This is a genomic window from Streptomyces sp. NPDC041940, from assembly GCF_055589465.1.
Genome location: NZ_JBVJBP010000023.1, coordinates 1 through 111,742 on the forward strand (window position 1 = coordinate 1; position 111,742 = coordinate 111,742).

At 71.6% G+C, this 111,742-nt stretch carries 103 protein-coding genes and 2 pseudogenes (1 of these 105 cut by a window edge); 46 read left to right on the top strand and 59 right to left on the bottom strand.

The genetic code is table 11. The annotated features are described in order from the left end of the window. Positions 1-220: 220 nt before the first annotated feature. Entirely contained in the window at positions 221-2,077 is a 1,857-nt protein-coding gene (locus ACZ6I3_RS31055) for an ABC transporter ATP-binding protein (protein WP_469419113.1), read from the bottom strand. A gap of 74 nt (positions 2,078-2,151) precedes the next feature. Between ACZ6I3_RS31055 and ACZ6I3_RS31060 the strand changes: the two genes are divergently transcribed. Further along, positions 2,152-2,727: a TetR/AcrR family transcriptional regulator gene (locus ACZ6I3_RS31060; RefSeq protein WP_469419115.1), complete on the top strand. Its 576-nt coding sequence runs from the start codon at positions 2,152-2,154 to the stop codon at positions 2,725-2,727. A gap of 188 nt (positions 2,728-2,915) precedes the next feature. Then, complete coding sequence (locus ACZ6I3_RS31065) at positions 2,916-3,278, top strand: DUF1304 domain-containing protein (RefSeq protein WP_469419116.1); 363 nt, start codon at positions 2,916-2,918, stop codon at positions 3,276-3,278. A 31-nt stretch (positions 3,279-3,309) separates the two neighbouring features. Here the strand turns inward: ACZ6I3_RS31065 and ACZ6I3_RS31070 are convergent, their stop codons facing one another. Both ACZ6I3_RS31070 and ACZ6I3_RS31075 read right to left on the bottom strand, forming a co-directional pair. After that, positions 3,310-3,723 (bottom strand): DUF5994 family protein, encoded by a 414-nt coding sequence (locus tag ACZ6I3_RS31070; protein WP_469419117.1) that lies wholly within the window; start codon positions 3,721-3,723, stop codon positions 3,310-3,312. A 146-nt stretch (positions 3,724-3,869) separates the two neighbouring features. Beyond that, complete coding sequence (locus ACZ6I3_RS31075; protein ID WP_469419119.1) at positions 3,870-4,721, bottom strand: hypothetical protein; 852 nt, start codon at positions 4,719-4,721, stop codon at positions 3,870-3,872. Between the two features lie 129 nt (positions 4,722-4,850). Here ACZ6I3_RS31075 and ACZ6I3_RS31080 point away from each other — a divergent pair, with 129 nt between their 5' ends. Beyond that, positions 4,851-5,225 (top strand): DUF6479 family protein, encoded by a 375-nt coding sequence (locus ACZ6I3_RS31080; protein ID WP_469419121.1) that lies wholly within the window; start codon positions 4,851-4,853, stop codon positions 5,223-5,225. 47 nt (positions 5,226-5,272) lie between these two features. Next, positions 5,273-5,761, top strand: a complete 489-nt coding sequence (locus ACZ6I3_RS31085; RefSeq protein ID WP_469419122.1) for a hypothetical protein — start codon at positions 5,273-5,275, stop codon at positions 5,759-5,761. A gap of 217 nt (positions 5,762-5,978) precedes the next feature. On the opposite strand, the gene ACZ6I3_RS31090 is transcribed toward ACZ6I3_RS31085, so the two are convergent. Together ACZ6I3_RS31090 and ACZ6I3_RS31095 are read right to left on the bottom strand one after the other, a co-directional pair. Beyond that, positions 5,979-6,722: an Ig-like domain-containing protein gene (locus ACZ6I3_RS31090; protein WP_469419124.1), complete on the bottom strand. Its 744-nt coding sequence runs from the start codon at positions 6,720-6,722 to the stop codon at positions 5,979-5,981. Positions 6,723-6,913: 191 nt separating this feature from the next. Then, complete coding sequence (locus tag ACZ6I3_RS31095) at positions 6,914-8,575, bottom strand: glycoside hydrolase family 13 protein (protein WP_469419126.1); 1,662 nt, start codon at positions 8,573-8,575, stop codon at positions 6,914-6,916. A 306-nt stretch (positions 8,576-8,881) separates the two neighbouring features. Here ACZ6I3_RS31095 and ACZ6I3_RS31100 point away from each other — a divergent pair, with 306 nt between their 5' ends. Continuing rightward, complete coding sequence (locus ACZ6I3_RS31100) at positions 8,882-9,829, top strand: LAETG motif-containing sortase-dependent surface protein (protein WP_469419128.1); 948 nt, start codon at positions 8,882-8,884, stop codon at positions 9,827-9,829. Between the two features lie 570 nt (positions 9,830-10,399). On the opposite strand, the gene ACZ6I3_RS31105 is transcribed toward ACZ6I3_RS31100, so the two are convergent. Further along, a complete protein-coding gene (locus tag ACZ6I3_RS31105) occupies positions 10,400-10,897 on the bottom strand; it encodes a DUF2975 domain-containing protein (RefSeq protein WP_469419129.1) in 498 nt (165 codons plus the stop codon). A gap of 70 nt (positions 10,898-10,967) precedes the next feature. Continuing rightward, positions 10,968-11,924, bottom strand: a complete 957-nt coding sequence (locus ACZ6I3_RS31110) for a nucleoside hydrolase (RefSeq protein ID WP_469419130.1) — start codon at positions 11,922-11,924, stop codon at positions 10,968-10,970. Positions 11,925-12,084: 160 nt separating this feature from the next. On the opposite strand from ACZ6I3_RS31110, the gene ACZ6I3_RS31115 reads away from it, so the two are divergent. Continuing rightward, positions 12,085-12,642 carry a pyridoxamine 5'-phosphate oxidase family protein gene (locus tag ACZ6I3_RS31115; RefSeq protein WP_469419132.1) on the top strand — a complete coding sequence of 186 codons (558 nt, stop codon included), beginning with the start codon at positions 12,085-12,087 and terminating at the stop codon, positions 12,640-12,642. Between the two features lie 19 nt (positions 12,643-12,661). On the opposite strand, the gene thrS is transcribed toward ACZ6I3_RS31115, so the two are convergent. Further along, positions 12,662-13,891, bottom strand: a complete 1,230-nt coding sequence (thrS, locus tag ACZ6I3_RS31120; protein ID WP_469419134.1) for a threonine--tRNA ligase — start codon at positions 13,889-13,891, stop codon at positions 12,662-12,664. A gap of 413 nt (positions 13,892-14,304) precedes the next feature. Here thrS and ACZ6I3_RS31125 point away from each other — a divergent pair, with 413 nt between their 5' ends. Next, a complete protein-coding gene (locus tag ACZ6I3_RS31125; protein ID WP_469419135.1) occupies positions 14,305-15,090 on the top strand; it encodes a hypothetical protein in 786 nt (261 codons plus the stop codon). A gap of 32 nt (positions 15,091-15,122) precedes the next feature. Here ACZ6I3_RS31125 and ACZ6I3_RS31130 read toward each other — a convergent pair whose 3' ends face one another. From ACZ6I3_RS31130 to ACZ6I3_RS31145, 4 genes are all read right to left on the bottom strand, one after another. Then, positions 15,123-15,890: a GAF and ANTAR domain-containing protein gene (locus ACZ6I3_RS31130; protein WP_469419136.1), complete on the bottom strand. Its 768-nt coding sequence runs from the start codon at positions 15,888-15,890 to the stop codon at positions 15,123-15,125. Between the two features lie 114 nt (positions 15,891-16,004). After that, positions 16,005-16,772 (bottom strand): TIGR03943 family putative permease subunit, encoded by a 768-nt coding sequence (locus ACZ6I3_RS31135; RefSeq protein WP_469419317.1) that lies wholly within the window; start codon positions 16,770-16,772, stop codon positions 16,005-16,007. Continuing rightward, positions 16,769-17,779, bottom strand: a complete 1,011-nt coding sequence (locus ACZ6I3_RS31140; RefSeq protein WP_469419137.1) for a permease — start codon at positions 17,777-17,779, stop codon at positions 16,769-16,771. Before ACZ6I3_RS31140 ends, ACZ6I3_RS31135 begins: the two co-directional genes overlap by 4 nt. Positions 17,780-17,847: 68 nt before the next feature. After that, on the bottom strand, positions 17,848-19,191 hold the full coding sequence (locus ACZ6I3_RS31145) for a helix-turn-helix domain-containing protein (protein ID WP_469419139.1): 1,344 nt from the start codon (positions 19,189-19,191) through the stop codon (positions 17,848-17,850). Between the two features lie 129 nt (positions 19,192-19,320). On the opposite strand from ACZ6I3_RS31145, the gene ACZ6I3_RS31150 reads away from it, so the two are divergent. After that, the gene (locus tag ACZ6I3_RS31150; protein ID WP_469419140.1) at positions 19,321-19,473 is read left to right on the top strand and encodes a hypothetical protein; all 153 of its coding nucleotides are present in this window, start codon (positions 19,321-19,323) and stop codon (positions 19,471-19,473) included. A 215-nt stretch (positions 19,474-19,688) separates the two neighbouring features. Here the strand turns inward: ACZ6I3_RS31150 and ACZ6I3_RS31155 are convergent, their stop codons facing one another. From ACZ6I3_RS31155 to ACZ6I3_RS31170, 4 genes are all read right to left on the bottom strand, one after another. Further along, the gene (locus ACZ6I3_RS31155; protein ID WP_469419319.1) at positions 19,689-21,092 is read right to left on the bottom strand and encodes an extracellular solute-binding protein; all 1,404 of its coding nucleotides are present in this window, start codon (positions 21,090-21,092) and stop codon (positions 19,689-19,691) included. Next, the gene (locus ACZ6I3_RS31160; protein ID WP_469419141.1) at positions 21,092-23,707 is read right to left on the bottom strand and encodes a substrate-binding domain-containing protein; all 2,616 of its coding nucleotides are present in this window, start codon (positions 23,705-23,707) and stop codon (positions 21,092-21,094) included. Before ACZ6I3_RS31160 ends, ACZ6I3_RS31155 begins: the two co-directional genes overlap by 1 nt. Positions 23,708-23,711: 4 nt before the next feature. Continuing rightward, the gene (locus ACZ6I3_RS31165) at positions 23,712-24,047 is read right to left on the bottom strand and encodes a hypothetical protein (protein ID WP_469419142.1); all 336 of its coding nucleotides are present in this window, start codon (positions 24,045-24,047) and stop codon (positions 23,712-23,714) included. A gap of 124 nt (positions 24,048-24,171) precedes the next feature. After that, a complete protein-coding gene (locus tag ACZ6I3_RS31170; protein WP_469419143.1) occupies positions 24,172-25,233 on the bottom strand; it encodes a serine/threonine-protein kinase in 1,062 nt (353 codons plus the stop codon). Positions 25,234-25,405: 172 nt separating this feature from the next. Between ACZ6I3_RS31170 and ACZ6I3_RS31175 the strand changes: the two genes are divergently transcribed. Both ACZ6I3_RS31175 and ACZ6I3_RS31180 read left to right on the top strand, forming a co-directional pair. Beyond that, positions 25,406-25,855, top strand: coding sequence for a hypothetical protein (locus ACZ6I3_RS31175; RefSeq protein ID WP_469419144.1), 450 nt, complete (start codon positions 25,406-25,408; stop codon positions 25,853-25,855). A gap of 87 nt (positions 25,856-25,942) precedes the next feature. Further along, complete coding sequence (locus tag ACZ6I3_RS31180) at positions 25,943-26,899, top strand: hypothetical protein (RefSeq protein WP_469419146.1); 957 nt, start codon at positions 25,943-25,945, stop codon at positions 26,897-26,899. Between the two features lie 345 nt (positions 26,900-27,244). Here the strand turns inward: ACZ6I3_RS31180 and ACZ6I3_RS31185 are convergent, their stop codons facing one another. Further along, the gene (locus ACZ6I3_RS31185) at positions 27,245-28,609 is read right to left on the bottom strand and encodes an aminotransferase-like domain-containing protein (protein ID WP_469419147.1); all 1,365 of its coding nucleotides are present in this window, start codon (positions 28,607-28,609) and stop codon (positions 27,245-27,247) included. Positions 28,610-28,688: 79 nt separating this feature from the next. On the opposite strand from ACZ6I3_RS31185, the gene ACZ6I3_RS31190 reads away from it, so the two are divergent. Together ACZ6I3_RS31190 and ACZ6I3_RS31195 are read left to right on the top strand one after the other, a co-directional pair. After that, the gene (locus ACZ6I3_RS31190; protein ID WP_469419148.1) at positions 28,689-29,516 is read left to right on the top strand and encodes an alpha/beta fold hydrolase; all 828 of its coding nucleotides are present in this window, start codon (positions 28,689-28,691) and stop codon (positions 29,514-29,516) included. A 43-nt stretch (positions 29,517-29,559) separates the two neighbouring features. Next, a complete protein-coding gene (locus ACZ6I3_RS31195) occupies positions 29,560-30,576 on the top strand; it encodes an endonuclease/exonuclease/phosphatase family protein (protein ID WP_469419150.1) in 1,017 nt (338 codons plus the stop codon). Here the strand turns inward: ACZ6I3_RS31195 and snpA are convergent. After that, positions 30,573-31,232: a snapalysin gene (gene snpA / locus ACZ6I3_RS31200; protein WP_469419152.1), complete on the bottom strand. Its 660-nt coding sequence runs from the start codon at positions 31,230-31,232 to the stop codon at positions 30,573-30,575. The genes ACZ6I3_RS31195 and snpA overlap by 4 nt on opposite strands. Before the next feature lie 173 nt (positions 31,233-31,405). Here snpA and ACZ6I3_RS31205 point away from each other — a divergent pair, with 173 nt between their 5' ends. Further along, complete coding sequence (locus ACZ6I3_RS31205) at positions 31,406-32,392, top strand: LysR family transcriptional regulator (RefSeq protein ID WP_469419153.1); 987 nt, start codon at positions 31,406-31,408, stop codon at positions 32,390-32,392. Between the two features lie 21 nt (positions 32,393-32,413). On the opposite strand, the gene ACZ6I3_RS31210 is transcribed toward ACZ6I3_RS31205, so the two are convergent. Further along, positions 32,414-34,504 carry a PhoX family protein gene (locus tag ACZ6I3_RS31210; protein ID WP_469419155.1) on the bottom strand — a complete coding sequence of 697 codons (2,091 nt, stop codon included), beginning with the start codon at positions 34,502-34,504 and terminating at the stop codon, positions 32,414-32,416. A gap of 279 nt (positions 34,505-34,783) precedes the next feature. Here ACZ6I3_RS31210 and ACZ6I3_RS31215 point away from each other — a divergent pair, with 279 nt between their 5' ends. The 5 genes and pseudogenes from ACZ6I3_RS31215 (at position 34,784) to ACZ6I3_RS31235 (ending at position 40,048) form a co-directional block, all read left to right on the top strand. Beyond that, positions 34,784-36,811: a VWA domain-containing protein gene (locus tag ACZ6I3_RS31215; RefSeq protein WP_469419157.1), complete on the top strand. Its 2,028-nt coding sequence runs from the start codon at positions 34,784-34,786 to the stop codon at positions 36,809-36,811. 169 nt (positions 36,812-36,980) lie between these two features. Next, complete coding sequence (gene metG / locus ACZ6I3_RS31220; RefSeq protein ID WP_469419158.1) at positions 36,981-38,696, top strand: methionine--tRNA ligase; 1,716 nt, start codon at positions 36,981-36,983, stop codon at positions 38,694-38,696. A 243-nt stretch (positions 38,697-38,939) separates the two neighbouring features. Continuing rightward, positions 38,940-39,218, top strand: a complete 279-nt coding sequence (locus ACZ6I3_RS31225; protein WP_469419160.1) for a hypothetical protein — start codon at positions 38,940-38,942, stop codon at positions 39,216-39,218. A 24-nt stretch (positions 39,219-39,242) separates the two neighbouring features. Further along, a pseudogene (locus ACZ6I3_RS31230) lies at positions 39,243-39,557 on the top strand (helix-turn-helix domain-containing protein); the annotation flags it as partial. Positions 39,558-39,682: 125 nt separating this feature from the next. Next, positions 39,683-40,048: a PH domain-containing protein gene (locus ACZ6I3_RS31235; RefSeq protein WP_469419161.1), complete on the top strand. Its 366-nt coding sequence runs from the start codon at positions 39,683-39,685 to the stop codon at positions 40,046-40,048. Between the two features lie 114 nt (positions 40,049-40,162). Here the strand turns inward: ACZ6I3_RS31235 and ACZ6I3_RS31240 are convergent, their stop codons facing one another. The 4 genes from ACZ6I3_RS31240 to aspS form a co-directional block, all read right to left on the bottom strand. Further along, a complete protein-coding gene (locus tag ACZ6I3_RS31240; RefSeq protein ID WP_469419163.1) occupies positions 40,163-40,582 on the bottom strand; it encodes a hypothetical protein in 420 nt (139 codons plus the stop codon). Between the two features lie 50 nt (positions 40,583-40,632). Further along, a complete protein-coding gene (locus ACZ6I3_RS31245) occupies positions 40,633-41,976 on the bottom strand; it encodes an MFS transporter (RefSeq protein ID WP_469419165.1) in 1,344 nt (447 codons plus the stop codon). A 163-nt stretch (positions 41,977-42,139) separates the two neighbouring features. Then, positions 42,140-43,135, bottom strand: a complete 996-nt coding sequence (locus tag ACZ6I3_RS31250) for an intradiol ring-cleavage dioxygenase (RefSeq protein WP_469419166.1) — start codon at positions 43,133-43,135, stop codon at positions 42,140-42,142. A 123-nt stretch (positions 43,136-43,258) separates the two neighbouring features. Beyond that, entirely contained in the window at positions 43,259-45,022 is a 1,764-nt protein-coding gene (aspS, locus tag ACZ6I3_RS31255) for an aspartate--tRNA ligase (RefSeq protein ID WP_469419167.1), read from the bottom strand. 167 nt (positions 45,023-45,189) lie between these two features. On the opposite strand from aspS, the gene ACZ6I3_RS31260 reads away from it, so the two are divergent. The 4 genes and pseudogenes from ACZ6I3_RS31260 to ACZ6I3_RS31275 form a co-directional block, all read left to right on the top strand. Further along, complete coding sequence (locus ACZ6I3_RS31260) at positions 45,190-47,328, top strand: SpoIIE family protein phosphatase (RefSeq protein ID WP_469419168.1); 2,139 nt, start codon at positions 45,190-45,192, stop codon at positions 47,326-47,328. 59 nt (positions 47,329-47,387) lie between these two features. Further along, positions 47,388-48,236, top strand: a complete 849-nt coding sequence (locus ACZ6I3_RS31265; protein ID WP_469419170.1) for a helix-turn-helix domain-containing protein — start codon at positions 47,388-47,390, stop codon at positions 48,234-48,236. Then, positions 48,214-48,510, top strand: coding sequence for a DUF397 domain-containing protein (locus tag ACZ6I3_RS31270; protein WP_469419172.1), 297 nt, complete (start codon positions 48,214-48,216; stop codon positions 48,508-48,510). Before ACZ6I3_RS31265 ends, ACZ6I3_RS31270 begins: the two co-directional genes overlap by 23 nt. A gap of 107 nt (positions 48,511-48,617) precedes the next feature. Continuing rightward, positions 48,618-49,130: pseudogene (locus ACZ6I3_RS31275) on the top strand (BRO-N domain-containing protein); the annotation flags it as partial. A gap of 167 nt (positions 49,131-49,297) precedes the next feature. Here ACZ6I3_RS31275 and tnpA read toward each other — a convergent pair. Then, a complete protein-coding gene (gene tnpA, locus ACZ6I3_RS31280; protein ID WP_469419173.1) occupies positions 49,298-49,714 on the bottom strand; it encodes an IS200/IS605 family transposase in 417 nt (138 codons plus the stop codon). A 25-nt stretch (positions 49,715-49,739) separates the two neighbouring features. On the opposite strand from tnpA, the gene ACZ6I3_RS31285 reads away from it, so the two are divergent. Further along, positions 49,740-50,963, top strand: coding sequence for an RNA-guided endonuclease InsQ/TnpB family protein (locus ACZ6I3_RS31285; RefSeq protein WP_469419175.1), 1,224 nt, complete (start codon positions 49,740-49,742; stop codon positions 50,961-50,963). A 95-nt stretch (positions 50,964-51,058) separates the two neighbouring features. Continuing rightward, positions 51,059-51,382, top strand: a complete 324-nt coding sequence (locus ACZ6I3_RS31290) for a hypothetical protein (protein ID WP_469419177.1) — start codon at positions 51,059-51,061, stop codon at positions 51,380-51,382. Positions 51,383-51,562: 180 nt separating this feature from the next. Here the strand turns inward: ACZ6I3_RS31290 and ACZ6I3_RS31295 are convergent, their stop codons facing one another. Both ACZ6I3_RS31295 and ACZ6I3_RS31300 read right to left on the bottom strand, forming a co-directional pair. Further along, the gene (locus ACZ6I3_RS31295; protein ID WP_469419178.1) at positions 51,563-52,381 is read right to left on the bottom strand and encodes a class I SAM-dependent methyltransferase; all 819 of its coding nucleotides are present in this window, start codon (positions 52,379-52,381) and stop codon (positions 51,563-51,565) included. Continuing rightward, complete coding sequence (locus ACZ6I3_RS31300; protein WP_469419179.1) at positions 52,378-53,718, bottom strand: helix-turn-helix domain-containing protein; 1,341 nt, start codon at positions 53,716-53,718, stop codon at positions 52,378-52,380. The genes ACZ6I3_RS31295 and ACZ6I3_RS31300 overlap by 4 nt, the downstream gene beginning before the upstream one ends. 103 nt (positions 53,719-53,821) lie before the next feature. Here ACZ6I3_RS31300 and ACZ6I3_RS31305 point away from each other — a divergent pair, with 103 nt between their 5' ends. The 3 genes from ACZ6I3_RS31305 to ACZ6I3_RS31315 are packed head-to-tail and all read left to right on the top strand — an operon-like array spanning position 53,822 to position 55,867. Further along, the gene (locus ACZ6I3_RS31305; protein WP_469419180.1) at positions 53,822-54,367 is read left to right on the top strand and encodes an ATP-binding protein; all 546 of its coding nucleotides are present in this window, start codon (positions 53,822-53,824) and stop codon (positions 54,365-54,367) included. 28 nt (positions 54,368-54,395) lie between these two features. Then, complete coding sequence (locus tag ACZ6I3_RS31310) at positions 54,396-55,514, top strand: hypothetical protein (protein ID WP_469419181.1); 1,119 nt, start codon at positions 54,396-54,398, stop codon at positions 55,512-55,514. Continuing rightward, positions 55,511-55,867 (top strand): ASCH domain-containing protein, encoded by a 357-nt coding sequence (locus ACZ6I3_RS31315; RefSeq protein WP_469419183.1) that lies wholly within the window; start codon positions 55,511-55,513, stop codon positions 55,865-55,867. Before ACZ6I3_RS31310 ends, ACZ6I3_RS31315 begins: the two co-directional genes overlap by 4 nt. A 160-nt stretch (positions 55,868-56,027) precedes the next feature. Here the strand turns inward: ACZ6I3_RS31315 and ACZ6I3_RS31320 are convergent, their stop codons facing one another. Together ACZ6I3_RS31320 and ACZ6I3_RS31325 are read right to left on the bottom strand one after the other, a co-directional pair. Further along, complete coding sequence (locus ACZ6I3_RS31320) at positions 56,028-56,999, bottom strand: pirin family protein (RefSeq protein WP_233878581.1); 972 nt, start codon at positions 56,997-56,999, stop codon at positions 56,028-56,030. A gap of 172 nt (positions 57,000-57,171) precedes the next feature. After that, the gene (locus ACZ6I3_RS31325; RefSeq protein ID WP_469419184.1) at positions 57,172-58,671 is read right to left on the bottom strand and encodes an MFS transporter; all 1,500 of its coding nucleotides are present in this window, start codon (positions 58,669-58,671) and stop codon (positions 57,172-57,174) included. A gap of 145 nt (positions 58,672-58,816) precedes the next feature. Between ACZ6I3_RS31325 and ACZ6I3_RS31330 the strand changes: the two genes are divergently transcribed. After that, entirely contained in the window at positions 58,817-59,557 is a 741-nt protein-coding gene (locus tag ACZ6I3_RS31330) for a TetR/AcrR family transcriptional regulator C-terminal domain-containing protein (RefSeq protein ID WP_469419186.1), read from the top strand. A gap of 5 nt (positions 59,558-59,562) precedes the next feature. Here ACZ6I3_RS31330 and ACZ6I3_RS31335 read toward each other — a convergent pair whose 3' ends face one another. Next, on the bottom strand, positions 59,563-60,030 hold the full coding sequence (locus ACZ6I3_RS31335) for an SseB family protein (RefSeq protein WP_189727101.1): 468 nt from the start codon (positions 60,028-60,030) through the stop codon (positions 59,563-59,565). A 191-nt stretch (positions 60,031-60,221) separates the two neighbouring features. On the opposite strand from ACZ6I3_RS31335, the gene ACZ6I3_RS31340 reads away from it, so the two are divergent. The 3 genes from ACZ6I3_RS31340 to ACZ6I3_RS31350 all read left to right on the top strand — a co-directional run bounded on the left by ACZ6I3_RS31340 (position 60,222) and on the right by ACZ6I3_RS31350 (position 63,763). Next, a complete protein-coding gene (locus ACZ6I3_RS31340) occupies positions 60,222-62,048 on the top strand; it encodes an acyl-CoA dehydrogenase (protein ID WP_469419188.1) in 1,827 nt (608 codons plus the stop codon). A gap of 76 nt (positions 62,049-62,124) precedes the next feature. Continuing rightward, positions 62,125-63,423 (top strand): M18 family aminopeptidase, encoded by a 1,299-nt coding sequence (locus tag ACZ6I3_RS31345; RefSeq protein WP_469419190.1) that lies wholly within the window; start codon positions 62,125-62,127, stop codon positions 63,421-63,423. 91 nt (positions 63,424-63,514) lie between these two features. Beyond that, entirely contained in the window at positions 63,515-63,763 is a 249-nt protein-coding gene (locus tag ACZ6I3_RS31350) for a DUF6458 family protein (RefSeq protein ID WP_184594045.1), read from the top strand. Positions 63,764-63,784: 21 nt separating this feature from the next. On the opposite strand, the gene ACZ6I3_RS31355 is transcribed toward ACZ6I3_RS31350, so the two are convergent. Further along, positions 63,785-65,602 carry a thioredoxin-like domain-containing protein gene (locus ACZ6I3_RS31355; protein ID WP_469419192.1) on the bottom strand — a complete coding sequence of 606 codons (1,818 nt, stop codon included), beginning with the start codon at positions 65,600-65,602 and terminating at the stop codon, positions 63,785-63,787. Positions 65,603-65,694: 92 nt separating this feature from the next. Between ACZ6I3_RS31355 and ACZ6I3_RS31360 the strand changes: the two genes are divergently transcribed. Further along, positions 65,695-66,186: an LURP-one-related/scramblase family protein gene (locus ACZ6I3_RS31360; RefSeq protein WP_189727106.1), complete on the top strand. Its 492-nt coding sequence runs from the start codon at positions 65,695-65,697 to the stop codon at positions 66,184-66,186. A gap of 31 nt (positions 66,187-66,217) precedes the next feature. On the opposite strand, the gene ACZ6I3_RS31365 is transcribed toward ACZ6I3_RS31360, so the two are convergent. Beyond that, a complete protein-coding gene (locus tag ACZ6I3_RS31365) occupies positions 66,218-67,039 on the bottom strand; it encodes a carbon-nitrogen family hydrolase (protein WP_469419194.1) in 822 nt (273 codons plus the stop codon). Positions 67,040-67,232: 193 nt separating this feature from the next. On the opposite strand from ACZ6I3_RS31365, the gene ACZ6I3_RS31370 reads away from it, so the two are divergent. Continuing rightward, positions 67,233-68,057 (top strand): maleylpyruvate isomerase family mycothiol-dependent enzyme, encoded by an 825-nt coding sequence (locus ACZ6I3_RS31370; protein ID WP_469419195.1) that lies wholly within the window; start codon positions 67,233-67,235, stop codon positions 68,055-68,057. Between the two features lie 88 nt (positions 68,058-68,145). After that, positions 68,146-68,880: a methyltransferase domain-containing protein gene (locus ACZ6I3_RS31375; RefSeq protein ID WP_469419197.1), complete on the top strand. Its 735-nt coding sequence runs from the start codon at positions 68,146-68,148 to the stop codon at positions 68,878-68,880. 6 nt (positions 68,881-68,886) lie between these two features. Here ACZ6I3_RS31375 and ACZ6I3_RS31380 read toward each other — a convergent pair whose 3' ends face one another. After that, positions 68,887-70,182: an MFS transporter gene (locus tag ACZ6I3_RS31380; RefSeq protein ID WP_469419198.1), complete on the bottom strand. Its 1,296-nt coding sequence runs from the start codon at positions 70,180-70,182 to the stop codon at positions 68,887-68,889. Next, complete coding sequence (locus tag ACZ6I3_RS31385) at positions 70,179-70,829, bottom strand: GntR family transcriptional regulator (RefSeq protein ID WP_382833151.1); 651 nt, start codon at positions 70,827-70,829, stop codon at positions 70,179-70,181. Before ACZ6I3_RS31385 ends, ACZ6I3_RS31380 begins: the two co-directional genes overlap by 4 nt. Before the next feature lie 218 nt (positions 70,830-71,047). Between ACZ6I3_RS31385 and ACZ6I3_RS31390 the strand changes: the two genes are divergently transcribed. Next, a complete protein-coding gene (locus ACZ6I3_RS31390; protein WP_469419200.1) occupies positions 71,048-71,947 on the top strand; it encodes a D-alanyl-D-alanine carboxypeptidase family protein in 900 nt (299 codons plus the stop codon). A gap of 87 nt (positions 71,948-72,034) precedes the next feature. On the opposite strand, the gene ACZ6I3_RS31395 is transcribed toward ACZ6I3_RS31390, so the two are convergent. From ACZ6I3_RS31395 to ACZ6I3_RS31410, 4 genes are all read right to left on the bottom strand, one after another. Continuing rightward, complete coding sequence (locus ACZ6I3_RS31395; RefSeq protein ID WP_469419201.1) at positions 72,035-73,465, bottom strand: dihydrolipoamide acetyltransferase family protein; 1,431 nt, start codon at positions 73,463-73,465, stop codon at positions 72,035-72,037. A 10-nt stretch (positions 73,466-73,475) separates the two neighbouring features. Beyond that, positions 73,476-74,453: an alpha-ketoacid dehydrogenase subunit beta gene (locus ACZ6I3_RS31400; RefSeq protein WP_469419202.1), complete on the bottom strand. Its 978-nt coding sequence runs from the start codon at positions 74,451-74,453 to the stop codon at positions 73,476-73,478. 1 nt (position 74,454) lies between these two features. Further along, complete coding sequence (pdhA, locus tag ACZ6I3_RS31405; RefSeq protein WP_469419203.1) at positions 74,455-75,657, bottom strand: pyruvate dehydrogenase (acetyl-transferring) E1 component subunit alpha; 1,203 nt, start codon at positions 75,655-75,657, stop codon at positions 74,455-74,457. A gap of 403 nt (positions 75,658-76,060) precedes the next feature. After that, positions 76,061-77,647, bottom strand: coding sequence for a protein kinase domain-containing protein (locus ACZ6I3_RS31410; RefSeq protein WP_469419205.1), 1,587 nt, complete (start codon positions 77,645-77,647; stop codon positions 76,061-76,063). 366 nt (positions 77,648-78,013) lie between these two features. Here ACZ6I3_RS31410 and ACZ6I3_RS31415 point away from each other — a divergent pair, with 366 nt between their 5' ends. Beyond that, on the top strand, positions 78,014-79,660 hold the full coding sequence (locus ACZ6I3_RS31415; RefSeq protein WP_469419207.1) for a protein kinase domain-containing protein: 1,647 nt from the start codon (positions 78,014-78,016) through the stop codon (positions 79,658-79,660). A gap of 80 nt (positions 79,661-79,740) precedes the next feature. On the opposite strand, the gene ACZ6I3_RS31420 is transcribed toward ACZ6I3_RS31415, so the two are convergent. After that, positions 79,741-80,283 carry a bacterial proteasome activator family protein gene (locus ACZ6I3_RS31420; RefSeq protein ID WP_469419208.1) on the bottom strand — a complete coding sequence of 181 codons (543 nt, stop codon included), beginning with the start codon at positions 80,281-80,283 and terminating at the stop codon, positions 79,741-79,743. A gap of 401 nt (positions 80,284-80,684) precedes the next feature. On the opposite strand from ACZ6I3_RS31420, the gene ACZ6I3_RS31425 reads away from it, so the two are divergent. Next, a complete protein-coding gene (locus tag ACZ6I3_RS31425) occupies positions 80,685-81,065 on the top strand; it encodes a hypothetical protein (RefSeq protein ID WP_469419209.1) in 381 nt (126 codons plus the stop codon). 15 nt (positions 81,066-81,080) lie between these two features. On the opposite strand, the gene ACZ6I3_RS31430 is transcribed toward ACZ6I3_RS31425, so the two are convergent. Further along, the gene (locus ACZ6I3_RS31430; protein ID WP_469419211.1) at positions 81,081-82,070 is read right to left on the bottom strand and encodes an NAD(P)H-quinone oxidoreductase; all 990 of its coding nucleotides are present in this window, start codon (positions 82,068-82,070) and stop codon (positions 81,081-81,083) included. Between the two features lie 135 nt (positions 82,071-82,205). Between ACZ6I3_RS31430 and ACZ6I3_RS31435 the strand changes: the two genes are divergently transcribed. Further along, positions 82,206-83,237, top strand: coding sequence for an ATP-binding cassette domain-containing protein (locus tag ACZ6I3_RS31435; RefSeq protein WP_469419213.1), 1,032 nt, complete (start codon positions 82,206-82,208; stop codon positions 83,235-83,237). Beyond that, positions 83,234-84,082: an ABC transporter permease gene (locus ACZ6I3_RS31440; protein ID WP_469419215.1), complete on the top strand. Its 849-nt coding sequence runs from the start codon at positions 83,234-83,236 to the stop codon at positions 84,080-84,082. Before ACZ6I3_RS31435 ends, ACZ6I3_RS31440 begins: the two co-directional genes overlap by 4 nt. Before the next feature lie 18 nt (positions 84,083-84,100). On the opposite strand, the gene ACZ6I3_RS31445 is transcribed toward ACZ6I3_RS31440, so the two are convergent. The 6 genes from ACZ6I3_RS31445 to pdhA (ACZ6I3_RS31470) all read right to left on the bottom strand — a co-directional run bounded on the left by ACZ6I3_RS31445 (position 84,101) and on the right by pdhA (ACZ6I3_RS31470) (position 91,250). Continuing rightward, a complete protein-coding gene (locus ACZ6I3_RS31445; RefSeq protein ID WP_469419217.1) occupies positions 84,101-85,207 on the bottom strand; it encodes a potassium channel family protein in 1,107 nt (368 codons plus the stop codon). Beyond that, positions 85,204-86,574 carry a molybdopterin molybdotransferase MoeA gene (locus tag ACZ6I3_RS31450; protein ID WP_469419219.1) on the bottom strand — a complete coding sequence of 457 codons (1,371 nt, stop codon included), beginning with the start codon at positions 86,572-86,574 and terminating at the stop codon, positions 85,204-85,206. Before ACZ6I3_RS31450 ends, ACZ6I3_RS31445 begins: the two co-directional genes overlap by 4 nt. Beyond that, the gene (locus ACZ6I3_RS31455) at positions 86,571-87,578 is read right to left on the bottom strand and encodes an NTP transferase domain-containing protein (protein ID WP_469419220.1); all 1,008 of its coding nucleotides are present in this window, start codon (positions 87,576-87,578) and stop codon (positions 86,571-86,573) included. The genes ACZ6I3_RS31450 and ACZ6I3_RS31455 overlap by 4 nt, the downstream gene beginning before the upstream one ends. Before the next feature lie 239 nt (positions 87,579-87,817). Then, on the bottom strand, positions 87,818-89,110 hold the full coding sequence (locus tag ACZ6I3_RS31460) for a dihydrolipoamide acetyltransferase family protein (protein ID WP_469419222.1): 1,293 nt from the start codon (positions 89,108-89,110) through the stop codon (positions 87,818-87,820). After that, entirely contained in the window at positions 89,110-90,114 is a 1,005-nt protein-coding gene (locus ACZ6I3_RS31465) for an alpha-ketoacid dehydrogenase subunit beta (protein WP_469419223.1), read from the bottom strand. Before ACZ6I3_RS31465 ends, ACZ6I3_RS31460 begins: the two co-directional genes overlap by 1 nt. Beyond that, a complete protein-coding gene (pdhA, locus tag ACZ6I3_RS31470; protein ID WP_469419225.1) occupies positions 90,114-91,250 on the bottom strand; it encodes a pyruvate dehydrogenase (acetyl-transferring) E1 component subunit alpha in 1,137 nt (378 codons plus the stop codon). Before pdhA (ACZ6I3_RS31470) ends, ACZ6I3_RS31465 begins: the two co-directional genes overlap by 1 nt. Positions 91,251-91,440: 190 nt before the next feature. Here pdhA (ACZ6I3_RS31470) and ACZ6I3_RS31475 point away from each other — a divergent pair, with 190 nt between their 5' ends. Then, a complete protein-coding gene (locus ACZ6I3_RS31475; protein ID WP_469419321.1) occupies positions 91,441-91,926 on the top strand; it encodes an Lrp/AsnC family transcriptional regulator in 486 nt (161 codons plus the stop codon). Between the two features lie 19 nt (positions 91,927-91,945). On the opposite strand, the gene ACZ6I3_RS31480 is transcribed toward ACZ6I3_RS31475, so the two are convergent. After that, positions 91,946-92,536, bottom strand: a complete 591-nt coding sequence (locus tag ACZ6I3_RS31480) for a TetR/AcrR family transcriptional regulator (RefSeq protein ID WP_469419227.1) — start codon at positions 92,534-92,536, stop codon at positions 91,946-91,948. After that, a complete protein-coding gene (locus tag ACZ6I3_RS31485) occupies positions 92,533-94,050 on the bottom strand; it encodes a 3-hydroxyacyl-CoA dehydrogenase (RefSeq protein ID WP_469419229.1) in 1,518 nt (505 codons plus the stop codon). Before ACZ6I3_RS31485 ends, ACZ6I3_RS31480 begins: the two co-directional genes overlap by 4 nt. Positions 94,051-94,210: 160 nt before the next feature. On the opposite strand from ACZ6I3_RS31485, the gene paaN reads away from it, so the two are divergent. Then, entirely contained in the window at positions 94,211-95,902 is a 1,692-nt protein-coding gene (gene paaN, locus ACZ6I3_RS31490; RefSeq protein WP_469419230.1) for a phenylacetic acid degradation protein PaaN, read from the top strand. A 45-nt stretch (positions 95,903-95,947) separates the two neighbouring features. On the opposite strand, the gene ACZ6I3_RS31495 is transcribed toward paaN, so the two are convergent. The 3 genes from ACZ6I3_RS31495 to ACZ6I3_RS31505 are packed head-to-tail and all read right to left on the bottom strand — an operon-like array spanning position 95,948 to position 98,681. Then, positions 95,948-96,715: a TrmH family RNA methyltransferase gene (locus ACZ6I3_RS31495; protein ID WP_469419232.1), complete on the bottom strand. Its 768-nt coding sequence runs from the start codon at positions 96,713-96,715 to the stop codon at positions 95,948-95,950. Next, on the bottom strand, positions 96,712-97,929 hold the full coding sequence (locus ACZ6I3_RS31500; RefSeq protein WP_469419233.1) for an HTTM domain-containing protein: 1,218 nt from the start codon (positions 97,927-97,929) through the stop codon (positions 96,712-96,714). Before ACZ6I3_RS31500 ends, ACZ6I3_RS31495 begins: the two co-directional genes overlap by 4 nt. After that, positions 97,926-98,681: a DUF5819 family protein gene (locus ACZ6I3_RS31505; RefSeq protein ID WP_469419323.1), complete on the bottom strand. Its 756-nt coding sequence runs from the start codon at positions 98,679-98,681 to the stop codon at positions 97,926-97,928. The genes ACZ6I3_RS31500 and ACZ6I3_RS31505 overlap by 4 nt, the downstream gene beginning before the upstream one ends. A 279-nt stretch (positions 98,682-98,960) precedes the next feature. Here ACZ6I3_RS31505 and ACZ6I3_RS31510 point away from each other — a divergent pair, with 279 nt between their 5' ends. After that, a complete protein-coding gene (locus ACZ6I3_RS31510; RefSeq protein ID WP_469419234.1) occupies positions 98,961-100,094 on the top strand; it encodes an acyl-CoA dehydrogenase family protein in 1,134 nt (377 codons plus the stop codon). A gap of 22 nt (positions 100,095-100,116) precedes the next feature. Here the strand turns inward: ACZ6I3_RS31510 and ACZ6I3_RS31515 are convergent, their stop codons facing one another. From ACZ6I3_RS31515 to ACZ6I3_RS31530, 4 genes are all read right to left on the bottom strand, one after another. After that, a complete protein-coding gene (locus tag ACZ6I3_RS31515) occupies positions 100,117-100,446 on the bottom strand; it encodes a rhodanese-like domain-containing protein (RefSeq protein ID WP_469419324.1) in 330 nt (109 codons plus the stop codon). Positions 100,447-100,525: 79 nt separating this feature from the next. Continuing rightward, the gene (locus ACZ6I3_RS31520) at positions 100,526-101,395 is read right to left on the bottom strand and encodes a hypothetical protein (protein ID WP_469419236.1); all 870 of its coding nucleotides are present in this window, start codon (positions 101,393-101,395) and stop codon (positions 100,526-100,528) included. A gap of 71 nt (positions 101,396-101,466) precedes the next feature. Beyond that, positions 101,467-102,909 carry a DUF2252 domain-containing protein gene (locus tag ACZ6I3_RS31525; RefSeq protein ID WP_469419238.1) on the bottom strand — a complete coding sequence of 481 codons (1,443 nt, stop codon included), beginning with the start codon at positions 102,907-102,909 and terminating at the stop codon, positions 101,467-101,469. Between the two features lie 158 nt (positions 102,910-103,067). Then, positions 103,068-103,733, bottom strand: a complete 666-nt coding sequence (locus ACZ6I3_RS31530; protein ID WP_469419239.1) for a ScbR family autoregulator-binding transcription factor — start codon at positions 103,731-103,733, stop codon at positions 103,068-103,070. Positions 103,734-103,905: 172 nt separating this feature from the next. Between ACZ6I3_RS31530 and ACZ6I3_RS31535 the strand changes: the two genes are divergently transcribed. Together ACZ6I3_RS31535 and ACZ6I3_RS31540 are read left to right on the top strand one after the other, a co-directional pair. Beyond that, positions 103,906-104,928 carry a ScbA/BarX family gamma-butyrolactone biosynthesis protein gene (locus ACZ6I3_RS31535; RefSeq protein WP_469419241.1) on the top strand — a complete coding sequence of 341 codons (1,023 nt, stop codon included), beginning with the start codon at positions 103,906-103,908 and terminating at the stop codon, positions 104,926-104,928. Beyond that, the gene (locus ACZ6I3_RS31540; RefSeq protein ID WP_469419243.1) at positions 104,925-105,848 is read left to right on the top strand and encodes an NAD-dependent epimerase/dehydratase family protein; all 924 of its coding nucleotides are present in this window, start codon (positions 104,925-104,927) and stop codon (positions 105,846-105,848) included. The genes ACZ6I3_RS31535 and ACZ6I3_RS31540 overlap by 4 nt, the downstream gene beginning before the upstream one ends. Here the strand turns inward: ACZ6I3_RS31540 and ACZ6I3_RS31545 are convergent. Next, complete coding sequence (locus ACZ6I3_RS31545; protein WP_469419245.1) at positions 105,841-107,145, bottom strand: cytochrome P450 family protein; 1,305 nt, start codon at positions 107,143-107,145, stop codon at positions 105,841-105,843. The genes ACZ6I3_RS31540 and ACZ6I3_RS31545 overlap by 8 nt on opposite strands. A 247-nt stretch (positions 107,146-107,392) precedes the next feature. On the opposite strand from ACZ6I3_RS31545, the gene ACZ6I3_RS31550 reads away from it, so the two are divergent. Further along, positions 107,393-107,920: a winged helix-turn-helix transcriptional regulator gene (locus ACZ6I3_RS31550; RefSeq protein WP_469419247.1), complete on the top strand. Its 528-nt coding sequence runs from the start codon at positions 107,393-107,395 to the stop codon at positions 107,918-107,920. Positions 107,921-108,120: 200 nt separating this feature from the next. On the opposite strand, the gene ACZ6I3_RS31555 is transcribed toward ACZ6I3_RS31550, so the two are convergent. Together ACZ6I3_RS31555 and ACZ6I3_RS31560 are read right to left on the bottom strand one after the other, a co-directional pair. Next, entirely contained in the window at positions 108,121-109,395 is a 1,275-nt protein-coding gene (locus tag ACZ6I3_RS31555) for an MFS transporter (RefSeq protein WP_469419325.1), read from the bottom strand. 141 nt (positions 109,396-109,536) lie between these two features. Continuing rightward, positions 109,537-110,253: a hypothetical protein gene (locus tag ACZ6I3_RS31560; protein WP_469419248.1), complete on the bottom strand. Its 717-nt coding sequence runs from the start codon at positions 110,251-110,253 to the stop codon at positions 109,537-109,539. Between the two features lie 178 nt (positions 110,254-110,431). Here ACZ6I3_RS31560 and ACZ6I3_RS31565 point away from each other — a divergent pair, with 178 nt between their 5' ends. Continuing rightward, a complete protein-coding gene (locus ACZ6I3_RS31565; RefSeq protein WP_469419250.1) occupies positions 110,432-111,199 on the top strand; it encodes a thioesterase II family protein in 768 nt (255 codons plus the stop codon). A 22-nt stretch (positions 111,200-111,221) separates the two neighbouring features. Here the strand turns inward: ACZ6I3_RS31565 and ACZ6I3_RS31570 are convergent, their stop codons facing one another. Together ACZ6I3_RS31570 and ACZ6I3_RS31575 are read right to left on the bottom strand one after the other, a co-directional pair. After that, entirely contained in the window at positions 111,222-111,482 is a 261-nt protein-coding gene (locus tag ACZ6I3_RS31570; protein ID WP_469419252.1) for a phosphopantetheine-binding protein, read from the bottom strand. Beyond that, a protein-coding gene (locus ACZ6I3_RS31575; protein ID WP_469419254.1) for a TIGR03560 family F420-dependent LLM class oxidoreductase crosses the window boundary here: on the bottom strand, positions 111,475-111,742 show its 3' end. It continues 707 nt past the right edge of the window; the window shows 268 of its 975 coding nt (coding positions 708-975); its start codon lies beyond the right edge, outside the window — the gene reads right to left on this strand; it ends in the stop codon at positions 111,475-111,477. Before ACZ6I3_RS31575 ends, ACZ6I3_RS31570 begins: the two co-directional genes overlap by 8 nt.

Genomic DNA, 111,742 nt, shown 5'->3' on the forward strand with positions numbered 1-111,742 from the left:
CCCCCCCCCCCCCCCCCCCCCCCCCCCCCCCCCCCCCCCCCCCCCCCCCCCCCCCCCCCCCCCCCCCCCCCCCCCCCCCCCCCCCCCCCCCCCACAACGGCATCGTGATGCGTCAAGGAAACTCCCCCACTTGTCACAAGCTCCCCCCAGGGAGCCCGGAAACGCTCGATCAGAATCGAACAAGACAGGTGGGACAGCTGATCAAACCTGAGGCTGCCGGTCAACCGAGAATGGTTGATTCCGGACAGTCGGCGGGGGCCGCGATGCGCAGGGCCGCCACCAGTTCCCGGTACAGCGTGTCCGTGGCGAGCAGTTCCCCGTGGCTGCCCCGGGCACGGACCCGGCCCTCGTCCATCACCACGATGGTGTCCGCGTCGATCACGGTCGACAGCCGGTGGGCGATCGTGACCACGGCACCGGTGGCCGCACGGGCGCGGACACAGCTCTGCACGGCGACCTCGGTCAGCCCGTCGAGCTGGGCCGTCGCCTCGTCCAGGAGCAGTACGTCCGGCGTGCGCAGCAGGGCGCGGGCCAGGGCGATGCGCTGCCGCTCGCCGCCCGACACGGCCGCGCCGGTCAGGGGCGTGTCGAGGCCGTCGTCCAGGGCGTCGACCTTCTCGGCCAGCCGTACCTCGTCCAGGACCCGGCGCAGTTCCGCGTCCGTCGCGTCCGGGCGGGACAGCAGCAGGTTCTCGCGGATCGTCCCGGGCACGACCGGGGTGTCCTGCTCGACGTAGGCCAGGCGCGACCGGATCGTGTCGTGGCTGTGGTCGCGGTAGGGGCGGCCGTCCAGGAGCAGTTCCCCGCCGGTCGGCTCCAGGAAGCGCAGCACCAGGGAGAACAGGGTCGTCTTGCCCGCGCCCGAGGGTCCGACGATCGCCGTGTGCCCGTGCCGCGGGACGACCAGGTCGACACCGCGCACCGCCGGTTTCGCGTCGGGGCCGTAGGCCGCGGTGACGTCCCTCAGTTCGAGTACGGGGGTGTCCTGTACGGGGGTGTCCTGTACGAGGGTGCCCCGTACAGGGGTCTCCGGTACGAGGGTGTCCCGTACGGCTGCTTCCCGGACAGGGGCGTCCAGCGCGCCCCCGTGCGTCTCCTCCGAGTCCAGCTCGTCCGTCTCCCGGATCCGCTCCGCCGCCGCGATCCCGGACTGGAGCGCGGTGACGTTCTGGCTGAGTTCGCTGATCGGGTCCATCAGCCCGAACGCGTAGAGCAGGAACGCGATGAGGCTGGAGACCTCGAGGTCCCCCTCGGAGACCCGCCAGGCGCCCACGCCCAGCACCAGGATGATCGCCAGCTGGATGCCGGCGAGCGCGATCGTCCAGGCCAGGGCCTCGCGGCGGTTCGCGCGGACGCCGTGCTCGGCGGAGATGCGCGCGTCGGCCACGATGCGCTCGGCCGTGCGGTCCTCGGCCCGGCCGGCCTTCACCGTGCGGATCGCGCGCAGCGCGCCCTCCAGATTGCCGCCGAGCCGCCCGAGGTGGTCCTGGGCGCGCTGCTGCGCGGTCGCGATCCCGGGCATGAGGACGCCGAACAGGACGGCGACCACCGCCACCGCCACCGCGACCGTGCCCAGCAGCACCAGGTCGAGGACGCCCATGAGGACCAGGGTTCCGAGGAGCATGACGACGGCGTTGATCAGGCCGACCGGGGCGCCGGTGGCGGCCTGGTGCAGCAGGACCGTGTCGGAGGTGACGCGGGTGACGAGTTCGCCGGGCGGGCGCCGGGTGACGGCGGGGACGGTGGCCCGCAGGAAGCGCCGCACCATCGACTCACGGGCCCGGAGCACCACCCGCTCGCCCAGCGCGCCGAGCAGCGTCCACTGCCAGTACATGACGACACTGCCCACCGCCAGCAGGACGAGCAGCGCCAGCAGCGGCCCCCGCAGCGAGTCGGAACCGCCGAGGGCGTCGAGCACGCCCTTGGTGACCATCGGGGTGGCCAGCCCCATCCCGGACCCCACCAGGGCGAGGACGAGGGCCAGGACCAGGGAGCGCCGGTGCGGCCGGGCGAACGACCAGAGGATCCGCAGCCGCGGAACGGACACTTTGGGAGACGTGCCATCCGGAACAGTCATGCCGCCGAGTGGAACATCGATGTTCCATAATGGTCAAGCGATTTTCATCATGGAGGACGCGCTACCGTATGCGCATGGTTGAGGAGCGCGGCGGGGCGGCCGGGAGCGGGACACGGGCACGCACACGGCGCGCCATCATCGACGCCGCCATCGGCCTGCTGGCCGGTGACCCGACCGCTTCGCTCGGCGATGTCGCCGCGGCGGCGGGTGTGGGGCGTACGACCGTCCACCGCTACTTCCCGGAGCGCTCCGACCTCCTCACGGCCATCGGCACGGACATCCTGGAGAAGGTCGAGACGGCGACCGATCGCGCCCGGCTCGACGACGGCCCGGCCGCCAAGGCCCTGGAGCGGCTCTGCCAGGAATACTTCGAACTCGGCGACGGCCTCACGCTGATGTTCGAGACACCGCAACTGGCGACCTGGTCCGGCTGGGACGAGGAGACCACCGCCGACCGGCACTTCCTGAGCACGGTCCGGCGCGGGCACACGGACGGCAGCATCGACGCCGAGCTGGACGACGAGTGGGTCCGCAACCTGGTCTGGTCCCTGCTGTACTCGGCCTGGGCGCACACCCGCACCGCCGGTGCCTCGAAGCACTCCGCCATGACGCTGTGCCTGCACACCCTGCGCAAGGCCATCGCCCCGTAGATCCCGCGGCGCCGGGGCAGCGGGAAGGCCGGGCCGGGCTCCCGAGCGGCACACGCGGGGACGCGTCGGCCCGGACCGGCCTTCCACTGCCCGCAATCTGCCACCCGGCACCGCCCGCCGCCTCCCGGGGGCGGCCGAACGAGGACGGCGGGGCGAGGACGGCGAAACGGGCCTGGGATGATGCGTGCATGACGATCCTCGCCACCCTCGCGGTGCTGGCTCTCGCCGCCCTCCACGCCTACATCCTGGTGCTGGAGATGTTCCTGTGGACCACTCCACGCGCCCGCGCCGCCTTCGGCACCACCGCCGAGTTCGCGGCGGAGACGAAGGCCCTGGCCGCCAACCAGGGCCTCTACAACGGCTTCCTCGCGGCCGGCCTGCTGTGGGGCGCGGTGGCGTCCGACCCGGTGGGCTTCCAGGTCTCGGTGTTCTTCCTGGTGTGCGTGGCGGTCGCGGGGGTCTACGGCGCGGCCACCGCCAGCCGGAAGATCCTCTTCGTGCAGACCGTCCCGGCGCTGGTCGCCCTCGCTCTGGTGCTGCTCGCGCACTGAGCGGCGGGGCCGGGCGTGCGGCGCCCCGGCCTCACGCGCCCTGAGCGACGGCCCGCTCCATCAGCAGGTCCGCCTCCGCCCGGGCCGTCGCGGGCGGCACCACCAGCAGGTCGTAGCGGCCCCGGCCGAGCGCGAGCAGACAGACGGTGTGCGGGGCGGTGGGCGAGTCGGTGCGGCCCACGTGCACCGTGCACCCGGCGACGACCATCCGCTCCGGGCAGTCCTGCCAGGTGTGCCCGTGGACCAGGACGCTGCTGATGCGCCCCCAGGCACGCGGCAGCACGCCCAGCAGTCCGGTCAGCTCCCGCGCCAGGTCGTCCGAGCGGGGCCACCACGCCCCGTCGATCCGGCGTGCCGTACGGCCGAAGCGCGAGGGCTCGGCGAGCCGCAGCCGGACGTCCCGCGGTGCGGGGAGCGGCGGCGGGGACGAGGAGGCGGACGTCATCGGGGCTCCTGCTGGGAACGGGGGGACGGCGGGAACGGGGCCAGGAGACCGTTCAGCCACCGGTGGTTGCGGCATACCCCCGGTCTCTCCACCGTACGCCGCGGGGCGGTGCGGGAGCCGGGGCCGCCCGCACCGCCCGCCGCCGGTCAGAGGCCGTAGCGGTTCTTCAGATGGCGCCAGAAGTCACGCGCCATCCACTTGTCGAACTCGGTGATCTGCGTGGCGCTGCCCGCCTTCATCAGGAAGCAGCACTGCCCGGTCGGCGACCAGTCGTAGAAGTCGTCGAGGCCGAAGGTGTGGCCGACCTCGTGCAGGTAGATGTGGATGTTCTCCTGGTTGAGGGCGCCGGTGAAGTACTCCTGGCCCATGCGCTGGCCCCAGTCGCCGCCCGCGCCGCCGCCGAAGCCCTTGGTCAGCCACAGTGACTGGTCGTAGTGGCGGGCGGCGCCGCCCGGGCACTTCGAGTAGTTGCCGTCCTGGTGGAAGAAGCGGCCGCAGTCCGGGGCGCACTGCGGGGCGCCGCCGCCGTCGAGATTGCCGGTGTAGATGTCGACGGAGTTGTCGGTCCACTGGAGGGTGGAGCGGTTCTTGACGGCCCAGCCGACGATGTTGACCGGGACGTTGGTGTACGGCCAGGCGTTGTGCCCCTTGCCGTTCTCGGTCATGGCCGTCATCCACTTGCCGAACTGCTTCTTCAGCGCCGCGTGGATCCGGTCGCGCAGGGCGGCGCTGACCGGGGCGTCGGACTCCCAGCGGACGCAGTAGTTGACGCTGCCCCGGTTGGCCATGACCTGGTCCCAGCCGTAGTTCCGGAAGCCGTACAGGTTCGGGTAGGTCGTCTCGACGTGCCGCCAGACCTCGTTCAGGGGCTGGACGAGGTTCGCGGGCGGGTTCCACTCGTCGGCGGCCTGTGCCTTGCCGTTCGCCAGGCCGGGCGTGGCGAAGACCGCGGCTAAGACGGCGAACACGGTGATCAGTCGCGCGAGATGTCTGCGCATGGGTGATCTCCCTCGTGTGGGGGACGGGGTATCACCGTCAGGTCGCCGCCGGGGCGGCAGAGGTTGCCTTGTTTCCCGCCGTCGGACATTCCGGGCGCTTTATGGCAATTCGTCGGCGATACTCGGAGTATGAAAACGGCCACGTATGAACTGCTGGCGGCGTCGTCGGATCACGCGATCGCCGTGACCATCGCCTTCGTCTGCGGGCTGATCGTGGCCTGCGCGCTGATCTGGGGCGTACGGGTCGGGATGCGGGTCATGGACAAGGACACGCACCACCCCGGCGCGGAGGAACAACCACACGTCCCGGACGGCGGGCCGGTCCACGAGATGCGCGAGCGGCGCGAGCCCGACGAGATGCCGGTCACGACGAAGGACGGCGACCGGATCCTGCCCCACGACCTCCACCACGCGAGCACCAGGACGGGCAAGGACCAGAATCCGCGCCGCTGGTCGCCCGGATCCAGCGGATCCTTCGGCGGCGGCGGCCTCGGACGCACGTGACGCCGTAGGCCGGGCCTGCGGGCCGACGGCTCCCCCCGGGAGGCTTTATGGCTGTCCGCCACCGGACGCGCTGGGCGACGGGCGGGGCGGCGGTGACGCTCGCCCTGGCCGCCGCGCTCACCGGCTGCAGCGGCGACGGCAGTCCCTCCGACACCGCGAGCAAGGCGGAGTCGGCGGTCGGGTCGATCGCCTCGGGGGCCTCCGAGGCGGTCGAGTCGGCCACGGCGGAGGCCCAGCGCCGGCTCGACGACATCCAGGACGGCACCGACGTCAAGGGCGACGTGAAGGCCGCGCCGCCCACCGTCGGCTCCGACGGCCGGGCCCGTTCCGAGGTCACCGTCGACAACACCGACGACACGGCCCGGTCCTTCGCCGTCCAGGTCAACTTCACCGACGCCGGGAACCAGCTGATCGACACGGTCATCGTCACGGTGAACAACGTGCAGGCCGGCCACTCCGCCACAGCCACCGCCCGCGGCACACACGACGTCTCCGGCGAGATCCAAACGGAGGTGGCCCGGGCCGTGCGCTACTGACCAGCGGCCGCCCTCCCGCACCACGACCGACCGGCACCGCGCGCTACCGACCAGCCGCCGCCCTCCCGCACCACGACCGACCGGCACCGCGCGCTACCGACCAGCCGCCGCCCTCCCGCACCACGATCGACCGGCACCGCCCACCGCACCCACCAAAGCCGGGACACCCGCCCAAGACCCGTCACCGTCCGGGCGAAAGCGGCCCGGGCGCCGTGCGCTACTGACCCGGGCCGGAGTCCCGCACCGCGATGTCGATCTGCTCGCTCATGGCGCTCACCCCGTTCAGGGTGGCTACCGCCTGGAGGCGATTGGCGCCCGTCGAGAGGGCCGGGCCCGGGGTGCACGCCCAGGTGCCGTCGTGGGCGGCCGTCGTCGCGCAGGTCTCGCGGTCGTCCTTGTCACGGACGGTGACCTGGGCGCCCGGGTGGGCCTGGCCGGCGATCTCCGGCCGGGCGTGCAGCGGTACGCCGGACAGCGGACGGGTCAGCGTCGGCCCGGCCAGGCCCACGGTCACGGCACACCGTCCGGCGGCCCGCCGCACGCCGCGCGCGTCGGTGATCCGCAGTTCACAGCCCCGCAACCGCGTGCCGGGCACGGCGCCCGCGGGCACCGCCAGCACGAACGGGAACGTACGGCCCCGCCAGGACGGTCCGGTCGCGTCGCCGGTGACCCGGTACGTCCCGCTGCGCCCGTCGGCGGCGACCGAGCCGCGGTAGCCGGACGCGTCGAGCGGCGTGTCCGTCACCCGGGTCCCACGGGGCGCGGTCAGTGTCAGCACGGCCCCCGCACCCGGCCCCGACCCCGGATACCCGGCAACCTCGACGATGCCCTCCCGCCCGGGCGCGATGACCGCCGCACCCCACAGCCCGCCCCCCTCGGCGACCGCGGGCGCCCCCGGAACCCCGAACACCCCCACGACCACAACCCCCGCCACGGCTGCTGTCCTGCTGTACCTGTTCATCGCGGGCGGGACTCCCTGTGCGGACGTCGACGGCACTCTGCCAGCGATCCTCGCGGGCATCCCCGCAGGTGGCACCCGCTGCTCGCCCACCCGGGTGCCCCCACGCCCCCAAGGGGCGCGGGGAACCGCGCGACCAGCCACGACGCCGCCGCACACCAGAGACGACCCACCCGCACCACCCAGCGGAGCGCTCAGCGGCCGAGCCACACCGTCGTGTCCGGCCCGACCCTCCCGTCCTCCAGCGGCGCGCTGCTCAGCAGCACCTCACCGGCCGGCAGCGGCACGGCCGTACCGGACAGGTTCGTCACGCACCGCCACCCCTCACTGCGGTCGAACCGGAGCACACCGTCCGGGACGTCCGAGGCCCACGTCAGCTCCTCCCCGGCGAGGAGTTTGCGGCGCAGCCTGAGGGCCGTGCGGTACAGCTCCAGCGTGGAACCCTCCACCCCGTCCTGGGCCGAGACGGCGTACGCGGCGAAGCCCGACGGCTGCGGCAGCCAGGCACCACCGGCCCCGAAGCCGTACGACGGTCCGGCCGCCGTCCACGGCAACGGCACCCGGCAGCCGTCGCGCCCCTTGCGGACATGGCCCGTCTGCTCCCAGATCGGGTCCTGGAGCACCTCGGTGGGCAGGTCGGCGACCTCGGGCAGGCCGAGTTCCTCGCCCTGGTAGAGGTACGCCGAGCCGGGCAGCGCCAGCATCAGCAGGGTGGCCGCCCGGGCCCGGCGCAGACCGGCCTCCTCGTCGACGGCCGGGGCGTGGCCGCCGGCGAGGAGCCAGGCGTTGAGGTCGGTGCCGGGCGGGAGCATCAGCCGGGAGGCGTGGCGTACGACGTCGTGGTTGGACAGCACCCAGGTGGCCGAGGCACCGGCGGCCCGGGCCGTGGCGAGCGAGTCGGTGATGACCTGCCTCAGCTCGCCGGCGTCCCAGCCGGCCTCCAGATACTCGAAGTTGAAGGCCTGCCCCAGCTCGTCCGGACGGGCGTAGAGCGCCCGCCGGGCACCCGGCACCCAGGCCTCGGCGACGGCCATCCGCGGCGGACGGTAGGCGTCGAGGATCTTGCGCCAGTCGCGGTAGATCTCGTGCACCTCGTCACGGTCGTAGAGGGGGTGCGTGCCCGGCGGCAGACCGGCGAGCGCCTCCTCGCCGCCCGACGCGTGCGTGCCGAGGTCGCGCAGCGGTTCGCTCAGGTCCTTGACCAGGGCGTGGGCGACGTCGACGCGGAAACCGTCGACCCCGCGGTCGGACCAGAAGCGCAGGGTGGTGCGGTGGTCGGCGCGGACCTCCTGGTTCCCCCAGTTGAGGTCGGGCTGCTCGGGGGCGAACAGGTGCAGGTACCACTGCCCGTCGGCGACCCGCTTCCAGGCGCTGCCGCCGAAGACGGACTGCCAGTCGGTGGGCGGGAGTTCGCCGTGCTCGCCGCGGCCGTCGCGGAAGACGTACCGGTCGCGGGCCGCCGAGCCGGGGCCGGCGGCGAGGGCCTCCTGGAACCAGACGTGCTGGTGCGAGGAGTGGTTGGGCACGATGTCGACGATGACCTTCAGACCGAGGCGGTGGGCCTCTGCGGCCAGGGCGTCGAAGTCGTCGAGGGTGCCCAGGCGCGGGTCGACGTCCCTGGGGTCGGCGACGTCGTAGCCGCCGTCGGCGAGCTCGGACGGGTAGAAGGGGCTCATCCACAGGGCGTCGACGCCCAGGGCGGCGAGGTGACCGAGGCGGCGGGTGATGCCCCGCAGATCGCCGAGTCCGTCTCCGTCGGCGTCGGCGAAGCTGCGGGGATAGACCTGGTAGACGACGGCCTGCCGCCACCAGTCGGGATCCCGGGACGACAGGTCGAGAGTGGAGCGATCGGTCACGCGGTCTCCTTCACAGGGCATACGGGCGACAGCATTGAATCTGTCCAGAATGCCGGAAAAAGGAAACATCGGGGAGGTCGGAGTGATCCATTCCTGCTGTGATGAAAGCGTGATGGAGGAGTAACTCCCTTTGCATATCCGCAGGTTGACAGCGTGCTGCGGCGCCGCCACGATGAGGTCACACTGTGGCGCATGTGACCAATGAGCCCAGTGTTTCTCGGACCACTCACCCCGGTACGGCCGGCCGCCGCGCGCTGCCCTGCTGCCGTCACCCGGGTTCCGGCATACGCCAAGAAATGGGATCGCATGTCCATAGCGAGACGTGTCACCGCGCGACGCCTGCTGGGGACGGGCGCCGCGGCCCTCGCCCTCTGCGCCGCCTCCGCCACCACCGCGTTCGCGCACGGTACGCCGGGTGGCGACGGCTGGTCGTCCGGCGGCAGCTACAAGCCCGGGACGGGCGCGGGGACGGAGACCGGCACCGACCGCTGCCAGTTCTCGCTCGACGGCACGAGCTTCCACGACTCGGTGAAGGTCGACGACCAGAACCTGAAGCCGACCGAGGACGGCAAGGTCCACATCAAGGTCCGCACCGCCGGTGACGCGGCCACCTGCACGGCCTCCCTCGCCTCCTACCTCGCCCACGGCGCGACCTTCGGGACCTCGGGCGAGCAGGTGTTCGTCGACTTCGACACGGTGACGGTCAAGCCGGGCGGCACGGACTCGCTCGACATCGCCATCCCGGACAAGGGCTGCTTCGGGCAGATCGACCTGTACCGGGGCGCGGTGAAGTTCGACGGCGAGCTGGACGCGAAGGACGGCTTCGAGCACGGCGAGCTGCCCAAGGGCCCGGACCGCCCGGTCATCAAGGACAAGCTGATCGCGGCCTGGAACGGCGGCACGGAAGACTGCACGAAGACGCCCCCGCCCGCGGAGACGCCGCCCCCGTCCAGCCCGCCCGCGAGCCCCTCGGAGCCCCCGGCCGAGCAGTCGACGCCGCCGGCGTCCCCGTCCGAGCCCGCGGAGCCCTCGACCCCGCCGTCCTCCGACACGGACACACCCACCCCGTCCGCCTCCGAGTCGACGCCGACCGCCCCCAAGCCGAACGGCGGCGGCGGCGACCTCGCCGAGACCGGCGCCAACAGCAGCACCGGCCCGATCGCCTTCGGCGCGGCGGCCCTGCTGGCAGGCGGCGCGGCCATGATGATCGTCACCCGCCGCCGCACGGCCAAGCGCAACGCCTCCGGCGCCTGAGCGAAGCGGCTCCTGTGAACCCCTGCCCTGCCGTCACCCCTCCAAGCCTGCGGCAGGGCAGGGACCACGCACGCCCCAACCCGGCCCCCGGCCGAGCGCAACACCGCCGACGCCTGAACGAAGCAGCTCCTATGAAGCCTGGCTTGCCGGCGTCCCCCGACCGAGCCCCGGCAGGACAGGGACCGCACACGCCCCAACCCGGCGTGAGCGCGGCAGCTCCTGCGAAACCCTGCCCTGCCGGCGTCCCCAACCGAGTCCCGGCGGGCAAGAACCGCGCACGCCCCACCCCGGCGCCGGAGGCGCTGCGCTCGGCCGGCGCCTGAGGCAGGCAGCCCCCGCCCATGAACCCCGGCCCTGCCAACGCCCCGCCCGGGACCGCCGCAGGGCGGGCCGTCGAGCCTCGCGACGGGACCTCAGCCCGTCGGCCGGTGAGGCAGCCGCCCTTGCCGCAGGCGCCCCGGCGCCGCCGCGAACGAGACGCGCTCGGCCTCTGAGCCAGGCCGCCGCCCCCCCTACTCCCCGCCCTGCCGTCACCCCTCCAAGCCTGCGGCAGGGCGGGGTTCGTCGTCGTCAGACGACCTCCGCCATCTCGCTCTGCAGACTGGTCGCCTTCTGCAACAGGCTCCGCATGACGACCATCAGCATCGCGAACGCCGCCCCCACGGCGACTCCCGCCGTCGCGGCGGCCAGCGCGCTCTCGACGTCCATGCCGTCGTCGGGAGAGGGGATCTCGGCGACGGTCAGATGGCCGGCGACCCCGAGGGCCAGGGCGGTCGCGACGACCGAGGCGCCGATGATGACGTCGACCCACCGGAAGGCCCGGGGCGTGAAGATCGCGTCCCGCTGCACCATCGTGAGCAGCATCCACACGGCGACGAGCGCGACCTGCACACAGACGACCCCCACGATCGCCACGGTCACGTAGGGCGTGGCGAACGGGGCGTAGGGCGGGAAACGGTCGACCTCGTCGGCCGCCGTCGTCGGTATGACCACGAACTGCCCGAAGAGCCCGACCAGGACGGCGAAGGCGATACCGGCCCGGAGTGCGGCGATGAGGAAGCCATTCATTTATCGATTCTCGATCGATATCGATCGAAAGTCAATCGATACGCGGGCCGCTGCCCGGCCGCCTTCCGCGTTACAGCGTCTCCAGGTACAGGCTGACGTACCGCTCCACGTCCACATCCAACGCCACGTCCACCAGGGGCTGTTCGCGCACACCCTCATGGATCTCGGACTCGCCGGGACGCGGGCGGCGGTCGACGATCGTCTGGCCGCGGGCCGGGCCGGGGGCGAGGACGACCTCGACCGGCAGGGCCTCGGTGGTGATGCCCTTGGGGTCGACGACCGCGCAGATGGCGCCCGCGTCGCCGAGACCACCCATCGGCGTGGGGTCGCCGGACGTCGCCGGATCACGGTGGGCGAGCAGCTCACCGGCCAGCCGCAGAGCCGGTTCCGCGCTGGTGCGCAGCCGCTGCACCTCCCCGGCGGGCACCAGGACCCTCTTGAACACGTCCAGGCCGTACATCGTGATCGGCACCCCCGCCGTGAGCAGCACCGCGGCGGCCTCCGGGTCGTGCCACACGTTGAACTCCGCGACCGGCGTGGCGTTCCCGGTCGCCACCGCGCCGCCCATGAACACGATCCGCTCGATGTTGCGGGTCACCTCGGGGTGCGTCCGCAGCAGCAGCGCGATGTTCGTCAGGGGAGCGGTGGGGATGAGCGTGACCGGCCTCGGCGAGGCGAGGATCTCGCGGCGCAGCAGCGTCACCGCGTCCACGTCGACCGGCACCCGGGTCGGCGCGGGCAGCCCCAGATCCCCCATGCCGTCCTGCCCGTGCACATGCCGCGCCGTCCGCACGGGCTCGATCAGCGGCCGCTCGGCGCCCCGGGCCACGGGGATGTCACCGGCACCGGCCACCTCCAGCACGGTCAGCGTGTTACGGACGACCCCGTCCACGTCCGTGTTCCCGGCCACGCAGGTGATCGCGCGCACGTCGAGCGCGGGGTGCCGTACGGCGAACAGCAGGGCGAGGGCGTCGTCGACGCCGGTGTCACAGTCGATGATCACCGGGATGGGCTGACCGTCCGTCACGGCGAGGGCTCCTTCCACTGGTCCCGGGCTGGGCTCCGTACGAGCGACCTTACGCGCCCCCCGAACGGGCGAACCGACGCCGGGGCGCACGCGGGAAGGACGTAGGGAGACGGCAGGAAGTCCAGGGAGTACGACAACAGAGGACGACAGGAGAGACGCCATGCCGGCACCGGGTCCCGCGCAGCAGCCCACCACCGAGCTCGACCCCCGCTACAGCTCCGCCCTCAACCCCCGCCCGGGTGCCTCGGGCGTCACCGCCACCGAGTGGGACGAGGCGCAGCGGCGGCTGGGGGCCGCCGAGATCTTCTGGGTGTCCACGGTCCGTCCCGACGGCAGGCTGCACGTCACGCCCGTCATCGCCGCCTGGCACGACGGGGTGCTGTACTTCTCCACCGGCCGGCAGGAGCAGAAGGCGAAGAACCTCGCGCGGGACGCGCACTGCGCGCTGACCACCGGGGCGAACTCCCTGAACGAGGGCTTCGACCTGGTGGTCGAGGGCAGGGCGCGGCCGGTCACCGACCCGGCGCTGCTGGAGGAGGTCATCGCGGCGTTCGAGGAGCAGTACGGACCGCACATCACCTCCCCCGAGGGCACCTTCCACGGCATCGACGACGCGTTCCGCAGCGGCGAGGACGTCGTGTACGCGGTGGCCCCGGACACGGCGTACGGCTTCGGGCGGGACAACGGGGTCTACTCCCATACGCGTTGGTCGTTCTGAGCCCGTCCTACGATCCGTCCTACGATCCGTCCGGCTCGTCCCACAGGCCGGTGCCCCGGGACGCCACCCGCTCGGCGATCCGCCGCAGCAGTTCGGCGGCGGGGAGGGCGGGGGGCTGGTGGCCGTCCCGCAGGCGCGGGGACACGAGGTCCGCCGCGGCCTCCCGTCGTCCGATCACCGCCTGGTACGGGACCAGCCGGGCCGCCCGGATGCGGGCACCGAGGGTGCCCTGCTCGGGGCCCGACACCTCGGCGCGCAGGCCGAGTTCGCGGGCCCGGCGGGCGAGGGCGTGGGCGGCGTCCGCCTGGTCCTCCGCGACCGGCAGGACGGCCAGCTGCACCGGCGCCAGCCACGCCGGGAACGCGCCGCCGTGGGTCTCCAGGAGATGCGCCACCGCGCGTTCCACGCTGCCGATGATGCTGCGGTGCACCATGACCGGGCGGTGCTTCGCCCCGTCCGCGCCGACGTAGTGCAGGTCGAAGCGCTCGGGCTGGTGGAAGTCGATCTGGACGGTGGACAGGGTGGTCTCGCGGCCGGCCGGGTCGGTGATCTGCACGTCGATCTTGGGGCCGTAGAACGCCGCCTCGCCCTCGGCGGCCTCGTACGGGACGCCGGAGCCGTCCAGGACCTCCCGGAGCAGGGCGGTGGCCCGCCGCCACAGGTCCGGGTCGGCCACGTACTTGCCGCCCTCGCCGGGCAGCGAGAGCCGGTGGCGGGAGGCGCGGATGCCCAGGTCGGCGTAGGCGCGGCCGATCAGCTCCAGCGCGGCTCGCGCCTCCTCGACGGCCTGTTCCAGGGTGCAGAAGATGTGCGCGTCGTTGAGGGTGATGGCCCGTACCCGGGTCAGCCCGCCGAGGACGCCGGACAGCTCCGAGCGGTACATGCCGCCCAACTCAGCCATGCGGAGCGGGAGTTCGCGGTAACTGTGGGAGCGGGAGCGGTAGATGAGGGCGTGGTGGGGGCAGAGGCTGGGGCGCAGCAGGACCTGTTCCGCGCCCAGGTCCATCGGCGGGAACATGTCGTCGCCGTAGTGGTCCCAGTGGCCGGAGATCTCGTACAGCTCGCGTTTGCCGAGGGCGGGCGAGTACACGTGCCGGTAGCCGGCCAGCCGTTCCGCCTCGCGGATGTACTCCTCCAGGGTGTGGCGCACGATCGCCCCGTCGGGCAGCCAGTACGGCAGACCGGCGCCCATCAGCGGGTCGGTGTCGAAGAGGTTCAGTTCGCGGCCGAGCCGGCGGTGGTCGTGCATGGTGGTCTCCCTCGGGATCTTCGGGATCCGGGGCGAGCACCGCGCGACGAAGCCCCGGGGCACTCGCCCCGGGGCTTCGGACATCTGGGTCAGCTGTCAGCGCGCCGGGACACTCTCCGGCGTCGTCGTGAGAGACGGGAACGGCTGGGCGCGCTGCATGGACGCGACCGTAACAGGGCGTCGGTGCCCGGGCGACGGATTTTCCGCCCCGACGCCCCCGGCCCGGCACCAGCACCGCCCGTCCTCACCCGAACAGCCCGTGCTCACCCGAACAGCCCGTCGCACTGGTGTGCCGCCCGTCGCGGTGGTGCCGTATGAGCACGGACCTGATCACAGGCCCGATCTCCCGGAGAGCCCGCCCGCCAGAAGGCGCCTCCATGAGCCCCATGAGCCCCGTGCAGGAGGCACCCCCGATGACGCACCCTCCGGCCACCACCCGTGTCCTCCTCGCCTCCGCGCTGTCCGTGACCGGACTGCTGGCCACGGCCGCCTGTTCCGTCGAGGGGCCACGGCCCCGGTGGTTCTCCGCCTCCGCCCCCGCCTCGGCCGTCTCGCCCGCCGTCGAGCAGCCCGCCGGCTCCGGAGGCGCCCTCACCCAGGCCCAGGCCCAGGCCGCGCTGATCACCGAGGCCGACCTGGGCGAGCCGTGGGGGCCGACGCGCGGTGCCAGGACCTGGCGGGACGGGCTGCTCAAGGCGACCACGGAGAAGCCGGACTGCCAACGGCTGCTCGACGCTCTCTACGCCGAGGACCTCTTCGGCCCTCCGAAGGGCCCGCACGCGGTGTCCGCGCTCGACGACGCCGACACCGACGCCCAGTTGCGCTACCAGGTCGCCGCCCACCCCCCGGCGGACGTCGACCGCGCCCTCGCCTGGATGAAGTCGCTGCCGGGCAAGTGCGGCCAGTTCATGGCCGCGACCACGCGCGGCGGCGTCCAGACCGTCGAGGTCAGCAGGATGCCGCTGCCTCCGGTGGGGAACGCCCGCCAGGCCCTGCGCGTGACGCTGGCCGGCGAGACGGAGGAGGGGGAGCTGACGTACCTCACCATGGACCTCGCCGCCGCGCGGGTCGGCGAGGAGGCCGTCACCGTCACCAACGCCGGTCTCGACGAGGTGCACGCGGAGGTCACACAGCAGACCGTGCAGCTCGGAGTGCAGCGGCTGACCGACCTCAGGAAGCAGGGCCGGGCGCAGATCTGACCGCTCCTGCCCTCCTGGTCCCGTGAGTCCCGTCAGTCCCGTTCGAAGCGCGTGCGGTGGGCGAGCACGTCGCGTGCCACGTCGAGGGCCGTGCGCCCACGCGCGAAGGCGTCGGCCCGCAACCGCGCGAGCGCGTCGTCCGCGCCGACGCCGAGCTGGGCCATGATCATGCCGACGGCCTGGTAGACCTCGTCGTGGTCCGCGGCCAGCCCGCTCAGCCAGGCCTCCCCGTCCCCCGCCTCCGGCTCGTCCGCGCGCGCCAGCGCCATCAGGGCCACCGTCATGACACCGGCCACGAGCCGGGCCACGTGCAGCTGGCGTGCGGTGAGCCCGCCCGGGCTTTCGCGGTACAGGTCGAGGGTGCCCACGTACACCGCGTCGCTGCCCAGCGGCACCGCGTACACCGCGCGCACCCCGGCCGCCGTCGCCTCCTGGGCGAAGACCGGCCAGCGTCCGGCGTCGCGGCCCGTCGCCAGGTCGCAGGCGAGCACGGGCGCGCCGTCTTCCACGGCGCTCTGACAGGGGCCGTCGCCCAGCGTCGCCTGGATCTGCGCCAGGCGCGCGGCCCGCGGATTGCTGGCGCTGAGCTGCACGGGCATGCCGTCGCTGCGCAGCGACACGCTCGCGCCGACGACCGGCAGCAGCTCGACCGCGACCTCGCACAGCCGCGCCGGAACCTCACCGGGCTCGGCACCGCGCACGCCCTCGGCGATCACGTCGGCGGCCCGTAGCCCGTCCAGGTCCAGGTCTCCACCGGGGTCACCGCCGCGGTCACCACCGGGGTCGTCCCTGGGCCGCACGACAACCGCCTCCTTCGCTCACCCCGGACGCCTGGCGGCCGACACCCGCGCGCTCCGAAGACCTCCCGGAATCGTGCCCCGACTACCCGTCACAGATGGGGCGAAACGCCCCGCTCAGCGCTTCTCGTACGGGTTGTCCGGCTGCGGCACCCGCCGTACGGACCGTTCGGAGGTGACGTCGAGGACCGGCGGCCAGGCGGCGGCCGAGCCCAGCTCGCCCCGGGGGTGCCAGATGCCGGTGACCGTGACCCAGGTGTCGACGGGCGGGGCGTCGGCGCCGCGCACCTCGGCCTTGCCGGCCGTGGCGTCGGCGGCGCAGCAGGAGACGAGGAGGCGGGTGACGTACCAGGTGCCGTCGTCGTCGCGGGTGACGAAGCCGGTGAGCCGGACCGTACGTCCCTTCAGCGAGCGGGTGCTGTCGTAGACCGCCCGGGAGCCGAACTCTCCGAGGGTGAGGTCGAGGGGGTTCCCGGACGGCAGCGCCGGGAAGCCGCCGACGCCCTGGGCCGCCCGCTGGGCCGTCTCGCGCTCCGCACTGTAGGAGCCGAGGGCGGGCGGCGGGAAGAGCAGCAGGGCCAGGGCGGGGAGAGCCAGGAGCCAGGCGACGCGGGGCGCCGCGGGGCCGTGGGTGTGCCCGTCGTGCCGGTCGTTCCCCTCCTCGTGCCCGTCACCCGCCTCCTCCTCATGCCCGTCATGGGCCCCCGCCGTCCGCACCACCACCCCCACCACCACACCCAGCAGCACCAGCCCCACCCCCGACACCACCAGGTACGGCCGCAACCCCGGCTGGACGTACCGCAGGTACAGCTCGCTGAAGAGAGAGACCCGCAGGATCGCCGCGCCGACGAGGGCGAGCAGGACGGCCGGTCCGTAGCGCCTCACAGCAGCCACCACCCCACCAGCACACTGCTCGCCACGGCCACCACCCACGTCACGGACGAGAACCGCACCGCGAAAGCCCTCCCGAACGTGCCCGTCTGGAGGGTGATCAGCTTCAGGTCCACCATCGGCCCGACCACCATGAAGGCCAGCCGCGCGGTGGGCGAGAAGCCGCTCAGGGACGCCGCCACGAACGCGTCGGCCTCACTGCACACGCACAGCACGACCGCGAGGACGGCGAGCAGCAGCACCGACAGCCAGGCCGACCCCGTGAACACCTCCAGCAGCGACCTCGGCACGACGATGTCGAAGGTCGCCGCGGCCGCCGCCCCGAGCACCAGGAAACCGCCCGCGTGCAGGAAGTCGTGCTGGAGCCCGGAGACGAAGGCGCGCGGTCCGCCACCCGGCGCATGGCCACCGCCACTGCGCTTCGGCGGCCGCAGCCACTCCTCGCGCCCGAACCGCGCCCACAGCCAGCCCATCACCACGGCCGTGGCGAGCGAGGCGACCAGCCGCCCGAGGACCATCTCCGGCTGCCCGGGGAAGGCGATCGAGGTCGCCACGAGCACGACGGGGTTGATCGCGGGCGCCGACAGCAGGAAGGCCAGTGCGGCGGCCGGGGCGACACCCCGTCGCATCAGACTGCCCGCCACCGGCACGGACGCGCACTCGCAGCCGGGCAGGACGACCCCCGCCGCGCCCGCGACCGGCACGGCGAGCGCCGTACGGCGGGGCAGCAGCCGCCGGAACACCCGCTCGGGCACGAACGCGCCGATCGCCGCCGACACCACCGTGCCGAGCAGCAGGAAGGGCACGCCCTGGACGGCGATCGCGGTGAACACCGTCCACCAGGCCGCGACCGGCGGGGTGGAGAGATCGAGCGCGAGCAGCGGCCCGAGCACCGACCCCACCGTCACGATGGCGATCAGCGCGGCACCGCCGACGACGGTGTACACAAGCGCGCGCAGGCCCAGCCGTATGCCGTCGGCCACCGTCCGTTGGTTCTCCACGCGCCCGCCCGTCGTTCACATCCCGGGTGCGAGGCTAACCCGCACGACTGTGCGAAGCCCCTGCTTCCTCACAGAGGAGGCTGTGCGGGCGCGGGGCCGAGAGTGGTGGTGCCGGGGGCCGTACGGTGTCCGAGCCCGGTCCGGTAGGCGTCGAGGGCGGCCTCCACCCGCCCGGTCCGCCGCAGCAGATCCCCCAGCAGCCGGCACAGGTCGGCCAGGTCACCGGCCGCGCCCGCCCGCTCCAGCAGGCTCAGGGCGCGGACGTAGTGCTCCTCGGCGTCCTCGGTGCGGCGGGAGTCCTCGGCGATGATGCCGAGGAGGCGGTGCGCGGCGGCGGAGTGGACGGCGCCGCGCTCGGAGGAGAGGTCGTCGAGCACCCCGTGCAGCAGGGCGGCGGCCTCGTCGGACTTGCCGCGCCGATGGAGCACATCGGCCAGCTCGACGGCGACCTGGCTGCTGTAGAGGGCGGCACGCCTGGCCGTCAGCATGCCGAGGGCCTCCCTCAACTCACCTTCCGCACGCTCCAGTTGCCCGTCCTGGGCGTACACATAGCCGCGCATCCAGTGGCAGTTGGCGAGTTCGGTGCGGATCTGCAGGCCGCGGTACAGCTCGGCGGCCTTGGCCAGCGAGGCGTCGGCCTCGGCCAGGCGGCCCTCGGCGACCAGGGTGCGGGCGACGGACCGGTGCATCCGGGCGACCAGGGCCGGATCGCCGGACTGCGGGGCGAGCGCGAGGGCGAACTCGGCGGCCTGGGCGGCGCGGGCATGCGCGCCCATGTCCATGTACGGCCCGATGACGCTGGCGTAGAGCAGCAGCAGGGCGTCGGGATCGTGCAGCCCGCCGCGGTTCAGCTCGTCGAGGGCGGACTCCAGCAGGTAGACCGCGTACCGCAGCTCCCCGGCGAGATAGTGCGCGACGGCCCGGCCGCGCAGGGCCGGGACCCGGGCGGGCAGCGGGGCCCCGGCGAGACAGGCCTCGGCCCGCTCGAAGTACTGCCGCCCGGCCACCAGCTCGCCCGTCTCCACCGCACACTCGCCGAGCCCGAGCAACGCGGCGGCCTGCTCCCCCGGCAGTGCGTGGGCCTCGGCCTCGGCGAGCAGCTCGGCGTACTGCGCCGCCGCCGGCTCGGCCTCGCCGACGGCGAAGGTCCGCTGGGCCTCGGTCAGCCGCAGCCGCAGCTCGGTCACGAGCCGCGCCGAACGCCCGGTGGCCAGCTCCTCGAAGGCGACGCCGAGCCGCTCGGCGAGATGCCGCAGAGCGTCGTCGGAGGGCCGCACCCGGCCCGACTCCAGCGTGGAGACATAGGCCGGTGTGTACACAGGTTCCGCCAATTGCCGCTGCGTCAGTCCGCGTTCGACACGCAACCGCTGCACCCGGCGCCCGATCGTCCCCGGATCGTCACGCTCTCCCACGCCAACTCCCCCTGCCCCTCTTGCCGTTCGCCGCGAACAGCCCCTAGGTTAAACGGAGTGTTAAGCCGAATTGTCGTACCCGCTTAACACGCCGCCACCGTAGCCACCGCCCCCCGTTGCGAGGTCGCCGTGCTGAGCCGCACACGCACCGCCGAGCGCTACGCCAGAGGTCTCACCGCGGCCGTCGTCGCCATCGCGACACTGCTGCTCGCGGCGAACGCGGGGCCGGCGAGAGCGGCGGAGCCACTACCCGGCCCGCAGACCGTCGCCCACGCCAGGTGAGGGTCCGGTCCGCGTCTGAACAGGCGGGCGGCAGTCAGTCGGCGCGCATCATGTCCTTCGCGCTGTAGCGGGGTCATACCAACCGACTCCCTTGGACCAACGCCGCTGCCCCGGTACCTTGCCGGCCATGCCAGCCGCGACGGCCCTGGTCTGCGGTTTCCACGACGAGGCGGACCGGTGGGGGTGGGATCCGCTGTCCGGCCGGCCCGGGAGATTCAATCGGGCAGGAATTCTCTCAGCGCCTCGTCGAGGCTCTTCGCTATCTCCGCGTCGCCCGGTGTGTTCTCCTCCGGGTCCCGCGGCGGGTCGTACAGCGCGTCGAGTTCGGTGATGAGGGTGCGGTTCACCGCGCCGTACAGCGGCGTGACCGGGCGGCGGACGGCCTCGCGGAGCGCCGGGTACAGGATGTCGCGGGAGTAGCTGGTGCCGTCGGCGAAGCGGTCGGGGGGCGTGCGGACCGTGCTCTCGCCGGTGGGGGACGCCCAGGGCGTCTCGGCGTACGCGGGGGCGTGGCGGCAGTCGGGGGCGGACTCCTGGTAGGCGGAGGCGCGCGTCGCGGCGAACCCCGCGCGCAGCAGACAGCGTTCGCTGTCGGGGTCGGTCAGGAACGCGATGAGTTCCTCGGCCTTCGCGGCCCGCTGCCCGGTCATGGAGGAGGTGACGGCGAGGTTCTGGCCGCCGAGCACCGCTTTGCCGGGCAACCGGGTCACACCGAGCTTGTCCTTGAAGGTCTCGTGGAGGGTGGGATAGACGTACGGCCAGTGCCGCAGGAAGGTGGTGCGGCCCTCCGCGAAGGCGCTCAGCGACTCGGCCTCGCGGGACTGGGAGGCATCCTTGAGCGTGTAGGCCTTCGCCGTGCGCTCACGCAGTTCGGCCACTCCCGCCGTCAACTGCTGCTCGGTCGCGACGTACTTGCCGTCGCGGTCGGTCAGCTCGAAGCCCGGTACGGCCGAGGCGAACGCCTCGATCGCGTTGACGGTGCGGCCCTCGTACGGGGCGAGCTGGGTGGTCCAGCCCGCTTTCTCGTCCCTGGGCGCGACGGCTTCGATCAGGTTCCGCAGCTCGTGCCAGGTGACCCCGTCGCTGAGCTCGGTCCGGGAGGCACTGGCCTTCCGCAGGTGGTCCTTGCGGTAGTACAGCAGTCCCGTGTCGCTGTTGAAGGGGACCGCGTACCGCTTCCCGTCCCAGTACGACGTGCTGTTCACGGACGGGATCAGGTCCTCGGGGGATTCGACGGCCGCGTCCGTCAGCGGTCGGATCACGCCGGACTCGGCGAACTCCGGGACCCAGGTCACGTCGAGGTTCACGACGTCGTAGTCGGCGCTGCCGGACTGGAGGGCACCGAGCAGCTGGCTGCGCTGCTGGTCGGCGGAGCCGGGCAGTTCGACGAGGCGGGCCCGGTAGCCGTGGGAGCCCTCCCTGGCGTTCCAGGCGTCGATGAGCTGCTGGCGGATACCGTTCTTGCCGGTGACGTCCTGGCCGCTGGCCACCACGATCCGGGTGGAGGCGTCGGCACCCTGGGGCAGTTCCCGCTTCTCGCCTCCGGTGCAGGAGGCGAGGGCGAGCAGCGACAGCGCGGACAGCAGGGACAGCGCGGCGGCGGGCAGTCGGCGGGCCATCATTCCTCTCCCGTTCCGATGCGGGCGACCTCGTCGTGCAGGGACGGGACCAGGTCGTCCCGGGCGTCCAGGCAGCGGCCCCGGCCGGCCTCGGTGATGAGCGTGCCGGGGCGGCCGCTGTCGCAGGCCCCGCTGTTCAGGGTCACCATCGCCACGGGCACACCCGCGGCCCCGGCCCGGTCGACCACCTGGTCAAGCCGGTCGCCGCTCAGGCGGGTGTCGTCCTCGCCGTCGGTGAGGTACACGATCAGCTGCGGCCTCTCGTCGTCGGCGCCGCGCTCCCGCATGAACGCCAGGGCGTCCAGCAGGGCAGCGGACGGATCGGCCTCCGCGTCCCGTACCTCGCCGGTGTCGAGGGCCTCCTCGGCTCTCTTGCGGGAGTGGGTGCCGAAGGGCAGCAGCTCGGTGTGCGTACGGCCCGACAGGCCGTGCACGGCCCACACCCCGTACTCGTCCTCCCCGCCGAGCCCGGGCAGGGTCTGCTTCAGGATGCCGGGGCCGCCGCTGGGGCCGTCCCACAGACCGGCCATCGAGCCGGAGCTGTCGAGCAGGAAGAGGACCCGGCCGGCTCCGTGCGCGTTGCCGTACCGCTCCAGTGCCCTGTCAAGATCCGACGCGTCGGCGGACTCCCCCGGGCGGACGGTGTCGGTCAGACCGGCGGAATCCGCCGATCCGGCGTCGAGCAGAGCGCGTTCACCGCTCGCGGACCTGAAGCCCTGCTCGCCGAGTGCCGCCCGGCCTTCCGCACCGGTCAGCCAGGTGCGGAAGCGGTTCGCCTCGTCGTCGCGGGCGTCGGCGTCCAGGTCGCCGTGGTCCCAGCGCACCCGCACGAACGTCGGTTCCAGGGCGGGTACGTCGTCGGGATAGGCGGCGGTGCGCGGCACGCGGGTGGCCGGGTGGCAGTCGACCCCGCTCCTGAGCAGGAACTCCGGGACCAGGGCCGCGCCTCGGTCGTCCACGGCGTTGTCGTCGGGCAGCGTGCAGAGCAGTTTGACGGCCGAGGGTTCGGGCCGCTCGGGCCGGGTGAAGCGCAGCTCGGCACCGCGCGCGTCGCCCCCGTCGCCGTACAGGCCCGCGGTCGCGAGCAGCGCCGAGCCGGTCAAGGCGGGGTCGGGGCGGTGTACTTCGGCGGTTCCGGGTGCTGCCTCCAGGGCGTCGACCAGCTCCGACAGCGACCGCCCGGTGGGCTTCCCGAGGGTGTGGGCGAGGTCCCGCGGGACGGCCAGCACGACCGGCGAGTACGCGAACGGCCGGGCGTCCGGCTGCAGTCGGGCGAAGACCCGGTCCTCCTGCGCGGCGGTGACCCGGCCGACGTCGGCGCCGGTCGCGGGGATCCACACGTCCGGCTGCGGGCCGATGTCCCGCTGCGGGTTGTCGTCCTCGCGCGGCTGCTGCCAGGCGTCGGTCCGCTTGCCCAGCGCGCTCACCACGGCGGCGGCACCGGCACTGTAGACGGTGACACCGCCGCGCCGGCAGCCGTCGTCCGTGGTGTTCGCGCCCGAGGCGAAGTAGGCGTCCGCGGCGGCCTGCATCGCCGGCTCCAGGTCGGGGTCGGTCAGCACGCGCAACTCCAGGGACGGCGCGCAGGTCGTGGAATCGCCGATGACCGCGAAGATCCCGTAGCCGCCGGCGCCGGTGGCGAGCAGGGCCAGCAGGAGGGTGAGCAGGGTCCGGCCGAGCCGGCCGGCGACGGAGCGGACGCCGTCGGCCGCGCGTCCGAGCAGGCGGGACCAGCGAAGGCGGGGCGGGGGGCCGGGCGTCGGGGACGGCGGGGGAGGCGGGGGAGGCGGCGGGGACGGCTCCGGGGCCGCCGGAGGCACGGGCCCAGGCGCCGGCAACGGCGCCGGTGATGGCACCGGTCGCGCCGCCAGCAGGACGTCCGCGTCCGGGTCCCATGGCGGAGCCAGTGCCTGCGGTATCTGCGGGTCGTCCTCCTCCGCCCGGTAACCCGCCTCGTCCATCCGCTGCTTGAGCTTGGGATACAGCTCGGAGAGCCACACCTCCCCGCCCTCGTCGAGAACCTCCGCCAGCTCACGGGTGAACGGCGTCGCGATGTCGGCGTCCCCGCCCAGGATGCAGCGGTTGGGCTGGACGCTCATCAGGAGGAGGACCTTCTCCTTGTTCCCCTCCGGATCGGGGAAGCGGTGCCAGATCCCCGCGGCGTGGCCCGCGTAGCAGCAGTCCAGGATCACCAGCACCTTCTCGGCGCGGCTCTCGGCGACGCAGATCTCGCCCAGCACCTGGGCGAAACTCACCGCGCCGGGCAACTCGCCCGCGACGACCCGGGCGGTGCGCAGCTGCAGATGCAGCTCGCCGCCGGACGTGTTCACGACGGCGTGCCCGGCGAAGTAGAGCAGCAGCAGGCCCTCGGCCTCGCGCACGGCGCGGCGCAGCGCGCCGGTGAAGTCGTCCTGGGACGGCGAGGCCAGCACCCTGATCTCACCCGTGCCGAACACCCCGCCGCGGTGCAGGGCCTCCTCGAGCGTCGTCCGGTTGTGCCGCACGGCGGGAAGCTGGCCGGTCACGCCCTGCGGATCCGGCGCCGTGTGGTCGTATTCGGACACGCCGACGAGCAGCGCACGGTTGGCTCGGCCGCGCGGGTCGAAGCGGCTCACCGGGCTACTCGCCGTCGGAGCCCAGCGGACGGATCTCCGAATCGGGTTCGCCGCCCTGGAGCCTGCGGCGGTTGTTCTTCCAGGTCTTCACCGCGCGGTTGGTGTACTCGGTCAGCGCCACGACCGTCGCGAGGTCGCCGAGCAGTTGGAGGACGAGTTCGACGTCGGGTCCCAGCCGCCCCTTGGGCCCGTCCGTGCTGGTCCGCTCCTCGATACGCAGCTGCCCGGCGGAGAGCAACTGCTCCAGGGGCTCGTCCCGCTCCAGCCACGCCCGCAGGGCTCTGACATCGTCCACGGTCGCGCCGTCACCCAGCCGGACGCGTACGCCTAAGACAGCCACTTCGTCCCCCTCTGTCATACCCGACATCATGACACCGGGTCAGGCCGCGGGGCAGACCTTTGACGCGAACCGCGCGAGCGATCGCACGCCCTTCTCACGCCACGCGCACCCGGCGCACGGGCACTCAGCCCTGGGTCTGGAGCTGGCGCAGCTGCCGCTGGACGTGGTCCAGGGCCCCCTCGCGCCGCCCGGGCACCCGGCCGCGCAACTCGGCGAGTCCGAACCCCAGTTCACGTGCCTGGGCGGAGTCGGATATCTGTCCCCACTGGTGGTGGGCCCGGTCGACGGCCGACTCGACGGCGGGCGCGTCCACCGCCTGCCCGGCGTTCAGCCGGGCGGTGGCCACCGAGAGCCAGGTGCGGCAGCTGCGGGCCGCGTCCCCGGCGAACATCGCCAGGTCGGCCCGGACCTCGGCCCAGTGCAGGGCCTCTTCGGAGGCGGGTCCGTGCGCGGCCACGGCGGCCTGCTCGTGCCGGGCGGCGAGCGCGTCCGCGTCCTGGTGCCGGCCGGACTGGACGGCGGCGGTGATGGCGGTATGCGGGTCACCGCTCACCGGCCCGGCCGCACTGATCACGATGTCCCGGCCGGCGCTCTCCTGCGCGATCCGGGCCAGCGCCTGCTGGTGCAGCTGCTCCGGCGGCGGGCGGAACCCGCTGCGCAGGATCGTCGCCACGGCCTTCATGTACGCCGGTGCCGCGACCGCGCGCCGGGACGGCGGTGGTGCGACGCGCCCGTGCACGGCGGTGCCGCGGCCTGAGTCCAGGGGGCTGCTCCGCAGCAGCTCCCAGGCCTCGGCGTCGGCGTGCAGGTCGAGCACCAGCGTGGTCGCCCCGGCGGGTCTGAGCCGCAGCTCCTCCCGGAACCAGTGCCAGGGAAAGGCCGTGTAGCGCACGGTCGGGGCGGTGGTGCGGGCCAGCGCGAGATGCGGCAGGCGCTGCTTGCGGTCGAGCTGGAGCTGCCCCGTGACGTACACGGTGAGCGGGCCGGGGGCCGTGGCGGCGGCGCGGAGCCGGGTCAGGACGGCCTGCGGATCCAGCGGGTCGGCCAGTTCGACGACGTTCGCGGTGTCCGTGCCCGACAGCACGGCGGGCGGCACGGCGGCGAGGACGGGGAGCACGGAGGCGGCGTCCACCAGGCGCCCCCTGCCCAGCGGCGAGGCCGCCAGCAGCAGCACGGTTCCGGGCATCTCTTCCCCTCCCCCGGTCGATCACGTACGGCAGCACCGTAACCTCTGCGGCTGCAAAGGGGGGCGGCCAGGACCGCAAACGTCCGCCTTCGGGTGGTTCGCCCCCCGACTTGCCGACGGACCCCCGCAGGTGTGCCCTGGTAGGCAGGGGCAGGGAGAGAGGAGCACTCTCATGGCTCATGCGGCACCCGCCACGCGCGAGGTGGCCCGGGAACTCACGCAGCGCCGTACACCCGACGTCCTCAGCCCGCGCGCCCACGCCCTGGCGAAGGTCGCGGTGCCCGTCGCCCTCGGGCTCGTCTACGGCTACTGGGCCGCGGCCAACCGGCGCTACGGCGGGCCCATCACGGGCTGGAACCTGCTGTTCGGCTTCGTCACCGCGCTCGTGTTCGCCGTGCTGTTCGCCGCCGTGTGGCATTTCGGCCCGAGGCTGCGACGCGAACTGCACGCGGCACTCTGGTTCGCCTTCACGGGCTGCGCGACCGGCTTCCTCATCAGCCAGTCCGGCCTGTCCGTGCTGTGGTCCATGTGGCTGGGCCTGGCGGCCGGGGCGGGCGTCCTGCTGACCATGTTCTACCGCTACTACACGCACGAGGACGCCACGGGCCACCGCATCGGCTGACCGGCCGGTCCCCGTTCGGCTCGACCTGTGCGGCCGATTGCAGTCACCCCGCGCGCGGGGCGGGCCCGGGGCGGCTTGCCTGGAAGGGTGCCCGAGCGCGACCGGGCGCCCGTACCCGAGAAGGCGCCCCTACGACCACGGAACGCCCTGTCGGCCGTTCTGCTGGCCCTCGCGTGCCTGCTCGTGCCGTTCGGGGCGCTCGCGTCCTGGGCGGCGCACGGGCTGACCGACACCGGCCGCTACGTCCGTACGATGGCGCCGCTCGCCGCCGACCCGGACGTGCAGGGGGCGGTCGCGGACGCCGTCGGGGACGGCATCATGCGGGAGGCCGGGCACGACCTCGACACCGGTTCCCTGCGCGGCGCGGTCGGGCCCTTCGTGCACGACGCGGCGCGCTCCTTCACCCGCACCGAGGCGTTCCGCGCCGCCTGGGACGCGGCGAACCAGGCCGTCCACGCCGCCGTGCTGCGCGCCCTGCGCGACGACGAGGAGACCGCGGCCGCGGTCACCGTCGACCTCGCCCCGGTCGTCGCCCGGGTCAAACGCCAACTCGAAGACGACCACGTGTCGTTCGCCCACCGTATCCCGGTCACGCACGCCCGGGTCCCGGTGCTCCCGGCCGGGGACGTGGACCGACTGCGCAGGGGATACCACGTGCTGGACACCGCCGCCTTCTGGCTGCCGCTCTCCGCCGCCGTCCTGGCCGTCGCCGGGATCGCCGTCGCCGCCTGCCGCCGCCGCGCGCTCACCGCCCTCGGCCTCGGCACGGCCCTGGGCGGCGGGCTGCTGGTCCTCGCCGTCGCGATCGGCCGCCGCCTCACCCTCGCCGACCTGCCCGACGCCCTCCACCGCCCGGCCGTGGGCGCGGTCTACGACGCCCTCACGACCACCCTGCGCACCGTCTCCTGGCTGCTCCTCGCCCTCGGCCTGACAGTGGCACTCGGCTCATGGCTCACCGGCCGCTACCTCGCCACACGACGCCCCGCCCGAGCGCCCGCCCCAGATCCCCCTCCGAACCCGACCCGCCCCCGAGCCCGACGATGACACACGCCAGCACCCGCGACGGCCGCACGCGGCCCGCAACCCTCACCCGCCACCCACGGCCCCGCCTTGCCGCGCGGCGACCCGGCCGAGCGCCCGCCGCAGATCCTCCTCCGGAGCCGACACCAACCCGAGCCGGACGATGACACTCGGCACGCGACTCACCGACCGCCGCCTCGCCACACGGCAACACAGGCCAGCCTCAACAACGCCCCCCGCAACCCCACCTCCGAACCCGACCCGAGCCCGAGCCCGCCGCCGGCGCTCGGCGCGCAGCGCGCCGGCCGGCACCTCGCCACCCGGCGACACACGCCAGCACCCGCGACAGCCACCCGCGGCCCGCAACCCTCACCCGCCGCCACGGCGCCCGCCGCGCCGCGCGGCGACCCGGCCGAGCGTCCGCAGTGCTCGCCGCAGGTCCCCCTCCGGAGCCGACGCGAGTCCGAGTCGGACGGCGTCGGGTGTGTGGCCGGGGGCGACGGCGAAGGCGGGGCCGGGGGTGACGGCGATGCCGTGGGCCGCGGCAGCGGCCGTGAAGGTGTCGGCGCGCCATGGGGACGGCAGCTCCCACCAGGCGAAATACGCACGCGGGTCGGAGCGCACGGCGAAGCCGGCGAGTTCCTCGGCGAGGATCCGCTGCCGCCGCGCCGCGTCCGCCCGCTTGGCCTCCACCAGCCGCGCCACCGTCCCCTCCGACGCCCAGCGCACGGCCGCCGCCAGGGCGAACCGGCCCGCGTTCCAGCCGCCCGACCGCACGGCGTCGGCCACGGCGGCGACCCGCTGCGGCGGCACGACGAGGAACCCGACGGTGAGCCCGGGGGCGACCCGCTTGGAGAGCCCGTCGACGACATGGGCGAGGGCCGGGGCATGGGCGGCGAGGGGATCACCGGCCGCGTGCCGCTCGCCCGGCCCGTGCAGGAAGGACCAGATGCGGTCCTCCACGATCGGGAGGTTCAAGTGGTGGATGAGCTGGGCGAGTTGCAGCCGCCGCGTCCGGCTCGTCGTGAGGGACGTCGGATTGTGCAGCGTCGGCTGCACGTACAGGGCGGACAGGGGTGCCGTGCGGTGCGCGGCCGCGACGGCCTCGGGGAGCAGCCCGGCCGTGTCACCGGCCAGCGGCACCAGGGTGATGCCCAGCCGGGCCGCGATCTCCTTGACCAGCGGATACGTCAGCTGCTCCACGCCGACCCGGCCGCCCGGCCGGACCAGGGAGGCCAGGACGGCGGCGATGGCCTGGCGGGCGTTGCCGGTGAACAGCAGCCGGTCCGGGGCAGGGCGCCATCCGGGCGTGGTGAGGAGGGCGGCCGCGGCCTCCCGGGCCTCCGGGGTGCCGGTGGCGGCCGCCGGCAGCAGGGCCTCGGCCAGCACGTCGGGGCGCAGCAGCGGCGCGAGGACGGGGGCGAGCAGCTCCGGCTGGCCGGGCGCGCTGGGGTAGTTGAGCTCCAGGTTGACGGGGACGTCGGCCGGCCCGGGCTCGGCCAGCGCCTGCCCCGCCGGTCCCGCCGGTCCGGCCCGTACGAAGGTGCCGCGCCCCACCTCGCCGACGACCAGCCCACGCCGCACGAGTTCGCTGTACACCCGCCCGGCCGTGGACGGGGCGATCCCGCGCCGTCGCGCGAACGCCCGCTGCGGAGGCAGCCGTTGGCCGGGCCGGAGCCGCCCGGTGGCGATGTCGTCGGCGATCGTGTCGGCGATACGCCGGTAGTCACCCATCGGTCGGCCTCCCCCTTGGATTGCACCGAGAGCAAAGATCTTATTGCACCGAGTAGTTGGGCGGCCTAGGGTCGTCCTCATGGCACCCTTCCTCGCATACGAGGACAAAGGCCCCGTGACCGACCGGCAGCCGCTTGTCCCCAAGGTCCCCCTGGTCCTCGTCCACGGCCACCCCTTCGACCGCACGATGTGGGCCCCGCAGCTCCGGACGTTCTCGGCGGACCGCCGGGTCATCGCCCCCGACCTGCGCGGTTACGGCGCTTCTCCGGTCACCCCGGCCGTCACGGACTTCTCCGGATTCGCCCGGGACATCGAGGCCCTGCTGGACGAGCTGAAGGTGGAGTCGTTCGTCCTGGCGGGCCTGTCGATGGGCGGCCAGATCGCGATGGACTGCTACCGCCTGTTCCCCGAGCGGGTCAGCGGCCTGGTCCTCGCGGACACCTTCCCGTCGGCGGAGACCCCTCAGGGTGTCCGCACCCGCGACGCCATGGCGGACCGCCTCCTCGCGGAGGGCATGGGCGGCTACGCCGACGAGGTCCTGGAGCGGATGGTCGCCCCCTACGCTCCCGACAGGATCAAGGCCCACGTCCACGGCATGATGACGGCCACCGCCCCCGAGGGCGCCGCCGCGGCCCTGCGCGCCCGCGCCCGGCGCCCCGGCTACGACGATCTGCTGACCCGTGTCTCCGTCCCGGCCCTGGTCGTCGTGGGAGCGGACGACACCTTCACCCCGGTCTCCGACGCCCTGTCCCTGCACGCGGCCCTGCCCGACGCGGCGCTGCACATCATCGACGGCGCGGCCCACCTGCCGAACCTGGAACGCCCGGACGTGTTCGACGAGGCGCTGGCGGAGTTCCTGGCCCGCGTCGACGCACGGCAGTCTTCCTCCGCCCCACCCCGTCCTTGAGGGAGGATGCGGGCGTACCACCGCGCGAACGGAAGGCCGGCCTGTGAACACCGCCGCTGCCGAATGGACCGCCACGGACGACGGGCCGGAGCACCGCCCGCCCGGGCGGGGGTTCGGCGCGGGATTCGCCTTCCTGCTGCTCGCGGGCGTGAGCGTGGTCATGGGGTTCCGGACCGCCGACAGCGACGGCGTCACCCCCGTCCCGCAGCTCCTCGCCTTCCTCCCCTGGCTGCTCGCGCCCACCGGCCTGGCGCTGCTGCTCACCCTGCGCACGCGCTGGTGGCTGGGAACGGCCTGGGGAGTCGCCGTGCTCGGCCTGCTGGCCTGGTTCATCGAGCCGTACGGCAAGGTCGACGACCCCGCGGGCCCTCCGGTCGCCGACCTGCGCGTGCTGACCTCGAACGTCGAGTTCGGGCAGGGCACCGGCTCCCTGGTCGCCGCCGTCCGCCGCGAGAAACCGGACATCATCTTCGTACAGGAGTGCGACTACGACTGTGACGCGCGGCTGAGGAAGGACCTCTCACGGGGCTATCCGCACCGCAGTGCCGTCGAGGGCGGCGGCTCCGAGGGTTCCGTCATCCTCAGCCGCTTCACGCTCCGGCCCACCGACGGGGTCCCCGGCACCATGGGCATGCCCGGGGCGGTGGCCGACGTGGACGGGCACGCCGTACGGCTCCAGCTCGCCCACCCCATGCCCCCGCTGCCCCAGCAGGTGGACCTCTGGAAGCGGGAGCTCGGGGCCGTGCGCGCCGCCGCCGTCACCGACCGCGGCACCCCGCTCGTCCTGGCCGGCGACTTCAACGCCTCCCAGGACCACGCCGCCTTCCGCCGCATCCTCGACACCGGCCTGCGCGACGCCGCCCGCCTGGACGGCGCCGACCGCGCGGCCACCTGGCCGGCCCGGACCGCCCCGACGCTCGGCGCCCAGATCGACCATGTGCTGGTGTCACGGGACTTCGCGGCCCGCGACACCCGCGTCCTGGACCTGGCCGACACGGACCACCGGTCGGTGATCACCGACCTGACGCTGCATCAGCGCCCCGGGTCCGGTGGGTCCTAGCGTCCGGACTTCTCCAGGGCCTTGTCCATCGCCGCCGCGAAGCCGTTGGCCCACAGCCGGTTCACCCGGGACCGCTCGTTGGCGTTCGGAACGGCGTTGGTGCAGGACGTGCCGGGCCCGCCACCGGACATCAGCTCGCTGCACGGGCCCGAGTAGTGGTCGGGCAGACCGAGGACGTGACCGGTCTCGTGGGCGGTGACCCGCGTGGAGTCGTACTGCTGGTTCTGCCGGTAGTCGAGGAAGATGTAGCCGCCGCCGTGCCCGTCGGTGGAGGCGTACGAGCCACGGGAGTCATTGCCCTCCCGGTAGCTGAAGTCGGCGGAGGACGCGGACCCCGACTGGAGTCTCACGTTCGACACCGAGCTGTTCCATATCTGGGTGCTGCGCGCTATCTGGGAGCTGAACGTCGGGGCGCGGGACGCGTCGTAGACGACGGTGACGGCCGCGGTGGCACTCGGGTTCGCGGCACGCTTCTCGGCGACGGACTTCAGGACGGCCTGGAAGAAGGCCTTGCTCGCGTCCGACTCGGCGGAGTTGGCGACGTACCCGGCGTGCGGGGCGGGCGCCGGGGCGGCCGCCGCGGGAACGGTCGTCCCGAAGCCGACCGTCGCGAGGCCGAGACCGAGAACCGCCAGCGCGGACATGGACTTTCGCATGGAGACTCCTTGGTGGGGGTTTGAGTCGTCACCGGTGAGTCTCGATGCCTGTGCGGCGCCTGTGATGATGGCAACCGGCGATAGGACAGAACTATTGGCTGCCCAATTCACATGCTTTAGCGCTGAATTATGTGGCTGGTTAGAGTCGCGAATCCGCTTTAGCCTCACGGAGCATGGAGCTCGAGGTGAGGCACCTCCGCGCGCTGTGCGCCATAGCCGACACCGGCAGTCTGCACCGCGCCGCCCGGCACCTGGGCGTTGCCCAGCCGTCGTTGAGCACACAACTGCGCCGTATCGAACAGGAGCTGGGCGGCCCGCTGTTCCTGCGCGCCCACACCGGCTGCCGCCCCACCCCGCTGGGCCGCCTGGTCCTGAGCCGCGCCCGTCCGCTGCTGGGCGAGATGCACCTGCTGGTGGTCGAGGCGAGGGCGGCGGCGGCCGGCGGCACCGAGCTCCGGGTCGGCTCGACCGCGAGCAAGGCCCTGGCGGGCTGGCTGCGCCGGCTGCGCGCCCACGGCCAGAATCCCACCCTCCATATGAACGTCTCCGCGAACGCCCTGCTCCGCATGGTCGTCGACGGCCAGCTCGACGTCGCCTTCGTGCACGAGGTGGAGGGCTGCCCGCTGCGCATCCCCCCGGAACTCCGGCTGCGCGTCCTGGTCGAACGCGAGCCGCAGTGCGTGTCGCTGCCCGTCGACCATCCGGCCGCCGCGAAACCCGAGGTCGACCTGAGCGACCTGGCCGGCGACCGCTGGATGATCGACCCCACGGTCGACGGCGAATGGGACGCCGTCCAGCGGATGTTCCGCGCCGCCGACGTCAGCCCGCACGTGCTGCACGGCGACTACCACACGGCCGACGCCCTGGTGGCGACCGGCGAGGTGGTCACCGTGTGCCAGCCGACCCGCACCCCCCGCCCCGACATGGCCGTACGCCGCATCAAAGGCGACCCTCTCGGCGTACGGCTGCTCGTCGCGGCTCGTACGGAGACGGCCCTGACCGGCGTCTACCCCGCGCTGCAGGAGGCGTACGGCGAGGTGGCGCGGCAGGCACCGGCGTACTGGGAATGGCTGGAACGAGGATCTCAGAACGCCGCGCGGCTCAGGGAGCGGCCGGCGCCCGACGGCCCGCACAGACCGCCGAGCCCGGCCCTCCCCTGAGCCTCTCGAAGGTGCGGCGGCTCAGACGCCGATGTCGCACCCGTCGGCACGCCACACGGCCACGACCGCCGGCCGGACGTACTTGCCCGGGCCGTCGGGCCAGGCACTGGCCGGCTTCTCCACCGAAGCGCCGTCGATCTCGCCCGGGTGCTGCACGGCGACCAGGACGCGCCGGTCCTGGATGATCGGGCCGCAGGTCTCGGCGCCCTTCGGCACGGTCAGGAACTGCTTGAGCTCACCACGCCGCTCACCCCGGGTCGCCACGCCGAACAGGCCGTCGTGCGAGCCGAGCTGGGCGCCGTCGGTGGAGAGCCACAGGTTGCCGTAGGGGTCGAAGGCGACGTTGTCCGGGCAGGAGATGGGGCTGACGCCCTCCTTCGGGAACCCGGCGAAATAGGTCGCCGGGTCGTCCGGGTCACCGGCGACCAGGAACAGCGACCAGGCGAACTTCGTGCTCTCCGGCCGGTTCCAGCGCTCGGTGAGCTCCAGCACGTGCCCGTGCTTGTTGGCGTGACGCGGGTTGGCCTCGTCCGCCTTGGCGTTGGAGCCGACACCGCGGTTGGTGTTGTTCGTCAGGGCGACGTACACCTTGCCGGTCACCGGGTTGGGCTCGATGTCCTCGGGGCGGTCCATCTTGGTGGCGCCCACCTTGTCACCGGCGAGCCGGGTGAAGACGAACACCTCCTCGGCGCTCATCCCGTCCACGTGCGAGACGGCCCCCTTCGCGGTGGCGGTGGCCAGCGGGATCCACTGCCCGCTCCCGTCGAACTCCCCGTCCTGCGGCAGCTTGCCCGTGCCGTCGATCTCGATGGCGGGGGAGTCACCGCTGAGCTTGGCGACGTACAGGGTCCCCTCGTCGAGCAGCGAGAGGTTGTGCTCACGGACGGCACGCGAGGTTCCGTGGCGCATCCGCTTGCTGCCGACGAACTTGTAGAAGTAGTCGAACCGCTCGTCGTCACCGGAGTACACGACGGGCCGCCCGTCCCGCGTGAGCCGCACGGTCGCGGCCTCGTGCTTGAACCGCCCCAGCGCGGTGTGCTTGCGCGGGGTCGAGTCCGGGTCGTACGGGTCGAACTCGACGACGTACCCGAACCGGTGCACCTCGTTCGGCTCCTGGGCGACGTCGAACCGCTTGTCGAACCGCTCCCACTTACGGTCGGTCGCGCCGGTCCCGATCCCGTACCGCTTGTCGGTCGCCCGGCTGCTGTTGGCGAAGTACTGGTTGAAGTTCTCCTCGCCGTGCAGGGTCGTGCCCCACGGGGTGACACCGCCCGAGCAGTTGTTGAGGGTGCCGAACACCTTGGTGCCGGTCGGGTCGGCGGAGGTCCGCACGAGCTTCGACCCGGCGACGGGCCCGGTCAGCCGGAACTCGGTGGTGGCGGTGACGCGCCGGTTGAGCTGATGCCGGGAGACGGCGGTCAGCTTCCCCGTCTTCCGGTCACCCTCCACGACGACCGCGGACAGCCCGTGCGCGGCCCAGGCGATCTCGGCCTGCTCACGGGTGGGGTTGGCGGCGTCGTACCCCCGGAACATCAGAATCTCATCGGTGTACTCATGGTTGGCGACGAGCAGCTGCCGCCCCCGCTCCCCGGGCAACGGCAGCAGGGCGAGGAAGTCGCAGTTGTACCCGAACTGCCCGGCCTGCGCCTTGGCGGTCTGCTTCTCCGGGTCGAAGGCGGGCGCCCCGCGCAGGATGGGCTCACCCCAGCGGATGACGACGTTCTGCCCGTACCCGTCCGGCACGGTCACGGCGTCGGTGGTGTTGGGCGCGACGGACGCGAAGCGCAGCCCGCGCGCGCCCTTGTGTTTACGCCGTGCGGCCGCGGCGGCGTCCGCCGCGGACACCGATGCCGGTGCCGCACCGGCAGGCTGCGCCTGCCCGACGCCCACGGCGCCCGCACCCGCGGCGGCCACGGTCACCACGGCCGCGGCCCGCATCATCGACCGGCGGCTGAGGGCGCCGGCGATCACATCACCGACGTACTCGTTGGAGCTGGTGTTGGGCACCTCGTGGAAGCAGGCGTCACCACACCGGAAACGACAGGTCATGGCGGACCGGCCGCCAGGGTGCGAATCGGACGGCGTTCCGATCAACGGCAGCAGCTTTCGCACTTTGCTCTCTCCTTGGATGCCCTTGGTGTCAGCGTGACCGTAGGGGCACATACGTGCGGGAGCCGGGCGCATGGATGAACTACGGGTGAACCTGCGGCATCCGTGCGGCAGTTGCTTCGATTCGGCAGGGCGACACCGTCGCAGTCCGGATGTCCCCTTGACAGTCTGTGCCTCGCACACCCGACCCTGCCCAAGATCACACAGGAGGGCCGCTAACCTTACGTGTCCGTCCTGGCCAGGGATTGACGGGCTTCAACTCACGCGAAGGGTTGCGCGCACATGGGCATTCTCACTCTCTTGCGGAACGCGTTCGGACGGTCACGCAAGTCACGGACCGCCGAGGCGGAGGGTGCGGCGCGGCCGACGACGACCACGGAGGAACCGACGGCGACGCCGCCGGCCGACACATCGACGCCCCGGGCCCAGGTACCCGCCCAGGAGCCCCCGACCGCCTCCGGCGAACGCGCCCCCTCCTCCCCCACACCAAGCGTCCCCGAACCCCGCACTTCCTCCCCCGACGAACACGACCTGGTCTCGGCCGCCTTCGACAACGTGGCAGCGGTACCTCGCCCGACCCGGTCTGCGGAGACCGACGAGGCGGAGCCGGCTGGGGCGGAGCGGACTGGGGCGGGGGCGACTGAGGCGGGGAAGACGCCTGAGGCGGAGCCGACTGAGGCGGGGAAGACGCCTGAGGCGACGGCTGTCGAGGAATCGGCGGTCGCGGAGAAGGCTGCGGTCGTCGAGGAACCGGCGGTCGCCGAGCAGCCGACGGTCGTCGAGGAACCGGCGGTCGCCGAGCAGCCGACGGTCGTCGAGGAACCGGCGGTCGCCGAGCAGCCGACGGTCGTCGAGGAACCGGCGGCTGCGGAGGAGCCCGAGGGCACCGAGAAGCCGGTGGCTGCGGAAGCCTCGGAGAAGGCGGCCACGGAAGAGCCGACGGTCACCGAGAAGCCGACGGTCACCGAGGAGCCCGAGGGCATCGAGAAGCCGGAGGCCGCGGAGAAGGCGGCCACGGAGGAGCCGACGGCCGCCGAGGAACCTGCCGTCGCCGAGGAGCCCGAAGGCACCGAGAAGCCGGTGGCTGCGGAGGCCTCGGAGAAGACGGCAGCCACGGAAGAGCCAACGTCCGCCGAGGAACCTGCCACCGCCGAGGAGCCGGTGGCTGCCGAAGCCTCGGAGCAGCCGACGGTCACCGAGAAGCCGACGGCCGCCGAGAACCCCGAGGGCACCGAGAAGCCGGAGGCCGCGGAGGAGCCCGCTGCCGCTGAAGAGTCGGCAGTCGTCGAGGAGCAGCCGCCTGCTGCCGACGAGGCGGAAGCCGCAGCACCGGCCGCGGCCGAGCCCGAGGCGGCTCCGGAAGAAGCGAAGCCGGAGGCGAACCAGGAGGCCGAGGCCGAGCCTGCCCCCCAGGCCGCCGCTGAGCCCGAGCCCGCCGCAGCACAGCCGGAGCCGGAGCCGGAAGCGACCCCGCAGCCGGAGGCTTCGGCCCCCGCACCCGCCGACGGCGATTCCGCCCCACAGGGGCCACCCGCACCCGACAACGATGACCGCACGGGTGGTGCGGGTGGGAACGACTCGGCCGAAGGCGAAGCCGAGGCCGACACCGCACCCGAGGCCGAACCCGAGACCGAGGGCGACGCAACCCCCGCCCTCCCCCTCACCCGCGTAAAGTCCACCGCCCCCGGCCTCACCACCGCCTACAAGGCCGCCACCACCACCCTCAAGACGAACAACCTCACCGGCACCCGAGCCAAGGTCTACCTCGTCCTCGACCGCTCCGCCTCCATGCGCCCGTACTACAAGGACGGCTCCGCCCAGGCCCTCGCCGAACAGACCCTCGCCCTCGCCGCCCACCTCGACCCCGAGGCCACGGTCCAGGTCGTCTTCTTCTCCACCGAACTCGACGGCACCGGCGAGATCACCCTCACCGACCACGAGAACAAGATCGACACCCTGCACGCGAGCCTCGGCCGCATGGGCCGCACCAGCTACCACGCCGCGGTCGAAGCAGTCCTCGCCCACCACGGCAAGGAAGCGGCACCCGGCACCCCCGCCCTGGTGATCTTCCAGACGGACGGCGCCCCCGACGCCAAGACCCCCGCGACCCAGTCCCTCACCGAGGCGGCCAAGTCCCACCCCACCGTCTTCTTCTCCTTCGTCGCCTTCGGCGACCCGGAGAACAAGGCCTTCGACTACCTCCGCAAGCTCAAGACCCCCAACACGTCCCACTTCCTCGCCGGCGAAACCCCCCGCGAGCTCACGGACAAGGAGCTCTACGAGGGCGTACTGGCGAACTGGCGCCCGTAAGCCCGCACAGCTCCACCCCGCTCCACCTCGCTCCACCGACGCCGCCCGCTTCTCACCCAGTAAAAGGGGAGGCGGGCGGCGCACCCATGTCAGCTACGATTTCAAGGTTCCGTAGACGACCGAGACCACGAGATCGTCACCCCACGTAGCGACTTGGGAGCAGCCCGCGATGGCTCGACACCTCATCACCAGCGCCCTTCCGTACATCAACGGGATCAAGCACCTGGGCAACATGGTGGGGTCCATGCTCCCGGCGGACGTGTACTCCCGGTACCTCCGCCAGCGCGGCCACGACGTCCTGTACATCTGCGCCACGGACGAGCACGGCACCCCCGCCGAACTGGCCGCCAAGGAGCAGGGCATCCCGGTCGACGAGTTCTGCGCCCAGGCCCACGATCAGCAGAAGGCGATCTACGACGGCTTCGGCCTGGCCTTCGACTACTTCGGCCGCAGCTCCTCCCCGCAGAACCACGAGATCACGCAGGAGATCGCCCGCGAGCTGAAGGCGAACGGTTTCATCGAGGAGCGGGCGATCCGCCAGGTGTACTCGATCACCGACGGCCGCTTCCTCCCGGACCGCTACATCATCGGCACCTGCCCCCACTGCGGCTACGACAAGGCCCGCGGCGACCAGTGCGAGAACTGCACCCGCGTCCTGGACCCGACCGACCTGATCGACGCCCGCTCGGCGATCAGCGGCAGCAGCGACCTGGAGGTCCGCGAGACCAAGCACCTCTTCCTCCTCCAGTCGGTGCTGGCCGGCGAGGTCGAGGCATGGGTCGACGAGCGCGCCGACAACTGGCCCGTCCTGGCCTCCTCCATCGCCCGCAAGTGGCTCACCGAGGGCCTGCACGACCGCGCGATCACGCGTGACCTGGACTGGGGCGTCCCCGTTCCGGCCGACACCTGGCCCGACCTGGCGGCCGAGGGCAAGGTCTTCTACGTCTGGTTCGACGCCCCGATCGAGTACATCGGTGCGACGAAGGAGTGGGCGGACCAGGACCCGGAGAACCGCGACTGGCGCTCCTGGTGGTGGAAGTCCGGCGCGGACGTCCAGTACACGCAGTTCATGGGCAAGGACAACGTCCCCTTCCACAGCGTGATGTTCCCGGCGACCCTGCTGGGCACCCGCGCCCCGTGGAAGAAGGTCGACGTCATCAAGGCCTTCAACTGGCTGAACTACTACGGCGGCAAGTTCTCGACGTCGCAGCGCCGAGGCGTCTTCACCCACGACGCCCTCGAGATCCTGCCCGCCGACTACTGGCGCTACTTCATGATGGCGAACGCCCCCGAGTCGGACGACTCGTCCTTCACCTGGGAGCACTTCACGGCCACGGTCAACAAGGACCTCGCCGACACCCTCGGCAACTTCGTCAACCGCGTCCTGTCCTTCTCCAAGAAGCGCTTCGGCGAAGAGGTCCCGGCAGGCGCCGAGCCCGGCGAGGCGGAGGCGAAGCTGGGCGAGGAGATCGCCCGCCTGCTCGCCGAGTACGAGTCGCAGATGGAGGCCATCCAGTTCCGCAAGGCCGCGGCCGCGCTGCGCGCCCTGTGGTCGGCGGGCAACTCCTACCTGGAGGAGAAGGCCCCCTGGCTGGAGATCAAGACCAACCCGGAGGGCGCCGCCCTCACCCTCCGCACGGCGATGAACCTGATCCACCTCTACGCCGTGGTCTCCGAGCCATTCATCCCGACGTCGGCGAAGACGATGCGCGAGGCGTTCTCCCTGGAGAACGACACGGCGACCTGGGTCACCGCGGACGAGGCCGGCTCCCTCACCACCGTCCCGGCCGGCACCCCCTTCACCATCCCGCCGGTCCTCTTCGCCAAGCTCACGGACGACGACCTGGCCTCGTACAAGGAGCGCTTCGGCGGCGAGCCCGAGTAGGCCGGGCGTACTACGAGGAGGGCAAGACCCGCCTGGCCACCCTCCTCGGCCCGCACGGCAACGCGCCCTGCCCCCGGTTCCCACCGGGGGCAGGGCGCGAACGTTTCTCCGGCCCCCGAAGGAGTGAACGCCTTCCGTCCGCCGGAAATACAGCCTCTTGCCCCCTTACATAGCCCACATGGTCACATCAGCCCATGAAGGCATGTACCGGACACCCCCGCCGGAGACAAATGGAGGGACATCGTGACGTTCGTCAACTACTTCCCCGGCCGGGGCACGGTGATGGAGAAGGCCTACCTCGAGGGCGAAGCCAAGGGCGAGGCCAGAGGCGAGGCCAAGGCCATCCTCCGCTTCCTCGAAGCACGGGGCGTCTCGGTCCCCCAGGAGGCCCGGGACCGCATCGCCGACTGCACCGACCTCGACCTCCTCAACCGCTGGCTGGACCGGACGCCCCACGTGGAGAGCGTCGACGAGCTCTTCGTCGAGGACGCGGGACCCGCCGCGGACCGGACCGAAACCTGACCCGGAGGCGAACATGAGCGACGATCCACCACCGACGCCGAACACCTCGCGCCCGGCGTCGCCGCCTGGCTGGAACGCGACCTCACCCCCACCGCCGTACGCGAAGCCCTCACCACAGACCTCCCCCAGGAGCCCTTGTACCGCCCGGCAGCCTTCCTGGCCCACCGCCTCACGGCCCAGCTCCCGCCACCGCCGCCGTTCCGCACCCCCGAACCGGCCCCATCCGTCCGGCACCCACTCCGCAACTGCGACAACTGCGACCGCGGCTACCGAGGCCCAGACCCGCGCCACTGCCAGGACTGCCGCGAACTCCGGCAACGGACACCCCCGACCGCCTGATCGCCGGTCTGCCCCCTGTACCCGATTCGAGTCAGCCGCTGTACATTGCGAAGATCGCGCTCGGCCGGTGCGCGACGGCTCGCACCGGGCACCGGGGCAGTCATGAGTAAGTGGGGGAGAAACCAATGGCATTGTTCGGCAACGCGCACACCGTGGACCCGGCCTCGGCCCAGCAGGACTACGCCCGCCTCCTCGGCCACGGCGAACAGGTCCACGCCGCGTTCCTCCTCATCCGCGACACCATCCTCTTCACCGACCGCCGCCTGATCCTCATCGACAAGCAGGGCATCACCGGCAAGAAGACCGAGTACCACTCCGTCCCCTACCGCAGCATCACCCACTTCGCGGTGGAAACCGCCGGCACCTTCGACCTCGACGCCGAACTCAAGATCTGGCTCTCCGGCTCCCAGCTCCCGATCCAGAAGACCTTCACCAAGGGCGTCGACATCTACGAGGTCCAGGCGATCCTGACGCAGTTCGTGGCGCGCTGACGGCTTTCCGCTGCGCAGGGCACGAAGTCCGCTGACGCCCGCAGGAGTTGCCGTCGTTCTCCCCACGGGCCGCCCAGCACGGACATGACGAGTCACGAGGAAGATGAGGGGCCTCTAAGTCACCAGCAACGCCGCGAGACGGATGGCGGTCCGCTGACCCGCCCGTTGCCTGATCAAGCCCTCTTTGGCAGCGGCACGGAGCCTGACCTCCGAGTGGGGTGCTCCGCCCTGGGTCACCCGGGCGGTGACGACCACCGGGTTCATGCCGCCGACGCCACCGCCGACGACGACCCGGATCGTCCGTTGATCCTCACCCGGCTCCGGCACAGAGCCGGCCGGTCGCCCTGCCCGTTCGAGCACGGAGGCAACGCGCTCGACGGTGTCTTCGAACGGCAGGGCGACGACCAGGTCGATCTCGTGCACGTTCTTCCGCATCAGTTTGGCCACGAGGCGAGTCAAGCCGCCCCAGGCCCCGACGGCAGCAGCAAGAGCTGCAAGCTCATCGGCCAGGATCTGGTCCTCGTGGTCGTCCACACGCCCCCCGTTCTCGTTCGGCCGACCACGCTTACCACGGGCCGTCGCGACTATCGCACGGCAGCCTCCCCCGGAGCCCCCGCACGCCCACGAGTGCCCGGCTGCTCGCCCCGGTTCGTGTGGCGTACGAACGCCACCCCCAGCACCGCCAGGATCGACGCCGCCGAGAGCGTGTAGAGGCCGCCGTTCGTGCTGCCCGTCGTGTCCTTCAGGTAGCCGAACAACGTCGGGGACACGAAACCGCCCAGGTTGCCGATGGAGTTGACCAGGGCCAGCCCCGGCGCCGCGATCTTCAGGTCGAGGCCCGACTGGGCCATCGGCCAGAACAACGTGGCCGCGCACTTGCCGCCGACCGCGGCCAGGGTGAGGGCGATGAGGCCGAACCAGGGCGAGCCGAGGGTGGCGAGGAAGGTGCCGATGGCGGAGAGGACCAGGGCGATCGCCAGGTAGGGACGGCGGTCCGGGGCGCGGTCGGTGAAGTGGCTCATCGTGTACATCGCGATGACGGCGCAGACCCACGGGATCGCCGACAGCAGGCCGATCTGGAAGGGCGACAGTCCGCCGATCTCCTCCACCAGGCTGGGCAGCCAGAACGTGATCGCGTAGCCGGTGAGGGCCATCGCGAAGAAGACCGAGGTCAGGACGGCGACCTGCGGGTGGAAGAGCAGCTTCCAGCGCGACACCGACGGTGCGCGGTCACGCGATTCCTTGTCCCGGGCCACCGCCTCGCTCAGCGCGTCCTTCTCCTCCTGCGTGAGCCACTTGGCGTCCTGGATCCGGGAGACGAGGAAGAACCCGGCGATGAAGCCGACCAGGATCGAGAAGGCTCCTTCGAGGGCGAACATCCAGCGCCAGCCGGCGATGCCGCCCGCGCCGTGCAGCTCCAGCAGCGCGCCCGTGATCGGGCCCGTCACGATGTACGCCGTCGCCGAGCCGCCCAGGAAGATCGCACTGGCCCGGCCCCGACTGGAGTCCGGCAGCCACTGGGTGAAGTACAGAAGCACACCGGGGAAGAAGCCGGCCTCCGCGACACCGAGCAGGAAGCGCAGCGAGTAGAACATCCACACGTTGTGGATGAAGCACATCGCCACGATCACCGCGCCCCAGGTGATCATGATCCGGGTCAGCCAGACCCGGGCACCGAGCCGCTCCAGGAGCATGTTGCTCGGCACTTCGAACAGGGCGTACCCGATGAAGAACAGGCCCGCTCCGAGGCCGTAGGCGGTGGCGCTGACTCCGACGTCGGCCCGCAGTTCGTTCTGGACGAAGCCCACGTTCGTCCGGTCCATCTGGTTGACCAGCAGCATCAGGACCAGGATCGGCAGCATGCGGCGCAGGAACTTGCTCACCGCTCGCTGCTCGGCCTCAGGTATGGCGGTCGCGGCTTCTGACATCGTTGTCTCCCTCGATGTGCACATACGTGAACAGCAATCACGTACGCGTTCTCGAAGGGACCTTATGGAGGCCCGCCTTCCGGGTCAACGGATTGAGCAGAAGTACATGTATGTGAATGAGGGGCGGACGCCCTGTAGACGTCCGCCCCTCGACACCTGTCCGTCAGCTCGCGGAAGCCGACGCGGACGACGATGCCGACGCCGACGCGCCCGGCTGCACCGCGTCATCCGTGCCGTCGTGTGCCGCCTCGGGGTCCACCCCCATCGTGAGAGTGGCGACGACACCCTTGGCGATGGCGTTCTTCCGGTACTTGAGCTTCAGCAGCCCGCCCTCGGTCCCGTTCCCCGGGTAGATGGTGTCCTCGTCGAGGGTGGTGCGAGCCGCGGCGTTGGTGGAGTACGGCTCGACCTCGGCGGACGCCAGCACGGACTCCTCGTCGAAGAAGAGCTGACCGGTGTGGCAGGTCGTGCCGCCCTCGTAACCGGCCTTGGTCCAGGTGCCGTTGACGTGCACCTTGGTGTGGATGTGCACACAGCGACCCTGGTACCAGCCGGGGAAGACCGTACGGAACTCGACGAAGCCCTGCCTGTCCGTCTTCCACGTACCGCGCAGATAGCGCTCGTCGTCGGTGGGCTCCTGGTGGCCCCCGCCTCCGCCGCCGCCACCGTCCGGAGGCGGACCCGTGGGCGTGCCGGTCGGCGTACCGGAGGGAGTACCGGAAGGTGGCGTACCGCCACCACCGCCCCCGCCGCCGCTGCCCATGTCCTCGTAACCCGAGTACACGCCCAGCGCGTTGCAGTGCCAGATGTCGACGGCCGCGTTCGCCACAGGCTTGCAGGTCTCGGAGTCGATCACCTTGAGGCGCAGGGTGAGCGGGATGCCCTCCTGGTCCTCGGTGACGTCCCGGCGGAGCTTGTCCGCGTCGATGTAGTAGGGGCCCTCGGTGGTCTCGGAGGTCAGCTTGTAGCAGACCTCGCCGGCGCTCCCGGCGGCCTTCGCCCCCTTGGTGGCCTTCGGCTCCTCCCCGGCGAACGCGCCCGCCGCGAACGTACCGCCGACGCCCGCCGCCACCACCGCACCGGCGCCCGCGGCGACGACCTTACGGCGTGTCAGATCCCGTTTGTGTTTCGGCCCTGGGGCCGTTTCCTGTCCCGTCATGAGAAGGGAAGCTAGGGAGCGCGCCTGTCAGGAACCTGAGTAAGAGCTGGGTGAGAGCCCTGGACGCGAAAGTGGCCCGGAACCGGCGTCGGTTCCGAGCCACCTACGGGTTCGCCAGAAGTCCTACTTGGGCTGCGGCTTGCGCACCGACAGGTGCAGCTCCCTCAGCCGCGCCTCCTCCAGCTCCGTCGGCGCGCCCATCATCAGGTCCTGGGCGTTGCCGTTGAGCGGGAAGGAGATGGTCTCGCGGATGTTGGGCTCGTCGGCGAGCAGCATGACGATGCGGTCGACGCCCGGGGCGATGCCGCCGTGCGGCGGGGCGCCGAAGCGGAGGGCGCGCAGCATGCCGGCGAACTTCTCCTCGACCGTCTCACGGTCGTACCCGGCGATCTCGAAGGCCTTGAGCATGATCTCCGGCTCGTGGTTCCGGATCGCGCCGGAGGACAGCTCGACGCCGTTGCAGACGATGTCGTACTGCCAGCCCAGGACGTCCAGCGGGTCCTGGGTCTCCAGGGCCTCCAGACCGCCCTGCGGCATGGAGAAGGGGTTGTGCGAGAAGTCGATCGCGCCGGTCTCCTCGTCCTTCTCGTACATCGGGAAGTCGACGATCCAGCAGAAGCGGAAGACGCCCTCCTCGAAGTGCCCGGCGCGCTTGGCGGCCTCGACCCGCACCGCGCCCATGATCTTCGAGACCTCGTCGAACTCGCCCGCGCCGAAGAACACGGCGTGACCGGCGGCCAGGGACAGGCGCTTGGTCAGCTCGGCGACGTTCTCCTCGGTGAGGAACTTCGCGATCGGGCCGGACAGCGAGCCGTCCTCGGCGACACGGACCCAGGCCAGGCCCTTGGCGCCCTGCGTGACGGCGAAGTCACCCAGCTGGTCGAAGAACTTGCGCGGCTGCGCCGAGACGTCCGGCACCGGCAGGGCCCGCACGTGCTTGCCGGCGAACGCCTTGAACTCCGAGCCCTCGAAGATGTCGGTGATGTCGACGAGTTCGAGCTGGGCGCGCAGGTCCGGCTTGTCGGAGCCGTACTTGAGCATCGCCTCACGGAACGGGATCCGCGGGAACGGCGAGGTGACGTGACGTCCGCCGCCGAACTCCTCGAACAGCTCCGTCATCAGCTTCTCGACCGGCTGGAAGACGTCCTCCTGCTCGACGAAGCTCATCTCGACGTCGAGCTGGTAGAACTCGCCGGGCGAGCGGTCCGCGCGGGCGTCCTCGTCGCGGAAGCAGGGCGCGATCTGGAAGTAGCGGTCGAAGCCGGAGATCATCAGCAGCTGCTTGAACTGCTGGGGCGCCTGCGGAAGGGCGTAGAACCTGCCCGGGTGCAGACGGGACGGGACGACGAAGTCGCGGGCGCCCTCGGGGGAGGTCGCGGACAGGATCGGCGTCGCCATCTCGTTGAAGCCCAGCGCCGTCATCTTGTGCCGGATCGCCGAGATGACCGCCGTACGCAGCATGATGTTGCGGTGCATGCGCTCGCGGCGCAGGTCCAGGAAGCGGTACTCCAGGCGCCGCTCCTCGTTGACCCCGTCCTCGGCGTTGATGGTGAAGGGCAGCGGGGCGGCCGCGCCGAGCAGCTCGACGTCGCCGACCTCGACCTCGATCTCGCCGGTCGGCAGCTCGGGGTTGATGTTCTCCGCGCCACGGGAGACGACCTTGCCGTCGACACGGACGGTCGACTCCTTGGAGAGCTTGTCGAGAGCCTCGTAGGAGGGCGTGCCGGGACGGGCGACGAGCTGCGTGATGCCGTAGTGATCGCGCAGATCGATGAAGAGGATGCCGCCCAGGTCGCGCCGATTGTGCAGCCAGCCACTCAGCCGGACGTCGGTGCCGACGTCAGAGGCGCGGAGCTCGCCGCAGGTGTGGGACCTGTACCGATGCATCGTCGTTCATCCAGTCTTCGCTGATCGGGGTCTGTGTTTCACGTGAAACTGGTCCCCAGCGTACCGGGCACGGCAAGATCGGCTCTCCAGAGTTCTTCACTGTTAACGATCGAGCACACTTCGGTCTTCGGTGGCAGTGGGCGATCTCCTCTTCTTAAAGTAGGGCAATGCGCATTGGCGAGCCCCTGCCCGCCGTGGGGGAGGCCCTCGCCGCCCTCGCGACCGGCCTCTGGCACTGGGACACCGCTACCGGGCTGGTCACGGTCGACGCCGAGGCGGCACGGCTGCTCGGGCTGCCCGCCGAGCAGGTCAGCCTCACGGAGGCGCAGGCCAGGGCCCGGCTGCACCCGGTCGACTGGAACGAGATCACCGGCGTGGTCCAGCTCGCCGTCGCCGAGGGCACCCTCGCCGAGGTGCGGATCCGCGTCATGGACGAGCAGGGCCGGATCGTGCGGATCGTCCGCAGCCGCTCCAAGCCGTCCTTCGACCGGGTCCACAAGGCGTACCGGCTGATCGGCACCCTCCAGGAGGTGACGGAGCCGACGCCGGGCACCGTGGCCGGGCGCAGCGCGGTCACCGGTGACTGGCGGCGCTCGCGGGAGGCGTTCCTGCTGGACGCGGGCCGGGCGCTGGCCGAGGCGCGCTCCACTCAGGAGGTGCTGCGGGTCACGGCGAATCTGTCGATGCCGGGGTTCTCGCCGGACGGGCTCGCGGTGTTCGGCGTGGCGGGCGACCGGCTGACGATCATCGGCCACCACGGGCAACAGACGGGCGACGAGAGCCCGTTCTCGGACATGCCGCTGGACACGGACTACCCGGCCGCCGAGGCGGCGCGCACCGGCCGGGCGGTGTATCTGTCCTCCCCCGAGCAGTACAAGGCCCGCTATCCGCTGACCTGGCCGCTCGCCGAGCGTTTCGGCCGCCGGTCCTGGGCGTTCCTGCCGCTGACCGTGGCCGGCCGCACGATGGGCGCGTGGATGGCCGCCTTCACCTACCCGGTCGCCTTCACGCCGGACGAGCGGTCGGTGCTGGCGACGGTGGCGCGGATGCTGGCGCAGGCCCTCACCCGGGCGGGTGTGGCCGAGAGCGAACGGGCGCTGACCGACGGGCTCCAGCGCACGATGCTGCCGAGGCTCGGTTCGCAGCGCATCCCGGGCATGAGCGTCGCCGCCCGCTACGTCCCCACCGGCGGCGGACTCCAGGTCGGCGGCGACTGGTACGACGTGATCCCGCTGCCGAACGGGCGGTTCGCCCTGGTCATCGGCGACGTCCAGGGCCATGACGTACAGGCGGCGGGCCTGATGGGCCAGCTGCGGATCGCCCTGCGGGCCTACGCCTCGGAGGGCCACCGCCCCGACGCCGTCCTCTCCCGCGCCGCCCGCTTCCTGCACGGCATCAGCGACGAGGACTCCTCCGACCCGCGCTTCGCGACCTGCGTGTACGTCGAGGTCGACCCGGCGACGGGGGTGCTGGACATCGCGCGTGCCGGGCACCCGGACCCGGCGTTCCGGATGGCCGACGGCACGGTACTGACCCGGCCGACGTCGGGCGGCCTGCCCCTGGGCATCGACCCGGACGCCGACTACCCCACGACCCGGCTGGCGCTGGAGCCCGGCGAGACCATGCTGATCTGCACGGACGGCCTGATCGAGACCGGCGGCCACGACCTGGACACCGGCTGGCGGCGACTCCGCGTGATCCTTGAAGACCACAAAGGCGACCTGGAGGAACTCGCCGACACCCTGGTGCAGGCCGTGCACGGCCCGTCCTCGCACCACACCACCGGCCCACTGGCCGACCGCCGCGAGGACGACATCGCCATGCTGCTGCTCAGCCGGGAGGGCGACGGCTGCGGGTGCGGCGACACCATCACGGCCGCGAGACCGGTGCGGCGTACGGTGCTGACGGTCGCGCAGGCCGAGCCCGAGCGCGTCGCCGCGGCCCGGCAGCAGCTGCGCGAGCTGCTGCACGACTGGGCCTCGCCGGACCAGGTCGACTCGGCGGTGCTGCTGCTGTCCGAGCTGCTGACGAACGTCCTCGTGCACACCGACTCCGACGCGCTGCTCGTCGCCGAGATCACCGGCGCGGTGGGGGAGCGGCGGCTGCGGATCGAGGTCACCGACGGCGGTGACGACCTGCCGCACAAGCGCAGACCCGGCGAGCTGGCGTCCTCCGGCCGCGGCCTGATCCTGATCGAAATGCTCGCGCACGCCTGGGGCGTGGACCCACGCGGCGAGAGCAAGTCCATCTGGTTCGAGCTCTACGAGTCCGTGAACGGCGCGGGCGACGGCTCCTGGTCGCCGTAGCCGCACCAATCTCACTTTTCGTGCCTGCATCGTGACTGTGCGCGGCTACCGTTGACCGAATGACAGGTCGAACGGGGCCCCAGGGCAGGCAGTCCAACGAGCAGCGCTACGGCGACGAGCTGCGCCGCAGACGCGAGACAGCGGGCCTGACCCAGGGGGAACTGGCCGAGATGGTCGTCTGCTCGCCGTCCCTCATCGCCCATTACGAGGCGGGCCGCCGCTCACCCAACCCCGCGGACGCGAAGCGCCTGGACCAGGTGCTCGGCACGGACGGCTTCTTCGAACGCTGGCGGGACACACTGGCCAAGGCCCGTTTCGCGGAACACTTCCAGGAGGCGGCGGAGGCGGAGCGGCTTGCCGTGTTCATCGAGGAGTTCGCGGTTTCGCTGGTGCCGGGGCTGTTGCAGACGAAGGCGTACGCGCGAGCCGTGTTCCGCGGTTTCCGACCCCACGCCACGGCGGACGACATCGACAAGAAGGTCGCCAACAGGCTGGAGCGGGCCCGCATCCTGGAGCACCCGGAGACCCCTCGCATGTGGGCGATCCTGAACGAGGCCGTCATCCGGACCGTGGTCGGCAGCCCGGCCGTCATGGGGGAACAGCTCCGGCACATCGCTCGGTTGGGGCGCTCCGGCCGGGTCCTGGTCCAGGTGGTCCCGTTCAGCGTGGGAATCCACGCGACCATGAACAGCATGGTGAAGCTGATGCGTTTCGCCGACGCGCCTGACATGGCGTACGTGGAGGCGCTGCACACCGGTTCGCTGACCGACGATCCGTCCCTGGTCCGCCGATACCGCGACGCATACGATCTGACCAGGGCCGCCGCACTGCCACCGGAGGCGTCCCTCGACCTGATCGAATCGGCGGCGGAGGGCTACGACAACCATGAGCGCCCACCACATTCCTGACGCGTCGGCCCTCATCGCCTGGCGCAAGTCCAGCCACAGCGGCGGAGACAACGGCGACTGCGTGGAAGTCGCCGACGCACGCGTCAACGCGTCCGCCCTGGCCGCCTGGCGCAAGTCCACCCACAGCGGCGGAGACAACGGCAGTTGCCTGGAGGTGGCCGACGGCCACCCGGGCGGCCTCACCCCCGTCCGCGACAGCAAGAACCCCACCGGCCCGGCGCTGCTCATCGGCGCCGTCGCGTGGTCGGCGTTCGTCGAGGGCGTGAAGGGCTGACGCGGTCGACAGAATCAATGCTTCTGTCCACCTTCGGGTGAACATCCTTGCTATCGAGGCGAGTTGCACCTCCGCAGGTCTACGTTCCGACGCGGAGGTGATGCTCGATGAACGAGCAGAACAACACGCGCAAAGACGCGATCGACATCAACGACTTCGTGTACGCGGCCACAGGGGCGCGGGTGCGGAGGCTGACGATGCCGGACGGGACGCACTGGTTTCCCGCGGCGGATGTACTCAAAGAGCTGGGGTACAGCAATCCTCGGAAAACTCTCGCGGACCATGTCCCCGCAGAGCACCGGGAGACGCTTGAGAGCGTAACTGGAGGTTACTCTCTCAGCGTTCCCGCAGGTCGGGAGTGGCGACGAGACATGAATGTCATCGATCTTCAGGGTCTGATCCGCTTGGTCAACGGCTGCTCGAAGCCGGAGGCGCAGCCCTTCAAGGCCTGGGTCTCCGAAGTCATCGCCACCATCCAGCGCGACGGCTCCTACTCCCTGGAACCGGCCCCCGTACAGCCCGCCGCCCCCACCGGCACCACCGCATACGCCGTACCCGCGCAGCTCTCCGACGCCCTCGTCCGGCTCGAAGAGCGCGGCACCCGGACGGACGCGGCGCTACCGGGATTCATTCGCAGTGTCCCGTCGTTCACGCCGGGGGTGAAGCGAATCTGATGGTGGCGACGCGGAGCGTCGCCGCATCTGCTCCGGCGGAGCCGGAGCCGGCGTATTCGTCACTCATGGCGCGAAGCGTCATGGCGGCCCGCCCCGGCGGAGCCGGGGAACGCTCATACCTGCCGGTTCTGCTGTTCGATGTACTGCGTGACCGCGGTGAGCGGGGCGCCGCCGACGGTTCCGGCGAAGTAGGAGCCGGACCACAGCTTGTTGGCCCGCCAGTAGTGGCGCACCAGGTCGGGGAACTCCTGCCGCAGACGGCGCGAGGAGACACCCTTGAGGGAGTTGACCAGCTTGGTCACGGCGACCTTGGGCGGGAAGTTCACCAGCAGGTGGACGTGGTTGTCCTCGCCGTTGAACTCCACCAGCTCGCACTCGAAGTCTGTGCACACCGACCGCATGATCTCCTCCATCCGCCTCAAGTGGGCATCGGTGAACACTCTGTGCCGGAGCTTGGTCACGAAGACCAAATGCACATGCATCACGAAAACACAGTGCCTGCCAGTTCTGATCTTCTGCATCTCACCCATAACCCAAATATGTACCTTGGCCGTCATGCAGCTCCGGTACCGCTTTCGCCTGTACCCGGACCCGGGCCAGCAGAGGGCGTTGGCGAAGGCGTTCGGGTGCGCCCGTGTCGTGTTCAACGACGCGGTCCGCGCCCGCGAGGACGCCCGTAAGGCCCAGCAGCCGTTCCCGAAGATCGGCGAGCTGTCCACGCGCCTGATCACCCAGGCGAAGCAGACCACCTCACGCTCCTGGCTGGGCGAGGTCTCCGCGGTCGTCCTGCAGCAGTCCCTGCGGGACGCCGAGACCGCGTACCGCAACTTCTTCGCCTCCCTCAAGGGCACCCGCAAGGGCCCCAGGACCGGACCGCCCCGCTTCAAGTCCCGCAAAGACGCCCGGCAGTCGATCCGGTTCACCGCCAACGCCCGCTGGTCCATCAGCGGCAGCGGCCGTCTGAACCTGCCGAAGATCGGTCCGGTGAAGGTGAAATGGTCCCGCACGCTGCCCGCCACGCCCTCCTCGGTCACCGTCATCAAGGACACGGCCAACAGGTTCTTCGCCTCCTTCGTCATCGACACCGACCCGGCCGTCGACGCGGTCCGGATGCCCGAAACCGACCAGACGATCGGCATCGATCTCGGCTTGACCCACTTCGCCGTCCTGTCCGACGGCACGAAGATCGACTCCCCCAGGTTCCTGCGCCGGGCGGAGAAGAAGCTGAAGAAGACCCAGCGAGAGATGTCCCGCAAACAGAAAGGCTCGAAGAACCGCGCCAAGGCCCGCCTGAAGGTCGCCCGCGCCCACGCCAGAGTTGCTGACGCCCGTCGCGAGTTCCACCACCAGCTCTCCACGAAGCTGATCTCCGAGAACCAAGGGATCGCCGTGGAGGACCTGGCGGTGGCGGGACTGGCCCGCACCAGGCTGGCCAAGTCCGTGCACGACGCCGGATGGGCCTCGTTCATCGGCATGCTGGAGTACAAAGCAGAACGGTACGGTCGCACCCTGGTCAAGATCGGCCGGTTCGAGCCGACCTCCCAGACCTGCTCCACCTGCGGCGTCAAGGACGGACCCAAACCCCTGAACGTCCGGGTGTGGACGTGTGCCGCCTGCGGCGCGGTCCACGACCGGGACCACAATGCCGCGATCAACGTGAAGACGGCCGCCGGACTGGCGGTGACGGCCTGCGGAGCGCCGGTAAGACCAGGAGCAATCCCGGCGCAGCGCGAAGAAACAGGAAGCCACGGATTTTCGACCCGACCCCGCGCCGCGTAGCGGCACAGCAACGATCGAGAAGGCCAGAATCCTCGGGCTTCAGCCCGAGGAGCAAGTCAAGGCAGATCGACGACAAGCAGAACACGATCGTCGACATGCTCCGCGACATCACCAAGACGCTGCGCCGCTCCGACGACCGCACCCGCCCCGTCCAGGCCCCGGAGCTGACACCCCAGCAGCTTCTGGCCAACTGGAAGGCCAGGAACCTCGTCGTCACCGAGGACGTCCACGCGGTGGCCGCACACCTGGCCCCGGCACTGCTGCACGGCGGCGCCGGATACAGCGTCGAGGAGATCTCCGTCTGCACCGGGCTGTCGCCCGACCGCGTCCACGACAGTCTTGAGCTGCTGTCCGAGCAGGAATGCGTACGACAGGTGGGCCGCGCTCCGAACGGCGCTCCGTTCTACGTGCTGCCGTAGCCAGGCACCGAGGAGAGGAAAGGCCCGAAGTCGCAACCCGAAATTGCGGCTTCGGGCCTCGTCGTACCGTACCTGTCCCAGCGGCTCTATAGGCCACCCTCCGACATTCCATGTTCACGGATCGGCTGTCCGGCGAGGACGTACGCCAGCCCGTCGAGCCTGGTTCAGGACGCGTTTGCGTCAGCGGCGGCAGACGAGAATGCCGCCCAGGCAGGTGACCTCGAAGGCCCCGTGCTGGGCAATGTGGTCGACAAGGATCGCTCGGGCCCGCTCGATCGTGGCCTCGAAGGGCACGTCGTGCTGGTCTGCCCACGCCCGGTAGGAGGCCATGTGCGCGATGACCGGATCGGGCTCCTGAACCGTGATGGTGCCAGGCAGTTCGATCGTCTCCACTCGGGCGAACTCCTCCCTCAGGAAGGCTGGGGCCTTCTCCAGGGAGAAGCGGGCGCTGAGCGAGATGCGGGCAGGGCCCCGTCCGGTGCCCAGGACGTCGCCGGCGGCCCGCTGCCACAGGTCGTCGAGTTCCGCCTTGTCCCGGTCGCTGTTGGTGGAAGCGATCACCAGCCCGTCACGGGCCACAACGCGGGACAGCTCCCTGACCGCCTGAGGGATGTCGGGGACGTGGTAGAGCATGTGCAGCGCCAACGCGGCGTCGACGCTCGCCGTGGGCAACGGCAGGCGGGTCGCATCCGCAACGGCGACGGGGCCGGGCACGCCCGCGAGGATGCCAGGAGCGATGTCCAAGCCGAGCAGGTCCAGATCGGTCCGGCCCTCGCGGAGCCGCAGGATGAACTTGCCGTTGCCGCAGCCGACATCGACCACCCGTCCGTGTCTGCCGCTCAGCTGCTCGGCGACGATGCCGGGCAGGTCGTAACGGGGCGTCTGCCACTGGTAGAGCGATTGGCGGGCGGCCAGGTCCCGGTCGCTGTTGTAGGCGCTCCCGGTGAGGCGGCTCCGGTCGGTGACTGCGGCGTCGTGTGCGGCGGACAGTTCGGTCACGTCGGCAGCTCCGGTGGGTGGGCGGCGGGCGAGGCCGCGAGGACGGCCGTGTGCTGGAGTCGTTCGCGAAGGTGTGCGGCCTGGGCGGCTCCACCGTACTGCGGCCCGCCCAGCTCGCGCCCCAGAGCGGTGAGCCGGCGCACGATGCTGGCCGACATGCGCTCCGGCGGGGAATCGAGGACGAATCCGAGCATCGCCTCGGTGCCGTCCAAGTCCCCCAGAAGCAGGTGGCCGCGGCCGAGATCGACATGGGCGGCGAGCAGGTCGCCGACCGACTGGTCGTCGTCCTCGGCACTCCGGTAGAGCCGGATCGCGGTGTCCGCGCTGACGATGGCCTGCTGGACGTGCCCCTGCCCGCCCACGGCCAAGTAGCTCGTCCCGGCATACGCGAACTGCTTGGCGGAGGGGAAGGCGAAGATGCCCGACACCTCGTCGTGGCCGGGCATCGCCTCGCGGGAGCGCTCGGCGTCCGCCAGGGCTGCCACCGCACCCACTCGGTCTCCGACTATGGCCAGCGCCCGCGCCTCCAGGCTCGCCAGCCGGGCTCCGATACTGCCGCGAGCCCGATGGTGGCGGCCGGCCTGAGCCAGCCGCGCCGCCTGTTCGTATCGTCCGGTCCAGTAGGCGATCAGGGACTCTACGGCCCTCACCCAGGCCAGCATCCCTTCGTGCCCGGCCGCCTCGGCGCACGCCCGGGCGGTACGGGCATGCGTAGCCGCGGAGTCGTAGTCGCCCAGGTCCAGGCAGACGTGCGCGGACAGTCCGCACAACCGGGAGGCCGCGACGTAGAGGTCAGCTGTCTGCCGAGGACGCTGACGCCCCCGCAGCAACTCGAACGCCCCGTCCCGCAACCGTTTGATCTCGACGTACAGCTCCAGCAACGGATGGCTGACGTAGGCGCGGGCGAGCCGGGCGACATCGGCCTCCAACTGCTCGACGACGAACTCGTCGGCGTTGCGCTGCGCGATGAACCGAGCGAAGTCGGCCGACATCCCCGCGTCCGCCGATACGGCGCCCACGCCAGGGCACAAAGGCACGACAGGCCGCGCAGCCCGTTCCTGCGGGGGCCCAGGAGCACTGTCGTCCTCGCCCCGGAGGCTCTTGCTGACCGCCACAGCCCGATCGAGCACCGCGACATCGACGCCGAAAACGTGCGCCAGGTGCTTCCGGGTATACGGAACGGGGATACGCGCCTCGCGCTCGTAACGCCCGATCTCCTTGCCGGTCTTGGCGGCACGCCCCTCCAGGGCGTTGTACTCGTCGGCCACCCGTTGCTGGGTCCAGCCACGCTCAGTGCGCAGCCGGATGAGTAACGCGCCGATCCTCGTGTCGCTCATCCCCTCTCCCGGAGCATGCGAACCGTGGTCCCCATAGTGGCCCCCTGCATGGCCCCCACGCTGGCTCCCGACCCAAACGAGCGACAGCGGTTGGCTGTTGGCCATGCCCAGCACACTGCCCGACGAGCCGGACAGCCTCGCACCGGACCAAGCCCTCGACCGCACCATCGAACTCGAAACGATGCTGTTCGGCCGGCGCCGGACCACCCCAGGCGCTGCCCGCTCCTTCGTCGCCGACACCCTTACCCGATGGGGCCGGACCGAACGCCTTGACGACATCCGGCTGTGCATCTCCGAGCTCGCCACCAACGCCGTCCTGCACGGAGCGCCTACGGGCGGTCAGGTCCTCGTACGCGTCGAACTGCACGCCACTGTCCTGCGCATCGAGGTGCACGACGGCGGCAACGGCGCACCCGCCAAGCAGGAATCACGGGGCACCGCCGACTGTGGCCGCGGACAACGCATACGCGCAGCCGCCAAAGCTCTGCGCCTCGGTCCCGCCACGGCACCCCCGCCGGACATCGGGCCACGCCTGCGTCAGATCACCCCGACCGAGGTGGCACTGCGCTTCGACGGCACTCTCTACCGCCAACGCATCCCCACCGGCCGCCCCTGGTCCCTCCTGCTCGGCCACACCCAAACCGAATGAACTCCAACCCACCCCAGGGGGACATCCCGTGACGACCCACCCCGTTTCACCGAACACCGTCTTGGCCAACGCCCTCGACCACGCCGAGGACGTCCTGACCCCACGCATCCTGGCCGCCACCCCACCCGAGCGGATCGTGCTGGTCGTCGGCACCCAGATCAACGGCGCCCCGCACATCGGCACCTCGCTCGTCCAGTCCCTGGCCTTCGCCATGGCCGCCCGCCTGCGCGACCGCTTCGGCATCCCGACCGAGGTCCTGTTCAGCGCCCTCGACAACGCCCCCTACGAGCTGACCACCGACCCGGTCAGCGGCCACCGCTACCAACGCGCCTACGCCCAAGCCCTCGGCGACAAGGCCCTGGCCGACCTCATCACCGCCCTCCATCAACCCCTGTTCACCGCGCTGTCACGGCGTCTGGGCATTCCCCATCGGGTCGAGACCTACAGCCAGCAGCAGGCCGACGAGCACTTCCGCCGCACCTGGCTCCGCCTCCTGCCGCGCCTCGACGCTGCCCGCTGGTGGCTCGCCCCCTCCACCGGCACACCACACCTGCGTGTCCCCTGCCCGCACTCGGGGTGCGGCTGGGCCGAGAAGTACGCCGAACGCACCCGCGTCCACCTCACCGACCGCGAGACCGCGCAAGTAGCTGCCCTATGCCTCCACCACGGCCCCTACCAGGCCACCATCACGTCAACGGCTGGCGCCTACCTCGATCTGGCCACCCTGTACCGCAACGCGGTCAAGGAACTCGCGCTGTCCAACCCCCACGGCACACTCCTCGTCATGGTCAAGGGTGGCGACTGGGTCTTCGGCTCCCACCTGGTCGACGAAGCTCTCCAGGCCGTCGGCCTCACCCGCGCCCAACTCCCCGCCCGCTTGTTCTGCCCGCAGGTCGTCACCGACACCGGCGCCAAGCTGTCCAAGTCGCTGATCCGCGAAGGCCGTGCGCCCCTGCCCGACGGCACTGCCGACTGGATGCTCGACACCCGTCAGTGGCCCGGCACCGTCGCGGAGTACGTCGACCAACTGCTGACCCTGACCGATACCTTGCTGTCCGACCCCCGCCACTTCTTCCGCTCGTACTCGACCACCGAGATCGGCCGGATGATGACCGCACCAGCCACCAGGAGCGTTCCCGCCCCATGACCGACGCCACCGCCCGCGTCCACGAGCTCAATCTCTACCGCCGGTACTTCGACCTCGTCGCCGCGGGCACCAAGACCATCGAGGTGCGGGTCAAGTACCCGCACCTCGCCGATCTCTCCGCCGGCGACGTGATTCGCTTCCGCATCAAGGGCACCGACGAGACCTGTGAGGTCAAGGTCGAGCGGGTCACCGAGTATCCCGACTTCGAGGCACTGCTCGACGGCGAGGGACCGGCCAACGTCAACCCGACCGCCACCCGCGAACAGCAGCTCGCCAACATCCGCGCCATCTACCCGCCGGAGAAGGAGGCCCTCGGCGCCCTCGCGATCGAGATCCAACGCGCTGCTGCATGATGCGACCCGATCTGATTCACGAGGGGTCGGGCAGGGCCCCTGAGAAATCACCTGCTGTACAGCGCCGGTTATGCGTCGTCACCCTGGAAGGCGGCAGCAACCGCGGAACGAGCCCTGCCCTGTCCGGGCAGGGCTCGTCCGCGTGGAGCTTCAGCAAGCCCTACAGCCCGCCCTCCGACATCCCGTGCACGGCCGGGATCGTCCCGAGCCGCCCCTTCTGGAAGTCGTCGAACGCCTGCTGGAGTTCCTCACGGGTGTTCATCACGAACGGGCCGTAGTGGGCCATGGGCTCACGGATCGGCTGGCCGCCGAGGAGGACGACCTCCATGTCCGGCGTGTTCGAGTCCTGCTTCTCGTCCGCGCGGACGGTCAGCGAGGAGCCCGCGCCGAAGACGGCGGTCTGGCCCGTGTGGACGGGGCGGCGGTCGGCGCCGACGCTGCCCCGGCCGGCGAGGACGTACGCCAGGCCGTTGAAGTCCTCACGCCACGGCAGGGTGAGCTCCGCACCCGGCGCGAGCGTCGCGTGGACCATCGTGATCGGGGTGTGCGTGACGCCGGGGCCCGCGTGCCCGTCCAGCTCACCGGCGATGACCCGCAGGAGCGCGCCGCCGTCGGGGGTGGAGAGCAACTGGACCGAGCCGCCGCGGATGTCCTGGTAGCGCGGGGCCATCATCTTGTCCTTGGCCGGGAGGTTCACCCACAGCTGGAGGCCGTGGAAGAGCCCGCCGGACATGACGAGATGCTCCGGTGGGGCCTCGATGTGCAGCAGGCCCGAGCCGGCCGTCATCCACTGGGTGTCGCCGTTGGTGATGGTGCCGCCACCGCCCTGGCTGTCCTGGTGGTCGAAGATCCCGTCGATGATGTACGTGACGGTCTCGAAGCCGCGGTGCGGGTGCCAGGGCGTGCCCTTCGGCTCACCCGGCGCGTACTCCACCTCGCCCATCTGGTCCATCATGATGAACGGGTCGAGATGACGGTAGTTGATCCCCGCGAAAGCCCGGCGCACCGGGAAGCCCTCGCCCTCGAAACCGCTCGGAGCGGTCGTGACGGCGAGCACAGGACGTGCCACGGCGTCGGTCGGCGCGGTCACGCGGGGCAGCGTCAACGGGTTCTCGACGGTCACTGCAGGCATGTCGGTTCCTCCTCGTGTACGCCCAGTTTAGTTGAGCGTTGAACTTTCTGCTACCCCAAACAGAGAAAACCGGGAGGGCATTCCCAGCGGAGGGCCGCCCGAACCACCGGGCACCGACATGACGGAAGGCCGGCGCCCCCGCGAGGGGGTGCCGGCCCTTGAAGCCGCAGTGTCAGGCAGCCAGCCGGTGCTCCTCATTCTCGGCCCCGGAGGGCTCGGCCTTGCGGTCCCGCATCACCAGCGTGGCCACCACGGCCGCCGCCAGGACACCGAGCGCGCTGATCGTGAAGGTCGTCGTCATCGAGGCGGTGAAGGCCTCGCGGGCCGCCCGGACCAGGCCCGTGTCGCCGCCGGCGACCGCCAGGGCCCCGCCGATGGACTCCTTCGCCTGCCCCGGAGCGCCGGCCGGCATCGCGTCGGCGTAGCCGCTGGAGAGCAGGGAGCCGAGGATCGCGATACCGAGGGCGGTGCCGGACTGCTGGATGGTGTCGTTGAGGGCCGAGCCGACCCCCGCCTTGTCCTCGGGGATGGTGCCCATCAGCGCGGCCACCGCGGCCGGCATGGCGAGGCCCGCGCCGAGACCCAGGATGCCCAGCGCCACGGCCGGGACCGTAAACCCGCTGTCGGCGTCGAGCGTGGCCAGCAGCCCGAAGGAGGCGGCCATGAGCAGCATCCCGGCGAGGATGACGACCCGGTTGCCCGCCTTGACGGCGAGCTGGGCCCCGGCGGCGTTGCCGGCCAGCGCGGCCACGGCCAGCGGCAGGAAGGCCAGGCCCGCCTTGACGGCGGAGTAGCCGAGCACGAACTGGAGGTACTGGGTCAGGACCAGCAGCAGCCCGGCGTTGCCGATCTGGACGAGCGACAGGGAGAGCGAGCCGCCGCTGAAGTTGCGGTTCTTGAAGAGGACCAGCGGGACCATCGGCGAGGCGGTGACGTTCTCCCAGATCACGAAGCCGGCCAGGGCGGCCACCGCGACGGCCAGGACGAGCAGGGAACGGTCTTCGAAGGCGCCGTGCTGCGGGATCTCGATGATCCACCACACCAGGGCCGTCATGCCCACCGCCGACAGCACCGCGCCCAGCGGGTCCGGCTTCTGCCACGGCGCCTTGGACTCCGGCATCAGCAGCACACCGGCCAGCAGCGCCGCTCCGACGATCGGCACGTTGATCAGGAAGATCGCCTGCCAGGCGAAGTGGTCGATCAGCACACCGCCGAGGACCGGGCTGCCGACCAGCCCCAGCATCGACACCGAGCCCCATGCCGCCATCGCCTTGGGCCGCTCGTCCTCGTCGAAGACGGTGATCAGGATGGACAGCGTCGACGGCATGATCAGCGCCCCGCCGACCCCCATGACGATCCGCACCGCGATCAGCTCACCCGGCGTGGAGCAGAACATCGCCCCCAGCGAGGCCGCCCCGAAGAGCGCCAGGCCGATCAGCATCACCTTCCGGCGCCCGAACCGGTCCCCCAGGCTTCCCGAGGTCAGCAGCAGTCCGGCGAAGACCAGGATGTAGGAGTCGAGGATCCACTGCATGCTCTGGGCGCTCGCCCCGATGTCCTCGGTCAGCGTGGGCACCGCCACCGTCAGCGCCATGTTGTCGACGACCAGCACGAGCGTGCTGAGGCAGAGCACCACCAGGATCCACCAGCGGCGTGGATTACGAGCGTCCATGTCAGTTTCCCCTCCCGCGAACACCGTTCCTTCGATGCGCACACTGTACGCACAGCGGAACAGTGTGCGCAACCCTTGAGTTCTGTACGCTGAATGCGCACGCTGTTCGCACCAAGGTGCCGAGGGTCCAGCAGGAGGAGCATCCATGAGCCGGAGCAAGACGACGGAGAAGAACCCCATCCCGTCCGTATGGACCCGCGAGCAACGCCGCCCCGACCAGCCCGCGCTCAGCAGGGACGCGATCGTGCGCGAGGCGATCGCGATGCTCGACGCCGACGGCATCGAGGCGCTCAGCATGCGCAAGCTCGGCGCCCGGCTGAACGCGGGCGCGACGTCCCTGTACCGGCACGTCGCCACGAAGGACGAGCTGATGGAGCTGGCGGTGGACGCGGTCGCCGCCGAGATCCACGTCCCGCGGGCCGGCGGCCCCGACTGGCGCGCGGCGGTCACCGAGGCCGCGGGGTCCTTCCGTACGACGGCGCTACGGCACCCCTGGCTGCCCCTGGTCCTGGGCCAGGCCGGGCTCGCCTACCTCGGGCCCAACTACATGACCTTCTCCGAGCGGCTCGCGGCGCTGTTCACGGCGGCGGGGTTCCCCGAGCCGAGCCGCGCGATCGACGCGGTCTTCTCGTACGTCATCGGCATGTCCACCACGGAGGCCGCCTGGCTCACCACGGTCGCGCGCTCCGGCGAGACCGAGCCGGAGTTCGTCGCGCGGCTGCTGCCCGCGGCCCGGGAGGCCTCGGCCGGCTACGACCACCTGTCGGCCGCCGCCGACGCCAGGAACGCCGACGAGCCCGTCGACCCCGCCCGGATCCGGGACGACAAGTTCACCTACGGCCTGGAGGTCGTCCTGGACGGCCTGGCCCTGCGCCTGCCGAAATAGGCAGGTCAGCCGCCATACATCCGGCGCATCGCGAACTCGACCATCTGCTCGACGGCCTTCGCGTCGAACACCATCCGGTGCTCGCCCTCCATGTCGAGGACGAACCCGTAGCCGGTCGGCAGCAGGTCCAGCACCTCGGAACCGGTGATCACGAAGTACTTGGACTCCTTGCCCGCGTACCGGCGCAGCTCCTTGAGCGTGCTGAACATCGGGATCACCGGCTGCTGGGTGTTGTGCAGCGCGAGGAAGCCGGGGTTGTCGCCGCGCGGGCAGTAGACCTTCGACGTCGCGAAGGCCTGCTGGAAGTCCTCGGCGGCCATCTGCCCGGTCGTGAACGCGCGCACCGCGTCCGTGAGGGAGGGCGGGGACGGCTCGGGGTACAGCGGCGGCTGCTGCCCGTACCCGCCGGACATCGGCTGCTGCGGAGGGGCGTACTGCGCTTGCGGGCCCGCTGTCTGGTCGTAGCCGTACATGGGCGCAAGCGTACCGAGAGCGAGGCTCCGTGCCTCCTCGATGCCGGTATGAGCCACGCGTCACAGATGACCGGTTCGGGGTTGCTTCTTATTACCGACGGGTAGCATCATCGTAGCTACTTGTTGGTACGTGAACTAGCGCGAGGATCCAGTGCCTCGCCGATCTCTCTACGGAGCCGGGAGCCGTCGCCATGGGGCACTACAAGTCGAATCTCCGCGACATCGAGTTCAACCTCTTCGAAGTACTCGGGCGCGACAAGGTGTACGGCACCGGCCCGTTCGGGGAGATGGACGTCGAGACCGCGAAGAGCATCCTGGAGGAGCTGACCCGTCTCTCGGAGAACGAGCTGGCGGAATCCTTCATCGACGCCGACCGCAACCCGCCGGTCTTCGACCCGGAGACCAACACCGCGCCGGTCCCCGCGTCCTTCAAGAAGAGCTACCAGGCCTTCATGGACTCCGAGTACTGGCGCCTCGGCCTGCCCGAGGAGATCGGCGGCACCACCTCGCCCCGCTCCCTGATCTGGGCGTACGCCGAGCTCATCCTGGGCGCCAACCCGGCCGTGTGGATGTACTCCTCGGGCCCGGCCTTCGCCGGCATCCTCTTCGAGGAGGGCAACGAGGTCCAGAAGCACATAGCCACGTTCGCCACGGAGAAGCAGTGGGGCTCCACGATGGTGCTCACCGAGCCCGACGCGGGCTCCGACGTGGGCGCCGGCCGCACCAAGGCCGTGCAGCAGGAGGACGGCTCCTGGCACATCGAGGGCGTGAAGCGCTTCATCACGTCCGGTGAGCACGACATGTCGGAGAACATCCTCCACTACGTGCTGGCCCGCCCCGAGGGCGCCGGCCCCGGCACCAAGGGCCTGTCCCTCTTCCTCGTCCCGAAGTACCTCTTCGACTTCGAGACCGGCGAGCTGGGCGAGCGCAACGGCGCCTACGCCACCAACGTCGAGCACAAGATGGGCCTGAAGGCCTCCAACACCTGCGAGATGACCTTCGGCGACCAGCACCCCGCCAAGGGCTGGCTGATCGGCGACAAGCACGACGGCATCCGCCAGATGTTCCGCATCATCGAGTTCGCCCGCATGATGGTCGGCACGAAGGCGATCTCCACGCTCTCCACGGGCTACCTGAACGCGCTGGAGTACGCCAAGGAGCGCGTCCAGGGCCCCGACCTGGCGAACTTCATGGACAAGACCGCGCCCAAGGTCACCGTCACCCACCACCCCGACGTGCGCCGCTCGCTGATGACGCAGAAGGCGTACGCGGAGGGCATGCGGGCGCTGGTCCTCTACACCGCCTCCGTCCAGGACGAGATCCAGGTCAAGGAGGCCGCGGGCGAGGACGTCTCCACCCTGGAGGCCCTGAACGACCTGCTCCTGCCCATCGTCAAGGGCTACGGCTCCGAGAAGGGCTACGAGCAGCTCGCCCAGTCGCTGCAGACCTTCGGCGGCTCGGGCTTCCTCCAGGAGTACCCGATCGAGCAGTACATCCGGGACTCCAAGATCGACACCCTCTACGAGGGCACCACGGCGATCCAGGGCCAGGACTTCTTCTTCCGGAAGATCGTCCGCAACCAGGGCGCCGCGCTGAACTCCCTCGCCGAGGACATCAAGAAGTTCCTGGCCCTCGGCACGGGCGGCGAGGAGCTGGCCGGTGCCCGCGAGCACCTCGCCAAGGCCGCCGTCGAGCTGGAGGCCATCGTCGGCCTGATGCTGACCGACCTCGCGGCCACCGAGCACGACGTCAAGAACATCTACAAGGTCGGGCTCAACACGACCCGCCTGCTGATGGCCTCCGGTGACGTGATCGTCGGCTACCTGCTGCTCAAGGGCGCCTCGGTCGCCGCCGAGAAGCTGGAGACGGCCTCCGCCAAGGATGTGGCCTTCTACACCGGGAAGATCGCCGCGGCGAGGTTCTTCGCCGCGAACGTCCTGCCCGGCGTCACCCTGGCCCGCAAGATCGCCGAGGGCGTCGAGCTGGACCTGATGGAGCTGGACGAGGCCGCGTTCTAGATCTCTCACGTCCTCTGTTCGAGGGCCTGTTCCCTTACCCCGGGAACAGGCCCTCGTCCGTCGTTAAAGTGAACCTATGAGCGAACCAGCCCGCTTCGACCGCGGCCACACCGACGACCTCATGACCTTCCTGGCGGCGAGCCCGTCGCCGTACCACGCCGTGGCGACCGCCGCCGAGCGGCTGGAGAAGGCGGGCTTCCGGCAGGTCGCGGAGACGGACGCCTGGGAGGGGACGAGCGGCGGCAAGTACGTGCTGCGCGGCGGCGCGATCGTCGCCTGGTACGTGCCGGAGGGCGCCGCGCCCCACACGCCGTTCCGGATCGTCGGCGCCCACACCGACTCCCCCAACCTGCGCGTCAAGCCGCTGCCCGACAGCGGGGCGCACGGCTGGCGCCAGGTCGCCGTGGAGATCTACGGCGGACCGCTGCTCAACTCCTGGCTGGACCGCGACCTGGGCCTCGCCGGCCGCCTCACCCTGCGCGACGGCTCGACGCGCCTGGTCAACGTCGACCGGCCGCTGCTGCGCGTCCCGCAACTCGCCATCCACCTGGACCGCTCGGTGACGGCGGACGGCCTCAAGCTCGACAAGCAGCGGCACCTGCAGCCGGTCTGGGGCCTGGGCAACCACGTGCGCGACGGCGACCTGATCGCCTTCCTGGAGGAGACGGCCGGCCTCCCCGCGGGCGAGGTCACCGGCTGGGACCTGATGACGCACTCCGTGGAACCGCCCGCCTACCTGGGCCGCGACCGCGAACTGCTGGCCGGCCCGCGCATGGACAACCTGCTCTCCGTACACGCCGGCACGGCGGCCCTCGCGGCCGTGGCCTCCGGCGCGTCGAACCCGGCGTCCATCCCGGTCCTGGCCGCCTTCGACCACGAGGAGAACGGCTCCCAGTCCGACACCGGCGCGGACGGGCCGCTGCTCGGCAACGTGCTGGAGCGCTCGGTGTTCGCCCGCGGCGGCTCCTACGAGGACCGCGCCCGCGCCTTCGCCGGCACGGTCTGTCTGTCCTCCGACACGGGCCACGCCGTCCACCCCAACTACGCGGAGCGGCACGACCCGACGCACCACCCGCGCGTCAACGGCGGCCCGATCCTCAAGGTCAACGTCAACAACCGCTACGCCACGGACGGTTCGGGCCGCGCCGAGTTCGCGGCGGCCTGCGAGCAGGCGGGCGTGCCCTTCCAGTCCTTCGTCTCCAACAACTCCATGCCCTGCGGCACCACGATCGGCCCGATCACCGCCGCCCGGCACGGCATCAGGACCGTCGACATCGGCGTGGCCATCCTGTCGATGCACAGCGTCCGCGAACTGTGCGGCGCCGACGACCCGTTCCTCCTCGCCAACGCGCTGACGGCGTTTCTGGAGAGGTAGAACGGGCCCTCACCGCATGGGTGTTCCCCACGGGGGTACCCGGTGTGCGGGCCGGAACGACCGGACCGGACCGTACAGGGAGGCGACACACATGGGCCTCGGCGGATGCATCATCCTCATCGCCGTGGGAGCCATCCTCACGTTCGCGACCGACTGGGACATGCAGGGGGTCAACCTCGACCTGGTCGGCATCATCCTGATGATCGTCGGACTGATCGGCGTCACCACGTTCAGCAGCATCGCCAGGCGCCGGCGCGTGGTGGTGCCCCCCACGACGCCGGTCGCGGACGACGGACGGCGCCACACGCGCGACGGCTACAGCGACGGGTACGGGGTGTGACGCCCCGGCAGATCCCGCAGGTCAGGCATCCATCCCGGCCAGCACCAGCGGAAGCCGGTCCGTCCCCGCCTCGGTGAGGCGGACGGGTACGCCCCAGTCCTGCTGGTGGACGTGACAGGCCGGGTACTCGTTGGCCGGGTCGTCGTCGCAAGAGGCGGCCATCGCGGAAACGTGCAGCACACCCTCCCTGACGGCGGGGTCGAGTTCGAGGGCGCGGGAGAGATCGGTTCCCGCGCCCTCGCCGGTGCGCAGCAGTTCCGGCGGGGTGGAGGAGACGAGCAGGCGAGTGGAAGGGCCGTAGCGGGTGTCCAGCTTCTGACCCGCCGGGGCCTGGAAGATCACGTCCAGCCGGAGCCGCCCCGGGGCCACTTCGGTGGCTTCGCGCTGCGTTCGGTGAGCGACCTCGGCGACCTTCACGGCCTCCTCCGGCAGCCGCAGCCGGGTCAGCCGGTGCCGGGCCGACTCCACGACCACGATGTCGTCGCCGACGAGCACGGCGTCGCTGGGCTCGCGCAGGTCCGTGGCCAGGGTCGTCACCTCCCCGGTCGCCGGGTCGTAGCGGCGCAGGGCGTGGTTGTACGTGTCGCTGACCGCGACGGACCCGTCCGGCAGCGCGGTGACGCCCAGCGGATGCTGGAGCAGGGCCTGTTCGGCGGCACCGTCCCGGTGCCCGAAGTCGAACAGGCCGGTGCCGACGGCGGTGTGGACGGAGCCGTCGGGCTCCACCCAGCGCAGGGCGGACGTCTCCGAGTCGGCGAGCCAGAGCCGCTCGGGCGTGGCGGCGAGCCCGGACGGCTGGGCGAACCAGGACTCGGCCCCCGGCCCGTCCACCAGCCCCTCGTTGGTCGTACCGGCCGTGACGGCCACCGTCCCCTCGGCCGGGTCGTACGCCCACAACTGATGCACACCGGCCATGGCGATCCAGACCTTCTCCTGCCACAGGGCGACGTCCCAGGGGGAGGAGAGGTCGACCTCGCGGGCCGGGCCCGAGGTGGGAGAGCCCTGCCACCACTGCCGGCCCGTACCGGCCAGGGTGGTGATCTCACCGGTGGTGAGGTCAAGCCGCCGCAGCGCGTGGTTGACCGTGTCGGCGACGACCACGGAGCCGTCGTCGAGAAGGGCCAGCCCCTGAGGCTCGTTGAAGGTGGCGGTCGACGCGTTCCCGTCGGCGAACCCGCGCGCCCCGGACCCGATCCTCCGCACCACGCTCTCGCCGTCCTCGGCGAGCTCCACCAGCTGATGCCGGGTCGTGTCGCTCACCAGGAGGTTCCCGCTCCGCAGCAGCACGGCCTTCCCCGGGAACCGCAGCGCCGTCGGCTCCGGCTCCGGCGCCACGTACGGCCCGTCCCCCCGCCGCAGCGTGCCCTTGGCGGCGTGCTCGGTCTCCAACTCCCCGACGAGCCGCTCAATGGCGTGCACATGCCCCTCACCGGCGTGCTGGGCGACCACGTACCCCTCGGGGTCGATCACCACCAGCGTCGGCCAGGCCCGTACGGCGTACTGCTTCCAGGTGGCCAGCTCCGGGTCGTCGAGCACCGGGTGCTCCACCCCGTACCGCTCCACGGCGTCGACGACCGCCTGATGCTCCGCCTCGTGCACGAACTTCGGCGAGTGCACCCCGATGACGACGACCGTGTCCCGGTGCTTCTCCTCGAGCTCACGGAGCTCGTCCAGGACGTGCAGGCAGTTGATGCAGCAGAACGTCCAGAAATCCAGGATGACGATGCGTCCCCGCAGGTCGGCGAGGGTGTACTGCTGCCCGCCCGTGTTCAGCCAGCCGCCCTTGCCGATCAGCTCGGGGGCACGGACGCGGGCGCGTCGGGGTGTGGAGTGGTCCATGCCCCCAGGGTGCCATCCGTCACTGACAGTCAGCTCAGCCCGTCGGCCTAGCGGCGGCGTTTCAAAGCGGGCCGCGGGGAAGCCCTGGTCTCATGAGATTCCTCGTGTACGACCGGCTTCTCGGTTTCGGTGACGACTACTGGATCGAGGACGAGCGCGGCAGCAAGGTGTTCCTCGTCGACGGCAAGGCCCTGCGGCTGCGGGACACCTGGGAGCTGAAGGACACCCAGGGGCGCGTTCTCGTCGACATCCACCAGAAGATGCTCGCCCTGCGCGACACGATGGTGCTGCAGCGGGCCGGAGAGCCGCTGGCGACGATCCGCAGGAAACGGCTGTCCCTGCTGCGCAACCACTACCGGGTGTCCCTGGCCGACGGCAACGAGCTGGACGTCAGCGGCAAGATCCTCGACCGGGAGTTCGCCGTCGAGTACGACGGGGAGCTGCTGGCGGTGATCTCCCGGCGGTGGCTGACCCTGCGGGACACCTACGGCGTGGACGTCGTCCGGGAGGACGCGGATCCGGCGCTGCTGATCGCCGTGGCGGTGTGTGTCATCCACCTGGCGGAGAAGGAGCGCGAGGACTGAGGAGCGCGAGGACTGAGGTCCTGCGGCGGTCCTACGGCCTGCGCGGGGGCTCCAGCCCCAGCAGGCGGTCCTTCAGCGCCGGGAACTGCTCGCGGGTCGTCGCGACCTTCCCCGGGTCGAACTCCACCGTGAGGACCTCCTCGTCGGCGCCCGCCTCGGCCAGCACCTCGCCCCACGGATCGACCACGATCGAGTGAGCGGCCTGGGGAACCGAGGCGTGCGTCCCGGCCGTTCCACAGGCGACGACGAACGACTGGTTCTCGACGGCCCGCGCCTGGGCCAGCAGCGTCCAGTGGGACCGGCGGCGCTCCGGCCAGCCCGCCGACACCACGAGCGTCTCGGCACCGGCGTCGACGAGACCGCGGAAGAGTTCGGGGAAACGGAGGTCGTAACAGGTGCTCAGACCCAGGACGGTCCCCGGCATGCGCACCGTCACCAGCTCGGCACCCGCGCCCATCAGCACCGCCTCGCCCTTGTCGAAGCCGAAGCGGTGGATCTTGCGGTAGGCGGCGGCCAGGTCGCCGGAGGGGGAGAAGACGAGGGAGGTGTTGTAGAGCGGTCCGTCGCCCGCGGCGGAGCCGCTGTCGGATGCAGTGCGTTCCGGGATGGATCCCGCGTGCAGCCACACGCCCGCGTCGCTCGCGGCCTTCGCCATCGCCTCGTACGTCGGCCCTTCGAGCGGCTCGGCCTCGCGCCCGAACTCCTCGTAGGCGAAGGCACCCGTGGTCCACAGCTCCGGCAGGACGACGAGATCGGCACCGGCCTGCTCCCGGACGAGCGACGCCACCCGCCGTCGGCGCGATTCGACCGATTCGCCCTCGTCTACGGCGATCTGGATCACAGAGGCGCGCACACTACCACCGTCCTGGCATTCGACCCGTCCACAAGGGCTTCCTCCCGGGCCTACGATCGTCACACGAAAGCACTGCCGGGGTGCCTCACAGCAGCGTAACTTAGCTGCCAAGACACCCGCCGACAGCCGCCACCTCCCACTGGCAACGCCGCCACCACCTGCCCGTGCACCGACCGCCGAGGGGTCCCGTTCCGTGAGTCTGCATCCCACCCTCCAGCCCTACGCCGACGCCTGGACCCACTCCATCGAAGCGATATCCGAGCTGGTCCAGCCGCTCGCGGAGGCCGAGTGGAACCGGCGGACGCCGTGCCCCGGGTGGTCGGTGCGGGACGTGGTCTCCCATGTCATCGGCCTGGACTGCGAGATGCTCGGCGACCCGCGCCCCATCCACACGCTCCCGCGCGACCTCTTCCACGTGACGAACGACCACCAGCGCTACATGGAGATGCAGGTCGACGTCCGCCGTCACCACACGGCGCCGGAGATGACCTCCGAGCTGGAGTACGTGGTCATCCGCCGCAACCGCCAGCTGCGGAACGAGTCGCGTGACCCGGGCACGAAGGTGCGCGGCCCGCTGGGCACGGAGCTGACGCTCGAGGAGTCCATGCGCCGGCACGCCTTCGGCGTGTGGGTGCACGAACAGGACCTGCGCACGGCCCTCGGGCGGCCCGGCAGCCTCGACTCCCCCGGCGCGCACGTCGCCCGTGACGTGCTGCTCTCCGAACTCCCGCGCGTGGTCGCCGAGAACGCCGGGGCGCCGCGCAGCTCGGCCGTCGTCTTCGACGTGCACGGCCCCGTCGAGTTCCTGCGCACGATCCGCGTCGACATCCAGGGCCGCGGCACCCTCGAAACGGCCCCCGCCCTGGGCCCCGCCGCGACCCTCACTCTCGACTGGGAGACCTACGTCCGCCTGGCCTGCGGCCGCGTGACACCGGAGGCGGTGTCCGACCGCCTCAAGACGGAGGGCGACCCGGACCTGACGGCGGCGATCCTGCGCAACTTCACGGTGACGCAGTAGGAGTGCCTGCTCAGCTGCGGGCGATTGGGCGGCCAGGGCCCGAAAACCCCGTGCCGCCACCCCACCCCCACCCGTAGCGTCCCCTGGCATGACCCCACCCCACCGCACCCGCCTCACCTTCCACGGCCCGTTGTCCGAGGCCCGGGCGGACCGCCTCGTACAACGGCTCGCCGGCAACACCCCCACCACCGTGCTGGACATCGGCTGCGGTCGGGGCGAACTCATGCTGCGCATCCTGGAAGCCGCACCGGAGGCCACCGGCCTCGGTATAGACCTCGACGCCGAGGACCTGTCCCGCGGCCGGCAGGCTGCGGAGCGACGGCACCTCACGGCCCGGGCCCGTTTCCTCGAGGAGTCCGCCACCGGAACCAGCCACGGGCCGGCCGACCTCGTGCTGTGCGTCGGCGCCAGCCAGGCCCTCGGCGACCATCTCCCCAAGGCCCTGGCCGAACTCCGCCGGCTCGTCGCCGACGGCGGCCGTGTCCTGCTCGGCGAAGGGTTCTGGCAGCGCACCCCGACCCCGGCCGAACTGTCCGGCATGTGGCCGGACGCCGCCGTCACCGACCACCCCGACCTCGCGGGCCTCGTGGACCTGGCGATCGAGGCCGGGTTCAGGCCGGAGTGGACGGAGACCGCGAGCCTCGACGAGTGGGAGGAGTTCGAGTCGGCGTACCTGGCGGACGTCGAGGTGTGGCTCGCCGAGCATCCCGGGCATCCGCTCGCGGCCGAGACCAGGCAGCGCGCGGACCGGCACCGTGCCCGATGGCTGACGTACCGCGGTGTCCTGGGGCTGGCCTACCTCACCCTCGTACCGACCGACTGAGAAACGTCAGACCGGTACGTGCACCGTCTCCACCCGGCTCGCGACCAGGCGTTCGCGCTCGCGCCGGATGGCACGCCCGCGCAGGCGCAGGATCTGGCTGACGCCGAGGGCCTGGAGCACGAAGACCGCCGAGAAGGCGATGCCGTAGTCGTCGCCGGTGGCGTCCAGCAGGACCCCGACGGCGAACAGGGTGGTCATGGAGGCCACGAAGCCGCCCATGTTGGTGATGCCGGAGGCGGTGCCCTGCCGCTCGGGCGGGTTCGCCGGGCGGGCGAAGTCGAAGCCGATCATCGACGCGGGCCCGCACGCCCCGAGGACCGTGCACAGCACGATCAGCAGCCACATCGGGGCGTGCTCGCCGGGGTAGGCCAGCGTCGCCGCCCACAGGGCCGCCGTCGTGCCGACCGTGCCGAGCGCGATGGGCAGTCGCGCCTCGTGGTGCCGGGCGACGATCTGGCCGTAGACCATGCCGACGCCCATGTTCGACAGCACGACGAGCGTGAGGAGTTCACCGGCGGTGGCGCGGGAGAGCCCCTGCGCCTCGACCAGGAACGGCAGGCCCCACAGCAGCAGGAAGACCATGGCCGGGAACTGGGTCGTGAAGTGCACCCACATCCCGAGCCGGGTCCCCGGCTCCCGCCAGGAGGCGGCGATCTGGCGTCGTACGTAGGCCGCGCCCTGGTGCGGGAGCGGCTCCGGCTCGTGGCCCTCCGGGTGGTCCTTCAGGAACAGCAGCACCAGCACGAAGACCACGGCCCCGGCGGCCGCGCTGCCCGCGAACGCCGCGGTCCAGCCGATGCCGTGCAGCAGCCGGGCCAGGACGAGCGTGGAGACGAGGTTGCCGGCCATGCCGACCAGGCCCGAGAACTGGGCGACGAGCGGCCCGCGCCGGGCCGGGAACCACCGGGTGCCCAGTCGCAGCACGCTGATGAACGTCAGCGCGTCCCCGCAGCCGAGCAGTGCCCGGGAGGCGAGCGCCATGCCGTACGACGGGGAGAACGCGAAGCCCAGCTGTCCGGCGGTGAACAGCACCGCCCCCAGTGCCAGCACCTTCTTGGTGCCGAGCCGGTCCACGAGCAGGCCGACGGGTATCTGCATGCCCGCGTAGACCAGCAGCTGGAGGATGGAGAACGTGGACAGGGCGGAGGCGTTGACGTGGAAGCGGTCGGCGGCGTCGAGGCCGGCCACGCCCAGGGACGTGCGGAAGATGACCGCGACGAAGTAGACCGAGACGCCGGTGCCCCAGATGGCCAGGGCCCGACGGCCGCCCGGCGGATCGCCCGGCAGGATGCCGGCGCTCATCGGACCTCCCCCCGGGCCAGGTGCGAGAACCAGCTGACGTGGCGGTGGACGAGTCCGACGGCCGCCTCGGCGTCCCCGGAGCGCAGGGCTTCGAGGATCTCCTCGTGTTCGGTGAGGGTCTTGGCGATCCGGTCGGGGTGGGAGTGCAGGACGGCGACGCCCATGCGCAGCTGGCGGTCGCGCAGTTGGTCGTAGAGGCGGGAGAGGATCTCGTTGCCGCCGCTGCGGACGATCTCGGCGTGGAAGCAGCGGTCGGTGACGGCGGCCGCGGCCAGGTCTCCGGCGGCGGCCTGCTCCTTCTGCCGGGCGAGGAGCGCTTCGAGGCGCTCGATGAGCCCGGGGGGCGCGGGCACGGCCTTGCGCGCCGCGTGTTCCTCGACGAGCAGCCGGGTCTCGACGACATCGGCGATCTCCTGCGCGGAGACGGGCAGGACGAGGGCTCCCTTTTTCGGGTAGAGCCTGATCAGGCCCTCGACCTCCAGCCGGAGCAGCGCCTCGCGCACCGGCGTGCGGGAGACGCCGACGGCCTCGGCGAGTTCGCCCTCGGTGAGCAGGGTCCCGCCCTCGTAGCGGCGCTCCAGGACGCCCTGTTTGACGTGGGTGTACACGCGGTCGGCGGCGGGAGGGTGCTTCACGGCCAGGGTCATGCCGACAGCATAGATACAACAGGTACGCGTGGATGTATCCGTCCGCGATGCGGACTTATGCGGGCTCGAATGTCACACGTCTGTGGCAAAGGGCGGGTCCCCCTCGGCAACAGCACAACCAACTGTGCTAGTTACGAGTCAGACACGTGCGGCTCCCTTCCCCTCGTCCTCAATTCGGCCGCACGCCTGGGGCATTCAACGCAATCGGGGTATTTCACTTGATAACCGGCATTAAGGGCACCCGTCTCCGTAGAGCCGCGGCCGTCGCCGTCACCACCGGCGCCATGCTCGCGACCGGAGCCCTCACCGTTGCGCCGGCGCAGGCCGCCACGGCGCCCACGATCGCCGCCAAGGGCGGCTACGTGATGAACAACGCGACCGGCAAGTCGCTCTACACCAAGGCTGCCGACACGCGTCGCTCCACCGGCTCGACCACCAAGATCATGACGGCCCTGGTGGTGCTGAAGCAGTCGAACCTCAACCTGGACAGCAAGGTCACGGTCCAGAAGGCGTACAGCGACTACATCGTCGACAACAACTGGGCGTCGAACGCCAAGTTGATCGTCGGCGACAAGGTCACCGTCCGCCAGCTGCTGTACGGGCTGATGCTGCCCTCCGGCTGCGACGCGGCGTACGCGCTCGCCGACAAGTTCGGCTCGGGCTCGACGCGGGCGGCGCGCGTGAAGTCGTTCATCGGCAAGATGAACACGACTGCCAAGAACATGGGTCTGAAGAACACCAACTTCGACTCGTTCGACGGCATCGGCCACGGCAAGAACTACTCCACGCCGCGTGACCTGACGAAGATCGCCAGCGCGGCGATGAAGAACTCCACGTTCCGCACGGTCGTCAAGACGAAGAAGTACACGGCGAAGACGACCACGAAGTCCGGCGGCACGCGGACGATGGCCGCGTGGGAGAACACCAACCCGCTGCTCGCGAGCTACACCGGCGCGATCGGCGTGAAGACCGGTTCCGGCCCGGAGGCCAAGTACTGCCTGGTCTTCGCCGCCACGCGGAACGGCAAGACAGTCATCGGCACGGTTCTCGCCTCGACGGACGGGCCCACCCGCAAGTCGGACGCGACGAAGCTGCTGAACTACGGCTTCACCCAGTAGGACAGGCACCACGGAAGGGGGGCTCACCGCCGTCGGCGGTGAGCCCCCCTTCGCGTGCCCCACAAGCCCGGGCCGCGGCGGCCGACTTCAGGCCCAGGTGATCAGGCGCTTCGGCTGCTCCAGGATCGCCGCCACGTCCGCCAGGACCTTCGAGCCCAGCTCGCCGTCGACCAGGCGGTGGTCGAAGGACAGGGCCAGGGTGGTGACCTGGCGGGGCTTCACCTTGCCCTTGTGGACCCACGGCTGGAGCTTGATCGCACCGACCGCGAGGATCGCGGACTCGCCGGGGTTGAGGATCGGCGTACCCGTGTCGACGCCGAAGACACCGACGTTGGTGATCGTCACCGTGCCGTTCTGCATGTCCGCCGGGGACGTCTTGCCGTCCCGGGCCGTCGACACCAGCTCGCCCAGCGACCCGGCGAGTTGCGGCAGCGTCTTGGCGTGGGCGTCCTTGATGTTCGGGACGATCAGTCCGCGCGGGGTCGCGGCCGCGATGCCCAGGTTCACGTAGTGCTTGACCACGATCTCCTGGGCGGCCTCGTCCCAGGACGCGTTGACGTCCGGGTTGCGCCTGATCGCGACGAGCAGGGCCTTGGCGATCAGCAGGAGGGGGTTCACGCGCAGGCCCGCGAACTCCTTGTCCTCCTTCAGCTCCTCGACCAGCTTCATCGTGCGCGTCACGTCGACCGTCACGAACTCCGTGACATGCGGCGCCGTGAACGCCGAGCCCACCATCGCCGCCGCCGTGGCCTTGCGGACGCCCTTGATCGGGATGCGGGTCTCGCGGGTGGTGTCGTACGACACCACCGCCGGGGCGGGCGCCGGGGCGGGGACCGCGGGGATCTCCGGCTGCGGTGCCTGCGGCGGGGCCACCGCCGCGTGCACGTCCTCGCGCGTGATGATGCCGTCCGGGCCGGTCGGGACGACCGTCGTCAGGTCGACGCCCAGATCCTTGGCCAGCTTGCGGACCGGGGGCTTGGCCAGCGGGCGTTCCTTGACGGCGGGAGCGGCGGGGGACGCCGGGGCGGCGGCCGAGGGCGCCCCTCCATGGCCGTTCAGCTCCGTCTGGATCGCCGTCGAGGCCTGCTGGACCGGGACCTGCTGGACCGGGACCTCCGGGCCCTTGCGGGGGCGACGGCGGGTGGAGGAGGCCGCCACCCCGTAGCCGACCAGGACCGGCTGGCGGCCGGAGCCCTCCGCCTTCGGTTCTTCGGTGGCCTCGGGGGCTTGCGCCTGCGGCTCGGCCGGCGCGGCCCCTCCGCTCACGTCGACCGCGATGATCGACGTGCCCACGTCGACCGTGGTGCCCTCGGGGAAGTGCAGGTCCCGGACCACGCCGTCGTACGGGATGGGCAGCTCGACGGCCGCCTTCGCCGTCTCGACCTCGCACACCACCTGGCCGTCGGTGACCTTGTCGCCGGGCTGGACGAACCACTTGAGGATCTCGGCCTCGGTGAGCCCCTCACCCACGTCCGGCATCTTGAACTCGCGTACGGACGCTTCCGTCATCGTCGTCACGACCCTCTCCTCAGTACGCCAGCGAGCGGTCGACGGCATCCAGCACCCGGTCCAGGTTCGGCAGGTACTCCTCCTCCAGGCGGGCCGGCGGGTACGGCGCGTGGTAGCCGCCGACCCGGAGCACCGGGGCCTCCAGGTGGTAGAAGCAGCGCTCCGTGATCCGCGCGGCGATCTCCGCGCCGGAGCCGAAGAACACCGGGGCCTCGTGGACCACGACCAGCCGGCGCGTCTTCTCCACCGACGCCTGGATCGAGTCGAAGTCGAGCGGGGAGACCGAGCGCAGGTCCAGGACCTCCAGCCTCTTGCCCTCCTCGGCGGCCGCGTCCGCGACCTCCTGGCAGAGCTTCACCATCGGGCCGTAGGCGGCGAGGGTGAGGTCGGTGCCCTCGCGGACCACCTGGGCCTTGTGCAGCGGGCCCGGGATCGCCTCCGTGGCGACCTCGCCCTTGTCCCAGTAGCGGCGCTTGGGCTCGAAGAAGATCACCGGGTCGTCGCTCTGGATGGCCTGCTGCATCATCCAGTACGCGTCCGAGGAGTTGGACGGGCTGACGACCTTCAGGCCCGAGACATGCGCGAAGAGCGCCTCGGGGGACTCCGAGTGGTGCTCCACCGCGCCGATGCCGCCGCCGTAGGGGATGCGCACGACGACCGGGAGCTTGACCTTGCCCAGGGAGCGGGCGTGCATCTTCGCGAGCTGGGTGACGATCTGGTCGTACGCCGGGAAGACGAAGCCGTCGAACTGGATCTCCACCACCGGGCGGTAGCCGCGCAGGGCCAGGCCGATGGCCGTGCCGACGATGCCCGACTCGGCGAGCGGGGTGTCGATGACGCGGCTCTCGCCGAAGTCCTTCTGCAGGCCGTCCGTCACCCGGAAGACGCCGCCGAGCTTGCCGACGTCCTCGCCCATGATCAGGACCTTGGGGTCGGCCTCCAGGGCGTGGCGCAGCGACTCGTTGATCGCTTTGGCGAGTGCCATCTTGTCGGCCATGTCAGTTGCCCCCCTCGTCGGCGAACGACGCCTGGTACGCGGCGAACTGGGCGCGCTCCTCGTCGACGAGCGCGTGTCCGTCCGCGTAGACGTTCTCGAAGATCGCGAAGTGGTCCGGGTCCGGCATGGCACGGACCGCCTCGCGCACTCGTTTGCCCAACGCCTCGGACTCGGTCTCCAGTTCCTCGAAGAATCCCTCGTCCGCGTGGTTTGAGGTCTCCAGGAACCGGCGAAGGCGCAGGATCGGGTCCTTGGCCTCCCAGGCCTGGCGCTCCTCGTCGCCCCGGTAGCGGGTCGGGTCGTCGGAGGTGGTGTGGGCGCCCATGCGGTAGGTGAACGCCTCGACGAGGGTCGGGCCCTCACCGGCGCGGGCCCGCTCCAGGGCCCAGCGGGTGACCGCGAGGCAGGCGAGCACGTCGTTGCCGTCGACCCGTACGCCCGGGAAGCCGAAGCCCTGCGCGCGCTGGTAGATCGGGACGCGGGACTGCTTCTCGGTCGGCTCGGAGATGGCCCACTGGTTGTTCTGGCAGAAGAACACGACCGGGGCGTTGTAGACCGCGGAGAAGGTGAACGACTCGGCCACGTCGCCCTGGCTGGAGGCGCCGTCGCCGAAGTAGGCGATCACCGCGCTGTCGGCGCCGTCCTTGGCGACGCCCATCGCGTAGCCGGTGGCGTGCAGCGTCTGGGAGCCGATGACGATCGTGTAGAGCTGGAAGTTGTTGCTGTTCGGGTCCCAGCCGCCGTTGTTCACACCCCGGAACATGCCAAGCAGGTTGGTCGGGTCCACCCCGCGGCACCAGGCGACGCCGTGCTCGCGATAGGTGGGGAAGACGTAGTCGTCGTCGCGCAGGGCCCGGCCCGAGCCGATCTGGGCGGCCTCCTGGCCGAGCAGCGAGGCCCACAGGCCCAGCTCGCCCTGGCGCTGCAGGGAGGTGGCCTCGGCGTCGAAGCGGCGGGTGAGCACCATGTCGCGGTACAGGCCGCGGAGCTCTTCCGGGGTGACACCGGCGACGTACTTGTCGTACTCGGCATTCTTGACGCGCTTGCCCTCGGGCGTCAGCAGCTGCACGAGCTGGGGCTCGGCGGCCTTCTTCGCGGCCGCCTTCTTCGCAGGCGTGCGGGTGGTGCCCTTGGTGCCGGTGGTGCCGGCCTTGCTTCCGGCGCTGCGTCGCGATGTGCGCGCGGCAGTGCTCTCCACGGTCACGTGTGCTCCTCCGTCGGTCCGGCCCCCGGGGTTGCCGGTAGGCCAGTGCGGCTCACCTGTTCTCGGCCACCGGGGCACGGGGTGGGTGCCACTCGGCCGGGAACAGGCGTGACAGGTGCCCCGGCGAGCGCCCTGCAACAAGCACGTTACCCAGTGCTCCACATTTCTGTGAAACCCCATCTGACCTGCGATTTTGCTTGGATTTCCAAGTAAATCGGAAAGGTGGTGAAGGGGCCCTGGTCACAGCCTTGCAGGAGGCCGGAGCAACCGCACGTTAACCCGGTGACCCAGGTCACGGGAAGAGCCAACTTGTCGGCGCGGCGAAACGGCACGCGCGCGTGGATCCCGTTTCCGGGTCCCACGCGCGCGTGAGTCGTCTGTTTCCGCCGCTTGCGCTGCCGGGTCAGCCGCCTTCGCCGGCGCCGCCGACGATGCCGGCCGTGCCGCCCTCGGTGCCGCCCGTCTCGTCCGGCGGGGTGCCCGGGTCCGTGGGCTCCTCGTCCGTCGGCTCGCCGGTCGGCTCCTCGGTGGTCGGCTGGTCGGTCGGCTGGTCGGTGGGCGTCTCGGGGGCGGTCGGGGACGGCGTGTAGGACGGGGTGTACGACGGCGTCCAGCCGCCGCCCCCGGAGCTGGTGCCGGGGTCGGTGTCCGTGGACGTGTCGGTCGGCTGATCCGTCGTCTCGTCGCTCGGCGTCTCGCTCGGAGTCTTCTTCTCCTCCGTCTGCGAGACGGTCGGCGACTTCTTGTTGTCGGTGGGATCCTTCTTGTCGCCGCCGGTGTTCTGCAGCGCCAGGGCGACACCCGCCGCCACGGCGATCACCGCGAGCACGGCGAGGATCCACAGCTTGCCGCGGCCGCTGCCCCTGTTGCCGCGGCCTTCGAAGCCGCCGTCGTCCCCGCCGCCGTAGCCGGCGGGAAGTATCGGCGAGGGGATCTGGGCGGTGCCGGAGACATCGCCGGGGTGGCCCATCACGGCCGTGTGGGCGAAGCCGCCCGACGGGGTGTGCCGGCCCTCGTGCATGTCGACCGGGCCGGTGTTCCAGGTGCCGGTGTGGCCGCCCTGGTCGTAGAGCATCTGGAGCGCGTACTGGACCAGTCCGCGCATCTCCTCGGCGGTCTGGAAGCGGTCGTCGGGCTCCTTGGCGAGGGAGCGCATGACCATGCCGTCCAGCTCCGGCGGGCAGACGTCGGAGGCCTCGGACGGCGGCGTCGGAATGTCCTGGACGTGCTGGTAGACCACCGACAGCGGGGTCTCGCCGGTGAACGGCGGACGCAGCGAGAGGAGTTCGTAGAGGAGGCAGCCCGTGGCGTACAGGTCGGAGCGGTGGTCGACGGCCTTGCCGAGGGCCTGCTCCGGGGACAGGTACTGCGGGGTGCCCATGACCATGCCGGTCTGCGTCATCGTGGACTGCGCGCCGTGCAGGGCGCGGGCGATGCCGAAGTCCATCACCTTCACCGCGCCGTTGTGCGTGATGATGACGTTGGCGGGCTTGATGTCGCGGTGCACGATGCCGTGCTGGTGCGAGTAGGCGAGCGCCTCCAGGACGCCCGAGACGATGATCAGGGCCTGTTCGGGGCCCGGTGCCTCGGCGTTCAGCAGCAGGTCGCGGATGGTGCGGCCCTCGACCAGCTCCATGACGATATAGGGGAGCGGCTGGCCGTTGACCATGTCCTCGCCGGAGTCGTACACGGCGACGATCGCGTGGTGGTTGAGGCCCGCCACCGACTGGGCCTCGCGGGTGAAGCGCGCCTTGGACACCGGGTCCTCGGCGAGGTCTGAACGGAGCAGCTTGACCGCGACGGTGCGCCCGAGGCGGACGTCCTCGGCCGCGAACACCTCTGCCATGCCGCCCCGGCCGAGTCTGTGGGTCAGCCGGTACCGGCCGTCCCCGACCAAACCGCCGTTACCCCAGGCCTCCGGCGCCTCCGACATGCCGCCGCCACTCGCCTCGGGTTCGGACGGGCCCTGAGCGCGCTGCTGCTGTGCCATCAGTCCTCGCCGTCGTTTCTGCCCGCGGTGCGCGCGGTGTTGTTACGGTCTCCGTCGGCCACGCTACAGCCTCCGCGCAAGCCGCCGGTCCGAGACGGGTGCCGGGACCGGCACGGGACGGACGCGCCATGAAACCTTTACTCAGCACTCTCGTGCAAATTCTGTGTAGCGGCCGCACGTCAGCGGTAACGCTTCCGCGACGCTTCTTTCGCGTACGGTCACGGAACGGGCACCGAGCTTGACGTGTCCGTGCCCTGGGGCAGACTTGGCCGGGAATGGCGGTTTGGATCAACGACGGATCACACGGATCCGACGGGTCGGACGGATCAGCAGCAGCTCCTCGAGGAGCCACGGGGGACACGGAACATGAGCCAGGACGGCGCACAGGGGCAGTACGCGGGGCGGGCGCTGGCCAGTGGCCGCTATCAGCTGCGTGACCTCCTCGGCCAGGGCGGCATGGCCTCGGTGCACCTCGCGTACGACAGCGTGCTCGACCGGCAGGTCGCGATCAAGACACTTCACACCGAGCTCGGCCGGGAGCAGGCCTTCCGCGAGCGGTTCCGCCGCGAGGCCCAGTCCGTGGCCAAGCTCACGCACACCAACATCGTCTCGGTCTTCGACACCGGCGAGGACACCCTCGACAACATGACGACGCCGTACATCGTCATGGAGTACGTCGAGGGCCGCCCGCTCGGCTCGGTCCTCGACGAGGACGTACGGCAGCAGGGCGCGATGCCCGCCGACAAGGCACTGAAGATCACGGCGGATGTGCTGGCCGCGCTGGAGATCAGCCACGAGATGGGCCTGGTCCACCGCGACATCAAGCCGGGCAACGTGATGATGACCAAGCGCGGTGTGGTCAAGGTCATGGACTTCGGCATCGCCCGCGCCATGCAGTCCGGTGTGACGTCGATGACGCAGACCGGCATGGTCGTCGGCACCCCGCAGTACCTCTCGCCCGAACAGGCCCTCGGCCGCGGTGTGGACGCCCGCTCCGACCTGTACTCGGTCGGCATCATGCTGTTCCAACTGGTCACCGGGCGGCTGCCGTTCGAGGCGGACTCGCCGCTGGCCATCGCGTATGCACACGTCCAGGAGGAGCCGCCGGTCGCGTCCACGATCAACCGGGCGCTGCCGCCGGCCGTGGACGCGCTGATCGCCCGGGCGCTGAAGAAGAATCCGAACGAGCGTTTCCCCAGCTCCGAGGCCATGCGCGACGAGTGCCTGCGGGTGGCGGCGTCCTTCCAGGCCGCCCCGCCGAGCATCGTCCCGGGCACGCAGGCGCCGAGCGGCGCGGGCGTCGGCTCGGCCGTGTTCCCGCCGGTCGACCAGGCGCCCCCGGCCGCCTCGGGCCAGGTCCAGACGCCGTACCAGCCGACCCCGCCGCCGAACCCGTACGGCACCCCCGCCCCGCCGGCGCCGTCCCCGGCGTACGGCTATCCGCAGCAGGGCGGCTACCAGGCGCCGCACCCGGGCGCCTACTCCCCGCAGCCGGGCCCGTCGACCCCGCCGCCGTACAACCTCACACCGCAGACCGCGCCCGGCTCGCAGGGCGGCGGCAAGAGCAACAAGCCGGTGATCATCGGTTCCGTCATCGTGGCCGTCGTGGCCGTCGGCGGGCTGGTCGCGGCCCTGCTGATGAACGGTGGCGGCGAGGACGACAAGGGCGGCGGGGACGGCGGCGCGAGCGCCTCGGCCTCGGCTTCCAAGAAGCCCGGTTACCGCGGGCCGGACACGACGAGGACGATCGACTCCGAGGAGTGCACGGAGCCGGAGGAGTCGTACAACGACCCCGAGAAGATCCAGCTCCCGGACTTCAAGTTCATGAACATCGCGTCGGTCAAGTCCTGCGCCCAGGCGGCCGGCTGGCAGGTCAGCGTGAAGAACGTGGACGAGAACACCTACGGCCAGGGCACGGTCATGGACCAGTTCCCTTCCAAGGGCACCGATGTCGACCCGGACGACATGCCGGTCATCGCGCTCAACGTCTCGACGGGCAACCCGCCGTCCTGACGCCCCGGACATGAGGAAGGGCCCCGCGGCTTCGGCCGCGGGGCCCTTTCTGTCTCTCGTCGGGGAGGTCTGTACCGGGCCTACAGGTACGGCCCGCCGGAACGGGCGCCCGGCTGCTGTTCGTCGAGGCCCTCGTGGCCGACGCCCGGCGGGAGGGCGCGGCGCATCTGCTCCAGCTGGGCGCGAGCCGCCATCTGCTGGGCGAACAGCGTCGTCTGGATCCCGTGGAAGAGTCCCTCGAGCCAGCCGACCAGCTGGGCCTGCGCGATGCGCAGTTCCGCGTCGCTGGGGGTCGTCTCTTCCGTGAAGGGCAGGGAGAGCCGCTCCAGCTCCTCGACCAGCTCGGGTGCCAGACCGTCCTCCAGCTCCTTCACCGAGCTGGCGTGGATCTCCTTGAGCCGGACCCGGCTGGCCTCGTCCAGGGGCGCCACGCGCACTTCTTCGAGCAGCTGCTTGATCATGCTGCCGATCCGCATGACCTTGGCGGGCTGCTCGACCTGTTCCGTGACCGGGATCTCGCGGGAGTCCTCGTCTCCGCTGCCGCCCCCGAGCGCCATGCCGTCCTGGCCCACGACCAGGATCTGCGGGCTCTCCGGCGACCGTTCGTTTCTCGGCATCTCCATGTCGCCATTCTCTCGCACGCCTGCACCTCACCTCCGTGGTGCCCCCAGGGGAAGGTGATCCACCCTGTTTCGACAGACGTATCGGTCAGGGGCCGGGTTGCTCCCCGGAGGGGGGTTCCACCTCACGGGTGAGGCGCAGCAGCCGGGCTTCGCAGTGGTCCAGCCACCGATTCCGTCCGTCGGCCGAACCCGGAGTGCCGGACGCCCGGGGCGGTGTGAGGCTGATTGCCTCGAAATGACCGAACTTGCCGATCTTGCCCTACCGGGCACGGCGGGAGGGGGTCACCAACGTGACTCCATGGCTACGCGCACTGCGGGCGACCGGACTGGTGGTCGCCTTGGGGGCGGGTGCGGTCGTCTCACTCTGCGGATCTGTCCAGGCCTACGGTTCCGTGGGTTCTGTGGGTTCCGTCCTCGCGTACGACGAAGAGGCCGGGGCCAGAGCCGCCCCCTCCGCCCCGCCCTCGTCCGGTGAGCCCTCGCGGGCCGGGAGCCGGGCCGGTGAGGGACGGGACCGGCCGGGGCGGCCGCAGGAGCCCGAGGAGGAGCGGGAGGCCCGTGAGGCCGCCGTTCATGAGGCCACCGCCGTGCCCGAGGCGTCCCGGGAGGAGGCCGTCCCCGAACCTCCCGCACCGACGGACCCGCCCGTGCGCGAGGCCGCGGCCCAGGCCGAACGACCTGTCGGGCCTGTGCTGCGGATCCTTCCTCTGGGCAGCGGGCTGGTGCTCATCGGACTCGGCCTGGGCCTGGCGTTCGTCGGCCTCAGGCTGCGGCGCGCCTAGAGGCCTGGACCGTTCTCAGGCTCCTTGCGGGGCGATCAGCAGCACCTTGCCGACGTGGCCGCTGTCCTCCAGGACCTGGTGGGCGGTGGCGGCGTCCGGCATGGGGAGTTCGCGGTCGATGACCGGGCGCAGATGGCCGCCGGAGAACAGGGGCCAGACGTGTTCGCGTACGGCCGCGACGATGGCCGCCTTCTCCTCGAGCGGACGGGCCCGCAGGGACGTCGCGCTGATCGCGCCGCGCTTGGCGAGGAGCGCGCCGATGTTCAGCTCGCCCTTGACGCCGCCCTGCATGCCGATGATCGCGAGGCGGCCGTTGACGGCGAGGGCCTTGACGTTGCGCTCCAGGTACTTGGCGCCCATGTTGTCGAGGATGACATCGGCCCCGGCGCCGTCCGTGGCCTTCCTGACCTCTTCGACGAAGTCCTGCTCGCGGTAGTTGACCAGGATGTCGGCGCCCAGTTCGGCGCACCGGTCCAGCTTCTCCTTGGTTCCGGCCGTGACGGCGACCCTGGCACCGACGGCCTTGGCGAGCTGGATCGCCATGGTGCCGATGCCGCTGGAGCCGCCGTGCACGAGGAGCGTCTCGCCGGGGCGCAGGTGGGCGATCATGAAGACGTTCGACCAGACGGTGCAGGTCACCTCGGGCAGCGCCGCGGCCTGCCGCAGTCCGACGCCCTCGGGCACGGGCAGCAGCTGTCCGGCCGGGACCACCACCTTCTCGGCGTAACCGCCGCCGGAGAGCAGCGCGCACACCTCGTCGCCCACGTTCCAGCCGGAGACGCCGGTGCCGATCGCGGTGATCCGCCCGGAGCACTCCAGGCCGGGGTAGGGGGGCGTGCCGGGCGGCGGGTCGTAGAAGCCCTGGCGCTGCAGGATGTCGGCCCGGTTGACGGCACCGGCCGTCACCTCGACCAGGACCTCGCCCTCGCCGGGCACGGGATCCGGGACCTCGTCCCAGACCAGCGCCTCGGGCCCACCGGGTTCGGGAATCGTGATCGCATACATGACTGGGACGGTACTCCTCGGCACTCCCGCGCGATCGGTCCGGTTCTGGCGAAAATCCATATGCGGGACCGATGAGTTTGCGCGACCGTAAAGGTCTCCCCATGCGTAGCCCACGTACTCGGAAGGACCCGAAGCATGAGCACGCAGACGTCCGGCCTGGCGATCGAGACCGCGGGCCTGGTGAAGACGTTCGGCGAGACCAGGGCCGTCGACGGAGTCGACCTGTCCGTGCCCGCGGGCACGGTCTACGGCGTCCTCGGCCCGAACGGCGCCGGCAAGACCACCACCGTGAAGATGCTCGCCACACTCCTGCGGCCGGACGGCGGCGAAGCGCATGTCTTCGGCCACGACATCGTCCGCGAGGCGGACGAGGTGCGCGCCCGGGTGAGCCTCACCGGCCAGTACGCGTCGGTCGACGAGGACCTCACCGGCACCGAGAACCTGGTCCTGCTGGGCCGGCTGCTCGGCCACCACAAGAAGGCCGCCCGGGTCCGGGCCGCCCAGCTTCTGGAGGCCTTCGGTCTCACGGAGGCCGCCGCGAAGCAGGTCAAGCACTACTCGGGCGGTATGCGGCGCCGGATCGACATCGCCGCGTCCATCCTCAGCACCCCCGACCTGCTGTTCCTCGACGAGCCGACGACCGGCCTCGATCCGCGCAGCCGCAACCAGGTGTGGGACATCGTGCGGGCCGTGGTCGCCCAGGGCACCACCGTGCTGCTGACCACGCAGTATCTGGACGAGGCCGACCAGCTCGCGTCCCGGATCGCCGTCATCGACCGCGGCCGGGTGATCGCCGAGGGCACCAAGGGCGAGCTGAAGTCGTCCGTCGGCGCCGGATCGGTCCATCTACGGCTGAGAGACCCGGATCAACGGCTCGTCGCGGCCGAGCTGCTGCGCCGGACCCTCGACGCGAAGGTGCAGCTGGAACACGACCCCGTGGCCCTGACCGCCCGCCTCGGTACGGCGGCGAGCGACGACAACGCGGCCCAGCAGGCGTCCCGCGCGCTGAGCGAGCTGTCCACGGCCGGGATCACCGTCGACAACTTCTCGCTGGGCCAGCCCAGTCTGGACGAGGTGTTCCTCGCCCTCACCGGGCACGACACGCACGCCCCGGACCGCACGGCCGGCTCCGGCTCCCACGACCCGAAGGACGAGGTGGCGGCATGAGCACCACGACGACCACCGAGGCCAAGGATCTCGCCCCGGTCAGCACCGAGTCCCTCGCGGCCCTGCTCATCGCCAAGGAGCGGCCCGCGCGGCCCAGCGCCTGGTCGGCCTCGATGACCTTCGGATGGCGGGCGATCCTCAAGATCAAGCACGTGCCGGAGCAGCTCTTCGACGTCACGGCGTTCCCGATCATGATGGTGCTGATGTACACGTACCTGTTCGGCGGGGCGCTGGCCGGCTCACCGAAGGAGTACATCCAGTTCCTGCTGCCGGGCATCCTCGTGATGTCGGTCGTGATGATCACGATGTACACGGGTGTCTCGGTCAACACGGACATCGAGAAGGGCGTCTTCGACCGGTTCCGCACGCTGCCCATCTGGCGGCCGTCGACCATGGTCGGCTATCTGCTGGGCGACGCCCTGCGGTACACGATCGCGTCGGTCGTGATGCTCACCGTCGGCATCATCCTGGGCTACCGGCCGGACGGCGGGATCGTCGGTGTGCTCGCCGGGATCGCCCTGCTGGTGCTCTTCTCGTTCGCCTTCTCGTGGATCTGGACGATGTTCGGGCTGATGCTGCGCACCGAGAAGTCGGTGATGGGCGTCAGCATGATGGTGATCTTCCCGCTCACCTTCCTGTCCAACGTGTTCGTCGACCCGACGACCATGCCGGGCTGGCTCCAGGCCTTCGTGAACAACAGCCCCATCACCCATCTGGCGTCGGCGGTGCGCGGTCTGATGGCCGGCGACTGGCCGGCCGACGAGGTCGCCTGGTCGCTGGGCTGGGCCGGACTGTTCGTGCTGGTCTTCGGGCCGGTCACGATGCGGCTGTACAACCGGAAGTAGCCCGGCCCACCCGGCCGGTCAGTTGCGGGGCATCGGCGGCATCGGACGGATGTCGGGGGCGACCTGGGTCGCCGGTGTCTTCCGCACGATCGTGATGAGCCGGTCGGTCAGCTCCAGCGTCCCGATGGCCGGATCGTCGTAGCCGAGCACCCGGTGTCCGCGTATGACACTGACCACCAGATCGGCGACCTCGCGCGGCTTCTTGCCCACCTCGGCCTTGACGACCGGCCGTTCGACGAGGTCGAGCCCGCTGCCCTGGTGGATGAGGTCCTCCATCACCATGCCGGCGGAGGGGCTGAGCACGGACAGGCCCAGCAGACGGCCGGCGGCGCTGGCGCTGGTGATGACCGCGTCGGCGCCGGACTGCTTGAGCAGCGGCGCGTTCTCCTCCTCCCGCACCGTGGCCACGATCTTCGCCCCGCGGTTGAGCTGCCGGGCCGTCAGCGTCACCAGGACCGCGGTGTCGTCCCGCTGGGTCGCGATGATGATCTGACGCGCCTTGTGCACCTCGGCGCGCTTCAGCACCTCGCTGCGGGTCGCGTCCCCGACGATGCCCGCGTAGCCCTCCGCGGTCGCGGCGTCGACGACCTTGGAACTGGGGTCGACCACGACGACCTGTTCCTTCTTCAGGCCCGTCGCACAGACGGTCCGGATCGCCGACCTGCCCTTCGTGCCAAAGCCGATGACGACGGTGTGATCGCGCAACGTGGACCTCCAGCGGGTCAGTCGCCACTCCTCCCGGGTGCGTTCGGTGAGGGCTTCGAGGGTGGTGCCGACCAGGATGATCAGGAACAGCACGCGCAGGGGCGTGATGACGAGGATGTTCGTGAGCCGGGCGGCATCGCTCGCGGGGGTGATGTCGCCGTAGCCCGTCGTGGAGAGGGTGACGGTCGCGTAGTAGAAGGAGTCGAGGAAATCGACGCCGCCGCCCGCGTTGTCGTTGTAGCCGTCACGGTCGGCGTAGACGACCAGCGCGGTGATGACGAGCACCAGCAGTGCCACCGACAGCCGCTTGGCGACCTGGCGGAACGGGTGCTCCACCACTTTCCTCGGGAGTTTCACCCGTTGGGTCACGAGCTGTTCGTCCGCCTGGCGGGCGATCGCGTCCTGGCCCGGAAGTTTCACGTGAAACACACTCCGATTCCGCCGGACGCCCAGGGCAGGTCGAGCAGTTCCGCCTCCTGCCCCCTGCGAGCGCCGCCCGGGGGCACGACGGCCAGCGCGTCGGCCGCCGCGATGCCGCGCAGCATGGCCGGGCCGTTGTAGTGCAGCGGCACGGCCTGATCGCCGCGCAGGACGACGGGCACGAGCCGGGTGTCGTGCGGGTGCCCGTGCACGGCGTCCCTGAGCTGCAGCGTGTACGGCTCCGGGGCCGGGCGGGCCGCGAGGGTCCGCAGCAGCGGCTCGGCGAGCGTCAGCAGTCCGGAGACGGCGGCGAGCGGGTTGCCCGGCAGCCCGACGAGGTGCTGGGTCTCCGTGATGCGGGCCAGCAGCATGGGGTGGCCGGGGCGCACCTTGACGCCGTCCACGAGGAGTTCGGCCCCGATGCGGCGCAGGGTGGGGTGGACGTGGTCGACGGGGCCCGCGGCGGTGCCGCCGGTGGTGACGATGACGTCGGCGTCGGACGCGGTCACCGCCTTGCGCAGGGCGTAGGCGTCGTCGCGGACCCGTCGTACGACGGTGACCTCGGCGCCGAGCGCGCGCAGCCAGGGCGGCAGCATGGGGCCGAGCGCGTCCCGGATCAGACCGTCGTGCGGCAGCCCTTCGGTGAGCAACTCGTCGCCGAGGACGAGGACTTCGACGCGGGCGCGGGGGACGGCGGTGACCGTGTCGTACCCGGCCGCCGCGGCGAGCCCGAGGACGGCCGGGGTGACGAGGGTGCCGACGGGCAGGAGTTGGTCGCCGGTGCGGCATTCCTGGCCCCGGGGGCGGATGTCCTGGCCGGGGGCGACGCCCCGGGTCGCGTGCAGACGGCCCTTGTCGTCGGTGCGGCCGTGCTCGCTGCGCAGGACGGCCGTGGTGTCCGCGGGGATGCGGGCGCCGGTGGCGATCCGGACGGCCTCGCCGTCGGTCAGGGGCGCCTGCGCGGTGTGCCCGGCCAGGACGCCCTCCTCCCGTACGTCCCAGGGGGCGGGTCCGGCGACCGCCCAGCCGTCCATCGCGGAGGTGTCGAAGGAGGGGAGGTCGGTGAGGGCGTCGAGGGGGGTGGCCAGGGTGAGGCCGAGGGCGGCGTCGAGGGGCAGGGAGACGGGCTCGCGGCGGGCGGCCCGGCCGGCGCTTCGGGCGGCGCGCTCGGCGATGTCCCGGGCCTGTGGCCAGGGGGTGGCCCGGTGCCGGGTGTCCGGCTTCCGGGGTGTGGGGGTGCTGTCCTGCTCCCCTCGTGCGGCGGGGTCGGGCAGGTGGGTGCCGTTGCTGTTGTTCACGAGGGCGAGCACCTCCTCGACGTCGAGATCCTCGGCGTCCTCACCGGTGCGGGTGCCGTGCGGGGTCATCCGGCGTCCGGGCGGGTGTCGGGCGTCGCGTCGGGGGCGACGTCGGGGCGGTCCCCCGGGGCCTTCGGGGCCACCGGGTCTTCCGGGGTTTCCGGGGTTGCCGAGGCTTCCGGGGTGCTCTCCTCCGCCCAGCGGGCCGCGAGGGCCACGGCCTTGCGGGCGGCCTCGGCGACCGCCTCGGGTCCCCCGCCGGCCCGTGCGGCCGCGTAGCCGACGAGGAAGGTGGTCAGCGGCGCGGCGGGCCTGGCCACACCATGGGCGGCGTCGCGGGCGAGGTCGAGCAGCTCTTTCACATCGACATCGAGGTCGATCGCCAGCTCGTCCTTGACCGCGGAAATCCATTCATCCAACACGTGCCCATGCTCCCTGATGCGTGCCCTGGCGGAGGCGATGTCGTCCCAGGTGTCGCAGTCGAACGACGCGACGGGATCGGAGATGCGGGTGAGGTTCAGCTCGGCGGTGAGGCGCCGCAGGGGAAGACCGTGCGGACCGCCGTGCCGGTCGGCGAGGAGGGCGAGCGTCTCGCGCAGCCGCCGGGTGCGGTACGCGGCGACGAGCGGCTGGTCGCGGCCGTCGGGGTCGGTCAGCAGCACGCCGTCGGCGGCGCTCCCCCGCAGCGTGCCCAGCAGCCGGCCGACGGTCCGCTCCTGGAGGAACGGCAGGTCGGCGGAGAGCACCACGACGTGCTCCGCCGTGGTGTGCCGCAGCCCGGCGTCGAGCGCGGCGAGCGGTCCGCCGCCGGGCGGGTCCTCCCGGGCCCAGGTCACGGGCCGTGCCGTCGGCCGGGGCGCGGCCACGACGACGGTGGTGCGGGCGCCGTCGCACGCGGCGAGCACCCGGTCGAGCAGGGCCCGCCCGCCGACCCGCACCCCGGGTTTGTCCGCGCCCCCGAGGCGCCGGGCGGCACCGCCGGCGAGCACGACGGCGTCGTGGGCGGCGGGATCCGTCCCCTGCGCGGGGCCGGGGCCGGCACCGGGTTCACCGGGAGGCTCGTACGCGGTCACCCCCCGAGTATGCGTGCCCCCGCGATCACAGGGAACGCGGGGGACGGGACGCGATCACCGGGAACGGCCGCGCCCCGGAGCGGAATCACAGCGTCCGCCCGCGGCGCCAGGACGGCATCACCGCGTCGCCCTCGGCGCCGGACGGGATCGCAGTCTCCGCAGCAACACCGGTCGGCATCACCGCGTCCGCCCGCGACGCCAGGAGGCATCACCGCGTCCGCCCGCAGCGCCAAACGGCATCACAGCGTCCGCAGCAGCACCGCCGGTTGTTCCACGCAGTCCGCGACGTAGCGCAGGAAGCCGCCCGCCGTGCCGCCGTCGCACACCCGGTGGTCGAAGGTGAGCGAGAGCTGGACGACCTGCCGCACCGCCAGCTCGCCCTCGTGCACCCAAGGTTTGGGGACGATGCGGCCGACGCCGAGCATGGCGGCCTCGGGGTGGTTGATGATCGGGGTGGAGCCGTCGACGCCGAAGACTCCGTAGTTGTTCAACGTGAAGGTCCCGCCGGTGAGTTCGCCGGGCGTCAGCTTCCCGGTCCGGCCCGCCTCGGTCAGCCGGGCGAACTCCGCGGTCAGCGACTCGGCGTCCCGCGCGTGCGCGTCCCTGACCACCGGGACGACGAGCCCCCGGTCGGTCTGCGCCGCGAAGCCCAGATGCACGTGGTCGAACCGGACGACCTCCCTGGCCTGCGCGTCCACGGTGGAGTTGAGCTCGGGGAAGCGGGCGAGGGCCGCGGTGCAGATCCGGGCCAGCAGGGCCAGGAGGGAGATCTTCGGCCCGCCTGCCGTGTTCATGGCCGTCCGGGCCCGCATCAGCTCCGTGGCGTCGGCGTCGACCCAGCAGGTCGCGTCGGGGATCTCGCGGCGGCTGCGGGACAGCTTGTCGGCGACGGCGCCGCGCATGCCCTTGAGGGGCGTACGGATCTCGCCCGGGGCGGCTGTCGTGGTGGGCCGGGGTGCGGGGGCCGCTGTCTCGGCGGGGCGGGGCGCGGCGCGCAGGGCGTACTCCACGTCCGCCCGCAGGATCAGCCCCTCGGGCCCGGAGCCGGTCAGCTCCCGCAGGTCGAGGCCGTTCTGCCGGGCCAGCCTGCGGACCAGGGGCGAGATCACGGGGAGGGGGCCGTCCTCGGCCTCGGGGACACCCGCCCGCCCGTTCACCGCCGGGGCAGGGGCGTCCCTCCGCTCCTGCCGCACCCTGCGTCGCCGCGCGGGTGCCTCGGAGGTGCCGTACCCGACGAGGACGTTGCCCGAGCCCTCGGCGGAGCCCTCGGAGCCGGACGGCTCCCGTTCCCCCACCGCCACCGTGATCAGCGGCGCCCCGACGGGCAGTTCCGTGCCCTCCTCGCCGAAGCGGGCCGTGACCACACCGCCGTAGGGGCAGGGCACCTCGACCATCGCCTTGGCCGTCTCGACCTCGACGACCGGCTGGTCGATGGCGACCACGTCACCGATCTCGACCAGCCAGCGCACGATCTCAGCCTCGGTGAGCCCCTCACCGAGGTCGGGCAGCTTGAACTCAAGCACCTGTGCCATCAGCTCTCGGCCTCCCACTGCAGGCGCCCCACGGCGTCCAGGATCCGGTCCACACCGGGCAGGTGGTGGCGCTCCAGCATCGGCGGCGGATACGGGACGTCGAACCCGGCGACGCGCAGCACCGGCGCCTCCAGGTGGTGGAAGCAGCGCTCCGTGACCCGGGCCGCGATCTCCCCGCCCGGGCCCCCGAAGGAACCCGACTCGTGGACGACGACCGCGCGTCCCGACCGCCGCACCGAGGCGCACACCGTCTCGTCGTCGAACGGCACCAGGGAGCGCAGGTCGACGACTTCGAGGTCCCAGCCCTCGGCCCGGGCCGCCTCGGCCGCCTCCATGCAGACGGGTACGGACGGCCCGTACGTGATGAGTGTGGCGCTCCGGCCCGAGCGCCGCACCACCGCGCGGCCTATCGGTTCAACGGGCGTCGGCTCCTCGGGGTTCCAGGAGTCCTTCGACCAGTACAGCCGCTTGGGCTCCAGGACGACGACCGGGTCGTCGGAGGCGATGGCGGCGCGCAGCAGGCCGTAGGCGTCGGCGACGGTGGCGGGTGTGACCACATGGAGCCCCGGAGTCGCCATGTAGTACGCCTCGGAGGAGTCGCTGTGGTGCTCGACGCCGCCGATGCCGCCGCCGTAGGGGACGCGGATGGTGATCGGCAGGGGCATCTTGCCGCGGGTGCGGTTGCGCGTCCGGGCCACGTGCGAGATGAGCTGTTCGAACGCCGGGTAGGCGAACGCGTCGAACTGCATCTCCACGACCGGCCTCAGGCCGTACATCGCCATGCCGACGGCGGTGCCGAGGATGCCCGCCTCGGCGAGCGGGGTGTCCGTGCAGCGGTCCTCGCCGAACTCCTTCGCGAGGCCGTCGGTGACGCGGAAGACGCCGCCGAGGGTGCCGACATCCTCGCCCATGACGTGCACGGCGGGGTCGGCGGCCATGGCGTCGCGCAGCGCGCGCGTGAGGGCCTGCGCCATGGTGGCCGGTTTGACGGCGACGGTGGTCATCAGTGAGAGCCCCCCTCGGCCTCGGCCGCCAGTTCCGCCCGCAGCTGCTCCCGCTGCTCGCGCAGTTGCGGGGTGGGCTCGGCGTAGACGTGGGTGAACAGGTCCATCGGGTCGAGCGCCGGGTCCTGATTCATGTGTGCGCGCAGGTCGGCGGCCATCGCCTCGGCGGCGTCCCGCGCGGCCTGCTTGCCGGCCTCGTCGAGCAGGCCGCGCTCGGTCAGCTCCCGCTCCAGCAGCTGGATCGGGTCGTGCTCGCGCCAGGTCTCGACCTCGGCGTCACCGCGGTAGCGGGTCGCGTCGTCGGCGTTGGTGTGGGCGTCGACGCGGTAGGTGATCGCCTCGACCAGGGTGGGACCGCCGCCCGCGCGGGCGTGCCGTACGGCGTCGGAGAGCACCTCGTGCACGGCGGCGGCGTCGTTGCCGTCGACCAGCCGGCCGGGCATGCCGTAGCCGACGGCCTTGTGGGCCAGCGACGGGGCCGCGGTCTGCTTGGCGAGCGGGACGGAGATCGCGAAGCCGTTGTTCTGCACCAGGAAGACGACCGGGGCCTGCCAGACGGCGGCGAAGTTCAGCGCCTCGTGGAAGTCGCCCTCGCTGGTGCCGCCGTCGCCGACCATGGCCAGCGCGACCACGTCGTCGCCCTTGAGGCGGGCGGCGTGCGCGAGGCCCACGGCGTGCGGCAGCTGCGTGGCGAGCGGGGTGCACAGGGGGGCGACCCGGTGCTCGTAGGGGTCGTAGCCGGTGTGCCAGTCGCCGCGCAGCAGTGTGAGCGCCTCGACGGGGTCCACGCCCCGGGCGACCACGGCGAGCGTGTCGCGGTAGCTCGGGAAGAGCCAGTCCCGCTCCTCCAGCACGAGCGCGGCGGCGACCTCGCAGGCCTCCTGGCCTGTGGTGGAGGGGTAGACGGCGAGGCGGCCCTGCTTGGTGAGAGCGGTGGCCTGCGCGTTGTAGCGGCGGCCTCGGACCAGCTGCGCGTACAGCGTCCGCAGCAGTTCCGGGTCGGCCTTCGCGGCGGCCTCGGTGCCGAGGACGCGGTACGGCTCGGCGTCGGGCAGCAGCGGCGCGGGATCCATGCGGGGCTGCCAGGCGGGCGGCGGGGTAGGCCGGTACGCGCCCCGCTGCTCCATGACCGTCATGACGGCACCTCCTCGTGGGAGCGGCTACGGGAGGCGCGTCGGCTGTGACCCGCCTCACCTACCGATTGTTCGGTCGACGGCGCAATTTGGCTATGGCTGGCCTCAGGCTGTGGACAAACGGTTCTCCACAGCCTGTGATGGACGCAGTACGTCCATGGTAGGGAGGTCGGCGCAGGTGGCATCTGAACAAATGGCCGAAGGACAGGACGCCGGCGGTGTGCTGCCGCCGCCGCGACCCCTGGACGTCATAGATCAGGACATCCTGCGCATGCTCCAGGCGGACGGCCGCGCCTCGATACGGTCGGTCGCCGAACGGGTCCACGTCTCGCGCGCCAACGCCTACGCCCGTATCAACCGGCTCGTCGAGGACGGTGTCATCCGAGGCTTCGGCGCCCGCGTCGACCATCAGCGGGCCGGTCAGGGGACATCCGCGTACATCACGCTGAAGATCGTGCAGAACTCCTGGCGCACGGTGCGCGAGGAGCTCAGACAGCTGCCGGGCGCCTCCCACATCGCCCTGGTGGGCGGGGACTTCGACGTGCTGCTGCTGGTGCACGTCTCCGACAACCGGTCCCTGCGCGAACTGGTACTGACCCGCCTCCAGGCCATCCCGCAGGTGCTCAGCACCCGCACGCTGCTGGTGTTCGAGGAGGAGGACCTGGAGCCGCAGGGCTGAGGGGTCCTTTCCCTGAGGCTCAGGCGCCCTCGCGGAGCCCCCCGAACGCCAGCCGCACCACCGCGTCGGCCACCTCGCGCTCGTTCATGCCCCGCCCGTCCGGCCGGTACCACTCCACGATCGAGTTGATCATTCCGAAGACCAGCCTGGTCACCAGCCGGACCTCTATGTCGTCGCGCACGTCCCCGTCCGCGGCCGCCGCCTGGATCAGGTCGGCCACCCGGTGGTCGAAGTCGCGGCGCCGCTCCAGGGCCCACCGCTCGGTGTCCGTGTTGCCGCGCACCCGCAGCAGCAGGGTCACGTAGGGCAGCTCGGCTATGAGCACCTCGACCATGCGCCGCACGACGTACTCCAGGCGCTCGGCGGACCGCCCCACGCGCGCGTGCTCCTCGTCGAGGATCCCGAAGAGGCCGTCCAGGGCCCGGCTCACGGCACGGCGCAGCAGCTCCTCCTTGCCGGCGACGTGGTGGTATATCGACGACTTGGAGATGCCGGCCGCCTTGGAGAGGTGCTCCATGGAGGTGCCGTCGTAGCCACGCTCGTTGAACACCTGGACGGCGACGGACAGCAGGGTGTCCGGGGTGTACGTGTCGCGCTTGGCGGTGGTCATGAGGCTGTGCCCTCCCGCTTGTCGGAGGCGTGGGCGTGGCGGTACAGCGCGAGGGACGGCGTGTAGCGCCCCGAGGGGTCGCGCATGTGGAGGTCGTCCAGGAGCGCGTAGGCCCAGTAGCGGCCGAGTTTCCGGCTCCACTCGAAGGGGCCCAGGGGGTAGTTGACGCCGAGGCGCATCGCGGTGTCGATGTCCTCCTCGGTGGCGACGCCCTTGGCGACCGCGTCGTGCGCCAGGTCGATGACCCGCGCGACCGTGCGGGCGACGATCATGCCGGGCACGTCGCCGATGAGGCTGACGCGCTTGCCCATCGCCTGGAAGAGGCCGATGGCCTCGGCGAGGGTCCCCGGGGAGGTGTCCTGGGAGGCGGACAGGGCGATCCGGGTGGCCTTGCGGTAGTCGAGGGCGAGGTCGAAGTAGACGACGTCCCGGAACTCCACGGAGGTCTGCCCGTCGGCGAGGGCGAGCTGGCCGCCGCTCGGCAGCACCATGCGGGTGCCGTTGTCGTCGTCCTCGTCGCGGACCGGGATGCCCGCCTCGCGGATCAGCGCGAGCAGGTCGGACGCCGGGCCCAGATCGCCCTCGGCGACGACGTACGCGGGCGGCTGCCGCTTCTCGGCGGTGTCCGGCTCGGGACGCTCGGCGTCGTCCCCGTGGTCGTACCAGCCCTGGCCGGTCTTGCGGCCCAGCCGGCCGGACTCGACCAGGCGCCGCTGGGCGAGGGACGGGGTGAAGCGCACGTCCCGGAAGAAGGACTGCCAGACGGAGTGCGTGACGGACTCGTTGACGTCCTGGCCGATCAGGTCGGTCAGCTCGAACGCGCCCATCTTGAAGCCGCCCGACTCGCGCAGCACGGCGTCGATGGTGGCCGGGTCGGCGCCCTGGGCCTCGTACACCGCGAAGGCCTCGGCGTAGAAGGGCCGGGCGATGCGGTTGACGATGAAGCCGGGGGTGTCCGCGCAGGCGACCGGCGTCTTGCCCCAGGCGCGGGCCGTCTCGTACGCGCGCGTGGCCGACGAGACGTCGGTGGCGAACCCGGAGACGACCTCGACCAGCGGCAGCAGCGGCGCCGGGTTGAAGAAGTGCAGCCCGACGAAGCGGCCGGGGGAGCGCAGGGCGCCGCCGATCGCGGTGACCGACAGGGACGAGGTGTTGGTGGCGAGCAGGCAGTCGTCGGCGACGATGCCCTCCAGCTCGCGGAACAGGTCCTGCTTGACGTCCAGGCGCTCCAGGACCGCCTCGACGACCAGGACGCAGTCCGCCAGCTCGGCGAGGGCCTCGGCGGGCAGCAGCCGGGCACGGGCGGCGTCCCGGTCGGCGCCGGTGAGCCGCTCCTTCTCGACGAGCCGGTCCAGGCGCGCGCCGATCTCGCCGGCCGCCTCCCGGGCCCGCCCTGGGACGGTGTCGTACAGCCGTACGGGATGGCCCGCGACCAGCGCGACCTGGGCGATGCCCTGGCCCATGGTGCCGGTGCCGACGACGGCCACGGGGCTGCTGAGGTCGAGTGCTGTCATGTGCGCGATCCTCCCGCACGGGGTTTTCCACAGATGCGGCGGACCCCCTTGAGCCGACCGATCGTTCGGTTACTCTAGCTGTGTCCGAGTGTTCCTGCCCAGGTTTCTGCCCAGGTCATGAACTCGACGAAGAGTTCTTGAGACGAGGAGATGGTCACCCATGACCGCCGCACTCTCGGCGCACGAGCTGATCGCCCGGCACCGGTCCACCCTCGACCAGGCGCTGGAAGCGATCCGCACGCGCGCGTACTGGTCCCCGCACCCCGAGCACCCCAAGGCCTACGGGGAGCACGGCAGCCTGGACGCGGCGGCGGGCAAGGCCGCCTTCGACGCCCTGCTCGGCAGCCGCCTCGACCTGGGCCAGCCCGGCACCGACGACTGGGTGGGCGGCGAGACGTCCCCCTACGGCGTCGACCTCGGCGTGACGTACCCGCACGCGGACCTCGACGTGCTGCTGCCCGCCATGAAGGCCGGACAGCGGGCCTGGCGGGACGCGGGCGCGGAGCAGCGCGCGGTGGTCTGCCTGGAGATCCTCAAGCGCGTCAGCGACCGGACCCACGAGTTCGCGCACGCGGTCATGCACACCTCCGGCCAGGCGTTCATGATGGCGTTCCAGGCGGGCGGCCCGCACGCCCAGGACCGCGGCATGGAGGCGGTGGCGTACGCGTACGTGGAGCAGGTGCGCACGCCCGACAACGCCGAGTGGACCAAGCCGCAGGGCAAGCGCGACCCGCTGGCCATGACCAAGCAGTTCACGCCGGTCCCGCGCGGTATCGCCCTGATGATCGGCTGCAACACCTTCCCGACGTGGAACGGCTACCCGGGCCTGTTCGCCTCCCTCGCCACGGGCAACGCGGTCCTGGTCAAGCCCCACCCGCGCGCGGTGCTGCCGCTCGCGCTCACGGTGCAGGTGGCGCGCGAGGTGCTCGCGGAGACCGGCTTCGACCCGAACCTGGTCGCGCTGGCCGCCGAGCGCCCCGGCGAGGGCATCGCCAAGACCCTGGCGACACGCCCCGAGATCCGGATCATCGACTACACGGGCTCGACCGAGTTCGGCGACTGGCTGGAGGCCAACGCCCGCCAGGCGCAGGTCTACACGGAGAAGGCCGGCGTCAACACCGTCGTCGTCCACTCCACGTCCGACTACAAGGGCATGCTCTCCAACCTGGCGTTCTCGCTGTCCCTGTACAGCGGCCAGATGTGCACGACCCCGCAGAACCTGCTCGTCCCCCGGGAGGGCATCTCCACGGACCAGGGCCCCAAGTCCTACGACGAGGTGGTCGCCGACCTCGCCAGGTCGGTCGACGGCCTGCTCGGCGACGACGCCCGGGCGAACGCGCTGCTCGGTGCGATCGTCACCCCGGACGTGAAGGCCCGTCTGGAGGCCGCGGCGGGTCTCGGCGAGGTCGCCCTGGCGTCCCGGGAGATCACCAACCCCGACTTCCCGGGTGCGGTCGTGCGGACCCCGGTGATCGTGAAGCTGGACGGGGCCAAGCCGGACGACGAGGCCGCGTACATGAGCGAGTGCTTCGGGCCGGTGTCCTTCGCCGTCGCCGTCGACTCGGCCTCGGACGCGGTGGAGTTGCTGCGGCGGACCGTCCGCGAGAAGGGCGCGATGACCGTCGGGGCGTACACGACCGACCCGGAGGTCGAGCAGGACGTGCGGGAGGCCTGTCTGGAGGAGGCGGCGCAGTTGTCGCTGAACCTGACGGGCGGGGTGTATGTGAACCAGACGGCCGCGTTCTCCGACTTCCACGGGTCGGGGGGTAACCCTGCGGCGAGTGCGGCGCTGTGTGACGGGGCGTTCGTCGCGAACCGGTTCCGGGTGGTGGAGGTGCGCAGGGAGGCCTAAGGGCTCGGGGGTGCAGTTGCCTGCGCGGGTGCCGGTGCGTTGTGGTTACTCGCGCAGTTCCCCGCGCCCCTGAAGGGGCGCACCGCAGCTCCAGTGGTACAGCGTCATCGCCACACTCGTCGCCAAGTTGTAGCTGCTGACCTGCGGACGCATCGGCAGGGACAGCAAGTGGTCCGCGCGGGCGCGGAGTTCCTCCGACAGGCCCGTGCGTTCCGAGCCGAACGCGAGGACGGCGTCGTCCGGGAGCTTGACGCCCCGGATGTCGTCGCCCTCGGGGTCGAGGGCGAACAGCGGGCCGGGCGGCAGGTCGGGAACCTCCAGCCGTTCCACCGCTGTCGCGAAGTGCAGGCCCGCGCCGCCGCGTACGACCGTCGGATGCCAGGGGTCGACCGTCCCGGTCGTCACCACGCCCGTCGCGCCGAAGCCGGCGGCCAGGCGGATCACCGCCCCCGCGTTGCCCAGGTTGCGCGGATGGTCGAGGACCACCACCGGGGCGGTACGGGGCGTGCGCGCCAGCCGCGCGAGGTTGGACTCGCGGGAGGGACGCACGGCGAGCGCGGCCACGGCGGTGGGGTGCGGGCGCGGCACGAACGACGCGTACGTCTCGTACGGCACCTCCGTGAGCAGCGCGCCCAGCGCGTCCCGTACGTCCGGGGCCAGCTCGTCGGCGAGGGCGAGTGCGGCCGCCCGGTCGGCGGTGACCGCCACCGGCACCTCGGCGCCGAACCGCACCGCGTGCTTGAGGGCGTGGAAGCCGTCGAGCAGGACGGTGCCGCCGGCGAGCCGGTGCCAGACGGTGACGGGGTCGGTCATGCCCCGAAGCCTACGTGCGTGGCCCTGGAGGTCTCAGGGTCGTGCTGCTCGGGCACCGGCACGCGCCCGCCGCGCCGGCGAAGCAGCCGGTCACGCGCCCGTGACGACCAGCCGCCCAGTCGGCGCAGGAAGGACGTCGGCAGGAACACCGCGTCCGCCGCGATCATCGCGAGCGAGAAGAACGGCAGGCCCAGGACGACGGCGATCACGGCGTGCTCGGTGATCATGAGCGCCAGCAGGACGTTCTTCACCCGCCGGTTGAACAGCGTGAACGGGAAGGCGACCTGTACGAGGACCGTCCCGTAGGTCACGAGCATCACCATCGTGCCGCTGGAGGACAGCAGGTCGGCGAGGGCGGGCCAGGGCGAGAAGTACTCCAGGTGGAGCGGGTAGTAGACGGCGGTGCCGTCCTGCCAGCGGGAGCCCTGGATCTTGTACCAGCCGGCCGTCGCGTAGATCAGGCACGCCTCGGCCATGATCACGAGCAGGGCTCCGTTGTGCACGATGTTGGCGACGACGTCGAGCAGGATCCGCGGTTCGCCGGACTTCACGCGGCGCCCGGCCAGCCACCACAGGGCCTGTGCCGCCCACACGGTCCACAGCAGCACGGGTATCAGCAGGTCGTCGCCGTCCATCCGGCCCGCCAGGGTCGCCGCGAGCAGCACGGCCCCGAGTACGCCCCACAGGGCCGGGCCGGTCCGGTCAGTGACCCGCTCGCCGCGCTCCCGGGCGTCCCGGGCGCGCGCGGCCCGCCGGGCGTCCAGCGACCACACCTGGGCGCAGCGCGTGAAGACCAGGTAGACCGACATCAGGTGCAGCACGTTGTCGCCGCCGTCGCCCATGAAGACGCTGCGGTTCTGCAGCGACAGCACGCCGACCATGAACACCACCGACATGGTGCGGGTGCGCCAGCCCAGCATCAGCAGGGCGCTGGAGAGGATCGCGAGCGCGTAGACGAACTCGAACCAGAGCCGGCCGTCCGACCACATCAGGGTGGTGAAGGCCTTGTTGGTCCCGATCAGCTGCTCGGCGAGTCCCCAGCTCCAGGGCCCGTCGGGACCGTAGAGCTCATGGCGGTGGGGCAGCTCGCGCAGCAGGAACAGCAGCCAGGTCGCGCTGAAGCCGATGCGGATCACGGCCGTCTGGTACGGGCCGAGGGCGGCCTCGGTGACCCGGGCGATGCCGCGCGAGACGGCCAGTGAGTAGCGGTTCACCGCATGCCTCCCCGGGCTTCGTCGCGCGGCACCGGCCACCAGGGCAGCTCGCGGTAGGACGGCGTGGTGGAGACCTTCTCCCGGCTCCACTTCGGCGGGGGCACGTTGGTGGTGCGGGAGCGGACCTGGACGCGCTCGATCACACCGCCGTCCCCGGCCGAGGCGCCCGCTGCGTCGTCGCGGTCGAGGCGCAGCACCACGATCCGGCGCAGATACGACTCGGAGAGCGAGCCGCGCAGGCCGACCGGGCGGCTCTCGCTGTCGTGCGTCGCGGTGAAGAAGTCCCAGGCGCGGCGCAGCTCGTTCTGCTGGGTGTGGCTGGGCAGCAGATTGCCGTCGATGGCCCGGCCGTCCTCGGCGGACAGGTCGTACCAGCCGGTGCTCAGCTGCTCGCCGTCCGCGCCGCGGACCTCGGCGCGGGCCTGGATCGAGATGTTCTGCTGGAGCGGGTTCGGGGCGAAGAGCTTCCAGTTCTGCTCGAACTCCGGATAGATCCAGTCGTCCACGGCTTCGCCGTGCTCCTTGGTGACCGTGTTCGACGGCGCGACATGCAGGAACGTCATCGCGATGTGCACACAGACCCCGATCGCGACGACCGCGAGCGCCAGCGCGACACCGATCTGGTACGGGAGGGAGAGCGCGGCGATGCCGGACCGTGGCGGGTCGGGCGGGCCCGGCTCGGCGAGCCCGGACGGGCCGGGCGGGCCGTCCGGCCCGTGCCGGGCGTTCGAGCCCTCGTCGTACGCGTCCATTCCGCCCCGTTCCAGATTCCCGGTCCGTCGTACCGCCCGCGCACCACCGCGCGGCGTCGGCACGGGCACGGTACTCAGGCCACCCGCCCCGGCACAGCCCCTGTCCGCCGGTCCCGGCCGTGGCCGTCGCCACACCGCGGAAGCCGACCGTACGGCGCCCGCGACCGCCCGGAGGGACACCATACGGCGCCCGCCCGTACGCCCATTCCCTTCTGCTAGAACCTGTTCTATCTTGACGCCCCGTCAGCTCAACGGGATCGGCCCGGAAGGACAGGCACCGTGGACTTCACCTTCACCGAGGAGCAGCAGGCGGCGGCCGAGGCGGCGAAGGGCGTGTTCGCCGGGGTCGCCCCGGACGCCGTGCCCAGCCCCGCGCTCACCCCCGGCGCCGTCGCCGAGACCCACGACCGCGCCCTGTGGTCCCGGCTCGCCGACGCGGACCTGCTGAGCCTGCTGCTCGACGAGCGGTACGGCGGGGCCGGCCTGGACGCGATCGCGTTGTGCCTGGTGCTGCGGGAGTCGGCGCGGGTGCTGGCCAGGGTGCCGCTGCTGGAGAGCGGCGCGGCGGCGGCCGCCGTCCAGGCCTTCGGGAGCGACGAGGCGAAGTCCGCCCTGCTCGCCCGGGCCGGCCGGGGCGAGATCGTGCTGACCGTCGCCGCGCACGGCCGCACCGGCCACGACCCGGCCGAGCTGGCCGTGACCGCACGGCAGGACGGCGGGACCTGGGTGCTGGACGGGGTGCAGACGGCCGTGCCATGGGCCTACGACGCGGACGTCACGGTCGTGCCCGCCCACACCGCGACCGGCCGGACCGTCCTCGCCCTGGTGCCCCGCGAGCACCCCGGGGCCGTCCTCGCCGAGCAGTTCTCCACCAGCGGTGAGCGGCTCGGCGAGCTGCGGCTGGAGTCGGCCCGGCTCACCGCGCGGGACGTCATCGACGCCGACGGGGCGTGGGAGTGGCTGCGGGAGCTGCTGGCCACCGGGACGTGCGCGCTGGCGCTCGGGCTCGGGGAGCGCGTGCTGCGGATGACCGGGGAGTACACGAGCAAACGGGAGCAGTTCGGGTTCCCGATCGCCACCTTCCAGGCCGTCGCCGTGCAGGCCGCCGACCGCTACATCGACCTGCGCGCGATGGAGGTCACGCTGTGGCAGGCCGCGTGGCGGATCGCCTCGGGGGCACCGGGCGCGCTGCCCGCCACCGGTGACGTCGCCGTCGCCAAGATCTGGGCGGCGGAGGGCGTACGCCGGGTCGTGCAGACCGCGCAGCATCTGCACGGCGGGTTCGGCGCGGACGTCGACTACCCCCTGCACCGGTACCACGCCTGGGCCAAGCACCTGGAGCTGTCGCTCGGCCCGGCCTCGGCACACGAGGAGACCCTGGGCGACCTGCTGGCGGCGCACCCGCCGGCCTGAAGGCCCCTACGGGCGGGAGGCGCTACAGGACGAACCCCTGCTGCCCGTCCTCCGTCACCACGGGACGGCCCGCCGCCTCCCACACCTGCATGCCGCCGTCGACGTTCACGGCGTCGACGCCCTGCTGCGCCAGGTACATCGTGACCTGGGCGGACCGGCCGCCGGAGCGGCAGATCACATGGACGCGGCCGTCCTGCGGGGCGGCCTCGGTCAGCTCGCCGTACCGGGCGACGAACTCGCTGATGGGGATGTGCAGCGCCCCTTCGGCGTGACCGGCCTTCCACTCGTCGTCCTCGCGGACGTCCAGCAGGAAGTCGCCGTCCTTGAGGTCCCCGATCTCGACCGTGGGCACACCAGCTCCAAAACTCATGCCTCCGACGCTACCCGACCCGCCCCACGGGCCGGACGGGACGGGGCTCGGCCCCAGCGGCTCAGCCCTCGCCGAGCAGCGTGGCCAGCTCCGTCTCCCGCTCGGTGACCTGGGTGCGCAGCTGCTGCCCGATCTCGTCCAGAAGACGGTCCGGGTCGTCCGGGGCCAGCTGGAGCATGTGGCCGATGGCGCTCTCCTCCAGCTCCTTGGCGAGCAGGGCGAGCAGTTCCTTGCGCTGGGCGAGCCATTCGAGGCGGTTGTAGAGCTCCTCGGCGCGGCTCGGGCCGCGCTTGAGCTCGGGCCCCTTGGCCCACTCCTCGGCGAGTTCGCGCAGCTCCGCCGCGTCGCCGCGGGCGTAGGCGGCGTTGACCCGGGTGATGAACTCCTCGCGGCGCTCGCGCTCCTTCTCCTCCTGGGCCAGGTCCGGGTGCGCCTTGCGGGCCAGGTCCCGGTAGAGCTTGCGGGCCTCCTCGCTGGGGCGGACCCGCTGCGGGGGCCGGACCGCCTGGTCCGTGAGCATCGCCACGGCCTCCGGGAACAGGCCGCTGTCGTCCATCCAGCCGTTCAGCAGCTCCTCGACGCCGGGGATCGGCGCCAGCCGCGACCTGGCCTCCTCGGCGCGCCGCCGGTCGTCGGGGTCGCCGCTGCGGGCGGCCCTGGCCTCGAGGATCCGGGCGTCCAGGTCCTCGAGCCGGGCGTAGAGCGGGCCGAGTTTCTGTTCGTGCAGCCGGGAGAAGTTCTCGACCTCGACGCGGAAGGTCTCCACCGCGATCTCGTACTCGATCAGCGCCTGCTCTGCGGCCCGCACGGCCCGCTCGAGCCGCTCCTCGGGCCGGGCCGCGTCACCTTCGGCGCGGGCCGCGTCGCCCTCGGGCGTCACCCGTTCCTCATCGGCGCCGCCACCGCCCTGCTCAGCTTCCGGGGTCGTCACCCGACCAGCCTAGGCCACACCGCGCCCGCCCCTGTGCCCCGGACGGCCACCCGCCCGAGGCGTCCCCAGGGTCAGACGCCCGTCTCCGCGGCGACCTTCCCGGCCCGCACCCCCGCCACCAGCTCCGCGTGATCCGCCTCGGTCCGGTCCGCGTAGGCCACGGCGAACGCCGCCATCGCCTCGTCCAGCTCCTCGTTCTTGCCGCAGTACCCGGCGACGAGGCGGGGATCGGCGCTGTGGGCGTGCGCCCGGGCCAGGAGCGCGCCGGTCATCCGGCCGTAGTCGTCCATCTGGTCGGCGGCCAGCTCGGCCGGATCGACGCTGCCCTTGCGGTTGCGGAACTGGCGGACCTGGAAGGGGAACCCGTCGACCGTCGTCCAGCCCAGCAGGTTGTCGCTGACGACCTGCATCCGCTTCTGTCCCAGCACGACCCGCCGGCCCTCGTGCACGGTCTCCGGCGCCTCGAAACCGGCCGTCACCAGATGCGGCACCAGCGCCGAGGACCGCGCCTCCTTCACCTGGAGCACCAGCGGCTCGCCCCGGTGGTCCAGGAGCAGCACGACGTAGGACCGGGTGCCGACGCTGCCGGTGCCGACGACGCGGAACGCCACATCGTGCACCGCGTGCCGGGCGAGCAGCGGGAGGCGGTCCTCCGGCAGGGTGCCGACGTACTCCTCCAGAGACGCGGCGACCGCCGCGGCCTCCGCGTCCAGGACGTGCCGCAGCACCGGCGGGGCCTCGACGAACCGGCGCCCTCCGCTCTCCGTGGCCCGCGTCGACTTGGCCGCGAAGCGGCCGCTCGTGTTGTGGCGGGCCTTCTCGGAGACCCGTTCCAGCGTGCCGACCAGGTCGTGGGCGTCCGTGTGGGAGACGAGCTCCTCGTCCGCGATCGCGTTCCACGCGTCCAGCACCGGGAGCTTGGCCAGCAGCCGCATGGTGCGGCGGTAGGCGCCCACCGCGTCGTACGCCGCCTTGCGGCACCGGTCCTCGTCCGCGCCGGCCTCCCGGCCCGCGAGCACCAGGGAGGCCGCGAGGCGCTTGAGGTCCCACTCCCAGGGGCCGTGCACCGTCTCGTCGAAGTCGTTCAGATCCATGACGAGGCCGCCGCGCGCGTCGGCGTACAGGCCGAAATTGGCCGCGTGGGCGTCACCGCAGATCTGCGCCCGGATCCGGGTCATGGGGGTGCGCGCCAGGTCGAAGGCCATCAGGCCCGCCGCGCCGCGCAGGAACGCGAAGGGGGTGGCGGCCATGCGGCCCACCCGGATCGGGGTGAGCTCGGGGAGCCGGCCACGGCCCGACTCCTCGACCGCGCTCACCGCGTCGGGCCGGGACGCGTCCAGGTCGAGCAGGGAGTGCGCGCTCCGCGGGATCCGCTTGCGCAGGGCCTTGCCCTCGTCCTTGGGCGAGCCCTCGGCCGGCCACTCGGCGAAGCCGCGCACCCGGGGCAGCCGACGGTCCGTCCCGCCCGCCGCCCTGTCCTCGGCGTCCTCGGCCGTCACATCAGCCCTGGTCATCCCAACCGCCTCCCCCGCACGCGCACGAACATCAACTCGTGCCGACCGTACATCCGGGCGGCCGAAACGCGTCAGACCCTGTGGACAACTCCCCGGCTGTGGACAACTCCCGGCCGTGGCTACCTCACGGCTGTGGACACCTCACGGCTGTGGACACCTCACGCGGGAGCGGGCAGCACCTGTCCTTCCGGCACGCCCGCCACTTCGGCCAGCACCCGCTCCGCCCGCTCCACCGAGACGTCGAGCCGGGCCAGCACCGCCGGCACACAGATACTCGGCAGGAAGTGCTCGAACATCACGACGACACGGCGTTCCAGATCCCGCCGCTGGCAGCGGAGCTGAGACAGCAGCTGCACCCCCGAGAAGCTGCCGACCAGCAGCTCGGCCGTCTCCGCCACGTCGACATGGCGCAGCAGTTCGCCCTGCGCCTTGGCCTCGGCCAGCCGCTGCACGTTCTGGTCGAACCACATCCCGAAGGCCTGGGTGCGGTCGAGGTCCATGGCCCCCTGGTCCAGGGCGAGCCCCACACTGGCCCGCACCAGCGGCTCGGACCGCAGCCGGCGGGCCAGCACCAGACCGGAGTCGACGAGTTCCTGGAGCTTGCTGGACTGCGGCGGGAGGGTGATCGCGAGCTGCTCCTCGAACACCCCGATCGCGAGCTCCTCCTTGGAGCCGAAATGGAAGTACAGCGCGCCCTTGGTGACGCCCGCCCGGTCCAGAATCTCTCCGATGGTCGCCGAGGTGTAGCCGCGTTCGTCGAAGACGGCCGCCGCCGCCTCCAGGATGGTCCGCCGGGTGCGGATCGCGCGCTCCTGTCGCGCCATCGGGTGCCTCCTGATCTCCGTCGATCCCTGTGAAGTCACTGTGCAGCGGGGGCGCGAGAGCCTGTCCCAGCGGCTTGGCTCACCCTTTGAAAAAAACCGGCTCGTCCGTATCTTAGTCAATCGTCCAAGTCAAATACCGACCGCAGCCAGGCAGCCGATCCTGGGGGTTCTCATGCCGCAGACAGGACCTTTAAGCGCACCCACGGACGATCAGACCGGACGCCAGGCCCCTCCGGCAAACAGAACTGTTGCGGCCGTCGAGAACGCGCCACAAGCCGGGCGCGGGCCCCACACCGTCGTCACCACGGACCTCGCCCACCGCACCACCGACACCGACGTCTTCCCCACCCGGTGGCGCCGAATCGCCGAGGCCCGCTTCCGCTTCACCGCGCACTGGCCGGCCGCCCACCCCTTCTTCGGCCCCGTGGACGACCGCCACCAGGACCCGATGATCGTGGGCGAAACGTTGCGGCAGGCCTCGATGGTCCTCGCCCACGCCGAGTACGGCGCCCCGGCCGACACCCACTTCGTCATGTGGGACCTGACGGTCCGCACCGACCCGTCCGCGCTCCCGCTGTCGGACGCCGCCGAACCCGTCACCATCGACGTCGTCTGCTCCGAGGTGCGCCGCCGCGGCCGCGGCCTGAGCAGCATGCGGACCACGATGGAGTTCCGCCGCGCGGGACGCTTCGTCGCCCGCGGCACCGGCAGCACCGGCTGCACCTCGCCGCTCGCCTACCGCCGGCTGCGCGAGCGGCAGTTGGCGGCCCTGGAGACCCGGACTCAGCTGCCGCTGCCGCCGGGCATCGCTCCCGAGCTCGCCGGCCGCTCCCGCGCCGAGGACGTCGTCCTCGCCCCCGCCGACCGCCCCGGTGTCTGGCTGCTGCGCGTCGACCCCCGCCACCCGGTCCTCTTCCCCCGGCCCAACGACCATGTGCCGGGCATGGCCCTGTTCGAGGCGGCCCGCCAGGCCGCGACCGCCACGACCGGCCTGCACCCCTTCCTGCCCCGCGTGATGACGGCCGCCTTCGCCCGGTACGCCGAGCTGCACAGCCCCTGCCGGCTGGAGACCGAGGTGCTCGGCGCGGGCCCGGGGGAGGTGACCGTACGGGTCTCGGGGCGGCAGGACGGCGAGTCCGTCTTCACCGCCACCCTGACCTCCGCCCGGCCCGCCCGGGTACGGTCGCTGCCGTGACGGCCAACCTTCTGATCACCGGCGCGAGCGGTTTCGTCGGCAGCCGTGTGGCCGCCGCCGCGCACCGGCGACCCGGCGTGCGGGTACGGCAGTTGTCCCGGCGGACCCCGCCCGGCCCCGGAACCGTCCACGGCGACCTCGGCGACCCGGCCTCCCTGCGCGGCGCCTGCGCGGACACCGACGTCCTGGTGCACTGCGCCACCCGGATCAGCGGCGACGCCGAGACCCTAGAAGCCGTCAACGACCTGGGCACCCGCGCCCTGGTCGAGGAGGCCGTGCGCTCCGGGGTGGGCCGGATCGTGTACGTGAGCACGGCCGCCGTGTACGGCCGCGGTCCCTTCCGGGGCGTACGCCCCGGGGAGGTCCCGATCGCGCCCGCGTCGGCCACCAGCCGCACCCGGGCCGCCGCCGAACGGCACGTCCTCGACGCGGGCGGCCTGGTGCTGCGGCCGCACCTGGTCCACGGCGAGGGCGACCGCTGGGTCGTCCCCGGACTGGTGTGGCTGCTGGGCGAGTTGTCGGCGACCCTGACCGGCTGTGCGGCGCTCCAGTCGATGATCGACGTCACCACCCTGGGCCGTGCGGTGGTGGCCGCGGCCCTGTCCCCGGCGCACGGCGGCGGTGTGCACCACGTCAACCACCCCGAGCCGGTCGGGGTCCCGGACCTGCTCGGCGCCGTGAGCGCGCGGTTGGAGGTGCCCGGCGCCGATGCCTCGGTGGACGTCGCCACCGCCCTGGAACGGGCCGCCGGGACACCGCTCGCCCTGCATCACCTCGGCATGCTCACGGTCGACCACTGGTTCGTGGACGACGGCTTCTGGAAGGACCTCGACTGCTCGCCCGGCGAGGGCTTCGCGGCGGCCTTCACGCGGGCGGCACCCTGGTACCGCTCGTTCCTCCGGGACCGGGGCGCTACCTGATCTGACCTGCCTCTTCCGGCTGTTCCGGCTCTTTCGGCTCTTTCGGCTCTTCCGGACGGGGGCCGTGCAGCAGTACGGGCAGTTCCTCGTGCCCCGTCGAGATGATGGAGCGCAGCCGCTTCGGCGGGCGGGACGGATCGGCCAGGGCCAGTCGCGGGAAGCGGTCGAACAGGGATGTCAGGGCCGCCGTCGCCTCGGCCATGGCCAGCGGCCGGCCCAGGCAGTGGTGCACGCCGTGGCCGAAGGAGACGTGGTCGCGGCTGGTGGCGCGGGTGAGGTCGAACCGTTCGGCGTCCGGGCCGTGCCGCTCGGGGTCGCGTCCGGCACCGGCGAAGGAGACGACCAGCGGATCACCCTTCGGGATCGTCAGGCCCGGCTCGATCTCGATGTCCTCGACGGCGTAGCGCAGCCCGGACATGGCGCCCGGCGCTTCGAGGCGCAGCGACTCCTCCAGGGCGTCCTCCCAGGTCGCCCGCCCGGAGCGGACCAGTTCGAGCTGGTCGGGGTGGGTGAGCAGGCTGTGCACGGTGTTCTCGATGAGGTTGACGGTCGTCTCGAAACCGGCGGTGAGCAGCAGGATCAGGTTGTCCATCAACTCCTGTTCGCTGAGGCTGCCTTCGTCGCGGGCGGCGATGAGGGCCGTCGTCAGGTCGTCGGCCGGGTGGGCGCGCTTGTCCTGGAGGAACGCGGTGAGCGTGGCGTACAGCTCGACCCCGTTGGCCTGGGCGTCCTCCAGGGAGATCGCCGTGTCGAAGAAGCGGTTGATGACGCGGTGGAGGGCATCGCGTGGACCGTCCTCGCCGGGCGGTACGCCGAAGAGTTCGCACACCACCTCGTGCGGCACCGTCGCCGCGAACGCCGCCCGCAGGTCGACGACTTCGCCCCGCGGGATCCGCTCCAGGCCGTCCAGCGCCCGGTCGACGATCTCCTGGACGCGCGGGAGCAGCGCCTCGACGCGCCGCTTGGTGAAGGCGGCGGCCATCGGCTTGCGCAGCCGGCTGTGGTCGGTGCCGTAGGCGGTGACCATGTTGCGCACCGAGACCCAGATCGCGAGCGGCCAGGTGCGGGAGATGTCCCCGTTGATCCAGGCCGGCCAGTGCCGGAAGGCGTCCTTGCTCGTCTCGGGGCCGGCCAGGAGCCGCTTGTTCAGCTCCAGGCCGTTGATCCACCACGCCCGTACGCCGCCGGGGAGTTCCACTTCGACGGCCGGGCCCTGGGTCCGGATTCGGGCTATCTCGCCGTAGAGGTCCTGGCCTGACGGGTCGATCGCCAGGAAGGGACAGGCCTGCTGTGCCATGACACTTCGCTCCTCGGTCCAGAGGCTGGGGGACCATGGTGCGATCCGGCCACCGAAAAAACTTGCCATCCGGTTTGTTTTGGCCACTGCTTCACAGAGTGTTGGCCAGGGGTAGACACGTGCGGCGCGGCCACGCTCCGCAGGAGCAGCCGCCGCAGGTCGGTCAGAGAGGGGCGGGCGAGCCGGGCGGATCTCATCATGAGACCAACAGACGTGAGACCGGTGAACGGGCCAATAAAGTGGAGCCATGCGACGGACCTCGTTCGACACCTGGCCCTGCTCGATCGCCCGCACCGCCGACATCCTGGGCGACGCCTGGACCCTGCTGGTGCTGCGCGAGGTCTTCTACGGCGAGTCCCGCTTCGACGGCTTCATCGGCTCGCTCGGCATCGCCCGCAACACCCTCACCGACCGGCTGCGCCGCCTGGAGTCCGAGGGCCTCCTGCGGCGGCGCGCCTACCAGACCGACCCGGTGCGCCACGAGTACCTGCTGACGGACAAGGGCCGTGACTTCTTCGGCGTCCTCGCCGCGATCAACGCCTGGGGCGACCGCTGGCTGGCCGGCGACGAGGGCCCCCCGGTCGTCCTGCGCCACACCTCCTGCGACCACGACACCCGGGCCCAGGTCGTCTGCTCCTCCTGCGGCGAGCCCCTGCACCACCAGGACCTGACCGCCCGCCCCGGCCCCGGCTACCCGCCCCGCCTCCTGAACGACCCCGCCGTACAGGAGCGTTTCGCCCCCGGACGGACCCTGGGGGACGGCGGCCGGGTCTAGGCCGTGTCCGGCGTGCTTCCTCACCGTGGACCAGCTGAGAACGAGCCGCTCGGCGATCTCCGGGGTTGGACCGGCCTTGCCCGATCGCGACCAGTACCTCCCGTGCACGGTCGCTGAGCCGGCCACGAGTTCCCGCGCACCACGTGTTCGATCGTGCGGAGGACCGCCTCATCGCCCGGTCGGTTCACCACGCGGGCGACTCACTCACCGGCGAGCGCCTGGGCCCCGACCGGCGAGTTCGAGCGGGACCAGCTGCGCTCGATGAGTGCGCAGACGAAACCCGCCACCGTGACGATCACAGCGAGCACGATCCAGCCGGGCTTGCCCCAGTTCACGCACATCGCGATGACGACGAGCGGCGCCACGGCCTCCGCCAGGCCGTGTCCGAGGCCCATCACGCCCTGGTACTGGCCCTGGGACTCGGGCTTGGCCAGCGCGAACGACAGCTCGAACGTGCCGGCGGCCTGCCACACCTCGGCCAGTGAGTGCACGACGATGCCGACGAGGAGCAGGGTGACCGCGATCCACGCGGCGGGTCCTGCCGATACCGCCATCAGGATCCACGCCACCAGGAACAGCGGGCCGGACAGCGCGAGCAGCCGGGCCGCCGAACGCGAGTCGGTGATGGACCGCGTCGCGGGAACCTGAGTGGCGGCGACGATGACCGCTCCGAGGAACAGGACGATCGCGGCCATCCACCGCGGCGCGTTGGTGCGCAGGACGATCCACACCGGGAGGGCCTGGATCAGCACGAAGTACTGCAGGCTCGCGACCGACGAGGCGGCGGTCAGCGTCAGGTAGGTCCGGTCGCGAAGAGCCAGCCACCGGGGCGTCTTCGCCGCGGCGGGGTCCTCGTCGTCGACGGCCCGGGTCGGGGGGAAGTTCGGCAGCCGTGTCAGGATCGCGGCGGCGATCAGGAAGGTGAACGTGTCGATGAGGATCATCGTCACGTACGCCGCACGCGTGTCGATGGCCAGGACCGCCGCGGCCCCGATCGTGCCCACCGCGATCCCGACGTTGGTCACGGCACGCAGATACGTGCGCAACTGCGCGCCCTTGCCCTCCTCAGCGAGCACACCGATCATCGCGCCGCGCGCGCTGACCGTTCCCGCACGGCCGACGGCAGCGGCGGCGGCCACCACGAGCAGCGGCCACAGGCTGTGCACCAGCAGCAGGCTGACGCTCGCCGCCGCCTCGATCAGCATGGATCCGATGAGGACCTTCTTCGAGCCGCGGCGGTCGGCCAAGTCGCCTATCAGCACTCCGGCGCCGAAGCCGGCCAGCGACCCGGCGGTGAGGCCGATGCCCGCGGCGGTCGGGCTCAGCCCCGCGGATCTGATGAGGAAGATCGTGCCCGCGGACAGGAACATCCCCATGCCGATGGTGTTCACGATGGTCGACATCGCCAGCAACCGCTGGTGGGGATCCTCCGGACCGCTCAGCGCGGCACGGAACTTGGCCATCGAGGTCATCATGCTCACGAGGTCACCCCGAGGCTCGCGCCGGCCTCGGCTGCGAACGGGCTCCCTGCCGCAGCGGCTGCCCGTGTGGCGGTGTTCACTCTGTCTCCTCCTCAACCTACGGCGTGCGCAGGGGTGATGTGCCGGCGTCGGTGATCAGGGTGCGGACAGGAAGGCGTCCTCGAGCCGGACGATGTGCGACTGGGTCCAGCGGGCGACGCGCAGGGCACAGTCGGCGTCGGACTCCCCGGGGCGCAGGCCGCCCAGGACCATCGTGCGGTATTCGTCCACGCCGATTCCGCACTGCGGAGTGCTTTCCAGGCGACGGAGCAGCCACTTCTTACGTCGGCAGAGCTCTCCGGAAAGGGCGAGGGCGGCGTCCGTCAGGAATCCCGCGGCGAGCCCGGCGGAAACGCGGGCCGTCTTGTAGTCACCGGAATCGAGCTGCCCCATGACATCGGTGAGGCAGTTCTCCGCGTCGGCCTTCAGGAATCGGGCGAGCGCCCGACTGTACGACGAGCTGTCGAGCAGCTCGCGCATTTCCTTGAAGAAGGCTTCGTTCTTCAGCGGAACTCCGATGGAAAGCCGATAGACGAAGTCCTGGAGGAAGTCACCGGTGTTGCAGAACTCGACCTCCTTCTCCAGATAGGACGCCAGCACCGTGGCGAGCGTGTCGGTCGGCCACACGCGCAGGTCGACGCGCTGGTCACCGTAGGCGCCCATCCAGATGGTCCAGCGCACGCCGCTCGGGTCGGAGCTCTTCCAGGTCTCCATCGTCGGGTCGACGGGAAGGTCGAGATCCCCGTCGGCGAACGCGTACAGGTCGATGTCGCTGAACGTATTGCCCCACCCGGCGGCCGTCGATCCCGTCATACAGACGGCTTTGGCTTCGGCCAGCCCCGGAAAGCGCTTGAGAACGGCCTCGAACGAAAGGTCGGGCTGAGCGAGAACCGACGGCTGCTCGACAATGACCTCGACACTTGGATTGAACATCAGAATCCTCTCGGATGGCGGGGACGGACATACTTAATGGATGCTAGGATCCGCCCCCATGGACATATCGAATTACGCGGGTGTACCGAAGCAATCGTCGAAGCTCGTTCCGTGGAGCACGGGAACGAGCACGGGAACGACGACGACATCGGGGAATGGCACCGCACTCGCGTGTATTCCATGGGCCGGCGCCGGAGCGACTCCGTTCCGGCCCTGGGGTCCGGTGATCGGCGACGTGGCCGACGTGTACGGCGTGCGGCTGGCCGGCCGCGAGAGCCGGCAGACGGAGCCGCTGCCGACGTCCCTCGACGAGGTCGTCGACGAACTGGTGGCGGAGCTGGCCGCGCTGGACGTCCCGCGCGTCGCGCTGTTCGGCCAGTGCTCCGGCGCCCTGCTGGCCTACCGGACGGCGCAGCGGCTGCACCGGTCCGGCGAAGGACCCGAGGTCGCCCACCTGCTCGTCGCCTCGCAGCTCCCGCCACGTGTCCTGGCGGACGGCGACGACGACTCGGGTGAGGACCTGACGCGCTACGTGCCCGAGCACCTCCGTGAAGAGCCCGAACTCCTCGAGGTACTGCTGCCGATCCTCGCCGCGGACATGCGGCTGGTCTCCGACTACGTCCACACGCCGGACGCGCCCCTCGACGTGCCGCTCACCGTGCTGTACGGCGCGGACGACGACCTGCTCAGCCGGGCCGAGGTCGATGGCTGGCGCCATGAGACCAACGGTCCCAGCGCCTTCCGCGAGGTGGCCGGCGCCGATCATCTCTTCGGCGGCGCCGCATGGCCGGAGCTCGCGAAGGCGATCCGTACCGCGCTGACGTAAGCGACCGGATCTCTCGGCCGGCCTACCCATCGCCGAGGAAGGCCGCGAGCTGCGCGACGGTCGGGCGGGCGAAGACATCGACGATCCTGACGCCCGGCCAGCGCCGGCGCAGGACCCGGACCACGTCGACGACCATGGCCGACGTCGCGCCCAGATCGAAGAAGCCCGCCTCCGGGTCGACGGTCTCCAGGCCGAGGGCCTCGGCCCAGACCGCCGCGACGACTTCGGCGGAGTCGCCGTCCAGGTCGGCATCGGCCGCGGAGGCGTTTGGCAGCTCAGTCATCCATGGCCTCCCGTACCGTCGTGCCGACCAGGCTCAGGTGCTCCAGATCGCCCGGGTCGAGGACGGTGACGATCAGGCCGTCGGCTCCGGCGGCGCGGTACTCCGCGACCTGGCGCCGCACTTCCTCGCGGGTGCCGCAGAGGGCGAACCCCCGGACCGCGCTCGGTGCCAGACCCAGCAGTGTCCCGAGCCGTTCCAGCGCTTTCTGGAGTTCCGCTTCGGACTCGGTGACGATCACGTGCCCCAGCCACGTCTTGGTG

Excerpts from the sequence above, each read along its gene's own strand:
- ACZ6I3_RS31055 (WP_469419113.1), bottom strand. The coding sequence starts at position 2,077 with ATGACTGTTCCGGATGGCACGTCTCCCAAAGTGTCCGTTCCGCGGCTG.
- ACZ6I3_RS31060 (WP_469419115.1), top strand. The coding sequence starts at position 2,152 with ATGGTTGAGGAGCGCGGCGGGGCGGCCGGGAGCGGGACACGGGCACGC.
- ACZ6I3_RS31065 (WP_469419116.1), top strand. The coding sequence starts at position 2,916 with ATGACGATCCTCGCCACCCTCGCGGTGCTGGCTCTCGCCGCCCTCCAC.
- ACZ6I3_RS31070 (WP_469419117.1), bottom strand. The coding sequence starts at position 3,723 with ATGACGTCCGCCTCCTCGTCCCCGCCGCCGCTCCCCGCACCGCGGGAC.
- ACZ6I3_RS31075 (WP_469419119.1), bottom strand. The coding sequence starts at position 4,721 with ATGCGCAGACATCTCGCGCGACTGATCACCGTGTTCGCCGTCTTAGCC.
- ACZ6I3_RS31080 (WP_469419121.1), top strand. The coding sequence starts at position 4,851 with ATGAAAACGGCCACGTATGAACTGCTGGCGGCGTCGTCGGATCACGCG.
- ACZ6I3_RS31085 (WP_469419122.1), top strand. The coding sequence starts at position 5,273 with ATGGCTGTCCGCCACCGGACGCGCTGGGCGACGGGCGGGGCGGCGGTG.
- ACZ6I3_RS31090 (WP_469419124.1), bottom strand. The coding sequence starts at position 6,722 with ATGAACAGGTACAGCAGGACAGCAGCCGTGGCGGGGGTTGTGGTCGTG.
- ACZ6I3_RS31100 (WP_469419128.1), top strand. The coding sequence starts at position 8,882 with ATGTCCATAGCGAGACGTGTCACCGCGCGACGCCTGCTGGGGACGGGC.
- ACZ6I3_RS31105 (WP_469419129.1), bottom strand. The coding sequence starts at position 10,897 with ATGAATGGCTTCCTCATCGCCGCACTCCGGGCCGGTATCGCCTTCGCC.
- ACZ6I3_RS31115 (WP_469419132.1), top strand. The coding sequence starts at position 12,085 with ATGCCGGCACCGGGTCCCGCGCAGCAGCCCACCACCGAGCTCGACCCC.
- thrS (WP_469419134.1), bottom strand. The coding sequence starts at position 13,891 with ATGCACGACCACCGCCGGCTCGGCCGCGAACTGAACCTCTTCGACACC.
- ACZ6I3_RS31125 (WP_469419135.1), top strand. The coding sequence starts at position 14,305 with ATGACGCACCCTCCGGCCACCACCCGTGTCCTCCTCGCCTCCGCGCTG.
- ACZ6I3_RS31155 (WP_469419319.1), bottom strand. The coding sequence starts at position 21,092 with ATGGCCCGCCGACTGCCCGCCGCCGCGCTGTCCCTGCTGTCCGCGCTG.
- ACZ6I3_RS31170 (WP_469419143.1), bottom strand. The coding sequence starts at position 25,233 with ATGCCCGGAACCGTGCTGCTGCTGGCGGCCTCGCCGCTGGGCAGGGGG.
- ACZ6I3_RS31175 (WP_469419144.1), top strand. The coding sequence starts at position 25,406 with ATGGCTCATGCGGCACCCGCCACGCGCGAGGTGGCCCGGGAACTCACG.
- ACZ6I3_RS31185 (WP_469419147.1), bottom strand. The coding sequence starts at position 28,609 with ATGGGTGACTACCGGCGTATCGCCGACACGATCGCCGACGACATCGCC.
- ACZ6I3_RS31190 (WP_469419148.1), top strand. The coding sequence starts at position 28,689 with ATGGCACCCTTCCTCGCATACGAGGACAAAGGCCCCGTGACCGACCGG.
- snpA (WP_469419152.1), bottom strand. The coding sequence starts at position 31,232 with ATGCGAAAGTCCATGTCCGCGCTGGCGGTTCTCGGTCTCGGCCTCGCG.
- ACZ6I3_RS31205 (WP_469419153.1), top strand. The coding sequence starts at position 31,406 with ATGGAGCTCGAGGTGAGGCACCTCCGCGCGCTGTGCGCCATAGCCGAC.
- ACZ6I3_RS31215 (WP_469419157.1), top strand. The coding sequence starts at position 34,784 with ATGGGCATTCTCACTCTCTTGCGGAACGCGTTCGGACGGTCACGCAAG.
- metG (WP_469419158.1), top strand. The coding sequence starts at position 36,981 with ATGGCTCGACACCTCATCACCAGCGCCCTTCCGTACATCAACGGGATC.
- ACZ6I3_RS31235 (WP_469419161.1), top strand. The coding sequence starts at position 39,683 with ATGGCATTGTTCGGCAACGCGCACACCGTGGACCCGGCCTCGGCCCAG.
- ACZ6I3_RS31245 (WP_469419165.1), bottom strand. The coding sequence starts at position 41,976 with ATGTCAGAAGCCGCGACCGCCATACCTGAGGCCGAGCAGCGAGCGGTG.
- ACZ6I3_RS31250 (WP_469419166.1), bottom strand. The coding sequence starts at position 43,135 with ATGACGGGACAGGAAACGGCCCCAGGGCCGAAACACAAACGGGATCTG.
- aspS (WP_469419167.1), bottom strand. The coding sequence starts at position 45,022 with ATGCATCGGTACAGGTCCCACACCTGCGGCGAGCTCCGCGCCTCTGAC.
- ACZ6I3_RS31260 (WP_469419168.1), top strand. The coding sequence starts at position 45,190 with ATGCGCATTGGCGAGCCCCTGCCCGCCGTGGGGGAGGCCCTCGCCGCC.
- ACZ6I3_RS31265 (WP_469419170.1), top strand. The coding sequence starts at position 47,388 with ATGACAGGTCGAACGGGGCCCCAGGGCAGGCAGTCCAACGAGCAGCGC.
- ACZ6I3_RS31270 (WP_469419172.1), top strand. The coding sequence starts at position 48,214 with ATGAGCGCCCACCACATTCCTGACGCGTCGGCCCTCATCGCCTGGCGC.
- tnpA (WP_469419173.1), bottom strand. The coding sequence starts at position 49,714 with ATGGGTGAGATGCAGAAGATCAGAACTGGCAGGCACTGTGTTTTCGTG.
- ACZ6I3_RS31285 (WP_469419175.1), top strand. The coding sequence starts at position 49,740 with ATGCAGCTCCGGTACCGCTTTCGCCTGTACCCGGACCCGGGCCAGCAG.
- ACZ6I3_RS31290 (WP_469419177.1), top strand. The coding sequence starts at position 51,059 with ATGCTCCGCGACATCACCAAGACGCTGCGCCGCTCCGACGACCGCACC.
- ACZ6I3_RS31300 (WP_469419179.1), bottom strand. The coding sequence starts at position 53,718 with ATGAGCGACACGAGGATCGGCGCGTTACTCATCCGGCTGCGCACTGAG.
- ACZ6I3_RS31305 (WP_469419180.1), top strand. The coding sequence starts at position 53,822 with ATGCCCAGCACACTGCCCGACGAGCCGGACAGCCTCGCACCGGACCAA.
- ACZ6I3_RS31315 (WP_469419183.1), top strand. The coding sequence starts at position 55,511 with ATGACCGACGCCACCGCCCGCGTCCACGAGCTCAATCTCTACCGCCGG.
- ACZ6I3_RS31320 (WP_233878581.1), bottom strand. The coding sequence starts at position 56,999 with ATGCCTGCAGTGACCGTCGAGAACCCGTTGACGCTGCCCCGCGTGACC.
- ACZ6I3_RS31325 (WP_469419184.1), bottom strand. The coding sequence starts at position 58,671 with ATGGACGCTCGTAATCCACGCCGCTGGTGGATCCTGGTGGTGCTCTGC.
- ACZ6I3_RS31330 (WP_469419186.1), top strand. The coding sequence starts at position 58,817 with ATGAGCCGGAGCAAGACGACGGAGAAGAACCCCATCCCGTCCGTATGG.
- ACZ6I3_RS31335 (WP_189727101.1), bottom strand. The coding sequence starts at position 60,030 with ATGTACGGCTACGACCAGACAGCGGGCCCGCAAGCGCAGTACGCCCCT.
- ACZ6I3_RS31340 (WP_469419188.1), top strand. The coding sequence starts at position 60,222 with ATGGGGCACTACAAGTCGAATCTCCGCGACATCGAGTTCAACCTCTTC.
- ACZ6I3_RS31345 (WP_469419190.1), top strand. The coding sequence starts at position 62,125 with ATGAGCGAACCAGCCCGCTTCGACCGCGGCCACACCGACGACCTCATG.
- ACZ6I3_RS31350 (WP_184594045.1), top strand. The coding sequence starts at position 63,515 with ATGGGCCTCGGCGGATGCATCATCCTCATCGCCGTGGGAGCCATCCTC.
- ACZ6I3_RS31355 (WP_469419192.1), bottom strand. The coding sequence starts at position 65,602 with ATGGACCACTCCACACCCCGACGCGCCCGCGTCCGTGCCCCCGAGCTG.
- ACZ6I3_RS31360 (WP_189727106.1), top strand. The coding sequence starts at position 65,695 with ATGAGATTCCTCGTGTACGACCGGCTTCTCGGTTTCGGTGACGACTAC.
- ACZ6I3_RS31375 (WP_469419197.1), top strand. The coding sequence starts at position 68,146 with ATGACCCCACCCCACCGCACCCGCCTCACCTTCCACGGCCCGTTGTCC.
- ACZ6I3_RS31380 (WP_469419198.1), bottom strand. The coding sequence starts at position 70,182 with ATGAGCGCCGGCATCCTGCCGGGCGATCCGCCGGGCGGCCGTCGGGCC.
- ACZ6I3_RS31385 (WP_382833151.1), bottom strand. The coding sequence starts at position 70,829 with ATGACCCTGGCCGTGAAGCACCCTCCCGCCGCCGACCGCGTGTACACC.
- ACZ6I3_RS31400 (WP_469419202.1), bottom strand. The coding sequence starts at position 74,453 with ATGGCCGACAAGATGGCACTCGCCAAAGCGATCAACGAGTCGCTGCGC.
- ACZ6I3_RS31410 (WP_469419205.1), bottom strand. The coding sequence starts at position 77,647 with ATGGCACAGCAGCAGCGCGCTCAGGGCCCGTCCGAACCCGAGGCGAGT.
- ACZ6I3_RS31415 (WP_469419207.1), top strand. The coding sequence starts at position 78,014 with ATGAGCCAGGACGGCGCACAGGGGCAGTACGCGGGGCGGGCGCTGGCC.
- ACZ6I3_RS31420 (WP_469419208.1), bottom strand. The coding sequence starts at position 80,283 with ATGGAGATGCCGAGAAACGAACGGTCGCCGGAGAGCCCGCAGATCCTG.
- ACZ6I3_RS31430 (WP_469419211.1), bottom strand. The coding sequence starts at position 82,070 with ATGTATGCGATCACGATTCCCGAACCCGGTGGGCCCGAGGCGCTGGTC.
- ACZ6I3_RS31435 (WP_469419213.1), top strand. The coding sequence starts at position 82,206 with ATGAGCACGCAGACGTCCGGCCTGGCGATCGAGACCGCGGGCCTGGTG.
- ACZ6I3_RS31440 (WP_469419215.1), top strand. The coding sequence starts at position 83,234 with ATGAGCACCACGACGACCACCGAGGCCAAGGATCTCGCCCCGGTCAGC.
- ACZ6I3_RS31450 (WP_469419219.1), bottom strand. The coding sequence starts at position 86,574 with ATGACCCCGCACGGCACCCGCACCGGTGAGGACGCCGAGGATCTCGAC.
- ACZ6I3_RS31460 (WP_469419222.1), bottom strand. The coding sequence starts at position 89,110 with ATGGCACAGGTGCTTGAGTTCAAGCTGCCCGACCTCGGTGAGGGGCTC.
- ACZ6I3_RS31465 (WP_469419223.1), bottom strand. The coding sequence starts at position 90,114 with ATGACCACCGTCGCCGTCAAACCGGCCACCATGGCGCAGGCCCTCACG.
- pdhA (WP_469419225.1), bottom strand. The coding sequence starts at position 91,250 with ATGACGGTCATGGAGCAGCGGGGCGCGTACCGGCCTACCCCGCCGCCC.
- ACZ6I3_RS31475 (WP_469419321.1), top strand. The coding sequence starts at position 91,441 with ATGGCCGAAGGACAGGACGCCGGCGGTGTGCTGCCGCCGCCGCGACCC.
- ACZ6I3_RS31480 (WP_469419227.1), bottom strand. The coding sequence starts at position 92,536 with ATGACCACCGCCAAGCGCGACACGTACACCCCGGACACCCTGCTGTCC.
- ACZ6I3_RS31485 (WP_469419229.1), bottom strand. The coding sequence starts at position 94,050 with ATGACAGCACTCGACCTCAGCAGCCCCGTGGCCGTCGTCGGCACCGGC.
- paaN (WP_469419230.1), top strand. The coding sequence starts at position 94,211 with ATGACCGCCGCACTCTCGGCGCACGAGCTGATCGCCCGGCACCGGTCC.
- ACZ6I3_RS31495 (WP_469419232.1), bottom strand. The coding sequence starts at position 96,715 with ATGACCGACCCCGTCACCGTCTGGCACCGGCTCGCCGGCGGCACCGTC.
- ACZ6I3_RS31505 (WP_469419323.1), bottom strand. The coding sequence starts at position 98,681 with ATGGACGCGTACGACGAGGGCTCGAACGCCCGGCACGGGCCGGACGGC.
- ACZ6I3_RS31525 (WP_469419238.1), bottom strand. The coding sequence starts at position 102,909 with ATGACCAGGGCTGATGTGACGGCCGAGGACGCCGAGGACAGGGCGGCG.
- ACZ6I3_RS31530 (WP_469419239.1), bottom strand. The coding sequence starts at position 103,733 with ATGGCGCGACAGGAGCGCGCGATCCGCACCCGGCGGACCATCCTGGAG.
- ACZ6I3_RS31535 (WP_469419241.1), top strand. The coding sequence starts at position 103,906 with ATGCCGCAGACAGGACCTTTAAGCGCACCCACGGACGATCAGACCGGA.
- ACZ6I3_RS31545 (WP_469419245.1), bottom strand. The coding sequence starts at position 107,145 with ATGGCACAGCAGGCCTGTCCCTTCCTGGCGATCGACCCGTCAGGCCAG.
- ACZ6I3_RS31550 (WP_469419247.1), top strand. The coding sequence starts at position 107,393 with ATGCGACGGACCTCGTTCGACACCTGGCCCTGCTCGATCGCCCGCACC.
- ACZ6I3_RS31555 (WP_469419325.1), bottom strand. The coding sequence starts at position 109,395 with ATGATGACCTCGATGGCCAAGTTCCGTGCCGCGCTGAGCGGTCCGGAG.
- ACZ6I3_RS31560 (WP_469419248.1), bottom strand. The coding sequence starts at position 110,253 with ATGACGGGATCGACGGCCGCCGGGTGGGGCAATACGTTCAGCGACATC.
- ACZ6I3_RS31565 (WP_469419250.1), top strand. The coding sequence starts at position 110,432 with ATGGACATATCGAATTACGCGGGTGTACCGAAGCAATCGTCGAAGCTC.
- ACZ6I3_RS31570 (WP_469419252.1), bottom strand. The coding sequence starts at position 111,482 with ATGACTGAGCTGCCAAACGCCTCCGCGGCCGATGCCGACCTGGACGGC.